This window comes from Rhodovulum strictum (assembly GCF_009649175.1).
GTDB classification, from domain to species: domain Bacteria; phylum Pseudomonadota; class Alphaproteobacteria; order Rhodobacterales; family Rhodobacteraceae; genus Rhodovulum; species Rhodovulum strictum.
In genome coordinates this window covers 1-86,321 of record NZ_WJPO01000016.1, presented here as the reverse complement: position 1 = coordinate 86,321, position 86,321 = coordinate 1, and the positions used below count along the sequence as shown (strand labels likewise).

Below are 86,321 nucleotides of genomic sequence, written 5' to 3'. Positions count from 1 at the left end.
GCCGCACCGTCGGCGCCGGCGTCGTGTCGAAGATCATCGAGTAACACCAATCACGGCCGGGCCGGCAAAAGCCGGCCCATCAGCCCGAGGGCAAAACCATGCAAAGTCAGAATATCCGCATTCGGCTGAAGGCCTTCGATTACCGCGTTCTGGATGCCAGCACCGCGGAGATCGTGAACACGGCCAAACGGACCGGCGCGCAGGTGCGCGGCCCGATCCCGCTGCCGAACAAGATCGAGAAGTTCACCGTTCTGCGCGGCCCGCATATCGACAAGAAGTCGCGCGACCAGTGGGAAATCCGCACGCACAAGCGGCTTCTCGACATCATCGACCCGACGCCCCAGACCGTGGACGCGCTGATGAAGCTCGATCTCGCGGCCGGTGTGGACGTCGAGATCAAGGTTTGAGGAGGGCACCCGGATGCGCTCTGGAGTGATCGCAAAGAAGCTGGGCATGACCCGGCTGTTCATGGAGGACGGCCGGCAGGTTCCGGTGACCGTTCTGCAACTCGACGGCTGCCAGGTCGTCGCACAGCGCACCGCTGATCGGGATGGCTATACCGCCGTCCAGCTCGGCGCGGGCAGCGCCAAGGCCAAGCGGGTGACGGCGCCGATGCGCGGCCATTTCGCCGCGGCCAATGTCGCGCCGAAGCGCAAGCTGGCCGAGTTCCGGGTGGCCCCCGAGAACCTGATCGCCGTCGGTGAGGAAATCACTGCCGATCATTATTTCGAGGGCCAGTTCGTGGACGTGTCGGGCACGTCGATCGGCAAGGGCTTTGCCGGCGTCATGAAGCGGCACAATTTCGGCGGCCTTCGGGCGTCGCACGGTGTGTCGATCAGCCACCGCAGCCACGGCTCGACCGGCCAGTGCCAGGATCCGGGCCGTGTGTTCAAGGGCAAGAAGATGGCCGGCCACATGGGCGCTGCCCGCGTGACCACGCAGAACCTTCAGGTCGTCAAGACCGATGCCGACCGGGGCCTTATCATGGTCAAGGGCGCGGTGCCGGGTGCCAAGGGCGGCTGGGTGACGATCAAGGACGCGGTCAAGAAGCCCGTGCCCGAGAACCTCGTTCTGCCCGCCGGGCTGAAATCGGCCCAGTCTGCGGCAAATGCGGCTGAGCAGGCAGCGCCCGCCGAAGGGGGTGAGGAATGAAACTTGACGTGATCAAACTGGATGGCGCCAAGGCTGGCACCGTGGATCTCGGCGACGAGATCTTCGGGCTGGAGCCGCGCACCGACATCCTGTACCGGGTGGTCCGCTGGCAGCGCAACAAGGCGCAGGCCGGCACCCACAAGGTCAAGACCCGGTCCGAGACCAGCTACTCGACCAAGAAGATCTATCGCCAGAAGGGCACCGGTGGCGCACGCCACGGCGACCGGAATGCGCCGATCTTCCGCAAGGGTGGCGTCTACAAGGGCCCGACGCCGCGCAGCCACGCCCATGACCTGCCCAAGAAGTTCCGGGCGCTCGGTCTGAAGCACGCGCTGTCGGCCAAGGCGAAGGCGGGCGAGCTTGTCGTTCTGGACTCGATCGAGATGGCGGTTCCCAAGACCGCCGAGCTGGCCAAGTCGGTCCGCAATCTCGGCTGGAAGCGCGTCCTGATCATCGACGGCGCGCAGGTGAACGAGAATTTCGCCATGGCCGCACGCAACATCGAGGGGGTCGACGTGCTACCCTCGATGGGCGCCAACGTCTATGACATCCTGCGCCGCGATACGCTGGTGCTGACCCGGGCGGGTGTCGAAGCTCTGGAGGCTCGACTGAAATGAGCGCGAAGGCAGATCATTACGACGTGATCCGTCGGCCGATCATCACCGAAAAGGCGACCTTGGCCTCCGAGGCCAACGCGGTCGTCTTCGAAGTGGCGATGGATGCCAACAAGCCCAAGATCAAGGAGGCCGTCGAAAGCCTGTTCGGGGTCAAGGTGAAGGCGGTCAACACCACCATCGCCAAGGGCAAGACCAAGCGGTTCAAGGGCATCCGCGGTCGGCGCAAGGACGTGAAGAAGGCGTATGTGACGCTCGAAGAGGGCAACACTATCGACGTCTCCACCGGGCTCTGATAAACCAGCCCGACTCAGCGGCCCCGGGGCAACCGGGGCCGGCTGCGTTTGAGACCGGGGCGCAGGTGCCCCAGACGGAAACGGGACCTTTGGTCCGAAGCTGACGGAAGACAGAAAGCATGGCACTCAAGTCGTACAAGCCGACGACGCCGGGCCAGCGTGGGCTGGTGCTGATCGACCGTTCGGAGCTTTGGAAAGGGCGTCCGGTCAAGGCTCTCACCGAGGGTCTGACCAAGAAGGGCGGCCGGAACAATACCGGACGGATCACGATGCGCCGCCGTGGCGGCGGGGCGAAACGCCTCTACCGGATCGTGGATTTCAAGCGGACCAAGTTCGACATGGCCGCGACGGTGACCCGGATCGAATACGATCCCAACCGCACCGCCTTCATCGCGCTGGTCCAGTATGAGGACGGCGAGCAGGCCTATATCCTGGCGCCGCAGCGTCTGGCCATCGGCGACAAGGTGATCGCCTCGGCCAAGGCCGACGTGAAGCCGGGCAACGCCATGCCCTTCACCGGCATGCCGATCGGCACGATCGTCCACAATATCGAGATGAAGCCCGGCAAGGGCGGCCAGATCGCGCGTGCGGCGGGCACCTATGCCCAGTTCGTCGGTCGCGATGGCGGTTATGCACAGCTTCGCCTCTCGTCGGGCGAGCTGCGTCTGGTGCGCCAGGAATGCATGGCGACCGTTGGCGCGGTTTCGAACCCCGATAACAGCAACCAGAATCTCGGCAAGGCCGGGCGCAACCGGCACCTGGGCAAGCGTCCTTCGGTCCGCGGCGTCGTGATGAACCCGATCGACCACCCCCATGGCGGCGGCGAAGGCCGGACCTCGGGCGGCCGTCACCCGGTCACCCCCTGGGGCAAGCCGACCAAGGGCGCCAAGACGCGCCGCAACAAGGCGACGGACAAGTACATCCTCCGCTCCCGCCACGCGCGCAAGAAGGGTCGCTAAGCCATGGCACGTTCTGTTTGGAAAGGCCCCTTTGTCGACTCCTATGTCCTCAAGAAGGCCGAGAAAGCCCGCGAGTCTGGCCGCAACGAGGTCATCAAGATCTGGTCGCGCCGCTCCACCATCCTGCCCCAGTTCGTCGGCCTCACCTTCGGCGTCTACAATGGCCAGAAGCATATCCCGGTCAACGTGACCGAGGACATGATCGGCCAGAAGTTCGGGGAATACTCGCCGACGCGGACCTATTACGGGCACGCGGCCGATAAAAAAGCGAAGAAGAGGTAATCGCCATGGGCAAGGACAAGAACCCCCGCCGCGTGGCCGAGAATGAGGCGATGGCCAAGGCGCGCATGCTGCGCACCTCGCCGCAGAAGCTCAACCTCGTCGCCGCCATGATCCGTGGCAAGAAGGTCGATCGCGCGCTGGCCGATCTGACCTTCTCGAAGAAGCGGATCGCCGAGGACGTGAAGAAATGCCTTCAGTCCGCGATCGCCAATGCCGAGAACAACCACAACCTCGATGTGGACGAACTGATCGTGGCCGAGGCCTATGTCGGCAAGAACCTGACGCTGAAACGCGGCCAGCCGCGCGCCCGCGGCCGGTTCGGCAAGATCGTCAAGCCGTTCTCGGAACTCACCATCAAGGTCCGCCAGGTCGAGGAGCAAGTCTGATGGGTCACAAGGTCAATCCGATCGGCATGCGCCTTCAGGTGAACCGCACCTGGGACAGCCGCTGGTATGCCGACACCAAGGAATACGGCAACCTGCTGCTGGAAGACCTGGCCATGCGCGACTTCATCCGTGAAGAGTGCAAGCAGGCCGGCGTCAGCCGCATCATCATCGAGCGCCCGCACAAGAAATGCCGGGTGACGATCCACACCGCGCGTCCCGGCGTGATCATCGGCAAGAAGGGCGCCGATATCGAAGGGCTGCGCAAGAAGCTGGCCAACATGACGGCGAGCGAGCTGCACCTCAACATCGTCGAGGTGCGCAAGCCCGAGCTTGACGCCCAGCTGGTGGCCGAGTCCATCGCCCAGCAGCTTGAGCGCCGGGTCAGCTTCCGCCGTGCGATGAAACGGGCGGTGCAGAACGCCATGCGCATGGGGGCCCTGGGTATCCGGGTCAACGTGTCGGGCCGTCTGGGCGGCGCCGAGATCGCGCGGACCGAATGGTATCGCGAAGGGCGGGTGCCGCTGCACACGCTGCGCGCCGATATCGACTATGCGCTGTCCGAAGCCTCGACCCCTTACGGGATCATCGGGGTCAAGGTCTGGATCTTCAAGGGCGAGATCATGGAACATGATCCCTCGGCCCGCGATCGCCGCCAGGCCGAGCTTCAGGAAGGTGGCGCCCCGTCGCGTCCGCGCCGCGAGCGCGAGCGCTAAGGAGACAAGAGATGCTGCAACCAAAGCGCACGAAATTCCGCAAGATGCACAAGGGCCGGATCCACGGCCAGGCCAAGGGCGGGTTCGACCTCAATTTCGGCTCGTTCGGGCTGAAGGCGACCGAGCCCGAGCGCGTCACCGCGCGCCAGATCGAGGCCGCCCGCCGGGCCATGACGCGCCACATGAAGCGTCAGGGCCGCGTCTGGATCCGCATCTTCCCCGACACGCCGGTCTCGTCGAAACCGACCGAGGTGCGGATGGGTAAGGGGAAGGGCTCTGTCGATTTCTGGGCGGCCAAGATCAAGCCCGGCCGGATCATGTTCGAGATCGACGGCGTGTCCGAGGCGGTCGCCCACGAGGCCCTGCGCCTTGCGGCGATGAAGCTGCCGATCAAGACCCGGATCGTGCACCGCGAAGACTGGTAAGCCAATGGTGGGTTGACACCCACCCTGAGAGATCGGCCCCCGCCGCGCAACGTGGCGGGGGTTTCCCTTTCGGGACCGAAAGGGGTTGCTTTATCGGGGGGAGGGGCTTATCAGGGCCGCTCATCCAGACCTCCATCGGAATCAGGGTGACCCGCGCGTAATGCAGGGGCCCTTCGGTGATGTTGAAAGGAACAGGCGAATGAACGCCAGCGAACTTCGGGACAAGACCCCCGACCAGCTCCGCGACCAGCTCGTGGCCCTGAAGAAGGAGGCGTTCAACCTGCGCTTCCAGCAGGCTACCGGCGCGATGGAGAACACCGCCCGCATGCGTCAGGTGCGCCGCGACGTGGCGCGCGTGAAGACCGTTCTGAACGAAAAAGCCCGTGCGGCGGCCGAGTAAGGAGCCAGACAGATGCCCAAACGTATCCTGCAAGGCACCGTGACCTCGGACAAGAACGACCAGACCGTGACCGTCCTGGTCGAGCGTCGCTTCAAGCACCCCGTGCTTCAGAAGACGATCCGCAAGTCCAAGAAATACCGGGCCCATGACGAAGCCAATGCCTTCAAGGTCGGCGATATCGTGCGCATCCAGGAATGCGCGCCCAAGTCCAAGACGAAACGCTGGGAGGTGGTGGCGCAGGTCTGACCTGTCCCCACGCCCGGTTTGAACGAAACCCTGGGGCAAGACGTCCCCAAAGGTCGGGAGAAACCTAATGATCCAGATGCAGACCAATCTGGATGTCGCTGACAACTCCGGCGCGCGCCGGGTTCAGTGCATCAAGGTCCTCGGCGGGTCCAAGCGGAAATATGCCTCGGTCGGCGACATCATCGTGGTGTCGGTGAAAGAGGCGATCCCGCGTGGCCGCGTCAAGAAGGGCGATGTCCGCAAGGCTGTCGTCGTGCGCACCGCCAAGGAAGTGCGCCGCGAAGACGGCAGCGCGATCCGCTTCGATCGCAACGCCGCCGTCATCCTCAACAACAACCTCGAGCCCGTCGGCACCCGGATCTTCGGCCCGGTCGTGCGCGAGCTGCGTGCGAAGAACTTCATGAAGATCATCTCGCTCGCCCCGGAGGTGCTGTGATGGCTGCCAAGCTCAAGAAGGGTGACAAGGTGATCGTGCTCGCCGGCAAGGACAAGGGCCGCGAGGGCGTGATCGAATCCGTCGATCCCAAGGCCGGCAAGGCCGTGGTGGACGGCATCAACATGGCGATCCGTCACCAGAAACAGACCCAGACCCAGCAGGCCGGGCGCCGCCCCAAGGCGATGCCGATCGACCTGTCGAACCTTGCCATCATCGACAAGAACGGCAAGCCCACCCGCGTCGGTTTCAAGATCGAGGACGGCAAGAAGGTGCGCTATGCCAAGACCACGGGGGACGTGATCGATGCTTGATGCCGCCACCTACACCCCGCGTCTGAAGTCGGTCTACCGCGATACGATCCGCGCCGCGCTCAAGGAAGAGTTCGGCTACAAGAACGACATGCAGATCCCGCGGCTCGACAAGATCGTTCTGAACATCGGCTGCGGTGCCGAGGCGGTCCGCGACTCCAAGAAGGCCAAGTCGGCCCAGGAGGATCTGACCCGCATCGCCGGTCAGAAGGCCGTGATCACCAAGGCCAAGAAGTCGATCGCCGGCTTCCGCGTCCGCGAGGACATGCCGCTTGGCGCCAAGGTCACCCTGCGCGGCGACCGGATGTACGAATTCCTCGACCGTCTCGTGACCATCGCCCTGCCGCGCGTGCGCGACTTCCGCGGCGTGTCCGGCAAGGCGTTCGACGGCCGCGGCAATTACGCGATGGGTCTGAAAGAGCACATCGTCTTCCCCGAGATCGAGTACGACAAGGTCGACGAGGTCTGGGGGATGGATATCGTCATCGCCACCACCGCGAAAACCGACGCGGAAGCGAAGGCGCTGTTGAAGCATTTCAACATGCCGTTCAACAGCTGATCGCGGGAGGAACAGAAGATATGGCCAAGAAATCCATGATCGAACGCGAACTCAAGCGCCAGCGCCTTGTGCAGCTTCACGCCGCCAAGCGCGCCAAGCTGAAAGAGATCGCGAAGAACGAGGATCTTCCGATGGAAGAGCGGTTCAAGGCGCGGCTCAAGCTCGCCAAGCTGCCGCGCAACTCGTCCGCGACGCGGCTGCACAACCGCTGTCAGCTCACCGGGCGTCCGCACGCCTATTACCGCAAGCTCAAGGTCTCGCGGATCATGCTCCGGGAACTCGGCTCTCACGGCCAGATCCCCGGCATGGTGAAGTCGAGCTGGTAAGGAGGGGAAAAGATGTCCGTGAACGATCCTCTCGGCGATATGCTGACCCGCATCCGCAACGCGCAGATGCGCGGCAAGTCCACCGTCCGCACGCCGGCCTCCAAGCTGCGCGCCTGGGTGCTCGATGTGCTCAAGGACGAGGGCTATATCCGCGGCTATGACAAGGTCGACGGCCAGGGTGGCCTGCCCGAGCTTGAAGTCAGCCTGAAATACTTCGAAGGCCAGCCGGTGATCCGCGAACTCAAACGCGTGTCCAAGCCTGGCCGCCGCGTCTACATGAGCGTGAGCGACCTGCCGCAGGTTCGCCAGGGGCTCGGCGTGTCCATCGTCTCGACCTCCAAGGGCGTGATGTCGGATGCGGCCGCGCGCTCGGCGAATGTCGGCGGCGAAGTGCTCTGCACCGTGTTCTAAGGAGGAAGGCAATGTCTCGTATTGGCAAAAGACCGGTCGAGCTGCCGTCGGGTGTGACCGCATCCGTCTCCGGCCAGACCGTCGAGGTGAAGGGGCCCAAGGGCACCCGCAGCTTCACCGCCACCGACGACGTGACCATCGCTGTCGAGGACGGCGCGGTCACCGTCACACCCCGCGGCAGCTCCAAGCGGGCGCGCCAGCAATGGGGCATGTCGCGCACCATGGTCGCGAACCTGGTGACCGGCGTCACCCAGGGCTTCAAGCGCGAGCTAGAAATCCAGGGCGTCGGCTACCGCGCCCAGGTGCAGGGCAACGTGCTCAAGCTGAACCTGGGCTACAGCCATGACGTGAATTTCGAGGTGCCCCAAGGCGTCACCGTGACGACGCCGAAGCAGACCGAGATCATCGTCGAAGGCATCGACCAGCAACAGGTCGGCCAGGTCGCGGCCAATATCCGCGAGTGGCGCGGTCCCGAGCCCTACAAGGGCAAGGGCATCCGCTACAAGGGCGAGTTCATCTTCCGCAAGGAAGGCAAGAAGAAGTAAGGGCGCGACAGATGGCAAACAGCAAGAGAGACCTGTTCCAGAAACGCCGCCTGCGCGTCCGGAACAAACTGCGCAAGATGAATTCGGGGCGCGTGCGCCTGTCGGTCTTCCGCAGCAACAAGAACATCAGCGTCCAGCTGATCGACGATGTGGCCGGCGTGACGCTTGCCGCTGCGTCCAGCCTCGAAAAGGATCTGGGCGTGGTCGGCAAGAACAATGTCGAGGCGGCCGCCAAGGTCGGCGCGGCGATTGCCGAGCGGGCGAAGCAGGCCGGGGTCGAGGAATGCTATTTCGACCGTGGCGGCTACCTCTATCACGGGCGCGTCAAGGCGCTGGCCGATGCCGCCCGTGAGGGCGGGCTGAAGTTCTAGGAGACGAGACATGGCAGAACGTGAACAACGCCGGGACCGCCGCGAACGCGAGGAAACCCCGGAATTCGCCGATCGTCTCGTGGCGATCAACCGGGTGTCCAAGACCGTGAAGGGCGGCAAGCGCTTCGGCTTTGCGGCACTCGTGGTCGTGGGCGACCAGAAGGGCCGCGTGGGCTTCGGCAAGGGCAAGGCGAAAGAGGTGCCCGAGGCGATCCGCAAGGCCACCGAACAGGCCAAGCGCTCGATGATGCGCGTGCCGCTCCGCGAGGGCCGCACCCTGCACCACGACATGGAAGGCCGCCATGGCGCGGGCCGCGTCGTGATGCGCTCGGCCCCGCAAGGGACCGGTATCATCGCGGGCGGTCCGATGCGCGCGGTGTTCGAGATGCTGGGCGTTCAGGACGTGGTGGCCAAGTCCATCGGCTCGCAGAACCCCTACAACATGATCCGCGCGACGCTCGACGGGCTGCGCAAGGAAAGCTCGCCCCGTCAGGTGGCGCAGCGCCGCGGCAAGAAGGTGGCCGACATCCTGAAACGGGATGACGCGCCGGCCGAAGCCGTCGCCGAAGCGTAAGGAGGCGATCCCATGACCAAGAAGACCATCGTGGTCAAGCAGATCGGCTCGCCGATCCGCCGCCCCGCCGTCCAGCGCCAGATCCTGATCGGTTTGGGCCTGAACAAGATGCACCGCACCCGCGAGCTTGAGGACACCCCCTCGATCCGCGGCATGGTCGCCAAGATCCCGCATCTCGTCGAGATCGTCGAAGAGCGCGGCTGATCTGAAGGTGGGTTGACCCACCCTACACGATTGAAAACGCCCTGTTCGTGAGGACAGGGCGTTTTTCTTGTCCATGGCGCATCCGCGACTTGTGGCCGGGGCAGGGTCTAGTGACGCCTGCGGTCCGCCGGATAGACGCCGAGGATCTCCATCTTGGTGGTGAAGTAGTCCAGTTCCTCGAGCGCCAGCCTGACATTAGGGTCTTCGGGATGGCCCTCGATATCGGCGTAGAACTGGGTGGCGGTGAACGAGCCGTCGACCATGTAGCTTTCCAGCTTGGTCATGTTCACCCCGTTGGTGGCAAAGCCCCCCATCGCCTTGTAAAGCGCGGCCGGGATGTTGCGGACCTGGAAGACGAAGGTCGTCATGGTGCCCAGATCGCCGCGCCGCGACCAGTCGGGCTTGCGCGCCATCAGAAGGAATCGGGTGGTGTTCTTGTCATGGTCCTCGATATGGCGGGCCAGCACGTCCAGCCCGTAGATCTCGGCCGCCAGATCGCCCGCCAGCGCGGCCAGCGTCCGGTCGCCGGTCTGGGCCACATGGCGCGCCGACCCGGCCGTGTCGGCGCCTGTGACCCGATGGATGCCATGGGCGCGCAGGAAATCGCGGCACTGACCCAGCAGCACCGTATGGCTCATTGCGTGGGTGATCTCGTCCAGCCGCGCGCCGGGCACCGCAAGCAGGTTGATATGCACCCGCACAAAGGCTTCGTCGACGATATGCAACCCGGAATCGGGCAGGAGCTGGTGGATGTCGGCGACGCGGCCATAGGTCGAATTCTCGACCGGCAGCATCGCCAGATCCGCCGTGCCGCTGCGCACGGCATCGATCACATCCTCGAAGGTGCGGCAGGGCACGGCCTCCATCTCGGGGCGGGCGTCATGGCAGGCCTGGTGCGAATAGGCGCCGGGCTCTCCCTGAAAGGCGATGCGTCGGATCATGGCTCGGCCGCTCCTCGTTCGGTCGGTGGGGTGTTCCCGGGGTTGATAAACCTTGCAATGGCCAAGTTGAAGCGCTTAGGAAGGGGGCGGGAAACGGGGGAAAAGTGATATGTCGGCACTGTTTGCTGTTCTGAAAGCCATTGCTGCCGTCTGTCTGGCCGGGGCTATCTTCTATGTGATGAACCTTGCGGCCAGCGGGCTTTTCACCAATCCGGGCCTCGACCAACCTGCCTATGTGATCCTTCCCGACGATGCGCCGGCCGCCGCTGCGGTTGAGGCGCCGAGCTTCGAGGAACTGATGGCCAGCGCCGACCCGGCCAGGGGCGAGCGCGCGTTCCGCGATTGCCAGGCCTGCCACCGGGTCGAAGAGGGCGTTCACGCGGTCGGCCCCTCGCTTTACGGCGTCATCGGACGCGATATCGCCTCGTTCGACGATTTCCGCTATTCCGCCGCGTTCTCGGGGCTGGAGGGCGTCTGGACGCCCGAGCGGATCGACGCCCTCATCACCAATCCCCAGGGTTTTGCCCGCGGCACCGCGATGACCTATTCCGGGATGCGCCGGGCCAGCGACCGTGCCGACCTCATCGCCTATCTGCAAACGCTTGGCATGTGATCCGGACGGGGCAGGGGCGGGCGCTCAGCGCCCGCTTGCCTGATCGTCTTCGTCGTCGTCCTCGTCGCTGTCGGGCAGGTTGAAGAAGCTGTCCGCGTCGGGCAGGTCGTCTTCCTCGTCATCGTCGTCATGCGCGTCAGCGTAAAGGTTTCGAGCCCCGAGATCGCCGTGGGCAGCCGCGGCTCGGGCGCCATCTCGAGCGATTGCTCGGTCGAGACCAGCTTGCGCCGCTCGTCATCCGTCATCAACCCGCCCTCGGCGGCCTTCTTCTTGGCGGCCTTGTGAACGGCAGCGTCCAGTTCGGTCTGCTTGCACAGGCCCAGCGCCACCGGGTCGATCGGCTGGATGTTCGAAATGTTCCAGTGCGTACGCTCGCGAATCGTCTGGATCGTCGGCTTGGTGGTGCCGACCAGCTTGGCGATCTGGCCATCGGCAAGTTCGGGGTGGAACTTGACCAGCCACAGGATCGCCGCCGGGCGGTCCTGGCGCTTGGACAGCGGCGTATAGCGCGGCCCGCGGCGCTTTTCCTCGCCGACCGCGGCGGGGTTGAACTTGAGCTTGAGCTTGTAAACCGGGTTCTTTTCGCCCTTCTCGATCTCGATGGGATCAAGCTGGTTGTTGGCGATCGGGTCGAAGCCCTTGACGCCTGCGGCCACGTCGCCATCGGCGATGCCCTGAACCTCAAGCTCGTGCATGCCGCAGAAATCCGCGATCTGCTTGAATGTCAGCGTCGTGTTGTCTACCAGCCAGACAGCGGTCGCTTTTGCCATGATCGGCTTGTTCATGGGTTCAACTCCTCTCGAACAACGGTCTCCCCAGCCGGGAAAACGGCTGCGCCGCTCTGGCGCCGATCCTCGTTTTCGGGGAGGTTGGGCGTCTGTATAGTCGGCTACGGGCCCGGAGAAAAGAGAAAATGCGCTGGCTTGTCCTGCTGCTTCTGACCGCCACGATCACCCGCGCCGCGGGCGAGACGAGTGGCAGTTTCGACTACTACGTGCTGGCGCTGAGCTGGTCGCCCACCTGGTGCGCGCTTGAGGGCGATGCGCGGGGCAGTCCGCAATGCGCCGAGGGCACCGGCCATGGCTGGACGCTGCACGGGCTCTGGCCGCAATACGAACGCGGCTGGCCAAGCTATTGCCCGACCACCGCGCAAAGCCCGTCCCGTGCCGAAACCCGTGCGATGACCGACATCATGGGCAGCGCGGGGCTTGCCTGGCATCAGTGGAACAAGCACGGGCGCTGTTCGGGCCTGTCGGCGACCGAATATTTCGCGCTGTCCCGGCGCGCCTATGCGGCAGTGACCCGGCCCGAGGCGTTTCGCAAGTTCACGGACAATGTGCGCCTGCCTGCCGCCGTGGTCGAGGAGACCTTTCTTCAGGCCAACCCGACCTGGCGGCCCGACATGCTGACGATCACCTGCAAGGCGGGCCGCATCCAGGAGGCACGGCTATGCCTGACCCGCGATCTGAAACCCCGGTTGTGCGGCGATGACGTGGTCGAGGATTGCGACCTGCGCGACGCGCTGATGGACCCGATCCGGTAGGCGGCGATCCGGCGGGGTAGTCGGCCCCGCCCGGACGGGGCGTCTGATCCTCGCTTCGAGGGGATCTCCAAGGCCGTAGGTGGTCAGGCCACCTTCAGCACGATCTTTCCGACATGGGCGCTGGATTCCATCCGGGCATGGGCGGCGGCGGCCTGTTCCAGGGGGAACTCGCTGTCCATCACCGGCTTGACCCGGCCCGCGGCGATCAGCGGCCAGACCTTGTCGCGCAGGTCTTCGGCAATCCGCGCCTTGGCCAGATCCGATTGCGGGCGCAGGGTCGAGCCGGTGATCGTCAGCCGCCGCATCATCACCTGGGCAAAGTTCAGTTCGACCTTGGACCCCTTGAGAAAGGCGATCTGCACCAGCCGCCCCTCATCGGCCAGCGCGCGCACGTTCTTGAGCAGGTAGTCACCCCCCACCATATCCAGGATCAGGTCGGCCCCGCCTTCGGCGCGCAGCACCTCGGCGAAATCCTCCTCGCGGTAGTTGATCGCGCGCTCGGCGCCCAGATCGCGGCAGGCCGCGCATTTTTCGGCGCTGCCCGCAGTCGTGAAGACCCGCGCGCCGAAGACATTTGCCAACTGGATCGCGGTGGTGCCGATGCCGGACGATCCGCCATGGACCAGGAACCGCTCGCCCGCCTTGAGCCCGCCGCGCATGAAGACATTGGACCAGACGGTGAAGAAGGTCTCGGGCAGGCAGGCGGCCTGTTTCAGGTCCAGCCCCTCGGGTACGGGCAGGGCATGGGCGGCGGGTGTCACGACATATTCCGCATATCCCCCGCCCGGCAGCAAGGCGCAGACCTGATCGCCCACCGCGATGCCGGCAACATCCGGGCCGATGGCGACCACCTCGCCCGCACCTTCCAGCCCCGGCAGGTCGGAGGCCCAGGGCGGCGGCGCGTAAAGACCCGCGCGTTGCAGCGCGTCGGGCCGGTTGACGCCCGCATAGGCCAGCCGGATCAGGATTTCACCCGCCCCGGGCACGGGCACGGGGCGGTCGGTCAGGCGCAGAACCTCGGGGCCGCCGGGTTCCGAAATCTCGACGGCGCGCATCGTGGCAGGCAGGGTCATGGTCACTCCGTTCGCGGCGACAGCCAGCCCGGCATGCGATGGCGCGGCCGGGCATGGGGCGGGCGGATCTGGCGGGCAAGGAAGTCGGGACCCGCAAGGAAGGGCTTGAAAAGCGGGTTCTTGCGCAGTTGCGCCTTGGCCTTTTCGAAGTCCATCACATTGCCGATGCGGCGGTCGAGAAACTCCCACGTCGCCTGTTCGCCCGGCGTCTCGTCGCCCAGCCAGTACAGCACGGTTGAGCCATAGACCGCCGAAAGCGAGGCGCGTTTGGTGTACCAGTTCACATCCTCGGACGTATCGCCCAGCAGCGTCCAGATCCGGTCGGCGGTGCCCCAGACCAGCCGCGAGCCTTCGGCCGCGTGCTGCGGCAGGGCGAACAGCGTGGCGCCGCGACGCACCAGTTCCTTGTCCTCGGCCGCCTCGATCCGGTAGCGGATCGCCAGCCCCACCTTGTCGCGGATGCGCATATCGGTCAGGTCGGTGCGGTGCATCCGGCGCACCATCTCGGCATCGCCGCGCAGGTGATAGGCCACCGCCAGATCGACCGCGCCGCGGGGACAGGCCGCGCGGGCCATCTGCGGCTCGATGCCGGTATCCGACATCGCCGCGCGAAAGGCGGCCTCGCTCCATCCGTCGAAGGGCACATGCAGCAGCGCCGCATCCAGCAGACGGTCCTTGATCTGATCCATGCCGGTCGGCGTGTCGGTCATTCCGGGCGCTCCTGTGGTCGGGTGGGTCTATGGACAAGCTATCGGGGCTTTGTTATAGGACCACCTCCTGCTGACGAAGGCAACTCTAACAAGGAAGGTGGTGACAACCACATGCAGGTAAGCGTTCGCGACAACAATGTCGATCAGGCACTTCGTGCGCTGAAGAAGAAGCTTCAGCGCGAGGGCGTGTTCCGGGAAATGAAGCTCAAGCAGCATTTCGAGAAACCGTCCGAGAAGAAGGCGCGCGAGAAGGCCGAGGCCATCCGCCGTGCCCGGAAGCTGGCGCGCAAGAAAGCCCAGCGCGAAGGGCTCGTCTAAGCCCGTCGACATGGCGAACGGGGGCTCCGGCCCCGGTACGACGACCCCCGCGGCTCCGGCCCGGGGGTTTGTTTTTTCAGTCTCCGGGTAATCTGCCTGGCTCAGCCCTTGCCGCCCTGCCCGTAGCCGCCCGCGAATTGCGCCATGGCCTCGGCCATCTGCGCTTCGGACAGCACCGGCGGTTCGCCCAGTTGCAGCGCGCCGTGATACTGGCGGGCCAGCGCCTCGACCTCGACGGCAAGCCACATGGCCTTGTCCAGCGTCGCCTCGGCCGCGATCATGCCGTGATGCGCCATCAGGCAGGCCTTGCGCCCCTCCATCGCCTCGATCACGGCCTCGGACAGGGCCTGGGTGCCGAAGGTTTCATAGCGCGCGCAGCGGATGGTGCTGCCGCCCGCCGCGGCGATCATGTAATGCACGGGCGGGATCTCCTTGTGCAGGATCGCGAGCGTCGTGCAATAGGGCGCATGGGCATGGACCACGGCGCCCAGATCGGGGCGGCGGGCCAGGATGTCGCGGTGAAAGCGCCATTCGGAGGAGGGCTTGCGGTCCCCGTGCGCCGTGCCGTCCATGTCGAGGAAGACGATATCCTCGGGCGTCATCTGCTCGTAGGGGATGGAACTGGGCGTGACCAGAAGCCCGTCGCGGTGGCGCATGCTGATATTGCCGGAACTGCCCTGGTTCAGCCCGACCGCGTTCATCTTGCGGCAGGCGGCAACGATCGCCTTGCGCTTGTCCTTTTCCTTGCCCATCGCAGCCTCCATCAGTTTGCGCCCCCTATAGCGGCAGGGCGGTGGTCTTGAACACTGTCCTCAGCGCGAAAGACGACTGCATCCGCGCCACGCCCGGCAGGCGGGTCAGGTGCTGGCGGTGGATGCGGGCGAAATCCTCGCTGTCCTCGGCCACGATCTTGAGCAGGTAATCGGCGCTGCCCGCCATCAGGTGGCATTCCAGCACGTCGGGCACCCGGGAGACGGCCTTTTCGAAGGCCTCCAGCACCTCGTCGGCCTGGCCTGACAGCGTGATCTCGACAAAGACGGTGGTCGGGCGGGCCACCTTGCGCGCATCCAGCAGGGCAACGTAATCGCGGATGAAGCCGTCGCGTTCCAGCCGGGCGACGCGGCGGTGACAGGCCGAGGGCGAGAGGTTCACCCGCTCGCTGAGTTCGGCATTCGAGATTCGGCCTTCCTTCTGCAAGACCCGCAACAGGCGGCGGTCGGTGTCGTCAAGCTGCATGCGTGTGGTGGATCCTTCGCCATCTGATCCCATCCTTGCACGGATCTGCCGCAAGGGCACGCGCGATCATGGCCGGATTTCGATGCATTCCCCCGCTGGCTGCGCCATTCTGGCCCCATGAGAGGGAGGGGAGACCAATGCGCATCGGATGCCCTAAGGAGATCAAGCCGCAGGAGTACCGCGTCGGGCTGACGCCGGATGCCGCGCGCGAGGCGGTGGCCCATGGCCATGAGGTGCTGGTGGAACGGGGCGCGGGGCTGGGCGCGGGCTTTGCCGATGCCGATTATGCCGCGGCGGGGGCGATGCTGGCGGACAGTGCCGAGGAGGTCTTTGCGTGTGCCGAACTGGTCGTGAAGGTCAAGGAGCCGCAGGCGGGGGAACGGGCGCTGCTGCGCGCGGGGCAGGTGCTGTTCACCTATCTGCATCTTGCCCCCGATCCCGACCAGACGCGCGATCTGCTGGCCAGCGGGGTCACCGCCATTGCCTATGAGACCGTGACCGATGCGGGGGGCGGGCTGCCCTTGCTGGCGCCGATGTCCGAGGTGGCGGGGCGGCTTGCGCCGCAGGTCGGCGCCTGGGCGCTGCAAAAGGCCAATGGCGGGCGCGGGGTGCTGATGGGCGGCGTGCCGGGCGTGGCCCCGGCCGAGGTGGTAGTGATCGGGGGTGGCGTCGTCGGCACTCATGCAGCAAGGATCGCGGCCGGGATGGGGGCGGCGGTGACGGTGCTGGACCGCTCGCTGGCGCGGCTGCGGATGCTGGATGACCTGTTCGGGCCGCTGATGCGCACGCGCCATTCCTCGGCCGGGGCGCTGGGCGCCTTGCTGGAGCGGGCCGACATGGTGGTGGGGGCCGTGCTGATCCCCGGCGCCGCGGCGCCGAAACTGGTGTCCCGGGCCGATCTGGCGCGGATGAAGCCCGGCGCGGTGCTGGTGGATGTAGCCATCGACCAGGGCGGGTGCTTCGAGACCTCGCGCCCCACGACGCATGAAAACCCGATCTACGAGGTCGACGGCGTGGTGCATTACTGCGTGGCCAACATGCCCGGCGCGGTGCCGCGCAGTTCGACCCTGGCCTTGGGCAATGCCACGATGCCCTTCCTGCTGGCGCTGGCGGACAAGGGTTGGCGGCGGGCCTGCGAGGACGACCCGCATCTGCTGGCCGGGCTCAACACCCATCAGGGGCACCTGACCTGCTATGGTGCGGGCAAGGCGCAGGGCATCGACGTGCTGTCGCCGCATCTGGCGCTGCGGCTCTGAGCCGGGGCACCCGGATGTTGCCGGGCGCCCAGGCCACGATCAGCCGCGGGCGCGCAGGGCGTCGCGGATTTCGATCAGCAGATCCTCCTGGCTGGGGCCGGGCGGCGGCGCGGCGGCCTTCTCGGCCTTGATCGCTATGTCCTTGACCCGGTTCACCCCCTTGACCAGCAGGAAGACGACCCAGGCGATGATCAGGAAATTGATCAGCGCGGTGATGAACTTGCCATAGGCGAAGACGCCTGCATTGTCGCCCTCGCCGACCCTGAGCGCGAGCCCCGAGAAATCGACGCCGCCGATGAACAATCCGATGATCGGGTTGATCATGTCCTCGACCAGAGAGGTGACGATGGCGGTGAATGCCGCCCCGATGATGATGCCCACGGCCATGTCCATGACATTGCCCCGGGCGATGAAATCACGAAATTCCTTCAGCATGTTCGCTCCACTGGAAATGGTACGTCCGTCCCTCTGCCGTCATTCGCGCGACAGACGGGAAAGGTTAGCACGCGGCCCGGCTGGCCGTGTTGCAATTCTTGCACCAGAGCCCGACAAGACCTGTGAATGACCGCGCAGGAGGGGCCGATGACGACGCTTGCCGATTTTCCCGTGACGCACCGCTGGCCGCCCCGCGATCCGCAGGCGATCCAGCTTTATTCCTACCCCACGCCGAACGGGGTCAAGGTGTCGATCCTGCTCGAGGAAACCAGCCTGCCCTATGACGCGCACCGGGTCGACATCAATGCGGGCGACCAGATGACCGAGGCGTTCCTGTCGCTCAACCCCAACAACAAGATCCCCGCGATCATCGACCCCGCAGGGCCGGAAGGCGCGCCCATGGCGTTGTTCGAAAGCGGGGCAATCCTGATCTATCTGGCCGAGAAGACCGGGATGTTCCTGCCGACCGGGCCGCGCGCCCGCCACGAGGTGCTGCAATGGCTGATGTTCCAGATGGGCGGCGTCGGACCGATGTTCGGGCAGATGGGATACTTCGTGAAATACAAGGGCGCCGAGATCGAGGATCCGCGTCCGCGTGAGCGCTATGTGGCGGAAAGTCGGCGCCTGCTGACGGTGCTGGACAAGCGGCTGGAGGGGCGCGCCTGGATCTGCGACGACTATTCCATCGCCGATATCGCGATCCTGCCCTGGCTGCGCAATGTGCTGGTCGGCTATGAGGCGGGGGATCTGGTCGGCTGGGACGTTTTTTCCAACCTGCAAGGCTGGCTCGACCGCTTTCTTGCCCGCCCGGCCGTGCAGCGCGGGCTTGTCCAGCCGCCGAGGGCGTGACGCCGCCCCCTGCCCCGACCGGCGGCGCTGCGGCAAGCGCCGGATTTGGGTATTTTTACCAAGAAGAAGACAGAGGGTCGCTGCCCTTCTTCTGGCCGCAAATATCCCGGGGGGAGTCCGCAAGGACGGGGGGCAGCGCCCCCCTTTCCCGGTCGGTCAGGGATCAGGGCGTCAGGCCTTGCGCGCGTCCTGCTCGGCCCAGGTGGTGCGCAGCATCTGCACGACCTCGTCATCCTCGACCTGGTCGAACTGCCTGTAATGCGCGCTGACGGCCCGGAAGTCGCGCGGGGCTTCGAGGAAGAACAGCCGGTCGGTCATGCCGCGCATCTGCCAGATCATTTCCTGCGGGCCGACGGGCACGGCAAGCCAGGTCTCGATCGGTCCGCGTTTGCGGAGCGCGCGCAGCACGGCGCGGATGGTGGCGCCGGTGGCGATGCCGTCATCGACCACGATGGCGGTGCGGCCAGCGATCTTCTGCGGCGGGCGCTCGCCCAGATAGAGGGCGCGGCGGGCGGCGATTTCGGCCAGCTTGCGTTCGACCTCGGGCGCGAAATCGGCGGGGGTGAGGCCGGTCATCGCCAGAACGTCGTCGTTGAACACGATCTCGCGGGCATTGCCGTCCACCACCGCGCCCGCCGCCAGTTCGGGATTGCCGGGCATGCCGATCTTGCGCACGAAGGCAAGGTCCAAGGGCGCGCCCAGCGCCCGGGCGATCGGCAGGGCCACCGGCACGCCGCCGCGCGGCAGGGCCAGGACCAGCGGGTTTTCGGGCCCGGCCTCGGCGATCTTTTCGGCCAGTTGGCGCCCGGCCTCGGTGCGGTTCTCGAACATGTGTCCCCCCGGCCTAGTTGTCCTAGCCGCGCAGCGTGCCGCCCGTGGCCTTTTCGACCTTCTCGACGATCTTGCGGCTGACCGCCTCGATCTCGTCCTCGGTCAGCGTGCGGTCCATCGGTTGCAGCCGCACGGTGATCGCGAGCGATTTACGGCCCTCGCCCAGGGTGCCGCCGATGAATTCGTCGAAGACGCGGACCTCCTCGATCAGGGTCTTGTCGGCGCCTGCGGCGGCATTGACCACGTTCAGAGCCTCGACCCTGGCATCGAGCACGAAGGCGAAATCGCGTTCCACGGCCTGATAGTCGGAGACGCCCAGCGCCTCGCGCGTGGCGCCGGACTTGCGCGGCATCGGCGGTTCCTCAAGCCAGATGGTGAAGGCCATGGCCGGGCCCTTGACGTCCATCTCGCGCAGGACTTTCGGGTGCAACTCGCCATAGACCGCCAGCAGTTTTTTCGGGCCGAGGCAGATCATGCCATGCCGTCCCGGGTGCCACCAGCCGGAGGCGCCGCGCAGGATTTGCGCGCGGGCGGGGGCGCCGATGGCGGCCAGCACGGCCTCGCAATCGGCCTTGGCATCATAGATATCGACCGGTCGGCGCGAGCCATGCGGGTCGCGCGGCCCGGCATGGCCGGTCAGCAGGCCGGTGGCCAGCAGGTGTTGCTCGCCCGGTTCGGCGCCGTGAAAGGCGGGGCCGACCTCGAACAGGGCCAGATCGGCGAAGCCGCGCGCCTGGTTGCGGGCGGCGGCCTGCAACAGGCCCGGCAGCAGCGCGGGGCGCATATGGCTCATTTCGCTGGAGATCGGGTTTTCCAGCGCGGTGGCCTGATCGCCGCCGCCGAACAGGGCCGCACTGGCGCGGTCGATGAAGGAATAGGTGACGCATTCGTTGTAGCCGAGTGCGGCACAGCTGCGCCGGGCGGCGGCCTCGCGTTTCTGCATCGGCGTCAGGATGCCGGTGGGCACGCCGACATGGAGCCGGGGCAGCGGCTTGCCCTGAAGTTTCGTGAGCGAGGTGACGCGGGCGACTTCCTCGACCAGATCGGCCTCGCCCAGCACATCGGGCCGCCAGGACGGGACATGGGCCATGTCGTCCGCGATCCGGAAGCCCAGCGCGGTCAGCGTGGCGCGCTGGTCCTCGGCCGGGATGTCCATGCCGACCAGACGGGCCACCCGGTCGGTGTCCAGCCGATAGGCGCGGGCGGTGTCGAGGGCGGCGCCATCGGCCACCACGTCGGAGGGTTCGCCGCCGCACAGATCGAGGATCATCCGCGTCGCGGCCTCGAGCCCCGGCAGGGTATGGGCCGGGTCCACGCCGCGTTCGAAGCGGTAGCGGGCATCCGAGTTGATGCGCAGCGCGCGGCCCGTCGTGGCGATGGTGATCGGATCCCACCAGGCGCTTTCGAGAAAGACGTTGACGGTTTCCTCGGTCACGCCGGTATGGGCGCCGCCCATCACGCCCGCGATGCTTTCGGGGCCGCTGTCGTCGGAAATGACCATCATACCGGGGGCAAAGGCATAGTCCTTGCCGTCCAGCGCGGTCAGCGTCTCGCCGCCCTCGGCGGGGTGGATGCGCAGGCCGCCCTTGACGATATCGGCGTCGAAGACGTGCAGCGGGCGGTTCTGGTCATAGGTGAAGAAATTGGTGATATCGACCAGCGCCGAAATCGGGCGCAGCCCGATCGCCTTGAGCCGGTCCTGAAGCCAGCGCGGGCTGGGGCCGTTGGTGACGCCGCGGATCAGGCGGCCGGTGAAATGCGGGCAGCCTTTGGCCCGAAGTTCGGGGGCAATGGTGACGGAAATGGGGCAGGGGAAGGCGCCGGGTACCGGGTCCGCCACCAGCGGTTTCAGTCGCCCGATGCCGCGCACGGCAAGGTCGCGGGCGATGCCGTGCACGCCAAGCGCGTCGGGACGGTTGGGGGTTATGGCGATCTCGATCACCGGGTCGACGCGGGCCGGATCGTTCTTTGCCAGCCAGTCGACGAAACGCTCGCCGACCTCGCCCGAGGGCAGTTCGATGATGCCGTCATGTTCCTCGGACAGCTCCATCTCGCGTTCCGAACACATCATGCCGTGGCTTTCGACGCCGCGGATCTTGCCGACCTGGATGATCGTGTCGATGCCGGGAATGTAGGTGCCCGGATGCGCCACGACGACGGTGATGCCTTCGCGGGCATTGGGGGCGCCGCAGACGATCTGTTTTTCGCCCTGGCTGGTGGCGACCTGGCAGACGCGCAGCCGGTCGGCATCGGGATGCTTCTCGGCCTTCAGCACGCGGCCGATGGTGAATTCCTCAAGCTTGACGGCGGGGTTCGCGATCCCCTCGACCTCGAGCCCCAGATCGGTCAGCGCGTAAAGGATGTCGTCAAGGGTGGCCTCGGTCTCGAGGTGGTCCCTGAGCCAGGAGAGGGTGAATTTCATGCGATCTGCCGTCTGTCCATGGGTCGCCGGTTGCGCGTGTCTCTAGCCCAAAGGGCGCGGCTGGGAAAGGGGTGGCGGGACGGGGGCGCGGGCCGGCCGGACCGTCGGCGGTCAGAGGTCGTGGAACCTGCCGGCCTCCAGGTCGCGGGCGAAGCGGGCGACGCCAGAGGTGAACCTGTCGGACATGCGCCCCTTGGCCATCCGCAGGGTCTGAAGGAACAGCCGCGCCGGGACCGTTTGCGGGCGCAGGTCGACCGCCACCGCGATGCGGGTCTGGGCAGGCGAAAGCTGGACAAGATCGACGGTGCCGACGCTGGTCAGGCCGCTGATCGTGGACTGCACGACCAGGGTTTCGGGCGGTCGGAACCCTGTCAGTTCGGTGTGAACCCAGCGGGGCTTGCCGCGAAAGGTGAACTGCGCGGCCCAGGCCATGCCGGGCCCCGGCGCGGCCAGCGTGTCAACCCGGGTCACCACGGCGCCCCGCCGCATCGCGGCCCGTTGCAGGCGGTCGAAATCCGTAAGGACCGAAAACACCTCTTCGATCGAAAGCCCGATATCTTCGCGTGTCGAGAATTTCATGGCGCCTCCAGGCACTATGCCATTTTTGTCGCGTCAATCCAGCCGGTCCGCAAGCCACAAACGCAGGATGACATGGGCAATCGCGCCCTTTCGCGCGGGCAGGATATCGGTGCGCTCTCCGGCAAAGGCGGCCAGCAGATCCTCACGGCTGACCCAACGGGCGGCCTCCAGCTCGGCGGGGTCCAGCGTGATCTCGTGGCTGGTGGCGCGGCCACGGCAGCCGATCATCAGCGAGGACGGGAAGGGCCAGGGCTGGCTGGCCAGATAGCCGACTTCGGCGACGCGGATCCCGGCTTCCTCGGCGACCTCGCGGCGCACCGCGGCCTCGACGGTTTCGCCCGGTTCGACAAACCCCGCCAGAAGCGAGAACATCCCTTCGGGCCAGCCCGGCCCGCGCCCCAGAAGCACGGAATTGCCATCGGTTATCAGCATGATGACAACCGGATCGGTGCGCGGGAAATGGGCGGCGCCGCAATCGGGGCAAATGCGCTGCCAACCGGCCTGTTCAGGCTGGCTGGCGGTGCCGCAGCGGGCGCAGAAGCGGTGCGTCGCGTGCCAGCCCAGCACCGCCCGGGCGGTTGCGGCAAGCTCGGCCTCCAGCGGCGAAAGCCCCGTCATCACGCGCCGCAATTCGGCGAAGACATGCGCTTCGGGCAGGCCGGGATGGCGCTGTTCCGAGGGGTCGAGAAACGCGCCCAGCGTGTCGGGCAGTTCGGCGGGTTGCCAGTCGGACAGGTCCACCGCAAAGCGCGGCGCGCCCTCGGCGAGACCCAGGAACACCGCGTCCCCGCCCGATGCGGTCAGGACGGGGTGATCCGGCGCGATCCAGCCCAGCCCGCCGGAACAGACCAGCGGCTTGCCCCGCCAGAGCGGCAGCGTGCAGGCACCGGGCGTCGTGCGCAGACCGTCCAGCGCAGCGGGGTCGGCGCGCAGATGCGCGGCACGGTCCAGCCCGCCGCCCCCGAATGTCACCTGCTCTGACAGCCGCATGCGATGCCCTCCGGTTCCGGCCCCTGACTGCCATGCCATGCCCCGGCCACGAAGGGAAGCGAACTCGCCATAAGCGGGTGTTGAGCCGCGTATTGCACTCCTGTAAGGGGTTGTATCACATGCCGCCAAGGCGTTGGGCAGGCAAGGCGCCCGGGGAATTGCCTCGGGCGCGCCTTGTGTCGGGCTGGCGCGTAACACTCAACCGCCGTGCGTCACCGCCCGGCGCCGCCGCGGAAAGAGACATTGAGCGCGCTGCATTCCTTTTCCTCTCAGGCAGGTGCCGGTCAGGTGCATCTGCGGTTGATGGGAACAACGGATCTGCACGTCCATATCTATCCCTACGACTATTACGCCGACGAGCCGGCGGACACGGTGGGCCTTGCGCGTACCGCCGCCCATGTCGCCAGCGTTCGGGCCGAGGCGGCCAACGCGCTGCTGTTCGACAATGGCGACTTCCTTCAGGGCAACCCGATGGGCGACTACATCGCCTATGAGCGGGGCATGCGCGAGGGCGACATGCACCCGATCATCCAGGCGATGAACGTGGTCGGGTTCGATGCCTCGACATTGGGTAATCACGAGTTCAATTACGGCCTGGATTTCGCGATGCGGTCGATCGCGGGGGCGGCGTTTCCGGTGGTCTCGGCCAATATCGTGCGCGTGCTGGGCGCCCGGCCGACCGAGGACATGCCGCTGCTGCCGCCCTATATCATTCTCGACCGGATGCTGACAGACGGGGCTGGCATTGCGCATCCGGTCCGGGTCGGCGTGATCGGCTTTGCCCCGCCGCAGGTGATGACCTGGGACCGCCGTCATCTGGAGGGCCGGGTCAAGGTGCGCGACATCGTCGAGACGGCGCGCGCCTGGCTGCCGGTGATCAAGGCCGAGGGCGCGGATATCGTGGTCGCACTGAACCATTCGGGCATCGGCGAGCCGTGCCATGTGCCGGGACAGGAAAACGCCTCGGTGCCGCTGGCCGCGGTCGAGGGGATCGACGCGGTGATGGCCGGCCACCAGCATCTGTCCTTTCCCGGTCCGGGTTTCGACGGCATCGCGTGTGTCGATGCCGAACGGGGCACGATCCATGGCAAGCCCGCGGTGATGGGCGGGTTCTGGGGGTCGCATCTGGGGGTGATCGACCTGATGCTGGAACAGGCGGGCAATGGCTGGCGGATCGTCGGGCATGAAAGCGCACTGCGCCCCATCTCGCGCCGCAACGAGGATTGCACGGTCACGCCCCTGGTCGAGAGCGAACGCCATGTGCTTGACGCGGTCGCGACCGAGCATCGCGAGACGCTGCGCTATATCCGCCGCCCGGTGGGGCGAAGCACGGCCCCGCTGTTCAGCTATTTCGCCCTGGTGGCCGATGACCCGTCGGTGCAGATCGTTGCCAACGCCCAGATGTGGTACGTTGACGACATGCTGAAGGGCACCCCGCATGAGGGCCTGCCGCTGCTGTCGGCGGCCGCGCCGTTCAAGGCGGGCGGGCGCGGGGGGCCGGACCATTATACCGACGTGCCCGCGGGCGAGATCGCGATCAAGCATGTGGCCGATCTGTACCTCTTTCCCAACAAGCTGCGTGCGGTCCGGGTCAACGGGGCGGAGTTGCGCGGCTGGCTCGAACGCTCGGCGGGGATGTTCAACCGGATCGTGCCGGGCATGCAGGACCAGTTGCTGCTGAACCCCGATTTTCCCAGCTACCATTTCGACGTGATCGACGGGGTCGCATACCGGATCGACCTGAGCCAGCCGTCGCGCTTCGATGCGAAGGGGCGGCTGATCGACCCGTCGGCCCGGAGGATCGTGGATCTGACCTGGCAGGGGCAGCCGGTGAGCGACGAGATGGAATTCGTGATCGCGACAAACAGCTATCGCGCGGGCGGTGGCGGCGATTTCCCCGGCGCGATGGGGAACACGATCATCCTGGAGGCGCCGGATACCAATCGCGACGTGGTCTTGCGCTATATCGCCGAGCAGGGCCTGATCGACCCCCGCGCCGATGGCAACTGGCGCTTCGCGCCGCTGCCTGGAACGACTGTGCTGTTCGAAACCGGCCCGCGCGCGCTGCGCTACATGGACCAGATGACCGCGCTCAACCTCGAACCCGCGGGCGATGGACCGGGCGGGTTCATCCGTTTTCGTCTGTCCTTGTAGGCCGGTGGCCTGCGCGCCGGGCGGGCGCGCGATTTCCGTAATGAAAATGCAACTGTTCCAGAACGGAAACGGAATCGTGCGGGTTCGAAATTGCGGCGATTCTTTGCACATGTTAGACAAAGGCGTGACAACTTTATGGCGAGTTTTGGCATCTGGAGGCCGAGATTATGAAGTTCCTTTCCATCCCCGTTATTGCCGTCGCGCTTGGGGGCGCATCACTGGCCGAAGCGTCCTCGCTTCCCTTCGGTGCGCTCACCGTGACCGTCTCTGCCGTCGGGTCCGAAGCCTGGGGCAAGGTCGATTTGTCCGCCAGCACGGCCCTGCCCGACGGGGCGGCGTGGGAGGCAGGAGCCGCGATCACAGAGCTTCCGACTGCGGAGTTCGGCATCGACAACGGCCCCGGTCGCGACCTTGATCCCTGCCGCTTCGCCTGTTCGCCCTTCTATGGGGGTATCTACGAGGTCGAGGCCACCTATCTGGGCAAGGACGTCGCCGATCTTGGCCCGCTCGGCTGGGAGACCACGCCGTTCTGGACGGTTTTCGCGCCTACCGATGTGCCGCTCGGCACGCGGAACGAAGCCGTGCTGACCTTTGGTTCGACGCGCTCCGTCCTGTCGCTGCTCTGGGGCTCGCCCGACAACGATAACCTTGTCGAGTTCCTGCTGGGCGACGCGGTCGTTGGCACGTTCTGGGGCGCAGAATTCCTCTCGTTCGGGGATCTCGATATCGTCAAGCATCCGGGGCAGGGGGCTGTTCATGTCTCCTTCTCTGGGGTCGACTTCGACGCGGTCCGGTTCTCTGCCTACATGGGCGGCGGATCGTTCGAGTTCAGCAATGTCGTGGCGCCGGTCCCGCTTCCGGCGGGGGCGCTCTTGCTGCTGACCGGGCTTGGTGCCCTGGCCGCTGCGCGCCGGGTGCGCGGCTGACACTCTGGCTGACCCGGGCCGGTTCCCGAACCTGGCCCGGGCCAAACCCCTTGGTGAGTCGGGTAGGAATTCCCCGCAATCTGTGTTCAAATGCCGCAGGCAAAGGCCCCTTGCCGTGCGCATGGGGCAATGCGGGAAAGCCGCGATGGGGGACGGGACATGATCGGGAAATCGCTTGCGGGCTGCGTTCTGGGCGCAGCCCTTCTTTGTTCTGCGGCGCCGGTTCTGGCGCAGAGCAACCTGACCGAGATCGGCTGGTGCCGCGACGACGGGATCGCGGGCGGTACGGTCGAGCGCACCCGCGGCGCATCGGGCTGCAACATCAACGCGGTGCTTGCCGCGGCCCGGAATGCCGCGATCGAGGCGGCAGAGGCCGCGGCCGCCACGGCCTGCCCCACGCCGATCAACACCACGAACGCGCAGAACCGGTGCAGCGCGGCCGGAAGCTTCTTTGCGCCGAGCGCGATTCCGAACATCCAGTTGCAGCAGAGCCAGGGGGCCAGCGCCGCGGAACGTGCCGCGACCCATGTGAAACGGGTGGGCAATGCCGGCATCTGTACCTTTACGCGGGTGATCGCCGAGCGCGAGCAAAGCGATCTGACCGACCGCTCCTGCGGCATCTGGCCGTTCAAGTACAACCGGCGTACCGTTCTGGTCGATGCCCGCGCCGCCTGCGGGGTGATCTGCCGGTAGGGCGTCGGACGGGTCAGCCTTGCGAATCCGTCGCGTGACGCCTATGTAACGACGCGAGAGGTTGGCGCGGGCGAGCGCCTCGCCAACCCGGTCAGGTCCGGAAGGAAGCAGCCGTAACGAGCCCCGTTCGGGTCGCTGTCCAGCCTCTCACCCTTCCCCCGATGCGCTGGACGCCGCAGGATGCAGCCCCTAGGCTTGCATGCACCCGCGATTCCACGAGGACCCATGGCCGAGACCCCAGGCACCGCCTATCAGGTGCTCGCTCGCAAGTATCGCCCGCAGACCTTTGCCGACCTGATCGGGCAGGACGCGATGGTGCGCACGCTCCGGAACGCCTTTGCCGCCGACCGGATCGCGCAGGCATTCGTGATGACCGGCATCCGCGGCACCGGCAAGACCACCACCGCGCGGATCATCGCCAAGGGGATGAACTGCATCGGCGCTGACGGGCAGGGCGGGCCCACGACCGACCCTTGCGGCGTCTGCGAGCATTGCGTTTCCATCGCCGAGGGGCGCCATGTCGACGTGATGGAGATGGACGCCGCCAGCCGGACCGGGGTGGGCGACATCCGCGAGATCATCGACAGCGTGGCCTATCGCGCGGCCTCGGCGCGCTACAAGATCTATATCATCGACGAGGTTCACATGCTGTCCAACAACGCGTTCAACGCGTTGCTGAAGACGCTGGAGGAACCCCCCGCCCATGTGAAGTTCATCTTTGCCACCACCGAGATCCGCAAGGTGCCTGTCACGGTGCTGAGCCGCTGCCAGCGCTTCGACCTGCGCCGGATCGAACCCGAGGTGATGATCGCCCATCTGCGCCGCATCGCGGAACTGGAAGGCGCGCAGATCAGCGCCGAGGCGCTGGGCCTGATCACCCGGGCCGCCGAAGGGTCGGTGCGCGATGCGATGAGCCTTCTGGATCAGGCGATTTCGCATGGCGCGGGTGAAACCGGTGCCGATCAGGTGCGCGCCATGCTGGGGCTGGCCGATCGCGGCCGGGTGCTGGACCTGTTCGATCTGATCGTGTCGGGCGACGCGGCGGGCGCGCTGGGCGAGTTGTCGGCGCAATATGCCGACGGGGCCGATCCGATGGCGGTTCTGCGCGATCTGGCCGAGATCACGCATTGGCTGAGCGTCATCAAGATCACCCCCGAAGGCGCCGACGATCCCACCGTGGGCCCCGACGAGCGTGCCCGCGGCAGCGCCATGGCCGAGCGGCTGGCGATGCGGGTGCTGGCGCGCATGTGGCAGATGCTGCTCAAGGCGCTCGAGGAGGTCGCGCAGGCGCCCAATGCGATGATGGCGGCCGAGATGGCGGTGATCCGGCTGACCCATGTCTCGACCCTGCCCACGCCCGAGGATCTGGTCCGCCAGTTGCGCGAGACGCCGCCCACGGGGCCCGCGCCCACGGGTGGACCCATGCCCGGCGGGCCGGGGCCGGGCGCACGCGCGCAGGCGGTCGCCATGCCACGTCCGGCACCCGGCGGCGGCGGCGCGGTCACGGCGCTGGCCCATGCGCCCGAACCGACGCTGGCCGCCTATGGCGCCTTTGCGCAGGTGGTCGAGCTGATCCGCGCCAGCCGCGACGTCAAGCTGCTGGTCGAGGTGGAAAGCCATCTGCGCCTTGTCAGCTATGCCCCCGGCCGGATCGAGTTCGAACCGACCGCCGACGCGCCGCGCGATCTGGCCGCGCGGCTTGGCCAGCGCTTGCAGGTGCTGACCGGGGCGCGCTGGGGTGTCTCGGTCGTGGCCTCGGGCGGGGCGCCGACCATCGCCGAGACCCGTGCGGCCGAAGAGGACCGGCTGACCGCGGCCGCGCGCGAACATCCTCTGGTGCAGGCCGTTTTTGCCGTCTTCCCAGAGGCCGAGATCATCGACATAAGACCCCCCGAAGCCCCGGTTCCGGATGCCGCGCTCGAGGCGCTGCCCGAGGTCGAGGACGAATGGGATCCCTTCGAGGACGACTGAGCAAAGGAGACACGCGATGCTGAAAGGATTGGGCGGTCTTGGCGATATGGCCAAGATGATGAAGGCCGCGCAGGAAATGCAGACCAAGATGGTGGCACTTCAGGAAACGCTGTCCACGACCATGGTGGTGGGCGAAAGCGGTGCGGGGCTGGTCAAGGCCACCGCGACCGCCAAGGGTACGCTGACCGCGCTGGAGATCGACCCCTCGATCTTCAATGCCGAGGAAAAGGAAGTGGTCGAAGACCTGATCCTTGCCGCGATCAAGGACGCTCAGGAAAAGGCGACGGCGAAGACCCAGGAAGAAACCCGCAAGCTCTCCGAGGAACTGGGCCTGCCCGCGGGGATGGGCCTGCCGATCTGATCCATGGGCGAGCGGCCGCGCGAGATCGAGACACTGATCGAGATGATGGCACGGCTGCCGGGGCTTGGCCCCCGGTCGGCCCGGCGTGCCGTGCTGCATCTGATCCGCAAGCGCGCGGTGCTGCTGGCGCCGCTGGCCGAGGCGCTGCGCCGCCTGGCCGAGACGGTGCGCGAATGTCCGCGCTGCGGCAATGTCACCACCGGCGATCTGTGCGAGATCTGCACCGACCCGCGACGCGCCAATGGCGAGATCTGCGTGGTCGAGGATGTGGCGGATCTCTGGGCGATGGAACGGGGCGGCGCGTTCCGCGGGCGTTACCACGTTCTTGGCGGCACGCTTTCGGCGCTGGATGCGGTCGGCCCCGCCGATCTGCGCATTCCCGAACTGGTGGCCCGGGTGCGGGACGAGGGGATTTCCGAGGTGATCCTTGCCCTGAACGCCACGGTCGATGGCCAGACCACCGCCCACTACATCGCCGAGGAACTGACCGGGACGGGGGTTGCCATTACCTCGCTCGCGCAGGGCGTGCCGATCGGGGGCGAGCTTGATTATCTGGATGACGGCACGATCAGCGCCGCATTGAAGGCGCGCAAGGGGTTCTGAGCCCGGTTCGCGCCCCCATCACGCAATCTCAACTTGAACAGCCGGCAAGCCGACCCTTAGCCTTGCACGACGCGCGCCCTAACTCGTGTCTGCAACACGAGGGGACCACCGAGGAGGAGTTCGCCGATGCCCACGCCCCGCCCCGCCCGTGCCAGGGCCCTTGCCCGCGCGGTTCCGCTTCGGCTCTGGCTGACCGCCTGGGGGCTTGCGCTGATGCTGGCGCTTGCGGCGCAGCAGGCGCTGGCCGAGCAGAAGGTGATCGTGGCGCATGCCATCTCGACCTTCGGCGAACCGAAATACCCCGCCGATTTCCCGCATCTCGACTACGTCAACCCCGACGCGCCCAAGGGCGGCGAGATCTCGGTCTGGGCCTTCGGCTCGTTCGACTCGATGCATCCCTACACGACCAAGGGCCGGTCGGGCGGCCTGTCGAGCGTGTTCTTCGAATCGCTGATGACCGGCACCGCCGACGAGATCGGCACGGTCTATGGCCTGTTGGCCGAAACCATCGAATATCCCGAGGATCGCTCCTGGGCGATCTTTGCCCTGCGCCCCGAGGCGCGGTTTTCCGATGGCTCGCCGGTCACGGCCGAGGATGTCGTCCATTCCTTCGAGCTTTTCCGCGACAAGGGCCTGCCCAGCTTCCGCGTCCAGCTTTCCCGCCAGGTAGAGCGCGCCGAGATGCTGGAGGATGGCCGGGTCAAGTTCACCTTTGCCCAGGGCGTGCCCACCCGCGATCTGCCGCAACTGGTGGGCGGGCTGCCGGTCTTTTCCAAGGCGCATTACATCGCCAACAACCGCGATTTCGAGGAATCGAGCCTGGAACCCCTGCTTGGCTCCGGGCCTTACGTCCTTGGCCGGATGGATGTGGGCCAGACCATCGTCTACCAGCGCAATCCCGATTACTGGGGCGCCGATCTGCCGATCAACCGCGGCCGGAGCAATTTCGACCGCATCCGCATCGAATACTACGCCGATTACAACGCCGCCTTCGAAGGGTTCAAGGGCGGCAGCTACACCTTCCGCAACGAGGCATCGTCCAAGATCTGGGCCACCGGCTACGATTTCCCGGCGGTGCGCAATGGCGGCGTGATCAAGGCCGAACTGCCCGACGGCACCATCGCAACCGGGCAAAGCTTCATCTTCAACCTGCGCCGCCCGCAATTCCAGGACCCCCGCGTGCGCGAGGCGATCGGGCTGATGTTCAACTTCGAATGGTCAAACGAAACGCTGTTCTACGGGCTCTATGCGAGGGTCAATTCCTTCTGGGAAAACAGCCATCTGGCGGCCGAGGGCGTGCCCGATGCCGCCGAACGCGCGCTGCTGGAGCCGCTGGTGGCCGAGGGGCTTCTGCCCGAGACGATCCTGACCGAACCCGCGGTCATGGCCGCCACATCCGGCGCGCGCCAGCTTGACCGGGGCAACCTGCGCCGCGCTTCGGACTTGCTGGACGCGGCCGGCTGGGAGGTCGGCAATGACGGTTTGCGCCGCAAGGACGGGCGCACCCTGCGGGTCGAGTTCCTGAACGACAGCCAGACCTTCGACCGGGTCATCAACCCATTTGTCGAGAACCTGCGCCGCGCGGGCGTGGATGCGGTCCATACGCGGGTGGACAATGCGCAGGCGACCAACCGCGAACGCAGCTTCGATTTCGACGTTGTGACCGAGCAGTTCCCGATGGACTACATCCCCGGCTCGGGCCTGCTTCAGTATTTCGGCTCGGAAACCGCTGATACCTCGGTCTTCAACAAGATGGGGCTGAAAAGTCCGGCCGTGGACCGGCTGATCGAGAATGTGCTGGCCGCCCAGGACGATGCCCAGGTCGAGATCGCGGTCAAGGCGCTTGACCGGGTGCTGCGCGCCGAACGGTTCTGGGTGCCGCAATGGTTCAAGGACACCCACACGGTCGCCTATTACGACATGTACGAGTATCCCGACCCGCTGCCGCCCTACAGCTTGGGCAATCTCGATTTCTGGTGGTATAACGCCGAAAAGGCCGCGGCGCTGCGTGCCGCCGGTGTGCTGAGATAACGAGGCAGAGCAGCCCATGGGCGCCTATATCCTTCGGCGATTGTTGCTGATCGTCCCGACGCTGTTGGGCATAATGATCATCAACTTCACCCTGACCCAGTTCGTGCCCGGCGGCCCGATCGAACAGATCATCGCCCAGATGGAAGGGCAGGGCGATGTGTTTCAGGGCATTGCGGGCGGGGGCGATGTGGGCGAACGGGCGCAGGGTTTCGGCGACGACCGCTATGTGGGCGCACGCGGGTTGCCGCCCGAATTCATCGCGGAACTGGAACGCGAATTCGGCTTCGACAAGCCGCCGCTGGAACGGTTCCTGACGATGATGTGGAACTATATCCGCTTCGATTTCGGCCAGAGCTATTTCCGCTCGGTCGCGGTGATCGATCTGGTTCTGGAAAAGATGCCGGTCTCGATCACGCTGGGGCTGTGGTCCACGCTGATCGCCTATCTGGTCTCGATCCCGCTGGGCATCCGCAAGGCGGTGAAGGACGGCACGCCCTTTGACACCTGGACCAGCGGCGCGATCATCGTGGGCTATGCGATCCCCGGCTTCCTGTTCGCGGTGCTCCTGCTGGTGCTGTTCGCGGGCGGGTCGTATTTCCAGTGGTTCCCGCTCAGGGGCCTGACCTCGGACAATTTCGACGAGCTCAGCCTGCTGGGCAAGATCGGCGACTATTTCTGGCACATCACCCTGCCGGTTCTGGCCACGACGATTTCCAGCTTTGCCACGCTGACACTGCTGACCAAGAACTCGTTCCTCGACGAGATCAGGAAGCAATATGTCGTCACCGCCAAGGCCAAGGGGCTGGCAGAATCCCGCATCCTTTACGGCCATGTCTTCCGCAACGCGATGCTGATCGTGATCGCGGGCTTCCCGGCCATGTTCATCGGCGTCTTCTTCGGCGCCTCGATCATCATCGAGACGATCTTTTCGCTCGACGGTCTGGGGCGGCTGGGATTCGAGGCGGCGGTGGCGCGCGATTATCCGGTGATCTTCGCCACGCTCTATGTCTTCGGGTTGATCGGGCTGCTGGTGGGGCTGATCTCGGACCTGACCTATGTGCTGGTCGATCCGCGGATCGACTTCGAAAGCCGGGAGACCTGAGATGTTGACGCACTCCCCCCTGAACCAGCGCCGCTGGCGGAACTTCACCCGCAACCGCCGGGCCTATTGGTCGCTGATCCTGTTCGGCGTCCTGTTCGGGCTGTCGCTGTTCGCCGAGGTGATCGCCAACGACAAGCCGATCTATGTCCGCTTTCAGGGCGAAAACTTCTTCCCGATCTACCGCTTTTACCCCGAAACCGCCTTTGGCGGCGATCTGCGCACCGAAGCCGTCTATCGCGACATCGAGGTGCAATGCCTGATCCTGACCGGCGGGATGGAGGCGTGCTGGGACGCGCCCGAGGACCTGATCGACCAGGCCAGGACCGGCGTCATCGACGGGCAGGCGATCGAGCGGGGCCGCATCCTCTGGCCGCTGATCCCCTACAGCTACAACACGATTTCGGATATTTCGGGCACCGCACCGGCACCGCCCAGCGCGGATCACTGGCTTGGCACCGACGACACGGCGCGCGATGTGGTGGCGCGGGTGATCTATGGCTTCCGGCTGTCGATCTTCTTCACGCTGATCGTGACCACCATCGCCTCGGTGATAGGGATCGTGGCGGGGGCGGTGCAGGGGTTCTTTGGCGGGATCACCGACCTGATCTTTCAGCGCGTGATCGAGATCTGGACCTCGACGCCGCAGCTTTACATCATCATCATCCTGTTCGCGGTGTTGGGGCGCAGTTTCTGGCTGCTGGTCTTCCTGACCGCGCTGTTCGGCTGGCCCGCGCTGGTCGGCGTGGTGCGGGCGGAATTCCTGCGGGCGCGCAATTTCGAATATGTTCGCGCGGCCCGCGCGCTGGGCGTGTCGAACGCCACGATCATGTTCCGCCACATGCTGCCGAATGCCATGGTGGCGACCCTGACGCTTCTGCCCTTCCTGATTACCGCGACCATCGGCACGCTGGCATCGCTCGACTTCCTCGGCTTCGGGCTGCCCTCCTCGGCACCCTCGCTCGGCGAACTGACGCTTCAGGCGAAACAGAACCTTCAGGCGCCCTGGCTGGGCTTTACCGCGTTCTTCACCTTCGCGATCATGCTGTCGCTGCTGGTGTTCATCTTCGAGGGCGTGCGCGATGCCTTCGACCCCAGAAAGACCTTTCGATGAGTGCGGTCCTGAAGGTCGATAACCTGTCGGTCAGTTTCCGGCAGGACGGGCGCGACATTGCCGCCGTGCGCGGCGTCAGCTTCGAGGTGGGCCGCGGCGAGACCGTCGCCATCGTGGGCGAATCCGGTTCGGGCAAGTCGGTAACGGCGCTCTCGACCGTGGCGCTTCTGCCCGGCAGCGCGACGGTCACGGGATCGGTGCGCTATGGCGACGACGAGATGATCGGCGCGTCCGAGGCGCGGCTGCGCGCGGTGCGGGGCAACGATATCAGCTTCATCTTCCAGGAGCCGATGACCTCGCTCAACCCGTTGCACACGCTGGAAAAGCAGCTGACCGAAAGCCTTGCGCTGCATCAGGGCCTGACCGGGGCGCCTGCGCGTGCCCGGGTGCTGGAACTGTTGCACAAGGTCGGCATCCGCGATCCCGAAACCCGGCTCAAGGATTATCCGCACCAGCTTTCGGGCGGGCAGCGCCAGCGGGTGATGATCGCCATGGCGCTGGCCAACGGCCCGGAACTGCTGATCGCGGACGAGCCGACCACCGCGCTCGATGTGACCATCGAGGCGCAGATCCTCGACCTGCTGGCCGATCTGAAACGGGCCGAGGGGCTGAGCCTTTTGTTCATTACCCATGATCTGGGCGTGGTGCGCCGCATCGCCGACCGGGTCTGCGTGATGAAGGATGGCGAGATCGTCGAGAGCGGCCGGACCGAGGACATATTCCGCGCGCCGCAGCACCCCTATACCCGCAAGCTTCTGGCCGCCGAGGCGGTGGGCGGCCCCGATCCGGTCAAGCCCGGCGCGGCCGAAATCGTGCGCACCGAGGCGCTGAAGGTCTGGTTCCCGATCCAGCGCGGGTTCATGCGGCGCACCGTGGGCCATATCAAGGCGGTGAACGCGGCCGATATTGCCGTGCGGGCGGGCGAGACGCTGGGCATCGTGGGCGAATCCGGTTCGGGCAAGACGACGCTTGCACTGGCGATCATGCGGCTGATCTCGTCCGAGGGGCGGATCGTCTTTCAGGGCCGCGGCATCGACGGGCTGAAATCGCGCCAGATGCGCCCCCTTCGCCGCGACATGCAGATCGTGTTCCAGGATCCTTACGGCAGCCTCAGCCCGCGCATGACGGTCGAACAGATCGTGGCCGAGGGGTTGGGCGTGCATGGCGCCCGCTCGGGCCGGTCCCCCCGCGATGAGGTGGCGCAGATCCTGACCGAAGTGGGGCTCGACCCCGCGATGATGCACCGCTACCCGCACGAGTTTTCCGGCGGCCAGCGCCAGCGCATCGCGATCGCGCGGGCCATGATCCTGCGGCCGCGTCTTCTGGTGCTGGACGAGCCGACCTCGGCGCTGGACATGACGGTTCAGGTGCAGATCGTGGATCTGCTGCGCGAACTGCAACGGCGCAACGATCTGGCCTATCTGTTCATCAGCCACGATCTGCGGGTGGTGCGCGCGCTCAGCCACAAGGTCATCGTGATGCGCCAGGGCGATATCGTCGAGGCCGGAGAGGCGCGCGCGATCTTCGAGGCACCGCAAAGCGACTATACCCGCACGCTGATGCAGGCGGCCTTTGGCGCGCCGGTGGCCGCTGCCCAGTAGACCGCGCAAAAACAACGCCCGCGGCGGGGGGGCTGCTGCGGGCGTTTCACGGGGCGAAATTGCCCCGCGGGCGGTCCGGGCCACACAAGGCGGCCCGGCCGTATGTCTCAGATCGCCGAGCTGTGACCGGCCTTGGACAGGTCGTAGGCGTCGAAGGCGCGGGCGATCATCCGGGTCAGCGGCTTGCCATGTTCGGGGATCACCAGCCCGTCATTGGTCAGGTCCACAAAACCCGCGAACTGGTCGACCACTTCGGCGAACATGCGGTTCAGTTCCGATTTCGAGATGCCGAAGGTTCCGGTAATCTCGGCGGTCGAGATGCGGAACTCGCACATCAACTGCTCGATCATGCGCGAGCGCATGTTGTCTTCGGGGGTGAAGACATGGCCGCGGCCGGTGGCAAAGCGCCCGTCGCGGATGCGCGCGGTATAGTCCGACGTGCCGGACAGGTTCTGCGCGAAGCCCTGCGGGAATTTCGAGATCGAGGACGCCCCCAGCCCGATGAGCGCGGGTGCGGTGTCGTCGGTATAGCCCTGGAAGTTGCGCCGCAGCCGCCCGGCATCCAGCGCGCGGGCCAGCCCGTCCTCGGGCCGCGAGAAGTGGTCGATGCCGATCTCGCGATAGCCGTCCCACAGGAACAGTTCCTTCGCGGTCTCGTAAAGCTTCAGCCGCGCCTCGGGGGTGGGCAGCGCCTCGGCCGGGATCATCGACTGGCGCCGCGCCATCCACGGTACATGGGCATAGCCGTAAAGCGCCACCCGGTCGGGCGAGAGCGACATCAGCTTCTGCACCGATTCGGCGATCCGCTCGTTCGACTGGTGCGGCAGGCCATACAGGATGTCGGCGTTCAGGCTGGGGATGCCGCGGGCGCGGATCATGTCCACCGCGTCGCGGGTCACGTCATAGCTCTGGATGCGGCCGATGACCGACTGGATCTGCGGGTCGAAATCCTGAATCCCGATCGAGGCGCGGTTCATCCCGGCCGCGGCCAGCACGTCAAGCCGCGCGGCGTCGATCTCGTTGGGGTCGATCTCGACCGAGAACTCGCCCGTCTCGTGCATCGGGGCGGCCTTGAAGATGACCTCGGTCAACTCTTTCATCATGTCCGCCGACAACAGCGTCGGCGTCCCCCCGCCCCAGTGCAGCCGCGACAGCGACACACCCGCAGGCAGGCGCCGGCCCAGCATCGCGACCTCTTCCTTGAGGGTCTCGAGATAGGCGCGCACCGGCGAGTCGGACCGCGTGCCCTGGGTGCGGCAGGCGCAGAACCAGCACAGCCGACGGCAGAACGGCACGTGGATATAAAGGGAAATCTGCGAACCGGGTTCGATCTGGTCGATCCAGCCGGCGAAGTCTCCGTCGTCTACCGAGGCGTTGAAGTGCGGCGCAGTCGGGTAACTGGTGTAGCGGGGCACTTTTGCATCGAATAGACCGAGACGCGTGAGTTGCGATTCGGTGCTCATTGCACTAGCGTTATTTTCACCCAAGGGTTCGCTCCTTGATCGAAGTCAAAATTGGAAACGGAATGGCCGTTACCGACCCTCCCGTGGCGCACACGGATTGTGTGGATTGCCCGATCCGGCATCGGGCCGTCTGTGCCCGTTGCGAGACCGACGAGCTCGACCAGCTCGAGTCGATTAAGTATTACCGGACCTACGAGGCCGGGCAGACCGTGATCTGGTCGGGTGACCGGATGGATTTCGTCGCCTCCGTGGTCGAGGGAATCGCGACGCTCAGCCAGACGATGGAAGACGGGCGCACCCAGATGGTGGGGCTGCTGCTGCCGTCGGATTTCGTGGGCCGGCCGGGGCGCGAGACGGCGGCCTATGATGTGGTGGCGACGACCTCGCTGACCATGTGCTGCTTCCGCAAGAAGCCGTTCGAGGATCTGATGATCCGCACGCCCCATATCGGACAGCGCCTGCTGGAAATGACGCTGGACGAGCTGGACGCGGCGCGGGAATGGATGCTGCTTCTCGGTCGCAAGACCGCGCGCGAGAAGATCGCGAGCCTTCTGGCGATCATCGCGCGGCGCGATGCCTCGCTGAAGTTTGCACCGATGCAGAGCAAGATCGTCTTCGACCTGCCGCTGACCCGCGAGGCGATGGCCGACTACCTGGGCCTGACGCTGGAAACGGTCAGCCGCCAGATGTCGGCGCTCAAGCGCGACGGGGTAATCGTTCTGGAAGGCAAGCGTCACGTGACCATTCCCGATTTCGACCGTCTGCTTGGCGAGACGGGAGACGACAACGACGGCGGCATGCTGTCCTGAGCAGGGCAGGGGCCGCCCGGCCCCGCACCTCCCTCTTTGCATCAATGGGCCATCAGGATCGGAACGCCGGTGCGTTCCAGCATGTCCCGCGTGGCCCCGCCCAGGATCGCCTCGCGGAAGCGCGAATGGCCATAGGCGCCCATCACCATCATGTCGGCCTCGATGTCCTGCACATGGCGCTGCAACACGTCCGAGATGCGCGGCATCGTCTTGGCCAGCACCGAGATTTCCGCCCTGACCCCGTGGCGCGACAGCATCTGCGACAGCGCGCCGCCCGGATCAGAGCGGTCGGCGCCATGCTTGGGCGGATCGACGATGGCGATGTTCACCAACTCGGCGGCCTGCATCAGCGGCATCGCCTGCTTGATCGCGGCCATCGCCTCGTGGCTCTGGTTCCAGGCGACGACGATCTTCTGCCCGATCACGTTGGCATCCGCGCCCTCGGGCATGATCAGAAGCGGCGCATGGCCGTCGAACAGTACCGCCTCGGTCGCTGCCTCGTCCTCGATGCCGCGCTGCTCGCCATAGGGGCGGGGCATCACGACCAGATCGGAATAGCGCGCGCGCTGCGCGACCAGATGGCTGAGCCCGGCAATCTGGGCAACCGCCGCCTCGGCGGCCCAGGCGATCCCCTCGCGGCCCAGCCGGGTCTTGACGGCGGCCTCGATCGCGGCGGAATCCTCCTGCGCCTTGTGCAGGGTCTCCTGCTGGATGAAGGCGTTCGTGCCGGCATAGTAATAGCCCGTCTGGGTGCGATCGACGCCCAGACAGAGAATGTCGAGATGGGCGCTTTCGCGATTGGCAAGCGTGATCGCGGGTTCCAGCGCCGAAACGGCGATGTCGGTGTCCGTGATGATCGTGAGAATGGTCTTGTAGGCCACCTGAGCTTGCTCCTTCGCGTCCAACCTGACGTTGCACCGACTCTAGCGCCGAGGTCGCCGGGCGGGCTTTGACAAGGATCAATGAGACTCTGGAACGGTTCGAAGATGCCTTGACATGGATCAATGCATATCTTTGCATACAATCGAATACTCACGGGCACGTGAGGGGAGTCGGCCGACGGGAATCGGCCGGAAGCGACGAAGGGGCTTCCTATGTGGGACTACGTTAAAATCGCCGTCTATGGCGTGATCGCGGTCTGTGCCGCGATTGCTGCCAGCTACGCGCGCGACTTCGCATACCAGGTGCATGCGCTGATCGTGATGCTGGTCGCGGCGGGGCTGTTTCTGTGGACGGTGCGCCGCACCGGCGATCCGAAACCGGCGCCCGAGACCGGATACATGGACGATGTCGTCCGGGCGGGCGTCATCGCGACGGCGTTCTGGGGGGTGATCGGCTTTGCGGCGGGCACGTTCGTTGCCAGCCAGCTTGCCTTTCCCTGGCTCAATTTCGAATGGGCGCAGGGCCATCTGAACTTCGGTCGACTGCGGCCCCTTCACACCTCGGCGGTGATCTTCGCCTTTGGCGGCAACGCCCTGATCGCAACCTCGTTCTACGTGGTCCAGCGAACTTCGGCCGCACGGCTCTGGGGCGGCAATGCCGCCTGGTTCGTGTTCTGGGGCTACCAGCTTTTCATCGTGCTTGCGGCGACGGGCTATGTGCTGGGCGCGACCCAGTCCAAGGAATATGCCGAGCCCGAATGGTATGTGGACATCTGGCTGACGATCATCTGGGTGGTCTATCTGGCGATCTTCCTCGGCACGATCTTCAAGCGCAAGGAACCCCACATCTACGTGGCGAACTGGTTCTACCTGTCCTTCATCGTGACCGTCGCGATGCTGCACATCGTCAACAACCTGTCGATCCCGGTCTCGATCTTCGGCTCGAAATCGGTGCAGGTCTTCGCGGGCGTGCAGGATGCGATGATCCAGTGGTGGTATGGCCACAACGCGGTGGGCTTCTTCCTGACCGCGGGCTTCCTGGGGATGATGTACTATTTCGTGCCCAAGCAGGCCGAACGCCCGGTCTACAGCTACAAGCTGTCGATCATTCACTTCTGGGCGCTGATCTTCCTTTATATCTGGGCCGGTCCGCACCACCTGCACTATACCGCGCTACCCGACTGGGCCTCGACGCTGGGCATGGTGTTCTCGATCATGCTGTGGATGCCCTCCTGGGGGGGCATGATCAACGGGCTGATGACGCTGTCGGGTGCCTGGGACAAGCTGCGCACCGATCCGGTGATCCGGATGATGGTGGTCGCCGTGGGCTTCTACGGTATGTCCACCTTCGAGGGGCCGATGATGTCCATCAAGGCGGTCAACTCGCTGTCGCACTACACCGACTGGACCATCGGTCACGTCCATTCCGGCGCTCTGGGCTGGAACGGCATGATCACCTTCGGCGCGCTCTATTTCCTGGCGCCGCGGCTCTGGGGCAAGGAGCGGCTTTACTCCAATGCGCTGGTGTCCTGGCACTTCTGGCTCGCGACCATCGGCATCGTGCTTTACGCAGCGTCGATGTGGGTCTCGGGCATCATGGAAGGGCTGATGTGGCGTGAAGTCGATGCCCAGGGCTTCCTGGTCAACAGCTTCGCCGACACCGTCAGCGCCAAGTTCCCGATGTATGTGGTGCGTGCCATCGGCGGGGGGCTCTTCGTGCTCGGTGCGCTGATCATGTGCTTCAACATCTGGAAGACCGCGACCTCTGCGCCGGCCCGCCAGCCCGCGCGCGTCGCGGCCCCTGCTGAATAAGGAGCACGCATCATGGCCATTCTTGAAAAGCACAAGATCCTCGAGAAGAACGCCTCGCTGCTTCTGGTGTTCAGCTTCCTTGTCGTCACCGTCGGCGGGCTGGTGGAGATCGCACCGCTGTTCTACCTCGAGAACACCATCGAGGAGGTGGAGGGCGTGCGCCCCTACTCGCCGATGGAACTGGAAGGGCGCGACATCTATGTGCGCGAGGGCTGCTACGTCTGCCACAGCCAGATGATCCGCCCGATGCGCGACGAGGTCGAACGCTACGGGCATTACAGCCTCGCGGCGGAGTCGATGTATGACCACCCGTTCCAGTGGGGGTCCAAGCGGACGGGGCCGGATCTGGCCCGCGTGGGCGGGCGCTACTCGGATGACTGGCATGTGCAGCACCTGCGCGACCCGCAGGCGATGGTGCCGGAATCGATCATGCCGAAATACGGCTTTCTCGAAAACCGGATGATCGACCCGACCCATATCGCCGACAAGCTGCGCGTCCACCGCATGGTCGGTGTGCCCTATACCGACGAGATGATCGAGAACGCGGTGGCGGACTTCAACGCGCAGATCGACCCGTTCTCGGATGGGGCCGACGGGTTGCTGGAACGCTATCCGGGCGCACAGGTGCGCAATTTCGACGGCAAGCCGGGCATCTCGGAAATGGATGCGCTGGTGGCCTACCTTCAGATGCTGGGCACGCTGGTCGATTTCTCGACCTTCGAGCCGCATGCAAGCCGGTAGGGGGCGGTTCCGATGGAAACCTATACCGCCCTGCGCGCCTTTGCGGACAGCTGGATGCTGCTGTTCCTGACGCTGTTCTTCCTGGGCGTGATCTTCTGGGCGCTGCGCCCGGGCAGCGCCCGGGTCCATAGCGACAGCGCCGACATCCCGTTCCGCCACGACAACGAACCCGCCCCGTCCCGCGATGCGGATGAGGCCGCGTGCCACAAGGAGGCGCGGACATGAGCACAAGCGACAAGAAACCCCTGCCCGAGGACGTGGTCGGCACCACCGGCCACAGCTGGGACGGCATCGAGGAGTTGAACAACCCGCTGCCGCGCTGGTGGCTCTGGTCCTTCTACGCCTGCATCGCCTTCGCGGTGATCTACGCGGTCCTCTACCCGGCGGTTCCCCTGAAATCGGGCGCGACGCCGGGGCTTCTGGGGCATTCGACCCGGGCCGAGGTGGCGCGCGAGATCGAGCGCTTCCAGGAGGCGAATGCCGATCTGGTGGCGCGCCTGATCGAGGTCGAACTGGACCCCGAGGTGATCCGCGCCGATGCCGACCTGTACAACTACGCCGTGCAGGGCGGGGCCGCGGTGTTCCGCACCTACTGCGCCCAGTGCCACGGCTCTGGCGCGGCGGGCGTGCAGGCGGCGGGCTATCCCAGCCTTCTGGACGATGACTGGCTGTGGGGCGGCGCACTTGAGGACATCTACACCACCGTTACCCATGGCATCCGCAACGAGGACGACCCGGATGCACGCTGGTCGCAGATGCCCGCCTTCGGCGTGGACGAGTTGCTGACGAATGACGAGATCGCGCAGGTTGTGCAGTATGTGCGGAAAATTTCCGGACAGGAACATGATGCCGCATTGGCAAGCGATGGCGAAGAGGTGTTTCTTTACAACTGTGCCTCGTGCCACATGGATGACGGAACCGGAGACCGCTATCAGGGCGCGCCCAATCTGACGGACGCGATCTGGCTTTACGGCGGAAGTGTCGAGACGCTGACCGAGACGGTGTATTACGCGCGATTTGGCATCATGCCGAGCCACCGCGAACGCCTGAGCGAAGCAGATCGGCGCGCGGTTGCGACCTATGTCCATCAGCTTGGCGGGGGCGAGTGATTTAAAGTCTTCCGGGGGCCGCGAGGCCCCCGGTCGATGGCACCGGCCCCCATCCTGTTCGCGCGTTTCCACGGGGGCCGGTGTTCATCCTTGCGCATCCTCCCCAACCCGTCCAGCGCGCCAGATGAGATACCGCTGTTCGTCTGCGCACAGATTTGGAACTTTTCCAGTTCTCGGTTGCGGGGCGGTCCGATTCGGTGCTTTCAAGCTGACCCGCAGCCCGCAAAGTGATCGGCCGAACGCTTCCATTCGCCGGGCTCAGGGTGTTTAGTTGACCATATTGCTGGGGCCAGTGTCGCGCCGGGGCCGACCGGCCGGGCTGCCAGCCCGAACGGAGTGAGCCTGTGAGCTCGACAGACCAGACCCCCGAACGCCTGTACGTCGCCCGCGAACCGATCTTTCCGCGCCGCGTGTCGGGCAAGTTCCGGACTCTAAGATGGTGGCTTCTCGCGATCTGCCTGGGCATCTATTACCTGCTGCCCTGGATACGCTGGGACCGCGGCCCGAACCTGCCCGATCAGGCAGTTCTGATCGACCTGGCCAACCGGCGCTTCTTCTTCTTCTGGATCGAGATCTGGCCGCACGAGTTCTATTTCGTCGCGGGCCTTCTGATCATGGCGGGGCTGGGTCTGTTCCTGTTCACCTCGGCGCTGGGGCGCGTCTGGTGCGGCTATCTGTGCCCGCAGACGGTCTGGACCGATCTGTTCATCCTGACCGAGCGCTGGATCGAGGGCGACCGCAACAAGCGGGTGAAGCTGTGGAACCAGAAATGGGATTTCCGCAAGGCCCGCCTGCGGCTGAGCAAATGGACGCTGTGGCTGGCGATCTCGGTGGCGACGGGCGGGGCCTGGGTGTTCTACTTCGCCGACGCACCGACGCTGCTTTGGCAGCTTGTCACGCTTGACGCCCATCTTATCGCCTATTCCACGATCCTTGTTCTGACCCTGACGACGCTGATCCTGGGCGGGTTCATGCGCGAACAGGTCTGCATCTACATGTGTCCCTGGCCGCGCATACAGGCCGCGATGATGGACGAGGACACCATCACCATCGCCTATCGCGACTGGCGCGGCGAGCCGCGCGGCAAGCATCGCAAGGCCGAGGGCGCCGAGGCGCTGGGCGATTGCATCGACTGTTTTGCCTGCGTGAATGTCTGCCCCATGGGCATCGACATCCGCGACGGCCAGCAACTGGCCTGCATCACCTGCGGGCTGTGCATCGACGCCTGCGACGAGGTGATGGACAAGATCGGCAAGCCGCGCGGGCTGGTCGGGTACATGGCGCTGTCGGACGAAACACGGGAACGCGCGGGCGAAAAGCCCCGCTCGATCTGGACCCATGTCTTCCGCACCCGCACCATCCTTTACACCACGCTGTGGTCGGCGGTCGGCATCGGCCTGCTGGTCGCGCTGTTCGTGCGGTCGGATATCGACATGACGGTGGCGCCGGTCCGCAATCCGACCTTCGTCACACTGTCCGACGGCTCGATCCGCAACGCCTATGAGGTGCGCGTGCGCAACATGCAGGGCGCGCCGCGCGATTTCGCGATCACCGTCACGCCGAGCGACCAGTTCACGATCGAGATCGAGGGCGCCGAGGATGGCGTGTTCACGGTGCCGCCCGACGTGACCGAACTGAAGCGCGTCTATGTCATCGCCCCCCCGGGCAGCGCGCCCGCGACCGCGCAAACCACCGCGATGCGGCTGTGGCTGGAGGATCTGGCCGCCGCCGAACGCGCCTTCAACGACACCATCTTCCACGGAAGGACAGCGCAGTGAACACGAACGAACTGACCGGCCGCAAGGTTCTGATCATCGTGCTGTCCTTTTTCGGCGTGATCATCGTCGTCAACCTTTTCATGGCGTTCAAGGCGGTCAGCACCTTCCCCGGTCTCGAGGTCCGCAACTCCTATGTCGCAAGCCAGCAATTCGACGCGATGCGCGATGCGCAGCAGGCGCTGGGCTGGGTCGCGGCGGCCGAGTACGATGCCGAGGCCCGGCTTTTCCATCTGCGCATCGACGATGCCGATGGCCAGCCCGTGCCCGTGCCCGAGATCGAGGTGTTGATCGGCCGGGCCACCAGCAACCGCGACGACCGCGTGCCCGAGCTTGCCTATTTCAACGGCGCGTTCACCGCCCCGATGGATCTGGGCCCCGGCTACTGGACGGTGCGCCTGGACGCCCGGGCCGAGGACGGCACGCTGTTCCGCCAGCGCTTGCAACTTTACGTCCGGGGCTAGTCCGATGGACGCGGCCCTGAACCCCCGGACCTCGGCCTGCCCGGCCTGCGCCGCCGTGCCCGCCGCGATGGAGGCCGCAGAGGTGCCGAAGGATGCGCGGCTGCTGCTGTCGCTGCCGACCGTTCATTGCGCCGCCTGCATCGGCACCGTCGAGCGCGCCCTTGCCCGCCATCCCGGCGTGCGCTCGGCGCGGGTGAACCTGACGCTGAAGCGCGTCAGCGTCGATGCCGAACCCGAGGTTACCGCCGCCGCGCTGATCGAGCGGCTGGGCCGCGAGGGCTACGAGGCGCACGAGCTTGACGCGGGCGTTCTGTCGATGACCGAGACCGACAGGCAGGGCCGCGATCTTCTGATGCGCGTCGGCGTTGCCGGCTTCGCGATGATGAACATCATGATCCTGTCGGTGGCGGTCTGGGCGGGAGCGGCGGACGCCACGCGCGACATGTTCCACCTGATCTCGGCCCTGATCGCGATTCCGACCGTGGCCTTTGCCGGTCAGCCCTTCTTCCGCTCGGCGCTGGGGGCGCTACGGGCAGGGCGGCTGAACATGGACGGCCCGATTGCGCTGGCGCTGGTGCTGACGGTCGCGATCTCGCTTTACGAAACGCTTAAGTCTGGCCACCACGCCTATTTCGAGGCGGTGCTGATGCTGACCTTCTTCCTGCTGATCGGCCGCTATCTGGACCACCGCGCCCGCGCGCTGGCGCGCTCTGCGGCGCAGGAACTGGCCGCGCTCGAGGTGCCCCGCGCGATCCTGCTGAACGACGGCGCCGAAACCACGGTGCCGGTTGCGCAGCTTGCGGTGGGCGATCTGGTGCTGGTCCGGCCCGGTGGCCGGGTGCCGGTGGACGGGATCGTGACCGCAGGCCGGTCCGAGGTCGACCGCTCGCTTCTTACCGGCGAGACGCTGCCGGTGGTCACCGCCGAGGGGGCACAGCTCAGTGCGGGCGAGGTCAACCTGACCGGGCCGCTGACGGTGCGCGTGACGGCGGCGGGGCGCGACAGCTCTCTGCATCGCATGGCCGATCTGGTGGCGGCGGCGGAATCTGCGCGCAACCGCTATACCACGCTGGCCGACCGCGCCGCCCGGGCCTATGCGCCGACCATCCCGCTGCTATCGCTGGGGGCCTTTGCCGCCTGGATGTGGATTTCCGGGGGCGATCTGCGGCTTTCGGTCAATGTCGCCATCGCCACGCTGATCATCACCTGCCCCTGCGCGCTGGGCCTTGCGGTTCCGGCCGTCGTGACCGCCGCAAGCGGCCGGTTGTTCCGCAAGGGGCTGCTGATCAAGGACGGCACCGCGCTGGAACGGCTGGCCGAGGTCGATACCGTCGTCTTCGACAAGACCGGCACGCTGACCATGGGCACGCCGGTTCCCGACAATCTCGACACCCAACCCGAACAGGCGCTGCGCGTCGCGCTGGCGCTGGCCGAGGCGTCCTCGCACCCGCTGGCGCGCGCACTGGCGACGGCGCTGCGCGCGCGCGGGCTGCGCCCGGCCCAGGTCGCCGATCTGCGCGAGGCGCCGGGCTACGGGGTGCAGGGGACATGGCAGGGGCGGGAGGTCAAGCTGGGCCGCGCGGGCTGGGTCGGTGCCACCCATTGCGCCACGACGGGGGCCTACCTGTCGCTCGGCGACGAGACGCGCAGCTTTACCTTCACCGACGCCTTGCGCCCCGGTGCCGAAGAGGTCGTGCAGGCGCTGCGGGCGCAGGGCAAGGCGGTCTGGCTGATCTCGGGCGATGTTACGGCCGCGGTCGAGGCCATGGCGCAGCGGCTGGGGATCGAGCATTGGCAGGCAAACGCGCTGCCGCAGGACAAGGCCGCCAGGATCGCCGCGTTGCAGGATCAGGGCCACCGCGTCCTGATGGTGGGCGACGGGCTGAACGACACCGTGGCGCTGTCGGCGGCACATGTCTCGATCTCGCCCGCCTCTGCGCTGGATGCGGCGCGGGCGGCGTCTGACATGGTGCTCCTGGGCCGCGACATCGCGCCGATTGCCGATGCGGTGCGCATGGCCAAGGTCTCGGTCCGTCGCATCCGCCAGAATTTCTGGCAGTCCGGGCTTTACAACGCCGTCTTCGTGCCGGTCGCGCTGCTGGGCTTCTGCACCCCGCTCTGGGCGGCGCTGGCGATGTCGCTCAGTTCGATCACCGTGTCGCTGAACGCGCTGCGGCTGAGGTAGACGCGATGGAAGTGCTCGCCTTCCTCATCCCGATTGCGCTGTTCCTGGGCGGGCTGGGACTTGCGGCCTTTTTCTGGGCGCTGAAACATCGCCAGTACGAAGACCCCGAAGGCGACTCGCAGCGCATCCTCAACGACGACTGGGACGACCGGCCGAAACCCTGAGCGTCACGCGATGCGCGCCGTCACCGCGCCGATCCCGTCGATCTCGACCATGCAGACATCACCGGGGCCCAGCGCGCCCACGCCCGCAGGCGTGCCGGTATAGATCAGATCGCCCGGGGCAAGGGTGACCAGCCGCGACAGATGGGCGATGACCTGCGGCACAGGCCAGATCATGTCCGCCAGATCCGCGTCCTGCCGGAGCGTTCCGTTCACGGTGCAGCGGATGCGGCCTGTTGCGGGATGGCCGATCTGCGCGGCCGGGACCAGCGCACCGCAGATTGCCGAATTGTCGAAGCCCTTGGCCATGTCCCAGGGGCGGCCTGCGGCCTTGGCCTCGGCCTGCATGTCGCGCCGGGTCAGGTCGTTGCCCGGCGCATAGCCCCAGACATGGGCCAGCGCCGCCTCGGGCGACAGATCGGCGCCGCCCAGCCCGATAGCAACGACAAGCTCGGCCTCCTGATGCAGGTCACGGGTTGCGGGCGGGTAGGGGATGGTCGCGCCATCCTCGACCAGGGCATCGGCGGGCTTGGCAAAGAAGAAGGGCGGCTCGCGCTCGTCATTGCCCATTTCGCGGATATGGGCGGCGTAGTTCCGCCCGACGCAAAAAATCCGCCGCACCGGAAACCGTGCCTCGGACCCCGCGATCGCCAGCGAGGGCACGGGCGGGGCGTAGATCGCGTAGACCGTCACGATTGCGGGCCGATCGTGGTGCATTCGGAGCCGTTCGATTGCAGCCTGCGGCAGGCAAGCGCGGCCTCTTCCTCGGTCATGCCGATGAAATTCGCCTCGAACCCGCGGTTGCTTTGCACGACCTTGCGCAGCGCGGTATCGAGCGTTCCGATCTCTTGCAGCGCCGTGATCAGAAGCACCCGCTCGGCCTGATGGCGCGAGCCGAAGCGCCCGATATTGACGCCCCACATCCGCCCGCCCGAAGACGAAAGCCGGGTCACGACCTCTTGGCCGATCTCGTCGGCCGAGGACGCGGGCGGCGTGGTTGCATTGGCGGCGGCCGGCATGATCGCCTCGGGCCGGGCGCGTGGCGTCAGGGTCGGTACCGGGCGCGGCGCGGGCTCTGCCGCGGCTGTTGCGACAGGCGCGGGGGCCGGATCGGCGGCAGGGGCTGGATTGGGCACGGGGGCCGTCTCGGCGCGCGCTGCGGCCGCGATCTCGGCCTGCGCCGAGGCCAGCGCGTTCTCGACGCTTTCGGCGACGGCGGCCACGATGGCGGCGGGCGGCTCGAAGCCCGGCCGTTTCGGCGGGCGGGGCGAGGCGGCAAGCTGTGTCGAAGCGCGGGCCGCAGGCACCGGGCTTTCCTCTGGCCCGGCGCTGGCGACATAGACCGGGCGGGCCGGCGTGCGCACCGCAACGCGGGTCGGGGAACGCTGGAAGCCCAGATCGAGCAGTTCCGCCACCTTGGCATTGCGCGCCACCGGAGAGGCGCCGCCGAACACCGTCGCGATGATCCGCTTTCCGCCACGGTCGGCCGATGCGACAAGGTTGAACCCCGCCGCGCGGGTGTAGCCGGTCTTGATCCCGTCGGCGCCGCGATAGCTGGACAGCAGGCGGCGGTTGGTGTTCGACACCTGCGCGATGCCCGCATCCGTCGTCTCGCGCGAGAAGATGTTGTAATACTGCGGATAGTGATAGAACAGCGCGCGCCCCAGCGTGGTCATGTCCCGCGCGGTGGACAGATGCCCCTCTTGCGTCAGGCCATGGGCATTGCGGAAATTGGTCCGGGTCATGCCCAGCGACCTTGCGGTGCGGTTCATGCGCCGGGCAAAGGCGGCCTCGGACCCTTCGATCGCCTCGCCGATGGCGGTGGCCGCGTCATTGGCCGACTTGACCGCCGCTGCGCGGATCAGATGGCGCAACTGGATTCGCTGGCCGGGCTTCAGCCCCAGCTTGGAGGGAGGCTCGGCCGCGGCCTTGCGCGAGACGGTCACATAATCGTCCAGACTGATCTCGCCATTCTGCACCGCCTCGAAGGCGATGTAGAGCGTCATCATCTTGGTCAGCGAGGCCGGATGCAACTGCGTGTCGGCGTTCTGCGCATGCAGAACCTCGCCCGACCGCGCGTCGATCACCATCGCCGCGAAGGGCGCGGCGCGCGCCCCGGATGTCACGAACGCCATCGCAACCGCGATGAGCGATACGAAAAGTACGCGCCGGACGTATTGCCCCGAACGTTGCACGGCTGTTGCCTTTTCACTGCCTCTCGTCGCCCGGATTTTTGTGGTGGGCGATCGCTTCTTCGCGAAGCCTAGCACAGCCGGCCGCGACGGAAAACACCCCGTTTTCGGGGAGTTCGAAGGTTAAGGAAAGGTAAATCGAGATATGGCGTGGCGGGCCCTCCGGGCAACAAATCCTGCCTTTCGGGCTTATCCGAGCGCCGCGATCAGGCCGGGCAATTCGCCCAGATGTTGCAGTTCGGCAAAGCGGGCATGGCCGCGCGGTGGCTCGGCATGTTCCAGCTCCCATGTCAGGTCATGCGGCACAAACACGCCCCAGGCGCCTGCCTCGATGGCGGGAATCACGTCCGACTTCAGCGAGTTGCCCACCATCACCGCCCGGCTTGCCCCCTCGCCATGGCGGGCAAAGATCGCATCATAACGCGGCGCGGTCTTGTCCGAGACGATCTCGACGCCGTCGAACAGATCGCCCAGCCCCGATTGCGCCAGCTTGCGCTCCTGATCCAGTAGATCGCCCTTTGTAATCAGAAGGATACGGTACTTGGCCGCCAGTGCCTCGACGGCCTCGCGCGCCTCGGGCATCAACTCGATCGGGTGGCGCAGCATCTCCTGGCCTGCCGCCAGCAATTCGCGGATCACAGAGGCGGGCACCCGGTCCTCTGTCACCTCGATCGCGGTTTCGATCATCGACAGCACGAAGCCCTTGATGCCGAATCCGTAATGCCCAAGGTTGCGCTTTTCGGCCGCCAGCAGGCGTTCCATCAGGTGGCCGGTCTCGGTGTAATCGGCCAGCAGCCCGGCGAATCGCTCCTGCGTCATGCGGAAGAACCGCTCGTTCTGCCAGAGCGTGTCGTCGGCATCGAAACCGATTGTCGTGATTGTCCGCGACATCTGGCGCCCGGCCCCCCTGCTCGGCCCTTTTCAGACAGGCCGACCCGCATATATAAAGGCGTCCAAGCCGAACACCACCCGATTTGCCGGAGACGGGCCGCCGTGACCACCGACCCTCGCATGATGGCCGACAAGGGCGACGACCCCGAAGGCGAGACCGGGGTCATCACCAAGACGCGCCCCAAGACCCAGCGCCCGCCGCTTTACAAGGTGCTGCTGCTGAACGACGACTACACGCCGATGGAATTCGTCGTGCATGTGCTGGAACGCTTCTTCGGGATGAGCCATGCCCAGGCCTTTGAACTGATGCTGGTCGTCCACAAGAAGGGCGTCGCGGTTGTGGGCGTGTTCAGCTTCGAGGTGGCCGAGACCAAGGTCGCGCAGGTGATGGATTTCGCCCGCCGCCACCAGCACCCGCTGCAATGCACCATGGAAAGGGAATAGGGCTGCGCGCCCGCTTCCCGGAAAGCACCCGATGTCCGACAGCCGCCTGACCCTTGCGCTGGAAAGCGGCGCCGTCGCCTTGCCCGAAACCGGCCGGATATTGGTGTTCGGGCCCGGCGCAGGGGCGGATCTGTCGGCGCTGCCCCGGGACCGGGTGCAGATCGTCCAGGGCTTTGCCCCCGATCACGATGCCTGGGCGCGGCGCGGCTGGGACGTAACCGTGGCACCCGAAGGGGCGTTCGCGGCCGCCCTGGTCGTCGTGCCGCGCGCCAAGGCGCTGGCCCGCGCCTGGATCGCCGAGGCACTGGCGCTGACGGGGGGCGGACCGGTGATCGTGGATGGCGCCAGGACCGATGGGGTCGACAGCCTCTTCAAGGCGATCAAGGGGCAGGGGGCCGAGGTCACGGCGCCCTTTGCCAAGGCGCATGGCAAATGCTTCGCGTTCACCGCTGACCCCGCCGCCTTCGCCGACTGGCACCCAGGCGCGGGGCCGCTGGTCGCGGGCCGCTACCGCACCGCGCCGGGTGTCTTCTCGGCCGACGGGGTGGATCGGGGCTCGGCGCTCCTGCTTGCGGCGCTGCCTGCCAGGCTCAAGGGGCGGGTGGCCGATCTGGGCGCCGGCTGGGGCTATCTGGCCGGCGAGGCGCTGGCCGCCCATCCCGAGATCGCCGAACTGCATCTGATCGAGGCCGACCACGCCGCGCTTGCCTGCGCGCGTGCCAATGTGCCCGATCCCCGCGCGCGGTTTCACTGGGCGGACGCCACCGCCTTTTCTGGGGATGCGCCCTTCGACATCGTTCTGGCCAACCCGCCCTTCCACAGCGCGCGCGCGGCCGATCCCGGCCTTGGCCGCGCCTTCCTTGCTGCCGCAGCCCGCCTGCTGGCCCCGCACGGACAGGTCTTCGTCGTCGCCAACCGCCATCTGCCCTATGAACGCGACCTTGCCACGCTGTTCGTCGAGACCCAAGAGATCGGCGGCGATGCAGGCTTCAAGCTGTTGCACGGCCACCGGCCGCGGCGCCCCGCTCGCGGCGGGCGGTGAAATCGCCTAGTTTGGCGCCCGAGAATCAGGAGTTCCGCTGCATGACCTTCTCCATCGCTGGCAAGACCGCCATCGTGACCGGCGCGGCCAATGGCGTCGGCCTTGCCATCGCGCGGCATTTCGTCAATCGCGGCGCCAAGGTGATGTTCGCCGATATCGACGAGGCCCGGCTGATCGACGAATGCGGCAAGCAGACCGAAACCGAAGGCAGCATGCGTTACTTCGCGGGTGACCTGCGCCAGCGGCTGACGGTCGCGAACCTGCTCTCGGCCACCATCGACGCTTACGACCGCATCGACATCCTGGTGAATGCCAGCCGCCAGATGATCGCCTCGGACCCGCTCGACCCCGATCAGGATGCGGTCGAGACGCTGTTGCAGCAGAACCTGATGACCGGCCTGCGGATCAGCCAATGCGTTGCCCGGCGGATGATCCGCCAGGCCGAAGAGGACGGGCTGGAAGAAGGCTGCGCCGGGGCGATCGTGAACATTTCCTCGATCGCGGCCCGTCGCACCCATCCCGACCTGATGGGCTATTCGGTCAGTTGCGCCGCCCTCGACCAACTCACGCGCTCGATGGCCGTCGCGCTCGCGCCGCACCGCATCCGGGTGAACGCGGTCGCCTTCGGCTCGGTGCTCTCGGCCAGCCTTCAGGGTGTGCTCAAGGATCATGCCGAATATCGCGACGACATCCGCATGCATACCCCGCTCGGCCGCATCGCCAAGCCCGCCGAACTGGCCGAGGCGGTGCAGTTCCTTGCCTCGGACGGGGCGCAGTTCATCACCGGCCAGATCATGACGGTGGATGGCGGGCGCACCCTGCTCGACCCGGTGAACGCCCCGGCGCATTGACGCGCCGCCCCCCTCCTTCTTCTGGCCGCACATATCCCGGGGGGAGTCCGCAAGGACGGGGGGCAGCGCCCCCCTTGCGACCCATCCGCCACCCGTTACCGCAGCAGCAGCATCCCCAGCACCCGCGCCATCACCCGCGCGCTGTCCAGCATGTCGTCGATGCCCACCCATTCGTCGGGCTGATGCGCCAGGTCCAGCACCCCCGGCCCATAGGCGATGCAGTTCTTCAGCCGCCCGATCCGGTCGATATGCTTCTGGTCATAGGTGCCGGGCGAGACGACGAAATCCGGTGCCCGGCCCAGAACCTGCTCGATGGCCGCTGCCACGGCCGTCACCACCGGGGCATCGCGCGCGGCCATGGTGGGCGCCACTTCGAACAGCTCGCGGATCTCGTAGGCAAAGCCCGGGCGCCGTGCCTTGACCCGCTCCATCAGCGCGGCGATCTCGGCCTTGACCTCGGAAATGTCCTCCTCGATCAGCACGCGCCGGTCGATCACGATGCGGCAGCGGTCGGGCACGCAGGGCGCGGGCAGGCCGGTGTAATCGGCCGCCTGTTCCGGTTCGCCGCCATGGATCGCGTTGATGTTCAGCGTCGAGGACCGCGCGCCTTCGGGTACCACCGGCATCGCGGTTCGGCGGCCGGCCAGCAGCGGGAACAGCGTTTCCTCCATCTCGGCGATCACCGCCCCCATGTGGCGCACCGCGCAATCGCCCAGGAAGGGCATCGAGCCATGGGCGATGCGCCCCTGCGTCTCGATCTCGGCCCACCAGACGCCGCGATGGCCGAGGCAGATGCGATCCTTGTTCAGCGGTTCGGGGATGATGACATGCTGGACCCGGTCGGGATCGAACCAGCCGCGTTCGGCCAGCCAGGCGACACCGCCATAGCCCCCCGATTCCTCGTCCGCCGTGGCGCTGATCTCGATGGCGCCGCGATAATCCGGGCAGGTCTCGACAAAGGCTTCGGCGGCGATCACGGCGGCGGCGAGTCCCCCCTTCATGTCGCAGGCGCCGCGGCCATAGACGCGGCCATCCCGAACCTCGCCGCCGAAGGGATCGACGCTCCAGCCATGGCCGACCTCGACAACGTCGTGATGGCCGTTGAAATGCACGCATTCCCCCGGTTCCGCGCCCTCGTGCCGGGCGATCAGGTTCCAGCGCGGATGCGCCTCGCTGTCGGCGGGTGCGCCCACCGCGCGGATCATCTCGACGCCAAACCCTTTTGCCGCCAGCCGGGCGGCAAGGAACTCGCAGATCTCGCGATAGTTCCGCCCCGGCGGGTTCAGTGTAGGAATGCGGATCAGATCCTGCGTCAGCGCCACAAGTTCGCCGCGTCGCGCGGCGATTGCCGCCTCAAGCCCCTGCCATCGGTCCATGTCCATCGCGAAAGCCTAGCGCGCGCCGATTGCCGCAGCAATCCTGCCGCGGCGTCCGGTCGGGGTGCAAACCGCCCCCGATGCGCCTATATCGGAACGCGAGTGAAGGTAGCCGATATCCCGCGGCCCGAGGGAGCCGAAATGTTCGCCCTGCTGCGCTTTCTTCTTCTGGGATTCGTCGTCCTGACGGTGGTGTATGTCGCCGTCTCGCTCTATTCCCGGGCCGAGCGGCGCAGGAAGTTGCGGCGGCACTGGGACGAAAGGATCGGCACGGGCGATCGTGATGCCTTTGTCCGCAAGGGGCTGGCACTTTATGATCGCTCGCTTCGGCGCAAGCTGATCCTCGGGGTCTATGTCATTCCGATGATCGTGGTCTGCACGATCATCTACATCGTCAATTACACGTGAGGCTGTGATGGTTTACGTCAAATGGACCTTCCTTGCGGTGATCGCCGCGCTGGTCTTTTCCTTCCTGCACTACACGCTGCCCCAGCACGACATCGTGCGGATCACCAATACCGAGGTGCGCCGGATCGACTTTGGCGACAACTCGATCTTCTGGGCAGGTACGCCACCCGGGACCGCCAGCGGCGTGCCCAATCGCGACGTGCATTTCATCGAGACCTTCCGCCCCAACGACAAGCCGATGGTCTATCGCAACCAGGATACCGGCTGGGGCTGGCCGCCCTATTTCAAGGTCAATACCTCGAACCTTCAGGCCATGGCGCGGGATCTGATCTCGACCAAGGAAAACCCGCAATGGGTCGTCGTCACCCATTACGGCTGGCGCAACGAATATCTGTCGATCTATCCCAACGCCGTCGGCGTCCGTCCGGCCCAGGGCCCGGACGAATTCATCATCCCGTGGTTCAACATCGCCTTCCTGACCGCGCTGGGGGTGTTCTTCGCATGGCTCTGGACGGTGTTTGCCCGCTTCAAGGAAAACCGGATCGAACCGCTGATCGACGATCCGGACAGCCGCGCCGGGGGTATCCTGCGCCGCCTGTTCGGCGGTGGCGGGCGGTAACGCTCAGGCGCCCCGGGGGATCCGGATTGTCCTGATTTCGGTGGCCGCGCGGAGGAACGCGCGGTCCTCCCCCTCGTCGCCCCACCAGTCGCGGGCGCGTCCGTGATTGACCCAGGTCCGTTTCAGGTCGCGCGCCGCCGCACGTTCGATCCCGGCCGACAGGTCCGAGGACGAGAAGCACCAGACCGCATCGACATCCATATGCGCGGCCAGCGGTTCGGCCAGCGCGGCATGCGCCCCGGTGATCATGTTCACCACACCCCCCGGCAGGCCCGCGCTCTCCAGCACCCGGCAGAACGCCATAGCCGCCAGCGGGAAGGGGTCCGAGGGCACCAGCACGCAGGCATTGCCCATTGCGATTGCAGGCGCCAGCACCGAGACAAGGCCCAGCAGCGGCGCCTCGTCCGGGCAGATCGCGCCGATCACGCCCAGCGGCATCGCAAGGCCCGGCCCGATCTCGCCCGCCTGCGTATCGGCATGGGCGGCCCAGGTGAACAGCCGCTCGACACCAAGTGCAACCTCCGCCGCGACTTCGGCCTTGGGGGCCCCGGTCATTTCCCGCAGCAGGTCCGCGAAATCGGCTTCCTGCGTCGACAGGGTATCGGCGATGGCGAACAGCATCTGCGCACGGGCCGGCGCGCCCTGTGTCGCCCAACCCGGTTGCGCCTTGCGCGCAGCCGCGACCGCCGCCGCGACATCCTCGCGCGTGGCCAGCCCCACCTGGCCGATCCTTTGCCCGCGCGGATCAAGGATCGCGCGCGACTGCCCGCCGCCGGGCGCCACCCGCTTGCCCCCGATCCAGAGCGGTTCGGACCGCGTCAGCGGATCGCCTTGCCGGGGCGGGGCAGGCGGTTTCAGCCGCTTGCCCCTGCGCGCGGGCCGCAGATGGTCGATCAGCCCCCCGGACCCGGCCGCATCCGGCATGGTCATTCCGTTCACCCGGATCACCCGGGCCGCGAGCCGTGGGGCCAGCTCCAGCGCGGTGGCAATCGTCTCGGACCAGAGGCTGGCCACCTGCCCATGGCGGCTGTCATTGGCCAGTTGCACCGCTTCGGCGGGCGTGCGGAAGGTGGTCGAGACCAGCACCGGGCCGAACACCTCTGCCTGCATCAGCCGCGACGCCGGGGCCAGCCCCGAGATCAGCGTTGGCGGATGGAACGCCCCGCGTTCGGGCAGCGGGCCATCGGGTTGGAACAACTCGCCCTCGGCCGCCCCTTCGGCCAGCAGCGCCGCCAGATGGTCGCGCTGGCCCTCGTCGATCAGCGCGCCGATATCGGTGCCCTTGTCCAGCGGATCGCCCAGCCGCAGCCGGGTCATCCGCGCCTTGAGCCGCCCAAGGAAATCCCCGGCGATCCCTTCCTGAAGGATCAGCCGCGCCCCCGCGCCGCCAGCCGGGCCACGGGTGCACAGCGCCTCGACCGCGCCCTCGACCGCCGCGTCGAGATCGGCATCCTCGCAGACGATCACCGGCGGTTTCGACGCCAGATGTAGTCCCAGCGCCTTGCCGCTGCCCGCCGTTGCCGCCCGGATTGCCCGCCCCACACCGGCCGTCCCGGCAAAGCCGATCCCGTCGATCCCGGGATGGGCCACGAGCAATTCGCCCACCGCCGCGCCACCGTTCACGACATTGACGACCCCCCTGGGCAACCCCGCCTCGCGTACGAGATCGGCGAACAGAAGCGCACCCAGCGAGGTTCGTTCGGCGGGTTTCAGAACCAGCGTGTTCCCCGCCGAAAGCGCGGGTGCGGCCAGCGATGCCAGCGTCAGAAGCGCAGCGGACGAGGGCAGGATCAGGCCGCTGACGCCCTGTGCCACATGGCCCGGCCAATCCTTGTCCAGAAGCTGCGCCAGCCCCGCATGGTGATGGAAGAGCCGTTCGGCCAGCGCCACGCCCATCTCGCGGCTTTCGCGGATCGGCTGGCCGCTGTCCAGCGTTTCCAGCACCGAAATCAGGCGGGCGCGCTGGCGGATCAGTCGGGCCAGCGCGCGCAGATGCCGCGCCCGCGCAGCGCCGCCCAGCCCCGCCCATTTCGGCTGCGCCCGGCGCGCGGCGGCCACGGCCTCGTCCACTTCCTCGGCGGTTGCGGCGGTCAGCATCGCCAGCACCTCGCCCGTGGCGGGGTTGCGTGCCTCGACCCCCTCGCGCGGCGTGGTGAACCGGCCCGCGATGAAATGGCCAAAGCGGTTCCCGTGCCCCGCCAGCCAGTCCAGCGCCTCGGCCGGGTTTTCGGGGGCGGGGCCATAATCCATGGTCTGCATCAGGTCGGAAACGTCCATCCCATCACCCCATCGGATGCCGCCACGCGGCCGAATGGGCCCCCGTGACATGCTGTTCGATCTGCCGCTCGATATCGCCCAGCAGCGACGAGGCGCCAAAGCGGAACAGGTCGGGCGAAAGCCAGCGATCCCCCAACTCCTCCTTGATGAGCGTCAGCCAGACCAGCGCCTCCTTCGCCGTGGAAATCCCGCCCGCGGGCTTGAAACCGACCCGCTGGCCGGTTGCCGCGTGATAGGCGCGGATCGCGCGGACCATGGTCAGGCCGACAGGCAGGGTGGCGTTCACCGGCTCCTTGCCGGTCGAGGTCTTGATGAAATCCGCCCCCGCCATCATGCACACAAGGCTTGCACGCGCGACATTGGTCAGGCTGCCCAACTCGCCCGTTGCCAGGATCGTCTTCAGATGCGCGGGTCCGCAGGCGGCGCGAAAGGCGGCCACCTCGTCGTAAAGCGCGGCCCAGTCGCCCAGCAGCACATGGCGGCGCGAGATCACGATGTCGATTTCCGCAGCGCCCGCTGCCACCGATGCCTCGATCTCGGCCAGCCGCGTCGCCATGGGCGAAAGCCCGGCCGGAAACCCCGTGGATACCGCCGCAACCGGGATGCCCGATCCGCGCAGCGCGGCCAGGGCGGGCGCGATCATCTCGTGATAGACGCAGACGGCCGCGGTGGTCAGGCCCACAACTCCCAGCGCCGCCAGCAGATCGGCCCGCATCGGCTGGCGCGCCTTGGCACATAGCCGCTGCACCCGGCCGGGCGTGTCATCGCCCGCAAGCGTCGTCAGGTCGATCAGCCCGACCGTCCGCAGCATCCACGCCGCCCGATGCGCCCCCGTCACCGGCCGACGGCCGGGCAGGCTGGCGCAATATTGCTCGGCCGCCGGACGGTTGACCCGCGTCGCCCGCAGCCAGCCCGGATCCAGCGGCAGGCCCGGATTGCGCGTGTGGCTCGGCTGCGGCGGTGCTGCGGGGGGCAAGGTTTCGGTTCGGGGGGCGTCCGGAGGCACGGCGGCGTGGCTCAGAGCGTCAGGAAATAATCGTCATGGGCCCGCCAATAGGCAAGCAGATCGGCGGCCCGCGACCGGTCAAGGCCCAGCATCTCGATTGCGTAAAGGTCGGCCGAGATCAGCCCGGCCACGCGAAACCCATGCTGGGCCGAAACGCGCGCGGGGCTGCCTTCGGCAAAGATCGCCTCGATCTGGGCCGAGGCATTGACCAGTGCAAAGACGATGGCCAGCGGCGGCAACTCGGGCCAGCGCCGGGCGGCATCGCGGGCGAATCGGCGCCAGCCATCGGGGCTGGACAGCAGCGTTTCCAGGGCGAATTCGGTCAGCCCATCGGGGTCGTCCTCGGAGCCCGAGGTGCCGTCGCGCTGGGGAATGGCGGCTGTCGGCTGGTTCATGGACGTAATCTTGACCTACGGACCGGGCGACCGCTCCCCGGGAAAACCAATACACAACAATCGGCACGATCCGGCACCGCCCAAGTCGGCACGCCGCGAATGGCCATAGCATAAGGGTCGGGGCGGTTTGGGACAAGGATTTCGGTAATATTTGTGAACGGGCTTTCCGGGGAACGCGCGACTTTTCCTTTTCGCCATCCGGTCGACTGCGACGATACACGCGGCGCGTGTCGTGACTTCGGCCTTGCAGCGCGGCGTGCGCTGGTCCATATATTCAAAAATATGCATGTAATATCCGATGCCCGGATGTGACCGCAAGTCCCCGAAAGGACGGACCAGGATGACGAGAACGCTTCTATCCATACTGATGCTTGTTGCGGCCCTGCCGGTCGCGGCGACCGAACTGGTGCTTCAGCCGGTCGAGATCACCGAATGGAAGGCCGTCCATGGTCAGGTCGAAACCCGCGACCGGGTGCCTGCCCGCGCGCGGATCGGCGGCACGCTGGTCGAACTGAAGGTGACCGAGGGCGACCGGGTCGAGGCGGGCCAGGAGATTGCGCGGATCGAGGATGACAAGCTGAGCTTTCAGCTGCGCGCCATCGACGCGCAACTGACTGCGCTGCGAACCCAGTTTCAGACCGCGACGACCGATCTGGAACGGGGCGAGGCGCTGCGCGAGCGGGGCGTCATCACCCAGCAGCGGCTGGACCAGTTACGCACCCAGGTCGACGTGTTGCAGGGCCAGATCGGCACCGCCGAGGCCGAGCGCCGGGTGATCGAGCAGCAGGTGGCCGAAGGCGCCGTTCTGTCGCCCGATGCGGGCGTGGTGCTGTCGGTGCCGCAATCGCTGGGTTCGGTGATCGCGCCGGGCGAGACGGTGGCCGCAATCGGCGGCGGCGGGGTGTTCCTGCGCCTTGCCGTGCCCGAACGCCATGCGACCGACCTGGCCGAGGGCGATGCGATCGCGCTGGGCGCGGGCGTGGGGCTTGACGGACAGACCGGGCGGCTGGCCAAGATTTATCCCCAGATCGAGGGCGGCCGCGTGATCGCCGATGTCGAGGTCGAGGGGCTTGATGGCCGCTTCGTCGGCCGCCGCGTGCCGGTGCGCCTGCCGGTGGGCACGCGCGCGGCACTTCTGGTCCCGCCCGAGGCGGTCAGCCGTTCCGGCGGGCTGGATTTCGTGACCGTGGCAGGGCCGGCAGGGCCGGTGCGCCGGGCTGTCGTTCCGGGCGAGATCGTGACCCATGACGGCGCCGAATGGCGCGAGATCCTGACCGGGCTTGTCCCTGGCGAGACCGTGGTGACCGGCCATGAGTGACGCACCCCAGACCCCTCACCGTCTGGGCATAGCGGGCCATCTGACCCGCAGCTTCATCGCCTCGCCGCTGACGCCGCTTCTGCTGCTGGCGGCGCTTGCCGTGGGGCTGATCGCGCTGATGGCCCTCCCGCGCGAGGAAGAGCCGCAGATCTCGGTGCCGCTGGTGGATATCCATGTCCGCGCCGACGGGTTGAAGGCGGCGGATGCCGTCAAGCTGGTGACCGAACCGCTTGAGACCATCGTCAAGGGGATCGACAAGGTCGAGCATGTCTATTCCGAAACCCGCGACGATCAGGTGATGGTCACCGCCCGCTTCGAGGTGGGCCTGAGCCAGGATACCGCGATCCTGCGGGTGCGCGACAAGATACTGGCCAATCTCGACCGCATCCCGGTCGGCATCCCCGAACCGCTGGTGGTGGGGCGCGGGATCAACGATGTGGCCATCGTCTCGCTGACCTTCTCGCCGGTTGCCGGGCAGGATGCGATCACCCCGGCGGATCTGACCCGCATCGCCCGCGAGGTCGAGGTGGAACTGGCCAAGGTCGCGAATGTCGGCCTGACCTATCTGGTCGGCGCCACCGACGAGGCGTTGCGCGTTTCGCCCGACCCCGAAAAGCTGGCGCTTTACGGCATCACGCTGCAACAGCTTGCCGGTAAGGTGCAGGGGGCCAATGCCGCGGCGCCTGCGGGGATGGTGCGTGCGGGGGGCGACCAGCTTGGGCTGGTGATCGGCCGCACGCTGTCCACGCCCGAGGAAATCGGCAATCTGGAACTGACCGCGCGCGACGGGCGCACCGTCTATGTGCGTGACGTGGCGCGTGTAGGTCTGGCCCAGGATCTCGACGAGCATCACGTTGCCACGCTGAGCCGGGACGCGACGGGCGAGATCACCCGCCGCCCGGCCGTGACGCTGGCGCTGGCCAAGCGCGCGGGCGCAAACGCCGTGGTGGTGGCCGAGGAAATCCTGCACCGCCTGCACGAGATGGAAGGCGGGCTGATCCCCGATTCCGTCACGGTCGAGATCACCCGCGACTATGGCGAAACCGCCAGCGAAAAGGCCAACGAGCTTCTGTTCCACCTTGGCCTCGCCACGGTTTCCATCGTGGCGCTGGTCTTCTTTGCGATCGGCTGGCGCGAGGCGATCGTGGTGGCCATCGTGATCCCGGTCACGATCCTGCTGACGCTGTTTGCCGCCCATATCATGGGCTACACGCTGAACCGCGTGTCGCTGTTCGCGCTGATCTTTTCCATCGGCATCCTGGTCGACGACGCCATCGTGGTGATCGAGAACATCGCGCGCCACTGGGCGATGCAGGAAAAGGGCAAAAGCCGTCTTCAATCCGCCATCGAGGCCGTGGCCGAGGTCGGCAATCCGACTATCGTCGCCACGCTGACCGTGGTCGTGGCGCTGTTGCCGATGCTGTTCGTCTCGGGGCTGATGGGCCCCTACATGAGCCCGATCCCGGCGGTGGCCTCGGCGGCGATGATCTTCTCGTTCTTCGTGGCGGTGATGATCACGCCTTGGCTTATGCTGAAGATCGCGGGCCGCGCGCCGCTGCATGACCATGACGGCGAGGGCCATCCGGGTGGCCGTCTGGGCCGGATCTATGCCGCCACCGTGCGCCCGATCCTTGCGCGGAAATCCATCAGCCTTGTCTTCCTGCTGGCGGTCGTGGTGGTCTCCTTCGGCTCGATGGGCGCGCTCTACACCAAGGATGTCACCGTCAAGCTGCTGCCCTTCGACAACAAGCCGGAACTGGCCGTGGTGATCGACCTGCCCGAAGGCGCCTCGGTCGAGGCGACGGATGCCGTGGCGCAGGCTGTGGCGCAAGTGGCGCTGGACCTGCCCGAAACGCTGAGCGTGCAGACCTATGCGGGCACGGCGCAGCCCTTCAACTTCAACGGGCTGGTGCGCCACTACTTCCTGCGCCAGAGCCCGCATCTGGGCGATGTGCAACTCAACCTTGCAGGCAAGGATGACCGCAGCCGCACCAGCCATGACATCGCGCTGGACCTGCGCACGCGGCTTGCGGCGCTGGACCTGCCCGAGGGCACGGTTCTCAAGGTGGTCGAACCGCCCCCCGGCCCGCCGGTGATCGCGACGCTGCTGGCCGAGATCTATGGCCCCGATGGCGAAACCCGCCGCGCGGTCGCGACCAGGGTGCGCGAGGTCTTCGAGGAAATCCCCTTCATCGTCGATGTCGATGACAGCTTCGGCACCCCGCCGCGCCGCATCCGGGCGGAGCTTGACCCCGCCGATCTGGCCTTCTTCAACGTGCAGGAGGCCGACGCGCTGGAAACCCTGCGCCTGCTGCATGGCGATACGGTGGTGGGCTATTCGCATCGCGGCGAGGGCCGGGTGCCGATCCCCATCGTGGTCGGTCGCGACCGCGCGGGCCGGGTGATGGACGAACGCGCGCTGGCAACGCCCGTGCCCGCCAATGCGCTGCCCGGCGGGCGGGGCGTGGTGGAACTGGGCGATGTGGTGCGGCTGTCCGAGGAACGCGCCTCGCACCCGATCTTCCGCCATAATGGCCGCTATGCCGAGATGGTCACCGCGGAACTCGCAGGCGAGTTCGAGGCGCCGCTTTACGGCATGCTCGCGGTGCAGCAGCGGCTGGATGAAATCGACTGGGGCGATCTGCCGAAACCCGCGATCAGTCTGTATGGCCAGCCGCTGTCCGAGGACGAGCCGGTGCTTCTGTGGGATGGCGAATGGGAAGTAACCTATGTCACCTTCCGCGACATGGGGGCGGCCTTTGGCGTGGCGCTGGTGGGGATCTACATCCTTGTCGTGGCGCAGTTCGGCTCGTTCAAGCTGCCGCTGGTGGTGCTGACGCCGGTGCCGCTGACCTTTCTCGGGATCATGCTTGGGCATTGGCTGTTCTCGGCGCCGTTCTCGGCTACCTCGATGATCGGCTTCATTGCGCTTGCCGGCATCATCGTGCGCAACTCGATCCTGCTGGTCGATTTCATCCGCCATTCCGGCGGGCCGGTCACGATCGAAACGCTGGTCGAGGCCGGGGCGACGCGGTTCAAGCCGATCCTGCTGACCGCGCTCGCCGCGATGATCGGGGCCTCGGTGATCCTGGCCGACCCGATCTTCCAGGGGCTCGCGCTGTCGCTCCTGTTCGGTCTGGCGTCCTCTACCGCGCTGACGGTGCTGGTGATCCCCGCGATCTACCGCATCTTCCGAACCTGACCCGGTCGGCGGCGGGCCTCAGACCGAGACCGCCGCCACCAGCCGTTCCTTGGGCAGCTCTGCCTTGCTGCCCGCGACGGTGACAGCGCCGCGTTCCATCACATAGAAGCGGTCGGCCAGCGCATAGGCGAACTCGAAATACTGTTCGACCAGAATGATCGCCATGCGGCCCTGATCGCGCAGATATTCGATCACCCGGCCGATCTGCTGGATGATGTTGGGCTGGATGCCCTCGGTCGGCTCGTCCAGCAACAGCAGCTTCGGCTTGGTGATCATCGCCCGCGCGATGGCAAGCTGCTGCTGCTGGCCGCCCGACAGATCGCCGCCGCGCCGGTTCGCCATATCCTTCAGCACCGGGAACAGGTCGTAGATCTCGTCGGGTACGAAGCGTTCGGCCCGCGGCAGGCAGGCAAAGCCGGTTTCCAGGTTCTCGCGCACGGTCATCAACGGAAAGATCATCCGCCCCTGCGGCACATAGCCCACGCCCAGATGCGCCATGGCCTGTGCCGTCACCCGACCCACCGGCTGGCCGTCCAGTTCCATCGTCCCGCCCGAGCGCAGATGCGTGCCCGAGATCGCCTTGAGCAGGCTGGTCTTGCCCACCCCATTGGTGCCCATGACACAGGTCACCTCGCCCGCCAGCGCCTCGAGGTCGATCCCGTAAAGGATCTGCGAGCCGCCGTAATGCAGCGTCAGCCCTTGGGTCTTCAGCATGTCTCAGCGCCCCAGATAGACATCAATCACCTGCTGGTTCTTCGTCACGAAATCCAGGCTCCCCTCGGCCAGAACCGATCCCTCGTGCAGCACCGTCACCCGGCAATCGAGGCGGCGCACGAATTCCATGTCATGTTCCACCACGATCACCGCCCGCGTTTTCGCGGCCTGTTTCAACAGGTCGGTGGTATGCTCGCGCTCGGCCAGCGTCATGCCTGCGGCGGGTTCGTCGACCAGCAACAGCCGCGGTTCCTGCGCCAGCAACATGCCGATTTCCAGCCATTGCTTCTGGCCATGGCTCAACTCGCCCGCCTTGCGCGGCAACTGATCGGCCAGCCCGATTTCCTCGGCCAGTTCGCCCACCCGCGCCCGGTCTTCCGCCGTCTCGCGATAGAACAGCACCTTCCACGGCGCGCGGTCCTTCCTCAGCGCCATCAGCAGGTTCTCGAATACCGACTGGTCCTCGAACACGGTGGGGCGCTGGAACTTGCGCCCGATGCCTGCCTGCGCGATCTGGCTTTCGTTCATCTTCAGCAGCGAGCGGCTCATTTCGCCCCACAGCACATCGCCTTCGTCGGGCCTTGTCTTGCCGGTGACGATATCCATGAAGGTCGTCTTGCCCGCCCCGTTCGGCCCGATGATTGCGCGCAGCTCGGCCGGGCCGATCTCGAACGAGAGGTTGTTGATCGCCTTGAACCCGTCGAAACTGACCGAGACGCCGGACACTTCCAGAAGCGTGCTCATTGCTCGGCCTCCTTCTCGCGCAGGGCACCGGGACCGGGGCCCAGATCGGCGCCATGGCGGTCAGGGGCGCGTCGCCCCGTGAGCAGGTCGAACAGCCCGCCGATCCCCTTGGGCGCGAACAGCGTGACCAGCACGAAACTCAGGCCCAGCAGCACCTGCCACCAGTCCACCCAACTGACCGTGTAGAAGCCCAGCGGCAGATCGGGCACCCGCCCTCCGGTGAACCATGTGGACAGAAGCGACACCAGCGCCGCCCCGATCACCGCCCCGTAAAGCCGCCCGCGCCCGCCGATGGCGACCCAGACCGCCAGATAGATCGAGGCGATGGGCGCGATTTCCTTGGGATTGATGATGCCCGCCTGCGGATAGTAAAGCGCGCCCGCAATCCCCGCGATCACGGCCGTCAGGGTAAAGACGAACAGCTTGTAGCCTTCGACCGAATAGCCCAGGAACCGCACCCGTGCCTCGTCGTCGCGGATGCCGCGGATCACGCTGCCGAACTTGCCCGACACCACGAAGGCCGCGATCACATAGCCCAGCCCAAGGGCCGCGGCCGAGCCCCAGAGGAACCAGACCGAGATCACCGATTGCGGCACCGCTTCGGCGCCGGGGATGTTCTGCAATCCCGAAAGCCCGTTATTGCCGCGCAGGCCGCTGTCATTCTGGAACAGGTAAAGCGCCAGCGCCAGCGTCATCGCCTGGGTCAGGATCGAAAGGTAGACGCCTGTCACGCGCGAGCGGAACGCAAGCCAGCCGAAGATCAGCGCAAGAAGACCCGGCACCAGCACCACAAGCGCCAGTTGCAGCGGCAGCGAATGGGCAAAGACCCAGATCGCCGGAAAGTCGGAACTGCCCACGACGCCGAAGATCTGCGTCGCAATGGCGCTGCGCAGCTCGTCCGGGGTGGGCGGGATCTCGGCATTGGCCAGCGAGGCGGCGACGATGCCTTCGGTGCGCGCATACATCAGCCACATGCCGATCATGTAGCCGCCCAGCCCGAAAAAGGCGAAATGGCCCAGCGACAGGATGCCCGCATAGCCCCAGGCCAGATCCATCGCGATGGCGACAAGGCACAGGCACAGCGTCTTGCCCAGCGTCTTGACGAAACTGGTCGAGATCAGCCCGATCCCCATGCCTTCGCTCAGGACCGAGACGACGAGGGTGAACAGCCCCAGACAGGCCAGGAAGATCAGCACCGAGGGGTTCTTCGCGATGAAGCTCTGTCTCATGCGGCGGCTCCTCTTGCGCGGTCGGGATTTGGGTATTTGGGCCAAGAAGAAGGCACATTCATCGCATCAATCCCCCGCGGCGCGGCCCTTGAGGGCGATGATCCCCCGCGGCCGGAACTGAATGAACAGGATGATGAACAGGATCATGTAGGTCTGCGCGGCCAGCGTGTTCGAGGGGTTGAACCACTCGATCCCCTTTTGCAGGAAGCCGATCAGCGTGGCGCCCAGAAGCGTGCCCCAGATATTGCCGACGCCGCCCACGACCACGGTCATGAAGCTTTGCACGATATAGTCCTGCCCCAGTTCCGAGGTGACCTTGGCATAAAGCCCGATGGCCACGCCCGCGACGCCCGCGATGCCGGAGCCGAGCCCGAAGGTCAGCATGTTGATCCGGTCGGGATTGATCCCCATGGACGCCGCCATGCGCGGGTTCTGCGTGACCGCCCGCACCTCCAGCCCCAGCCGGGTGCGGCGCATGATGAACAGGAACAGCCCGAGGAACAGCAGCGCCAGCACGAAGATCGCGATGCGGATATAGCTGATCGAGACGACATCGTTGATGACCAGCGCCCCGTCCAGCCAGGCGGGCGAGGTCAGCGGGCGGGCCTGCGTGCCGAAGATGTTCTTGGCCAGCTGTTGCAGCGCGATCGAGATGCCGAAGGTCGCCAGCAGCGTTTCCAGCGGCCGGTTGTAGAGCCAGCGGATCACCAGCCGCTCCATCGCCACGCCCGCGCCGAAGGTGATGGCAAAGGCGAGCGGCAGGGCGACAAGGATCGAGATCGTGTAGTCTGGGATGAGTTGCTGCACGACATAGCCGGTATAGGCGCCCATCATGATGAACTCGCCATGAGCCATGTTGATGACGCGCATCACGCCGAAGGTGATCGCCAGCCCGATGGCGGCAAGGAAATAGATCGAGGCCAGCGACAGCGCATCCAGCGCCAGATCGGCCATCTGGTTGACGCCGACCATCAGCGCGATGGTGGCAAGCGCCGCGCTTGCGGCGTCTGTCACGCGCGGGTCGGCCTCGGCATAGCGGTCGTAGAAGCTGTGCGCGGCAAGCGCCGCGTCGATCCCGGCCTCGGTGACATGGGCGGGCACCAGCCCCGCCGCGGCCAGCCCGGCATAGGCGCGCTCCCGCGCATCCTCGCTGTTCAACTCGGCCACCGGCACGCCGCCCACCCGGCCGTCCTCGACATTGGCAGCCAGGGCTGCGCGGATCTCGGACCGGCCGATCCGGGGCGGGGCAAGCCCGGCCTCGACCAGCATGGCATAGGCCGCCTCGCGCTCCAGCGCGTCGCTGCCGGGGCTCAGACGGCGCGCGATGTTTTCGCCCGCAGGCGGGTCGCCCGGCGTCACCGCACGGGTGGTCGCTACCAGCGGGTTCAGCGCGGCGCGCACATCGACGCCGATATCGCCCGAAAAGCCCTCGATGGCGGCGATGCGGGCATCCGGGTCCGGGTCGAAGGAAATCGTCAGCAGCCGTTCCAGCCGCGCCTTGCGCGCCTTCAGCCGCGGGTCTGTCTCGTCCTCCAGAACCGCGCGCAGGGCGTCCAGATGCGTGGCTTCGGAGCGGCGCGCGATGGCGTCCAGCGCCGCGGCGCGCACGGCCGGGTTCGGGTCGGTCAGCTGGAACTGCACCAGCGCGCCCGCCAGCACGGCGCGGATGCCGCTATTGGGCCGGATCTGCGTGACCTCGTCGCGCGTGGCGCTGCCCGCCGTTTCGCCGGTGGCCGGGTCGATCAGGCGATAGCCGCCCTCGGCCGGTTCGGCCAGAAAGAACAGCCCGTCGGACTTGCGCAGCCACAATTCGCGCGCCTGCCATTTTTCAAGTACGCTGCGCGCTTCGGGCAGGCCGCTGTCGCGCAGCGCCTCGATCGCCGGGCCGATGCCGCGGCGCGCGCCCTGTTCGATGGCCGCACGATGCTCTTGCAGAAGGGCCTGCAAGGGCGTGAGGGCCGGGCTTTCGGGGGCGATGTCCTGTGCCCGGGCCGTGGCGACGAGACACAGCAGGGTGAGTGCGGCAAGAAGGATGCGCATGCGGGTCAGCCTGTCGGGAAAGGGGGGGCGGCAGCCCGCCCCCCGGTCACGTCAATAGTTCGACTTGATCTGGACGCAGGACTGGGTCTGGGTGTTGTACATGCCGCAGCCCAGTTCCTTCCAGTCCGAGGTCAGCACCGCCGATTCCGGCAGGAAATCGGTCCAGGCATCGCCCGGCACCTCGTCGGTCTGGCTGATGATGTCGAACTGCCCGTCGGCCAGGATCTCGCCGATCAGCACGGGTTTGGACAGGTGATGGTTGGTGCCCATCACGGCCATGCCGCCCGTCAGGTTGGGGAATTCCTGCCCCCACATCGCCTCGCGCACGGCATCGACATCGGTGGTTCCTGCCTGTTCGACCGCGTTCACCCACATGTTGAAGCCGATGTAATGGGCTTCCATCGGGTCATTGGTCACGCGCTTGGTGTCCCCGATGAAGGCATGCCAGGACTCGATGAAGGTGGCGTTCTCGGACGTGTCGGCGGACATGAAGTAGTTCCAGGCCGCCAGATGCCCCACCAGGTTCGAGGTGTCGAGGCCCGACAACTCCTCTTCGCCGACCGAGAAGGCGACCACCGGGATGTCGTCGGCCGAAACGCCCTTGGCTGCCAGTTCCTTGTAGAAGCCGATATTGGCGTCGCCATTGATCGTCGAGATCACGCCCACCTTCTTGCCGTCGGCGCCCAGCGCGATCACGTCCGAGACGATCTTGGACCAGTCGGAATGGCCGAAGGGGGTGTAGTTGACGAAGATGTCCGACTCGGCGATCCCCTTGGATTTCAGATAGGATTGCAGGATGTTGTTCGTGGTACGCGGATAGACATAGTCGGTGCCGAGCAGGGCGAATTTCTCGACGCCCAGTTCCTCGAGGAAATAGTCCGTCGCCGGGATCGCCTGCTGGTTCGGGGCGGCGCCGGTGTAGAACACGTTCTTCGAGCTTTCCTCGCCCTCATACTGCACCGGGTAGAACAGAAGCCCGTTCAGCTCCTCGATCACCGGCAGCACCGACTTGCGGCTGACGGAGGTCCAGCAGCCGAACATCACGTCGACATTCGAGATGGTCAGCAACTCGCGCGCCTTCTCCGCGAAAAGCGGCCAGTCCGAGGCCGGATCGACCACGACCGCCTCAAGCTGCTTGCCCAGCACGCCGCCCTTCCTGTTCTGCTCGTCGATGAGCATCAGCATGGTGTCTTTCAGCGTGGTCTCGGAAATCGCCATCGTGCCCGACAGCGAATGCAGCACGCCCACCTTGATCGTGTCCTGCGCCCAGACCGGCAGGGTCAGCGCCGAAAAGGCGACGGCGCTGGCGAGTATCGTCTTGATCTTCTTCATGGATTCCCTCCGCGCAAGGCACTTGCGGGCGGTAGGCGCGCCGGGCGCGCGGCATCTGCCCCTGGCCTTGCAGCCTCTCTGTTGCACCCCTGTGGCGGCCCGTTCGATGTCCCGTTTCGCGAGCCGTCACACTCCCCCCTTGATCCATCGTCATCTCGGCGGGCGCCCCAAGGCTTTTCTGCGCCGCGGCGGCGACGCAATTGCAAGGGCAGCGGCGATGGGTCGAAAACCGGATCTGTCGGAAATTTTGCGCATGCAATGAGCAGAAAACACCATATGGGCCCAATATGTGTGCAGAAAGCCATGCTTTTCGGCCCGATTCTGCCGAAAACCTGTGCATATCCCCCGGGGATGCGAGACAAGATGTGCGACGCGACAGGGTATCGGGGGGCAGGCAGATCAATTGTCTTGCGACAGGGCGGGCGGCCGTGACGGTGACTGCACAGCCCAGGGCCGCGGGCCATGTCCGGCTGTCGGCTGGGCCCGGTCCGCGTGGTTCGGCGATTGCCCGGCTGCGCCAGAGCGGGGCGTTCAAGGCGCTGTTCCCGCGGCCGCGGGATGGCGCGCTGGATGCGATCCTGGTGAACACCGCGGGCGGGATCACCGGTGGCGACCGCTTTGAAGCCGATATTCAGGCAGAGCCGGGCAGCCATCTGCGCGTGACAACCCAGGCCGCCGAGCGCGCCTATCGCGCCCAGCCCGGCGAACGGGGCCGCGTGACCAACCGGTTGGGCGTTGCGCCGGGTGCGCGGCTCGACTGGCTGCCGCAGGAGACGATCCTTTACGACGGCGCGGCGCTGGACCGGCGGCTGGTGGCCGATCTGGCCCCCGATGCCCGGCTATTGCTGGTCGAACCGCTGGTCTTCGGCCGCGCCGCGATGGGCGAGGTGCTGCGCGCCGTCTCGTTCCGCGACCGGATCGAGATCCGCCGCGCCGGAGCGCCCCTCTATCTCGACGCGCTGCGGTTCGAGGGCGATCTGGCCGCCCATCTGGCCCGGCCTGCCGTTGCAAGCGGCGCGGGTGCGATGGCCAGCGTGATCCTCGTCGCCCCCGAGGCCGAGGCGCATCTGGCGCCCCTGCGTGCCTTGATGCCCGCCACCGGCGGGGTTAGCCTGATCGGCGCCGACCTGCTTGCCCTGCGCCTGCTGGCGCCCGACAGTTTCGCCCTTCGCCGGGTGCTGGTGCCGGTGCTGGGGCGGCTGACCGATGGATCCCTGCCAAGATCATGGATGACCTGACATGCAACTGACCCCCCGCGAAAAGGACAAGCTTCTGATCGCCATGGCCGCCGAGGTCGCCCGCAAGCGGCTGGCCCGCGGCGTCAAGCTGAACCATCCCGAGGCGATTGCGCTGATCACCGACGCCGTTGTCGAGGGCGCGCGCGATGGCCGCTCCGTCGCCGACATGATGGAGGCGGGCGCGCAGGTCATCACCCGCGCCCAATGCATGGAGGGTGTACCCGAGATGATCCACGAGGTGCAGGTCGAGGCCACCTTCCCCGACGGCACGAAACTCGTCACCGTCCACAACCCGATCCGCTAGCCGCATGGTCCTTGTCGTCTTCATCCTGCTGTCGATCCTGATCGGCTGGTTCGTGCCCCGGCTTCTGGTGCGGCGCATTCCCGGTCGGCTGGCCGTGCCGGTCGCGATCCTTGCCGCGCTGGCGCTGGGCGCCGGGGCCGTCTGGCTGGGGGCGCAGGGGTTCGACCTGGCTGGAATCGAGGACGCTGACTCGGCCTTCGCCCGCGGCTTCAACGCGTGGAAGATCATGCTGCTGGTCGCGCCCGCCTCGGCGCTTCAGACCCGGCGCGAGTTGCAGAAGGTGACCGCATGAAACCGCCCGCCCGCCTTTCGGCCCCGCGCCCATCCCCATCCGTTTCCAAATGCCCGGAGAACTGCCCATGAAACGCCTTGCCCTTGCCCTTGTGCCCGCGCTGTTTGCCGCCAGCCCCGTGCTTGCCCATCTCGACCCGGCCGAGCATGGATCCTTTGCGGCGGGCTTCACCCATCCGGTCTTCGGGCTTGACCATATCCTTGCCATGGTGGCCGTGGGTCTCTGGGCGGTGACGCTGGGCGGGCGCGCGCTTGTGGCGCTGCCCGCCGCTTTCGTCGGTGCGATGAGCCTGGGCTTCGGGCTGGCGCTGGCCGGGCTGCCGCTGCCGATGGTCGAGCCGATGATCCTGGCCTCGGTGCTGGTGCTGGGCGTGCTTGTTGCGCTGGCCGTGCGGCTGCCGCTCGCCGCGGGCGCGGCGGTGGTGGGCGCGCTCGCGCTGTTCCATGGCCATGCCCATGCTGCGGAAATGGGCGGGGCGACCGCGCTGGCCTATCTGGGCGGCTTTGCACTGGCCACCGCGCTGCTGCATGCGGCGGGCGTTCTGGCGGGCTGGGCGATGGCACGTTTCGGCGGCGCGATCCTCGCCCGCGCTTCCGGCGCCCTTGTCGCCGGGGCCGGTGCCGTTCTGGTCTATGCAGGCTGAGGAAACCCCATGATCCCCGGAGAGCTTTTCCCCGCCGAAGGCTGCCTGACCTTGAATGCGGACCGCGAGGCGATCACCTTGATGGTGGCGAATACCGGCGACCGGCCCGTGCAGGTCGGCAGCCATTACCATTTCGCCGAGACGAACCCGGCGCTCGATTTCGACCGGGCCGCGGCGCGCGGCAGGCGGCTTGACATCGCCGCGGGCACCGCCGTCCGCTTCGAGCCCGGGCAGAAACGCGAGGTCGCGCTGATCCCCATTGCCGGGGCCCGCCGGGTGTTCGGCTTCAACGGGCAGGTCATGGGCGATCTCTGACCAGTCGCACAGCAGGAGACCAGAAGATGACAACCACATCCCCGCCGCCCTTCTTCGCCGCCACGCCATTCTGGATGGCAGGCTATGTCGTCGATCAGCAGATGCGGTTCATGCAGATGCTGACCGAGACGATGATCCGCGCCAATCCCTGGTTCGCCCTGATGCGCGCGCGTGGCGTCGATCCGCTGACCGCGGATGGGGCGCTGGGCGAGGGTGACGCGCCCTGCGATATCGACCTTGAGGCAGGCGGAGCCGAGGCAGAGCCGCGCATGGACCCGGTTGCCGAAGAACCCCTGCCGCCGGTTGTCGTGGCAACGATCGCACCGGCCCCGGCGGCCGCAGAGGATACCGCCGCCACGCTCAGCCCGGCCGACGCAGCGCCGGCCGATCCCGCGCCGCGCAAACCCGCTGCCGAGGCCGCGCCGCCGCGCAGCCGGGCACGGCGCCAACCGGCCTCGCCGCCTGTCCTGCCCGGCAATCCGGACGCGCCGAAGGGGAAGGGCGAATGAACGCCAACGGCCCTTTCCCCTTCTGGTCGGGGCCACGCCGATGTTCCCCATCGTCTTGCGGTTCAGCGGGACGCCCGGCGCGCTGGTCGAGTTCTGGCGCGTCGGCTGGCAGATGGCGCTGATGGCGCAAGAGGCGCAGATGGTCATCGCGATGCGGATGCTGGGCATGGGCGGGCTCTGGGCGACCACGCCGCACGAGACCACGCGCATGGTCACCGAAAAGACCGCCGCCTTCACCCGCCCCGCGATGCAGGGCGGGCAGGCGGCCGCGCGCGGCGCCTCGCCCGTGCGCATTGCCGAAGAAATGGTGCGCCCGATCCGGCGGCGCACCCGGTCCAATGCCAAGCGGCTCGCCCGGCGCGGGCCTAAGAACCCCCTTGGGAGGCGCTGAATGCCCAAACAGATTGCCCGCGCCGATTATGCCGCGATGTTCGGCCCCACCACCGGCGACCGGCTGCGGCTTGCCGATACCGACCTCATCATCGAGGTCGAACGCGACCTGACCACCTATGGCGAGGAGGTCAAGTTCGGCGGCGGCAAGGTGATCCGCGACGGCATGGGCCAGTCCCAAGCCAGCCGCGCCGAAGGGGCGGTCGATACCGTCATCACCAATGCGCTGATCCTCGATCATACCGGCATCTACAAGGCCGATGTCGGAATCCGGGATGGGCGCATCGCCCGGATCGGCAAGGCGGGCAATCCCGATACCCAGCCCGGCGTCGACATCATCGTGGGTCCGGGAACCGAGGCGATTGCGGGCGAAGGGAAAATCCTGACCGCGGGCGGCATCGACAGCCATATCCATTATATCTGCCCCCAGCAGATCGAGGATGCGCTGCATTCCGGCCTGACCACCCTGCTGGGCGGGGGCACCGGCCCCGCGCATGGCACGCTGGCGACGACCTGCACGCCGGGGCCCTGGCATATCGGGCGGATGTTGCAGGCGGCCGACGCCTTCCCGATGAACCTGGCCTTTGCGGGCAAGGGCAATGCCTCGCTGCCCGCCGCGCTGGTCGAACAGGTCGAGGCCGGGGCCTGCTGCCTGAAGCTGCACGAGGATTGGGGCACCACGCCCGCCGCCATTGATTGCTGCCTGTCGGTGGCTGATGCGATGGACGTTCAGGTGATGATCCACACCGACACGCTGAACGAAAGCGGCTTCGTGGAACACACGATCAAGGCCATGAAGGGGCGCACGATCCACGCCTTCCACACCGAGGGGGCAGGCGGCGGGCACGCGCCCGACATCATCAAGGTCTGCGGCGAGGATCATGTCCTGCCCGCCTCGACCAACCCGACCCGGCCCTTCACGGTGAACACGCTCGAAGAGCATCTCGACATGCTGATGGTGTGCCACCATCTCGACAAGTCGATCCCCGAGGATGTGGCCTTTGCCGAAAGCCGCATCCGCCGCGAAACCATCGCGGCCGAGGACATCCTGCACGACATGGGCGCGTTCTCGATCATCGCCTCCGACAGCCAGGCGATGGGCCGGGTGGGCGAGGTCGTGATCCGCACCTGGCAGACCGCCCACAAGATGAAGCTCCAGCGCGGACGGCTGGCCGAGGAAACCGGCCAGAACGACAATTACCGCGTCCGCCGCTATGTGGCGAAATACACGATCAACCCGGCCATCGCGCATGGCCTGTCGCACGAGATCGGGTCCATCGAGGAGGGCAAGCGCGCCGATCTGGTGCTGTGGAATCCCGCCTTCTTCGGGGTGAAGCCGGAAATGGTGCTGATCGGCGGCACCATCGTCTGTGCGCAGATGGGCGATCCCAATGCCTCGATCCCCACGCCGCAGCCGGTCTATACCCGCCCGATGTGGGGCGCCTATGGCCGGTCGGTCGAGAATTCGGCGGTGATCTTCGTCTCCGAGGCGGCGCAGGCCGGGGATGTGCGCGCGAAACTGGGCCTGGCCAAGCAGACCGTCGCGGTGCGCAACACCCGCGGCATCGGCAAGCGCGACCTGATCCTGAACGACGCGCTGCCCCGGATCGAGGTGCATCCCGAAACCTACGAGGTGCGCGCCGATGGCGAGTTGCTGACCTGCCAGCCGGCCGAGCTGCTGCCGATGGCGCAGCGCTACTTCCTGTTCTGAGGAAAAAGATGACGCAGACGCACAAATTCGCTGCATTGCAGCATTTGATTGGCGGGAATGCCCATCCTGCATTGGGCCGGTTGCTTCGTAAGCCCTATGTTAAGGGGCAAGGGAGGAAACTTCTTGTGAACCACGAGGAGATTTCCGATGGCAACGCCTTTCATGACGATGAAATCCGTGCCCGGCGGCATGTCCGAACGGCTGGATCTGTTCTTTGCGGGGCTGGGACAGGGGTTCAACGCCTATACCCTGCGCCGCGCGCGGATGCGCGAAATCCAGAACCTGAACGCCTGTTCCGACGCGCAACTGGCCCGCATGGGGCTGACGCGCGAGGATATCCCGGGCTACGTCTTCCGCGACCTGTTCAACTGAGCCCCGTGCGGGCCGGGGGCCGGGCATGAGCGCGCTGCCCGTGGCCCGCGAGCTGCGGCTGGCCGTGGACGGGCCTGCCGACGATTGCGTGACGCTTGGCTATGATGCGCGTTTCCTGCGCCGCAAGCGGCTGGTCAGCGATGGCGGGCTGGCCTTCCTTGTCGATCTGGCAAAGACCACGTCGCTGAACGAAGGCGATGTGCTGGTTCTGGATGAGGGGCTGACGGTCAAGATCCGGGCGGCCGACGAACCGCTTTACGAGGTGACCGGCGCCGATCTGGTGCGCATCGCCTGGCATGTCGGCAACCGCCACACCCCCTGCCAGATCGACCCCGGCCGCCTGGTGATCCAGCGCGATCATGTGATCCGCGACATGCTGGAACGCCTCGGTGCCGAGATCGTCGAGATCGAGGAACCCTTCCTGCCCGAAGGCGGCGCCTATGGCCATGGCCGGACCCATTCCCACAGCCATGGGCATGACCATTCCCACGACCACGGGCACCACCACCACGGTCACGACCACGAGCACCCGCATGACCATGGGCACCATCACGGGTATGACCACGGCCATGGCCACTGACGCCCAGATCCTGACGCTGGTGCAATGGCTGTCCCCTGCCTATCCGGTGGGGGCCTTTGCCTATTCGCACGGGCTGGAATGGGCGGTGCAGGAGGGCGCGGTGACCGATGCCGCCAGCCTGCGCGACTGGCTTGCCGACCTGCTGGACCATGGGGCAGGGCGGTCCGATGCGATCCTGCTGGCGGCGGCCTACAACGCCGCCGATACCGCCGCGCTGGCGCAGATCGACGCCACCGCCCGTGCCTTTCAGCCCTCGGCCGAGCGGCTTCTGGAAACCACCGCGCAGGGCGCAGCCTTTGCGCAGATCACCGCCGCCATCTGGCCCGCCGATCTGCCCGGTTTCACCTATCCCGTGGCGCTGGGCCGCGCTGCGCGGCTGCATGATCTGCCGCTGGTGCTGACCGCGCGGATGTATCTGCACGCCTTCACCTCGAACCTCGTCTCGGCCGGGATCCGGCTGATCCCCATCGGCCAGACCGAGGGGCAGACCGTGCTGAGCGCGCTGACGCCGCTTTGCGCCGAGGTGGCCGAGGCGGCGACCGCCCTGACGCTCGACGATCTTGCCAGCACCGCGTTCCTTGCCGACATCGCGTCGATGAACCACGAAACCCAGTATTCGAGGCTGTTTCGCACATGACTTCTCCCAACGGACCCTTGCGCATCGGCATTGGCGGCCCCGTGGGCGCGGGCAAGACCACGCTGACCGCGGCGCTGGCCCGGGCGCTGTCCCCCCGCCTCTCGGTCGCGGTCGTCACCAATGACATCTACACGCAAGAGGATGCCGAGGCGCTGATGCGCATGCAGGTGCTGCCTGCGGAACGCATCAGGGGCGTGGAAACCGGGGGTTGCCCGCACACCGCGATCCGCGAAGATGCCTCGATCAACCTTGCCGCCATTGCCGAGTTGAACGCCCGCTTTCCCGATCTGGATGTGGTGCTGATCGAATCTGGCGGCGACAACCTGTCGGCCACCTTCAGCCCGGAACTGGCCGATCTGACCGTCTATGTGATCGACGTCGCCGCGGGCGAGGAAATCCCACGCAAGGGTGGCCCCGCGATCACGAAATCCGACCTGCTGGTGATCAACAAGACCGACCTTGCCCCCCATGTCGGGGCCGACCTTGCGGTGATGGAGCGCGACGCGCGGCGGATGCGCGGGCAGGGCCGGTTCATCTTTGCCGCGCTGCGCCATGGCCAGGGCGTGGACGAGATCGTGGATCATCTCTGCCTGATCGGCGGGCTGGCCGAACCCGCCTGAGCCCCGCGCCTCAGCCGGTCAGGGCCTCTTCCAGTTCGCGCGCCAGCCGCTTGCTCTCCTCGGCCCGCGGTTTCGTGAAGCGCGCGAGCAGGGAATAGACCACCGGCGTCAGGTACAGCGTCGAGACCGTCGCCAGCCCCAGTCCGCCCACGATCACCCAGCCCAGCGCCTCGCGCGCCTCGGCGCCCGCGCCCGAGGACAGGATCAGCGGCACGCCGCCCAGCACGGTCGAGGCCATGGTCATCATCACCGGCCGCAGACGGATCGTCGCGGCATCCTGCGCGGCCTGCGCCACGCTGGCGCCGCCGTCGCGCAACTGGTTCGCGAACTCGACGATCAGGATGCCGTTCTTGGCCATGATCCCGATCAGCATCACCAGCCCGATCTGCGAATAGACGTTCAGGCTTTGCCCTGTCAGCATCAGCGCAAAGACCGCGCAGGCCAATCCCAGCGGCACCGTCGCCATGACCACGATGGCCGAGACGAAGCTTTCGAATTGCGCCGCCAGCACCAGGAACACCACCGCGATGGCAAAGCCGAAGATGATCAGCAGCCCGGCATTGGTCTGGTCCAGCGTCGCCGCCTCGCCCAGCGGTACGATGCGGTTCTGTTCCTCCATCAGGTCGGCGGCCAGCAGTTCGACCCGGGACAGCGCATCGCCCAGCCCCAGCTCGGGCGACAGGCTGGCGGCGATCTTGACCGCCCGGCCCTGATTTTCGCGGTCCAGTTCCGGGGCGACCGGGCGTTCCTCCAGATGCACGAAGCTCGACATCGGAACCATCTGCCCGTCGCCCGTGCGCACGAAGATGTTCTGAAGATCGCCCGGATCGTTCACCGGGTTCGCGCTCGACAGCATCTGGATGTCGAAGCTCTGGTCGCCGATGAAGACGGACCCCACCGTGCGCCCGTTCAGCATCGCGCGCAGCGCATCGCCCAACCCGGTGATGTCGATGCCCAGATCGGCGGCGCGGATGCGGTCGATCTCGACGAAAAGCTGCGGCTGGGTGGTCTCGTATTCCAGTTGCACCTCGCCAAAGGCGGGCTCGTCCTGCATCCGTTCGACCAGCCGCTCGGCCAGATCGGACAGGCTTTCGTAACTGTCGCCCGTGATCGCGAAACTCAGGCCCCGGCCTGCCCCGCGAATGCCCAGCGAATTGGGCTGGATCGCAAAGGCGCGCACGCCGACGATCTGGCGCAGCTTGCCATTGATCTCGGCCACGATCTCGTCCTGGCTGCGTGCGCGCTCCTGCCATTTCGCCAGCGTGAAAACCATGAAGCCCGCATTGTCCCCGCCCATCCCGGCAATCGAGAACACATTGGCAATCTCGCCCGAGGCGCGCAGCGGGGCCACCGCGTCCTCGATCGCGCGCATCTTCTGCTGGGTGTAGTCCAGCGACACGCCCTGCGGCGCGCTGACCCGCAACAGCGCCACCGCGCGATCCTCGCGCGGGGTCAGTTCCTGCCGTATGCCCCCGGCAACCAGAACGGCCGTGACCGCGAACAGCACCGCGACCAGCACCACGACAAGGGGCATCGCCAGCGCCCAGCGCAGCGAGCGGGCATAGAATCCGGCCAGCATGGCGCCCAGCCAGGCAACCGGCCCGCGCCCGGTGCGCCCGGTCCCGGCCGTCAGCAGCCGGCTGGCCAGCACCGGACACAGCGTCAGCGCCACCAGCGACGAGATCCCGACCGCAATCGCCAGCGTGAAGCCGAATTCGCGGAACAGCCCCCCCGCCTGTCCGGGCAGGAAGGACAGCGGCACGAAGACCGCGGCCAGCGTCGCCGTCGTCGTCACCACGGCAAAGAACACCTGTTTGGTGCCCAGCACGGCGGCGGCGCGCGGCCCCATCCCCTCGCCCCGGCGACGGACGATGTTTTCCAGCACCACGATCGCATCATCCACCACCAGACCCGTCGCCAGCACCAGCGCCAGCAGCGTCAGGATATTGACCGAAAAGCCCACCATGTAGATCGCCGCCAGCGTCCCGATCAGCGCGACCGGCATGGTCAGCGCGGGGATCAGCGTGGCGCGTGCATCGCGCAGGAACAGGAAGATCACCGCCACCACGATCGCGATGGCCAGCCCCAGCGTCTTGAGCACCTCGGCGATGGCGCCATTGACGAAGACCGCATCATCCGACGTGACGAAGATTTCCAGATCCTCGGGCAGCGTGCGGTCCAGCTCTGCCACCACCGCGCGCACGTTCTTCGAGATGTCCAGCGTGTTGCTGCCCGCCTGCCGGATCACCCCCAGCCCGATTCCGGTCTGCCCGTTCGCGCGCAGGATCGTCTCGTTCGGCGCGGGGCCCAGCGTCACGCTGGCCACGTCGCGGATCTCGACATGGGGCGCGATGCGCAGATCCTCGAACGCCTCGGGCGAGGCGACCATCGCCGTCGTGCGCACATTGATCGACTGGCGCGATCCTTCCAGATCGCCCGCCGCAGCGTTGAAGCCTGCATCCGACAGCGCGCGCGCCATGTCGGCCAGCGTCAGCCCGCGGCTGGCCAGCGCCGCCTGGTCGATATCGACGCGAAAGATCGGCTGGCGCTCGCCATAGACGCGCACATCCGCCACCCCCTCGACCGAGATCACGCGGTCCAGCACCCGGTCCTCGACGATCCGCGTCAGTTCCTGCGCGCTGCGCCGGGGCGAGGTGACGGCAATCCGCATCACCGGCTGGGCATCGGCATCGGCCTTGACCACGCGCGGCGCATCCGCGCCGGTCGGAAGCTGGCTTTCGACCCGGGCCACCGCATCGCGGATATCGGTCGCGGCCACGTCGATATCGACGCTTTCGGCGAATTCCACCGTCACCCGGCTGCGCCCGAAGCGCGAGTTCGAGGAAATCGAGCGCACGCCCGCGACCCGCCCCACCGCGCCCTCGATCCGGCCGGTAATTTCCTGGTCGATGGTCTCGGGAGCGGCGCCCTGGAAATCGGTGGTGACGGTGACCACGGGGCGGTCCACATTCGGCAATTCGCGCACCTCGACGCCGAACAGCGCCGCAAACCCCGCCAGCACGATCAGGGCCGAGACCACCAGCGCCAGGATCGGCCGGCGCACGAACAGCGCGGGGCCTCCTCCCTCGGCGGCGCGTGTCGCTTCCTCCAGCATGGCGCGTTCCTTTCGCTAAAGCGGTGCGGCGGCTTCCCCGGCCAGCGCGGCCTGCGGGGCCACGATCCGCACTTCGGCCCCGGGCCGCAGCATCTGCACCCCCTCGACCACGACCTTTTCGCCGATCTCCAGCGCCGCCTCGACCAGCACCGCATCGGCGCTGCGCTGGCGGATCGTCACCGGCACACGTTCCGCCCGGTCGTCGCGCAGCACCCAGACATAGGAACCGTCCGCGGACCATTGCACCGACAAGGGATCGACCGAGGGCAGCACCTCGCCCTGAAAGCGCAGCACCACCTCGAACGCCATGCCCGCCCGCAGCTTGTCGGCGTCATTTGCAAGCCGCCCCTGCACCCGCAACGTGCGGCTGGCCGGGTCCACCACATTGTCCACCGCCTGCACCTGACCTGCCAGAACATTGCCCGGCGTCGCCAGCGGCCGCGCCTCCAGCGCCATGCCGGGCGTGATCTGGCCCACCACGCGCTCGGGCACCCGGAAATCCAGCAGGATCTGCGAGCGGTCGGTCAGCGTCACCACCATGTCCTGCGCCGAAATGCTGTCGCCCGCGGCCAGATCCAGCACCCCGGCCCAGCCCGAAATCGGCGCCAGAACGCGCCGCTGTTCCAGAGCGAATTCCGCCTCGCGCAGCGCCAGTTCGGCCGTGCGCAGCGCCAGATCGGCAGCCCGGCGGCTGACCTCGGTCACGGCACCCGTGGTTTCCAGCCGGACCAACCGCGCCGCCTCGTCGCGGGCATCCTCCAGCATCAGCCGGGCCCGCTCGACCGCGATCCGCTGGGCCTCGTCCTCAAGCCGCAGGATCAGGCTGCCTTGTTCGACAAAGGTGCCGTCCGCGATGCCGATCTCGACCACCTCGCCGGCCACCCGCGCGCGGACATTCACCGTACGCAGCGCCCGCCCGTCGCCGATGGCTGCCACCCGGTCGCTGACCCGCCCCTCGGTCACCGGCTCGACCACGACCGCGACGGCCCCGCCGCGCCTTGTATCGGCTGCGTTCGGACCGGGCGCCGTCGCCTCGATCCCGAACAGAGACAGCACGCCCAGCCGGTCCAGCATCGGCCGCGCCGACGGAACGAAGACGATCCAGAGCGCGATTGTGCAGCCGATCACGGCCGCGGAAATCAGGATTTGCCGGATCATCGGGCGTTCCGTCACAAGGGGCGCCGCGATGCGGCCTTGGCAAAGGATATAGCGCCGCGCCGCCCGAGTCACTTCCCCGGGGCCTCACGGCCTGGCGAGCGAAACGTGAACGCCGGGCGCCGGGGCAGGGCGGATCAGATATCCTTGACCAGCCGAAGCGCGTCGTAGATCGCGGCATGGGTGTTGCGCGCGGCAACCGCGTCGCCGATGCGGAACAGCCGGAAACGGCCCTGTGGGTTGGGCGCAAGCCGTTGCGGACCCCCGGTGGCGATCGCGGTATAATCCACCTCGCCGAGGTTCGAAGAGAGCGGCTTCAGCTCGAAATACAGATCGTCCAGCGGGCGGGTGCCGTGGTTGACCACCACCTGATCGACCAGCCGTTCGCGCCGGACATCGCTGTAATCGCTGCCCAGGGTCGCGCGCAGCCGGTTGCCCTCGCGCACCACAGACATGAGCCGCCAGGTCACCGTAAAGGTCGTGTCGCGCGCTTGCAGGGCGCGCATGTAGGGCACAAGGTTCATTGCCATGACCTCGGGCGCGAAGCTGCGATCGGGGGTGACGATCTCGACCCGGGCCCCGGTCGCCGAGATCAGGTCGGCCGCCTGCAACCCCGCGTGATCGCCCGCATCGTCGAAGATCAGCACGCAGGCTTCGGGTTTGACATCGCCCGACAGGATGTCCCATGCCGAACAGACAAGCGCGTTGCCCTCGGACAGAACCTCGGTATGGGGCAGCCCGCCGGTCGCGACGATCACCTCGTCGGGCCGGGTCGCCAGCACCGCATCGGCATCGGCGAAGGTGTTGAAATGAAAGGTCACGCCGCGTTTCTCGCATTGCTCGAACCGCCAGCGGATGATCGAGATCATCTCGCGCCGCCGCTCTTGCAGGGCGGTCAGCCGGATCTGCCCGCCGGGCTGGTCGGCGGCCTCGAAGACGGTGACATGATGACCCCGTTCGGCGGCAACCCGCGCGGCCTCCATCCCCGCCGGACCGGCGCCGATGATGGTGATGCGCTTGCTTGCGGGGGCGGGGGCGATGGTCTGGGGTTCGGTCAGTTCGCGCCCGGTGGCGGGGTTGTGCAGGCACAGCGCCATGCCGCCCTGATAGATGCGATCAAGGCAGTAATTCGCGCCGACGCAGGGGCGGATGTCCTCCTCGTGCCCCTCGATCAGCTTGCGCACCAGATGCGGATCGGCCATGTGCGCCCGGGTCATCCCCACCATGTCGAGCTTGCCGCTGGCAATCGCATGGCGCGCGGTCGCCAGATCGGGGATCTTGGCGGCGTGGAAGGTGGGAAAGCCCGTCGCGGCGCGGATTTCCCCGGCAAAGTCCAGATGCGGGGCATTGCGCATGCCCTGGATCGGGATCAGGTCGGTCAGGCCGGGATCGGTGTCGATATGGCCCTTCACGACATTCAGGAAATCGACCAGCCCGCTGTCCCTCAGCCTCTGGCTGACCTCCATCCCTTCGGCTTTGGTCATGCCGCCCGGCTGGTTCTGGTCCCCGGTATAGCGGATGCCGACGATGAACTCGGGCCCCACCCGGTCGCGGATCGCGCGCAGGACGTCAAGGCTGAAGCGCAGCCGGTTTTCCAGGCTGCCGCCCCAGGGTGCATCCAGATCGTTGGTCAGGGGCGACCAGAACTGTTCCAGCAGGTGGCCATAGGCTTCCAGTTCGATGCCATCGACCCCGGCCGCCTGCATCCGTTCGGCGGCATCGGCAAAATCGCCGATGATCCGGGCGATGTCCCAATCCTCGATCCGCTTGGGGAAGGCGCGGTGCGCCGCCTCGCGTTCGTGGCTGGGGGCGACGACGGGCAGCCAGTCGGCCTTGTCCCAGCGGGTGCGGCGGCCAAGATGCGTCAGTTGGATCATCACGGCGGCGCCGTGCTCGTGGCACTCGTCGGTCAGCCGCTTCATCCAGCCCACGACCTCGTCCTTCCAGGCAAGGATGTTGTTGAACACGGGCGGGCTGTCGCGCGCCACGCTTGCCGAACCGGCCGTCATCGTCAGCGCCACACCGGCCTTCGCCCGTTCGACGTGATAGGCCCGGTACCGATCCTTGGGCATCCCGTCCTCGGGATAGGCCGGTTCGTGGCTGGTGATCATGATCCGGTTGCGCAGGGTCAGGTGTTTCAGGCGGTAGGGCTGCAACAGGGGATCGGTCGGCATCTGGCTTCTCCGGCATGGTTGCGGGAGAGTGCCGGAAATGTACAGTACCGTCAATTATAAAGGCATCGCTGAACATTTCCTTGTTCCAAAGCCGCCGACCCGCTAGGGTTGTACCATGGACGGGGCAGAGCAAACTGACAGCGGATGGCGCGGCTCGCCAGAGCTGTGGCTTGATGCGGCCTATGAAACGCTGATCGAGCAGGGCATCGACGCGGTCAAGATCCAGCCGCTCGGCACCCGGCTCAGGCTGTCTCGGACCAGCTTCTACTGGTTCTTCAAGGACCGCGCCGCGCTGCTGGCCGCCCTTGCCGACAGATGGGAAAGCCGGACGACAAAGCCCCTTGTTGCCGCCTGTGGTGCCTATGCCGCGACCGAGGCCGAGGCGATCCTGAACGTGATCGGCTGTTTCCTGTCCGACCGGACATTCGACTCGCGGTTCGAATTCGCGGTCCGGGGCTGGGCCTTGCGGGACCGCGCGATCCTCGACCGCCTGCACGCGGCAGACAACCTGCGCCTGAGCGCCTTGCGCGCGCTGCTGGAGCGTTGGTACCACGATCCGATGGATGCCGATGTCCGGGCGCGGACGATCTACATGGTACAGATCGGCTACATCTCGATGCAGACCCGCGAAAACCTCGAGACCCGGCTGGAGCGTGTGCCCAGCTATGTCGAAACCTACTGCGGCCAGCGCCCCAGCGACGCCGAAATGGCGCGTATCCGGGCGAGGCTGCAAGCCCTGACCTGACACAAGCCGCCCGGATGGGCTGGATGGGAAATCATTCGATCCCGCTCCGACAGGCTGCGCGACGTGCAGACAGGGGGCCAGCTGTAGCGCGGCGCCAGCTTTTGCACGGATTGGCCGCAGCTTCTGCACGGAAATTTTCGGCAGGCGTCAGGAATATCGCGCCGACTGGCGTGGCTGACGCTTCGGGGGAAATCGCTGGACTCCTGTGCCGCGGCCTGACGCTTGATCCGCGTTTCAGGCCGCTCGCCGTGCCGGGCAGCTCATCCGTCGCGCCCGCGGCCAGGACCACCGCCGCCGCCTCGGCGGTATCCTCCTCCATCGCGCCCCCTCAGGCCAGGCCCAGCCTGAGGAGTATCCTTGCCGCCTCGTGGACGTCAGGCAAGACGGTTCCGGGTGCCAGGTGATCGGGCAGCGTGCGCCATGCGAGGCTGAGATCGCCGTGGGCCTCGTTGCGCAGGATGCGCATCAGGGGCAGCACCCACGGGGGCGCGGTATTGTCGGGGACCGGCTCCGCGACCCCCTGCGGCTTCGGAAGGTCCGCGATTGCGAAGGAGCCCGCGTCCAGCGCGGGCAGATCGAGGATGCGCGCGATCAGCGCATCGAAGGCGCGGGGTGGCAGGGCGGATACGTGATAGGCCACGCTCCGCCTGTCCTGCCGCTTGACCGGGAGGCATAGCCAGTTCTCGCGGCGGGCCTTCCGGGTGATCGCAGCGCGGGTTCCCGGAAGGCCGGGAAGCCGCTGTTCGGCCAGCTCGGCCGCGGTGAACCATTCTTGCAGCTGGCGGCGCTCGCGCACCACCCGCAGCAACAGCGCCTCCATGAAGGCGATCCGGCGTTGCGCATAGGCCCAGTCCTCGGCGGGCACCTGGACCGTCAGGGGCAGTTCACCTGTCATGGTCGCCTCCCATCACCCGAGTGCAGCGCGCGTTGCTGTTCCGCCAGGATCGGCCAGCAGCCGCGCGACCACGCGCTTGACGGTGTCTTCCTTGAGGTTGGTATCGCGGGCGATCTGGCCAAGATCGGCCTCGCGCAGGCGGTCCAGCGCATCGGTCGCGGGGGCGGCCTCGGGCTCCGACTCGGCCGGGGTGGCATCGTCCTGGTCGCGCGCGGCCACGCGGGCGTGCATGTCGGCCTCGGCCTTCGCGTTCGCGGTCATTTCGGCAATCTGCCCCCTGGCGTCGGCCCGGTGCGGCAGGGCGTCCAGCATCGCGTTCAGCACGTCCTTCACCTGGTCGAGCTCAAGCCCGGTGGCCGTGCTGACACGCCCCCAGAGGTCGCATTGCGACAGGGTGCGGTGGATCGTGCGGGCCAGCAGATGGGCGGGCAGGCCCTCGGCCGGGTGGCCGTCCCAGGCGCGATAGTCGGCCCCGGCGTGATCCTCGCCGGTCAGGACGAACAGGACGCGCGCGGCCTCGTCCCGATGCACGCAGGCGCGCGTGGCGATCAGGTCCAGATCGTGCCAGGCGGGCCGCTCGCCATCGGCCAGGCAGGCGGCGCGCATCGCCTCCCAGGTACGGTGCTGCGGACCGGCCGGGGGCGCGGCCCGCTCTGCGGCCTTCACGCGGGCGATCAGGTCGCTGACGCCGGTGTTGATGTCTTGCAGGTCGTCGAGCTGGCGGCTCAGCAGGTGCGACACGCCATAGGCGATGGTTCCGCTGATCTCGTCGGGCGCGTATTCGGTCGCTTTGTCCAAGAGCAGGGCGAAGGCGCGCAGGGCGTGATAGGTGTCATCGACCCGAACGGAGAAGTTCGTCAGGCTTTCGCGGGGGGCGTTTTCGGTGGTCATGCGTGGTCTCCACAGGGGCGCTTTTGAGAGCGCTTCTCAGCGGGCAGCGCTGAGGCCGGGAGCTCAAAACCGCCTGTGGACGGCAGCAGGGCCTTTAGGCTTTCGCCCTGGACATGCGCCATGCTCTCCCGGCCACGTGGATATGCGACCGCACCCGGAGAACCGGGTATGCTGCGCCGTTCATGTCAGGTGAAAGCGTTTCCGTTCGCACCGGGCATGGGTGGCGCGACCCACCACAGGATGCGGAGATTTGAGGCTCCACCGTCAGGAAACACCAAAACCCCGCATGGCACAAGGGGTTTTGCGGACCCGTGCCAAAGGCTAGAGTCTGGCCTTTGGCACGGGTCCGCCCTGCATCGGCAAAGCTTGCCGTTGCAGCCACCGGCGGAACCGGTGGGAAAACTGTTCCCACCGGTCCAGCGACCAGAACGAAAAGTGTTCGTTCTGGTGTGATCGGTCAGCGGAACGGGGATCAAGTGGCAAAGATTGCCGTTTGATCGAGACGTCAGCGGACGAAAAGATTTCGCTTGCAGAGGCCGGCCCCTGTGACCCGAGGGCCGGCCACTCTGGTTTCATCGGCGGCGGCCCTGTGCACCGCGATCCACCAGTTGCGGGAGACGGAAACCAGCGCGGAACCATCCCCCGGCCACGATCAGCACGAGCAAGGGACGTGACATCCCGACCGTAGACCGGGGCCAT

The 86,321-nt window shown here is 66.7% G+C and carries 93 protein-coding genes, 1 other RNA gene and 1 pseudogene; 65 read left to right on the top strand and 30 right to left on the bottom strand.

The window, feature by feature from the left end:
- Positions 1–98: 98 nt before the first annotated feature.
- From rpsJ to rpmD, 20 genes are all read left to right on the top strand, one after another.
- Positions 99–407 carry a 30S ribosomal protein S10 gene (rpsJ, locus tag GH815_RS11330; protein WP_132696069.1) on the top strand — a complete coding sequence of 103 codons (309 nt, stop codon included), beginning with the start codon at positions 99–101 and terminating at the stop codon, positions 405–407.
- 13 nt (positions 408–420) lie between these two features.
- On the top strand, positions 421–1,152 hold the full coding sequence (gene rplC / locus GH815_RS11325; protein WP_153748881.1) for a 50S ribosomal protein L3: 732 nt from the start codon (positions 421–423) through the stop codon (positions 1,150–1,152).
- Complete coding sequence (gene rplD / locus GH815_RS11320) at positions 1,149–1,769, top strand: 50S ribosomal protein L4 (protein ID WP_153748880.1); 621 nt, start codon at positions 1,149–1,151, stop codon at positions 1,767–1,769. Before rplC ends, rplD begins: the two co-directional genes overlap by 4 nt.
- The gene (locus GH815_RS11315) at positions 1,766–2,062 is read left to right on the top strand and encodes a 50S ribosomal protein L23 (RefSeq protein ID WP_153748879.1); all 297 of its coding nucleotides are present in this window, start codon (positions 1,766–1,768) and stop codon (positions 2,060–2,062) included. Before rplD ends, GH815_RS11315 begins: the two co-directional genes overlap by 4 nt.
- A gap of 119 nt (positions 2,063–2,181) precedes the next feature.
- The gene (gene rplB / locus GH815_RS11310) at positions 2,182–3,021 is read left to right on the top strand and encodes a 50S ribosomal protein L2 (RefSeq protein WP_153748878.1); all 840 of its coding nucleotides are present in this window, start codon (positions 2,182–2,184) and stop codon (positions 3,019–3,021) included.
- 3 nt (positions 3,022–3,024) lie between these two features.
- Positions 3,025–3,303 (top strand): 30S ribosomal protein S19, encoded by a 279-nt coding sequence (rpsS, locus tag GH815_RS11305; protein WP_153748877.1) that lies wholly within the window; start codon positions 3,025–3,027, stop codon positions 3,301–3,303.
- A 5-nt stretch (positions 3,304–3,308) separates the two neighbouring features.
- Positions 3,309–3,689: a 50S ribosomal protein L22 gene (gene rplV, locus GH815_RS11300; protein ID WP_132696075.1), complete on the top strand. Its 381-nt coding sequence runs from the start codon at positions 3,309–3,311 to the stop codon at positions 3,687–3,689.
- Entirely contained in the window at positions 3,689–4,402 is a 714-nt protein-coding gene (gene rpsC, locus GH815_RS11295) for a 30S ribosomal protein S3 (protein WP_153748876.1), read from the top strand. Before rplV ends, rpsC begins: the two co-directional genes overlap by 1 nt.
- An 11-nt stretch (positions 4,403–4,413) precedes the next feature.
- Positions 4,414–4,827 carry a 50S ribosomal protein L16 gene (gene rplP / locus GH815_RS11290; RefSeq protein WP_153748875.1) on the top strand — a complete coding sequence of 138 codons (414 nt, stop codon included), beginning with the start codon at positions 4,414–4,416 and terminating at the stop codon, positions 4,825–4,827.
- 199 nt (positions 4,828–5,026) lie between these two features.
- Positions 5,027–5,227, top strand: coding sequence for a 50S ribosomal protein L29 (gene rpmC, locus GH815_RS11285; protein WP_153748874.1), 201 nt, complete (start codon positions 5,027–5,029; stop codon positions 5,225–5,227).
- 12 nt (positions 5,228–5,239) lie between these two features.
- Positions 5,240–5,473, top strand: coding sequence for a 30S ribosomal protein S17 (rpsQ, locus tag GH815_RS11280; RefSeq protein WP_153748873.1), 234 nt, complete (start codon positions 5,240–5,242; stop codon positions 5,471–5,473).
- Positions 5,474–5,540: 67 nt separating this feature from the next.
- A complete protein-coding gene (gene rplN / locus GH815_RS11275; protein ID WP_153748872.1) occupies positions 5,541–5,909 on the top strand; it encodes a 50S ribosomal protein L14 in 369 nt (122 codons plus the stop codon).
- Positions 5,909–6,220: a 50S ribosomal protein L24 gene (gene rplX / locus GH815_RS11270; RefSeq protein WP_153748871.1), complete on the top strand. Its 312-nt coding sequence runs from the start codon at positions 5,909–5,911 to the stop codon at positions 6,218–6,220. The genes rplN and rplX overlap by 1 nt, the downstream gene beginning before the upstream one ends.
- On the top strand, positions 6,213–6,776 hold the full coding sequence (gene rplE, locus GH815_RS11265; RefSeq protein ID WP_153748870.1) for a 50S ribosomal protein L5: 564 nt from the start codon (positions 6,213–6,215) through the stop codon (positions 6,774–6,776). The genes rplX and rplE overlap by 8 nt, the downstream gene beginning before the upstream one ends.
- A gap of 20 nt (positions 6,777–6,796) precedes the next feature.
- On the top strand, positions 6,797–7,102 hold the full coding sequence (gene rpsN / locus GH815_RS11260; protein ID WP_153748869.1) for a 30S ribosomal protein S14: 306 nt from the start codon (positions 6,797–6,799) through the stop codon (positions 7,100–7,102).
- A 12-nt stretch (positions 7,103–7,114) separates the two neighbouring features.
- Positions 7,115–7,513, top strand: a complete 399-nt coding sequence (rpsH, locus tag GH815_RS11255; RefSeq protein ID WP_153748868.1) for a 30S ribosomal protein S8 — start codon at positions 7,115–7,117, stop codon at positions 7,511–7,513.
- Between the two features lie 11 nt (positions 7,514–7,524).
- On the top strand, positions 7,525–8,058 hold the full coding sequence (rplF, locus tag GH815_RS11250) for a 50S ribosomal protein L6 (RefSeq protein ID WP_153748867.1): 534 nt from the start codon (positions 7,525–7,527) through the stop codon (positions 8,056–8,058).
- Positions 8,059–8,069: 11 nt separating this feature from the next.
- Complete coding sequence (rplR, locus tag GH815_RS11245; RefSeq protein WP_153748866.1) at positions 8,070–8,429, top strand: 50S ribosomal protein L18; 360 nt, start codon at positions 8,070–8,072, stop codon at positions 8,427–8,429.
- 10 nt (positions 8,430–8,439) lie between these two features.
- Positions 8,440–9,003, top strand: a complete 564-nt coding sequence (gene rpsE / locus GH815_RS11240) for a 30S ribosomal protein S5 (RefSeq protein WP_153748865.1) — start codon at positions 8,440–8,442, stop codon at positions 9,001–9,003.
- A gap of 12 nt (positions 9,004–9,015) precedes the next feature.
- On the top strand, positions 9,016–9,207 hold the full coding sequence (rpmD, locus tag GH815_RS11235; protein WP_132545871.1) for a 50S ribosomal protein L30: 192 nt from the start codon (positions 9,016–9,018) through the stop codon (positions 9,205–9,207).
- A 107-nt stretch (positions 9,208–9,314) separates the two neighbouring features.
- On the opposite strand, the gene GH815_RS11230 is transcribed toward rpmD, so the two are convergent.
- A complete protein-coding gene (locus GH815_RS11230) occupies positions 9,315–10,148 on the bottom strand; it encodes a prephenate dehydratase (protein ID WP_153748864.1) in 834 nt (277 codons plus the stop codon).
- A gap of 109 nt (positions 10,149–10,257) precedes the next feature.
- On the opposite strand from GH815_RS11230, the gene GH815_RS11225 reads away from it, so the two are divergent.
- Positions 10,258–10,761, top strand: a complete 504-nt coding sequence (locus GH815_RS11225) for a c-type cytochrome (RefSeq protein ID WP_153748863.1) — start codon at positions 10,258–10,260, stop codon at positions 10,759–10,761.
- A gap of 24 nt (positions 10,762–10,785) precedes the next feature.
- On the opposite strand, the pseudogene GH815_RS11220 reads toward GH815_RS11225, so the two are convergent.
- Positions 10,786–11,546, bottom strand: a pseudogene (locus tag GH815_RS11220) (DUF1013 domain-containing protein).
- 128 nt (positions 11,547–11,674) lie between these two features.
- On the opposite strand from GH815_RS11220, the gene GH815_RS11215 reads away from it, so the two are divergent.
- Complete coding sequence (locus tag GH815_RS11215) at positions 11,675–12,304, top strand: ribonuclease T2 family protein (RefSeq protein WP_153748862.1); 630 nt, start codon at positions 11,675–11,677, stop codon at positions 12,302–12,304.
- Positions 12,305–12,387: 83 nt separating this feature from the next.
- Here GH815_RS11215 and GH815_RS11210 read toward each other — a convergent pair whose 3' ends face one another.
- Entirely contained in the window at positions 12,388–13,371 is a 984-nt protein-coding gene (locus tag GH815_RS11210; protein WP_153748891.1) for an NAD(P)H-quinone oxidoreductase, read from the bottom strand.
- Between the two features lie 8 nt (positions 13,372–13,379).
- Positions 13,380–14,087 carry a COQ9 family protein gene (locus GH815_RS11205; RefSeq protein WP_211365070.1) on the bottom strand — a complete coding sequence of 236 codons (708 nt, stop codon included), beginning with the start codon at positions 14,085–14,087 and terminating at the stop codon, positions 13,380–13,382.
- Between the two features lie 111 nt (positions 14,088–14,198).
- Between GH815_RS11205 and rpsU the strand changes: the two genes are divergently transcribed.
- Positions 14,199–14,405, top strand: a complete 207-nt coding sequence (rpsU, locus tag GH815_RS11200; RefSeq protein ID WP_153748861.1) for a 30S ribosomal protein S21 — start codon at positions 14,199–14,201, stop codon at positions 14,403–14,405.
- A gap of 101 nt (positions 14,406–14,506) precedes the next feature.
- On the opposite strand, the gene GH815_RS11195 is transcribed toward rpsU, so the two are convergent.
- Positions 14,507–15,157: a class II aldolase/adducin family protein gene (locus GH815_RS11195; RefSeq protein WP_407072175.1), complete on the bottom strand. Its 651-nt coding sequence runs from the start codon at positions 15,155–15,157 to the stop codon at positions 14,507–14,509.
- A 25-nt stretch (positions 15,158–15,182) separates the two neighbouring features.
- Entirely contained in the window at positions 15,183–15,641 is a 459-nt protein-coding gene (locus GH815_RS11190; RefSeq protein WP_153748859.1) for an Lrp/AsnC family transcriptional regulator, read from the bottom strand.
- A gap of 137 nt (positions 15,642–15,778) precedes the next feature.
- Between GH815_RS11190 and ald the strand changes: the two genes are divergently transcribed.
- Positions 15,779–16,897 (top strand): alanine dehydrogenase, encoded by a 1,119-nt coding sequence (ald, locus tag GH815_RS11185; protein ID WP_153748858.1) that lies wholly within the window; start codon positions 15,779–15,781, stop codon positions 16,895–16,897.
- Between the two features lie 39 nt (positions 16,898–16,936).
- On the opposite strand, the gene mscL is transcribed toward ald, so the two are convergent.
- Entirely contained in the window at positions 16,937–17,332 is a 396-nt protein-coding gene (mscL, locus tag GH815_RS11180) for a large-conductance mechanosensitive channel protein MscL (protein ID WP_153748857.1), read from the bottom strand.
- A gap of 147 nt (positions 17,333–17,479) precedes the next feature.
- Here mscL and GH815_RS11175 point away from each other — a divergent pair, with 147 nt between their 5' ends.
- Positions 17,480–18,181, top strand: coding sequence for a glutathione S-transferase N-terminal domain-containing protein (locus GH815_RS11175; protein WP_153748856.1), 702 nt, complete (start codon positions 17,480–17,482; stop codon positions 18,179–18,181).
- 171 nt (positions 18,182–18,352) lie between these two features.
- Here GH815_RS11175 and GH815_RS11170 read toward each other — a convergent pair whose 3' ends face one another.
- The 4 genes from GH815_RS11170 to nudC all read right to left on the bottom strand — a co-directional run bounded on the left by GH815_RS11170 (position 18,353) and on the right by nudC (position 23,003).
- Entirely contained in the window at positions 18,353–19,012 is a 660-nt protein-coding gene (locus GH815_RS11170; RefSeq protein WP_153748855.1) for a phosphoribosyltransferase, read from the bottom strand.
- Positions 19,013–19,034: 22 nt separating this feature from the next.
- On the bottom strand, positions 19,035–21,434 hold the full coding sequence (pheT, locus tag GH815_RS11165) for a phenylalanine--tRNA ligase subunit beta (protein ID WP_153748854.1): 2,400 nt from the start codon (positions 21,432–21,434) through the stop codon (positions 19,035–19,037).
- A gap of 111 nt (positions 21,435–21,545) precedes the next feature.
- Entirely contained in the window at positions 21,546–22,013 is a 468-nt protein-coding gene (locus GH815_RS11160; protein WP_153748853.1) for an SRPBCC family protein, read from the bottom strand.
- A 33-nt stretch (positions 22,014–22,046) separates the two neighbouring features.
- Entirely contained in the window at positions 22,047–23,003 is a 957-nt protein-coding gene (gene nudC / locus GH815_RS11155; RefSeq protein ID WP_153748852.1) for an NAD(+) diphosphatase, read from the bottom strand.
- 243 nt (positions 23,004–23,246) lie between these two features.
- Here nudC and GH815_RS11150 point away from each other — a divergent pair, with 243 nt between their 5' ends.
- The 11 genes from GH815_RS11150 to GH815_RS11100 all read left to right on the top strand — a co-directional run bounded on the left by GH815_RS11150 (position 23,247) and on the right by GH815_RS11100 (position 35,556).
- Complete coding sequence (locus tag GH815_RS11150; RefSeq protein WP_153748851.1) at positions 23,247–25,157, top strand: bifunctional 2',3'-cyclic-nucleotide 2'-phosphodiesterase/3'-nucleotidase; 1,911 nt, start codon at positions 23,247–23,249, stop codon at positions 25,155–25,157.
- A 167-nt stretch (positions 25,158–25,324) separates the two neighbouring features.
- Positions 25,325–26,083, top strand: a complete 759-nt coding sequence (locus GH815_RS19020) for an Npun_F0296 family exosortase-dependent surface protein (RefSeq protein WP_211365069.1) — start codon at positions 25,325–25,327, stop codon at positions 26,081–26,083.
- 159 nt (positions 26,084–26,242) lie between these two features.
- The gene (locus GH815_RS11140; RefSeq protein WP_153748850.1) at positions 26,243–26,776 is read left to right on the top strand and encodes a hypothetical protein; all 534 of its coding nucleotides are present in this window, start codon (positions 26,243–26,245) and stop codon (positions 26,774–26,776) included.
- Positions 26,777–26,831: 55 nt separating this feature from the next.
- Positions 26,832–26,928, top strand: an RNA gene (ffs, locus tag GH815_RS11135) — signal recognition particle sRNA small type.
- A gap of 73 nt (positions 26,929–27,001) precedes the next feature.
- The gene (locus GH815_RS11130) at positions 27,002–28,747 is read left to right on the top strand and encodes a DNA polymerase III subunit gamma/tau (RefSeq protein ID WP_153748849.1); all 1,746 of its coding nucleotides are present in this window, start codon (positions 27,002–27,004) and stop codon (positions 28,745–28,747) included.
- Positions 28,748–28,763: 16 nt separating this feature from the next.
- The gene (locus GH815_RS11125) at positions 28,764–29,108 is read left to right on the top strand and encodes a YbaB/EbfC family nucleoid-associated protein (protein ID WP_153748848.1); all 345 of its coding nucleotides are present in this window, start codon (positions 28,764–28,766) and stop codon (positions 29,106–29,108) included.
- A gap of 3 nt (positions 29,109–29,111) precedes the next feature.
- The gene (gene recR / locus GH815_RS11120; RefSeq protein ID WP_153748847.1) at positions 29,112–29,711 is read left to right on the top strand and encodes a recombination mediator RecR; all 600 of its coding nucleotides are present in this window, start codon (positions 29,112–29,114) and stop codon (positions 29,709–29,711) included.
- A gap of 126 nt (positions 29,712–29,837) precedes the next feature.
- Entirely contained in the window at positions 29,838–31,742 is a 1,905-nt protein-coding gene (locus GH815_RS11115; protein ID WP_153748846.1) for an extracellular solute-binding protein, read from the top strand.
- A 16-nt stretch (positions 31,743–31,758) separates the two neighbouring features.
- A complete protein-coding gene (locus GH815_RS11110) occupies positions 31,759–32,844 on the top strand; it encodes a microcin C ABC transporter permease YejB (protein WP_153748845.1) in 1,086 nt (361 codons plus the stop codon).
- A gap of 1 nt (position 32,845) precedes the next feature.
- On the top strand, positions 32,846–33,955 hold the full coding sequence (locus GH815_RS11105; protein WP_211365068.1) for an ABC transporter permease: 1,110 nt from the start codon (positions 32,846–32,848) through the stop codon (positions 33,953–33,955).
- Positions 33,952–35,556: an ABC transporter ATP-binding protein gene (locus tag GH815_RS11100; RefSeq protein ID WP_153748844.1), complete on the top strand. Its 1,605-nt coding sequence runs from the start codon at positions 33,952–33,954 to the stop codon at positions 35,554–35,556. Before GH815_RS11105 ends, GH815_RS11100 begins: the two co-directional genes overlap by 4 nt.
- 107 nt (positions 35,557–35,663) lie before the next feature.
- Here the strand turns inward: GH815_RS11100 and hemN are convergent, their stop codons facing one another.
- Complete coding sequence (gene hemN / locus GH815_RS11095; protein ID WP_153748843.1) at positions 35,664–37,019, bottom strand: oxygen-independent coproporphyrinogen III oxidase; 1,356 nt, start codon at positions 37,017–37,019, stop codon at positions 35,664–35,666.
- Positions 37,020–37,081: 62 nt separating this feature from the next.
- Here hemN and fnrL point away from each other — a divergent pair, with 62 nt between their 5' ends.
- Positions 37,082–37,828, top strand: coding sequence for a transcriptional regulator FnrL (gene fnrL, locus GH815_RS11090; protein ID WP_153748842.1), 747 nt, complete (start codon positions 37,082–37,084; stop codon positions 37,826–37,828).
- Between the two features lie 41 nt (positions 37,829–37,869).
- Here the strand turns inward: fnrL and GH815_RS11085 are convergent, their stop codons facing one another.
- Positions 37,870–38,709, bottom strand: a complete 840-nt coding sequence (locus GH815_RS11085; protein ID WP_343030802.1) for a universal stress protein — start codon at positions 38,707–38,709, stop codon at positions 37,870–37,872.
- 213 nt (positions 38,710–38,922) lie between these two features.
- Here GH815_RS11085 and ccoN point away from each other — a divergent pair, with 213 nt between their 5' ends.
- The 8 genes from ccoN to ccoS all read left to right on the top strand — a co-directional run bounded on the left by ccoN (position 38,923) and on the right by ccoS (position 46,959).
- Positions 38,923–40,521, top strand: a complete 1,599-nt coding sequence (gene ccoN / locus GH815_RS11080; RefSeq protein ID WP_153748840.1) for a cytochrome-c oxidase, cbb3-type subunit I — start codon at positions 38,923–38,925, stop codon at positions 40,519–40,521.
- A 12-nt stretch (positions 40,522–40,533) separates the two neighbouring features.
- Entirely contained in the window at positions 40,534–41,262 is a 729-nt protein-coding gene (ccoO, locus tag GH815_RS11075) for a cytochrome-c oxidase, cbb3-type subunit II (RefSeq protein WP_153748839.1), read from the top strand.
- A gap of 12 nt (positions 41,263–41,274) precedes the next feature.
- A complete protein-coding gene (locus GH815_RS11070) occupies positions 41,275–41,487 on the top strand; it encodes a cbb3-type cytochrome c oxidase subunit 3 (RefSeq protein ID WP_153748838.1) in 213 nt (70 codons plus the stop codon).
- On the top strand, positions 41,484–42,371 hold the full coding sequence (ccoP, locus tag GH815_RS11065; RefSeq protein WP_153748837.1) for a cytochrome-c oxidase, cbb3-type subunit III: 888 nt from the start codon (positions 41,484–41,486) through the stop codon (positions 42,369–42,371). The genes GH815_RS11070 and ccoP overlap by 4 nt, the downstream gene beginning before the upstream one ends.
- A 344-nt stretch (positions 42,372–42,715) precedes the next feature.
- A complete protein-coding gene (gene ccoG, locus GH815_RS11060) occupies positions 42,716–44,149 on the top strand; it encodes a cytochrome c oxidase accessory protein CcoG (protein ID WP_343030800.1) in 1,434 nt (477 codons plus the stop codon).
- Positions 44,146–44,610: a FixH family protein gene (locus tag GH815_RS11055; protein ID WP_343030799.1), complete on the top strand. Its 465-nt coding sequence runs from the start codon at positions 44,146–44,148 to the stop codon at positions 44,608–44,610. Before ccoG ends, GH815_RS11055 begins: the two co-directional genes overlap by 4 nt.
- A gap of 4 nt (positions 44,611–44,614) precedes the next feature.
- A complete protein-coding gene (locus GH815_RS11050) occupies positions 44,615–46,795 on the top strand; it encodes a heavy metal translocating P-type ATPase (protein WP_153748836.1) in 2,181 nt (726 codons plus the stop codon).
- 5 nt (positions 46,796–46,800) lie between these two features.
- On the top strand, positions 46,801–46,959 hold the full coding sequence (gene ccoS / locus GH815_RS11045; RefSeq protein ID WP_153748835.1) for a cbb3-type cytochrome oxidase assembly protein CcoS: 159 nt from the start codon (positions 46,801–46,803) through the stop codon (positions 46,957–46,959).
- Between the two features lie 3 nt (positions 46,960–46,962).
- Here the strand turns inward: ccoS and GH815_RS11040 are convergent, their stop codons facing one another.
- The 3 genes from GH815_RS11040 to GH815_RS11030 form a co-directional block, all read right to left on the bottom strand.
- Positions 46,963–47,673 carry a fumarylacetoacetate hydrolase family protein gene (locus GH815_RS11040; protein ID WP_153748834.1) on the bottom strand — a complete coding sequence of 237 codons (711 nt, stop codon included), beginning with the start codon at positions 47,671–47,673 and terminating at the stop codon, positions 46,963–46,965.
- Positions 47,646–49,091: a D-alanyl-D-alanine carboxypeptidase family protein gene (locus tag GH815_RS11035; protein WP_153748833.1), complete on the bottom strand. Its 1,446-nt coding sequence runs from the start codon at positions 49,089–49,091 to the stop codon at positions 47,646–47,648. The genes GH815_RS11040 and GH815_RS11035 overlap by 28 nt, the downstream gene beginning before the upstream one ends.
- Before the next feature lie 246 nt (positions 49,092–49,337).
- Entirely contained in the window at positions 49,338–50,039 is a 702-nt protein-coding gene (locus tag GH815_RS11030) for an HAD family hydrolase (RefSeq protein WP_153748832.1), read from the bottom strand.
- A 120-nt stretch (positions 50,040–50,159) separates the two neighbouring features.
- On the opposite strand from GH815_RS11030, the gene clpS reads away from it, so the two are divergent.
- From clpS to GH815_RS11015, 3 genes are read left to right on the top strand one after another with little or no spacing between them, the layout of a single operon-like run.
- Complete coding sequence (gene clpS / locus GH815_RS11025) at positions 50,160–50,483, top strand: ATP-dependent Clp protease adapter ClpS (protein ID WP_407072176.1); 324 nt, start codon at positions 50,160–50,162, stop codon at positions 50,481–50,483.
- A 31-nt stretch (positions 50,484–50,514) separates the two neighbouring features.
- Entirely contained in the window at positions 50,515–51,525 is a 1,011-nt protein-coding gene (locus GH815_RS11020) for a class I SAM-dependent methyltransferase (RefSeq protein WP_153748831.1), read from the top strand.
- Between the two features lie 41 nt (positions 51,526–51,566).
- Positions 51,567–52,376: an SDR family NAD(P)-dependent oxidoreductase gene (locus tag GH815_RS11015; RefSeq protein WP_153748830.1), complete on the top strand. Its 810-nt coding sequence runs from the start codon at positions 51,567–51,569 to the stop codon at positions 52,374–52,376.
- Positions 52,377–52,471: 95 nt separating this feature from the next.
- Here GH815_RS11015 and GH815_RS11010 read toward each other — a convergent pair whose 3' ends face one another.
- The gene (locus GH815_RS11010) at positions 52,472–53,752 is read right to left on the bottom strand and encodes an acetylornithine deacetylase/succinyl-diaminopimelate desuccinylase family protein (protein WP_153748884.1); all 1,281 of its coding nucleotides are present in this window, start codon (positions 53,750–53,752) and stop codon (positions 52,472–52,474) included.
- 141 nt (positions 53,753–53,893) lie between these two features.
- On the opposite strand from GH815_RS11010, the gene GH815_RS11005 reads away from it, so the two are divergent.
- Together GH815_RS11005 and GH815_RS11000 are read left to right on the top strand one after the other, a co-directional pair.
- On the top strand, positions 53,894–54,160 hold the full coding sequence (locus tag GH815_RS11005; protein WP_153748829.1) for a hypothetical protein: 267 nt from the start codon (positions 53,894–53,896) through the stop codon (positions 54,158–54,160).
- A 7-nt stretch (positions 54,161–54,167) separates the two neighbouring features.
- Positions 54,168–54,779, top strand: coding sequence for a DUF1523 family protein (locus tag GH815_RS11000; protein WP_153748828.1), 612 nt, complete (start codon positions 54,168–54,170; stop codon positions 54,777–54,779).
- 3 nt (positions 54,780–54,782) lie between these two features.
- On the opposite strand, the gene GH815_RS10995 is transcribed toward GH815_RS11000, so the two are convergent.
- Genes GH815_RS10995 through GH815_RS10985 form a run of 3 tightly spaced genes read right to left on the bottom strand, consistent with a single transcriptional unit; the run spans position 54,783 to position 58,457 of the window.
- The gene (locus GH815_RS10995; protein ID WP_153748827.1) at positions 54,783–57,056 is read right to left on the bottom strand and encodes an aldehyde dehydrogenase family protein; all 2,274 of its coding nucleotides are present in this window, start codon (positions 57,054–57,056) and stop codon (positions 54,783–54,785) included.
- Positions 57,057–57,060: 4 nt separating this feature from the next.
- Positions 57,061–58,032 (bottom strand): deoxyribose-phosphate aldolase, encoded by a 972-nt coding sequence (gene deoC / locus GH815_RS10990; RefSeq protein WP_153748826.1) that lies wholly within the window; start codon positions 58,030–58,032, stop codon positions 57,061–57,063.
- A gap of 41 nt (positions 58,033–58,073) precedes the next feature.
- Positions 58,074–58,457 (bottom strand): hypothetical protein, encoded by a 384-nt coding sequence (locus GH815_RS10985; protein WP_153748825.1) that lies wholly within the window; start codon positions 58,455–58,457, stop codon positions 58,074–58,076.
- 340 nt (positions 58,458–58,797) lie between these two features.
- On the opposite strand from GH815_RS10985, the gene GH815_RS10980 reads away from it, so the two are divergent.
- A complete protein-coding gene (locus GH815_RS10980) occupies positions 58,798–59,775 on the top strand; it encodes an efflux RND transporter periplasmic adaptor subunit (protein WP_153748824.1) in 978 nt (325 codons plus the stop codon).
- Positions 59,768–62,977 (top strand): efflux RND transporter permease subunit, encoded by a 3,210-nt coding sequence (locus GH815_RS10975; protein ID WP_153748823.1) that lies wholly within the window; start codon positions 59,768–59,770, stop codon positions 62,975–62,977. The genes GH815_RS10980 and GH815_RS10975 overlap by 8 nt, the downstream gene beginning before the upstream one ends.
- 18 nt (positions 62,978–62,995) lie before the next feature.
- Here GH815_RS10975 and urtE read toward each other — a convergent pair whose 3' ends face one another.
- The 5 genes from urtE to urtA all read right to left on the bottom strand — a co-directional run bounded on the left by urtE (position 62,996) and on the right by urtA (position 69,036).
- Positions 62,996–63,691: an urea ABC transporter ATP-binding subunit UrtE gene (gene urtE, locus GH815_RS10970; RefSeq protein ID WP_153748822.1), complete on the bottom strand. Its 696-nt coding sequence runs from the start codon at positions 63,689–63,691 to the stop codon at positions 62,996–62,998.
- Positions 63,692–63,694: 3 nt separating this feature from the next.
- On the bottom strand, positions 63,695–64,435 hold the full coding sequence (gene urtD, locus GH815_RS10965) for an urea ABC transporter ATP-binding protein UrtD (protein WP_153748821.1): 741 nt from the start codon (positions 64,433–64,435) through the stop codon (positions 63,695–63,697).
- Entirely contained in the window at positions 64,432–65,664 is a 1,233-nt protein-coding gene (gene urtC, locus GH815_RS10960; RefSeq protein ID WP_153748820.1) for an urea ABC transporter permease subunit UrtC, read from the bottom strand. The genes urtD and urtC overlap by 4 nt, the downstream gene beginning before the upstream one ends.
- A 66-nt stretch (positions 65,665–65,730) precedes the next feature.
- Positions 65,731–67,704 (bottom strand): urea ABC transporter permease subunit UrtB, encoded by a 1,974-nt coding sequence (gene urtB, locus GH815_RS10955; RefSeq protein WP_153748819.1) that lies wholly within the window; start codon positions 67,702–67,704, stop codon positions 65,731–65,733.
- A 51-nt stretch (positions 67,705–67,755) separates the two neighbouring features.
- Positions 67,756–69,036, bottom strand: a complete 1,281-nt coding sequence (urtA, locus tag GH815_RS10950; RefSeq protein WP_153748818.1) for an urea ABC transporter substrate-binding protein — start codon at positions 69,034–69,036, stop codon at positions 67,756–67,758.
- A 428-nt stretch (positions 69,037–69,464) separates the two neighbouring features.
- Between urtA and GH815_RS10945 the strand changes: the two genes are divergently transcribed.
- The 12 genes from GH815_RS10945 (at position 69,465) to ureG (ending at position 76,647) form a co-directional block, all read left to right on the top strand.
- Positions 69,465–70,274 (top strand): urease accessory protein UreD, encoded by an 810-nt coding sequence (locus GH815_RS10945; protein ID WP_343030798.1) that lies wholly within the window; start codon positions 69,465–69,467, stop codon positions 70,272–70,274.
- 1 nt (position 70,275) lies between these two features.
- Positions 70,276–70,578 (top strand): urease subunit gamma, encoded by a 303-nt coding sequence (locus tag GH815_RS10940; RefSeq protein WP_132694014.1) that lies wholly within the window; start codon positions 70,276–70,278, stop codon positions 70,576–70,578.
- Between the two features lie 4 nt (positions 70,579–70,582).
- Positions 70,583–70,870: a hypothetical protein gene (locus tag GH815_RS10935; RefSeq protein WP_153748816.1), complete on the top strand. Its 288-nt coding sequence runs from the start codon at positions 70,583–70,585 to the stop codon at positions 70,868–70,870.
- A gap of 67 nt (positions 70,871–70,937) precedes the next feature.
- Positions 70,938–71,513 carry a HupE/UreJ family protein gene (locus tag GH815_RS10930; protein ID WP_153748815.1) on the top strand — a complete coding sequence of 192 codons (576 nt, stop codon included), beginning with the start codon at positions 70,938–70,940 and terminating at the stop codon, positions 71,511–71,513.
- A gap of 9 nt (positions 71,514–71,522) precedes the next feature.
- Positions 71,523–71,828, top strand: a complete 306-nt coding sequence (locus tag GH815_RS10925) for an urease subunit beta (RefSeq protein WP_153748814.1) — start codon at positions 71,523–71,525, stop codon at positions 71,826–71,828.
- 26 nt (positions 71,829–71,854) lie between these two features.
- Positions 71,855–72,337, top strand: coding sequence for a hypothetical protein (locus tag GH815_RS10920; protein WP_153748813.1), 483 nt, complete (start codon positions 71,855–71,857; stop codon positions 72,335–72,337).
- A gap of 40 nt (positions 72,338–72,377) precedes the next feature.
- Positions 72,378–72,728, top strand: coding sequence for an antifreeze protein (locus GH815_RS10915; RefSeq protein ID WP_246176395.1), 351 nt, complete (start codon positions 72,378–72,380; stop codon positions 72,726–72,728).
- Positions 72,729–74,438 (top strand): urease subunit alpha, encoded by a 1,710-nt coding sequence (gene ureC / locus GH815_RS10910; RefSeq protein ID WP_153748812.1) that lies wholly within the window; start codon positions 72,729–72,731, stop codon positions 74,436–74,438.
- A 147-nt stretch (positions 74,439–74,585) separates the two neighbouring features.
- Positions 74,586–74,810 carry a DUF1127 domain-containing protein gene (locus GH815_RS10905; RefSeq protein ID WP_246176394.1) on the top strand — a complete coding sequence of 75 codons (225 nt, stop codon included), beginning with the start codon at positions 74,586–74,588 and terminating at the stop codon, positions 74,808–74,810.
- Between the two features lie 25 nt (positions 74,811–74,835).
- The gene (gene ureE, locus GH815_RS10900; protein ID WP_153748811.1) at positions 74,836–75,390 is read left to right on the top strand and encodes an urease accessory protein UreE; all 555 of its coding nucleotides are present in this window, start codon (positions 74,836–74,838) and stop codon (positions 75,388–75,390) included.
- The gene (locus GH815_RS10895) at positions 75,380–76,027 is read left to right on the top strand and encodes an urease accessory protein UreF (protein WP_153748810.1); all 648 of its coding nucleotides are present in this window, start codon (positions 75,380–75,382) and stop codon (positions 76,025–76,027) included. Before ureE ends, GH815_RS10895 begins: the two co-directional genes overlap by 11 nt.
- Positions 76,024–76,647, top strand: a complete 624-nt coding sequence (gene ureG / locus GH815_RS10890) for an urease accessory protein UreG (protein ID WP_153748809.1) — start codon at positions 76,024–76,026, stop codon at positions 76,645–76,647. The genes GH815_RS10895 and ureG overlap by 4 nt, the downstream gene beginning before the upstream one ends.
- Before the next feature lie 10 nt (positions 76,648–76,657).
- On the opposite strand, the gene GH815_RS10885 is transcribed toward ureG, so the two are convergent.
- From GH815_RS10885 to hpbA, 3 genes are all read right to left on the bottom strand, one after another.
- Positions 76,658–79,762, bottom strand: a complete 3,105-nt coding sequence (locus tag GH815_RS10885) for an efflux RND transporter permease subunit (RefSeq protein WP_153748808.1) — start codon at positions 79,760–79,762, stop codon at positions 76,658–76,660.
- A gap of 15 nt (positions 79,763–79,777) precedes the next feature.
- The gene (locus GH815_RS10880; RefSeq protein ID WP_153748807.1) at positions 79,778–80,920 is read right to left on the bottom strand and encodes an efflux RND transporter periplasmic adaptor subunit; all 1,143 of its coding nucleotides are present in this window, start codon (positions 80,918–80,920) and stop codon (positions 79,778–79,780) included.
- Between the two features lie 134 nt (positions 80,921–81,054).
- A complete protein-coding gene (gene hpbA / locus GH815_RS10875) occupies positions 81,055–83,091 on the bottom strand; it encodes an N-methyl-L-proline N-demethylase HpbA (protein ID WP_153748806.1) in 2,037 nt (678 codons plus the stop codon).
- Between the two features lie 115 nt (positions 83,092–83,206).
- On the opposite strand from hpbA, the gene GH815_RS10870 reads away from it, so the two are divergent.
- Entirely contained in the window at positions 83,207–83,836 is a 630-nt protein-coding gene (locus tag GH815_RS10870; RefSeq protein ID WP_153748805.1) for a TetR/AcrR family transcriptional regulator, read from the top strand.
- A gap of 328 nt (positions 83,837–84,164) precedes the next feature.
- Here the strand turns inward: GH815_RS10870 and GH815_RS10865 are convergent, their stop codons facing one another.
- Positions 84,165–84,731 (bottom strand): DNA-binding protein, encoded by a 567-nt coding sequence (locus GH815_RS10865; protein ID WP_153748804.1) that lies wholly within the window; start codon positions 84,729–84,731, stop codon positions 84,165–84,167.
- Positions 84,732–84,743: 12 nt separating this feature from the next.
- Positions 84,744–85,622 carry a hypothetical protein gene (locus GH815_RS10860; RefSeq protein ID WP_153748803.1) on the bottom strand — a complete coding sequence of 293 codons (879 nt, stop codon included), beginning with the start codon at positions 85,620–85,622 and terminating at the stop codon, positions 84,744–84,746.
- Between the last annotated feature and the right edge of the window lie 699 nt (positions 85,623–86,321).

Bases quoted from the DNA above. Each gene is read 5' to 3' on its own strand.
- rpsJ (WP_132696069.1), top strand. From the start codon at position 99: ATGCAAAGTCAGAATATCCGCATTCGGCTGAAGGCCTTCGATTACCGC.
- rplC (WP_153748881.1), top strand. From the start codon at position 421: ATGCGCTCTGGAGTGATCGCAAAGAAGCTGGGCATGACCCGGCTGTTC.
- rplD (WP_153748880.1), top strand. From the start codon at position 1,149: ATGAAACTTGACGTGATCAAACTGGATGGCGCCAAGGCTGGCACCGTG.
- GH815_RS11315 (WP_153748879.1), top strand. From the start codon at position 1,766: ATGAGCGCGAAGGCAGATCATTACGACGTGATCCGTCGGCCGATCATC.
- rplB (WP_153748878.1), top strand. From the start codon at position 2,182: ATGGCACTCAAGTCGTACAAGCCGACGACGCCGGGCCAGCGTGGGCTG.
- rpsS (WP_153748877.1), top strand. From the start codon at position 3,025: ATGGCACGTTCTGTTTGGAAAGGCCCCTTTGTCGACTCCTATGTCCTC.
- rplV (WP_132696075.1), top strand. From the start codon at position 3,309: ATGGGCAAGGACAAGAACCCCCGCCGCGTGGCCGAGAATGAGGCGATG.
- rpsC (WP_153748876.1), top strand. From the start codon at position 3,689: ATGGGTCACAAGGTCAATCCGATCGGCATGCGCCTTCAGGTGAACCGC.
- rplP (WP_153748875.1), top strand. From the start codon at position 4,414: ATGCTGCAACCAAAGCGCACGAAATTCCGCAAGATGCACAAGGGCCGG.
- rpmC (WP_153748874.1), top strand. From the start codon at position 5,027: ATGAACGCCAGCGAACTTCGGGACAAGACCCCCGACCAGCTCCGCGAC.
- rpsQ (WP_153748873.1), top strand. From the start codon at position 5,240: ATGCCCAAACGTATCCTGCAAGGCACCGTGACCTCGGACAAGAACGAC.
- rplN (WP_153748872.1), top strand. From the start codon at position 5,541: ATGATCCAGATGCAGACCAATCTGGATGTCGCTGACAACTCCGGCGCG.
- rplX (WP_153748871.1), top strand. From the start codon at position 5,909: ATGGCTGCCAAGCTCAAGAAGGGTGACAAGGTGATCGTGCTCGCCGGC.
- rplE (WP_153748870.1), top strand. From the start codon at position 6,213: ATGCTTGATGCCGCCACCTACACCCCGCGTCTGAAGTCGGTCTACCGC.
- rpsN (WP_153748869.1), top strand. From the start codon at position 6,797: ATGGCCAAGAAATCCATGATCGAACGCGAACTCAAGCGCCAGCGCCTT.
- rpsH (WP_153748868.1), top strand. From the start codon at position 7,115: ATGTCCGTGAACGATCCTCTCGGCGATATGCTGACCCGCATCCGCAAC.
- rplF (WP_153748867.1), top strand. From the start codon at position 7,525: ATGTCTCGTATTGGCAAAAGACCGGTCGAGCTGCCGTCGGGTGTGACC.
- rplR (WP_153748866.1), top strand. From the start codon at position 8,070: ATGGCAAACAGCAAGAGAGACCTGTTCCAGAAACGCCGCCTGCGCGTC.
- rpsE (WP_153748865.1), top strand. From the start codon at position 8,440: ATGGCAGAACGTGAACAACGCCGGGACCGCCGCGAACGCGAGGAAACC.
- rpmD (WP_132545871.1), top strand. From the start codon at position 9,016: ATGACCAAGAAGACCATCGTGGTCAAGCAGATCGGCTCGCCGATCCGC.
- GH815_RS11230 (WP_153748864.1), bottom strand. From the start codon at position 10,148: ATGATCCGACGCATCGCCTTTCAGGGAGAGCCCGGCGCCTATTCGCAC.
- GH815_RS11225 (WP_153748863.1), top strand. From the start codon at position 10,258: ATGTCGGCACTGTTTGCTGTTCTGAAAGCCATTGCTGCCGTCTGTCTG.
- GH815_RS11215 (WP_153748862.1), top strand. From the start codon at position 11,675: ATGCGCTGGCTTGTCCTGCTGCTTCTGACCGCCACGATCACCCGCGCC.
- GH815_RS11205 (WP_211365070.1), bottom strand. From the start codon at position 14,087: ATGACCGACACGCCGACCGGCATGGATCAGATCAAGGACCGTCTGCTG.
- rpsU (WP_153748861.1), top strand. From the start codon at position 14,199: ATGCAGGTAAGCGTTCGCGACAACAATGTCGATCAGGCACTTCGTGCG.
- GH815_RS11195 (WP_407072175.1), bottom strand. From the start codon at position 15,157: ATGGGCAAGGAAAAGGACAAGCGCAAGGCGATCGTTGCCGCCTGCCGC.
- GH815_RS11190 (WP_153748859.1), bottom strand. From the start codon at position 15,641: ATGCAGCTTGACGACACCGACCGCCGCCTGTTGCGGGTCTTGCAGAAG.
- ald (WP_153748858.1), top strand. From the start codon at position 15,779: ATGCGCATCGGATGCCCTAAGGAGATCAAGCCGCAGGAGTACCGCGTC.
- mscL (WP_153748857.1), bottom strand. From the start codon at position 17,332: ATGCTGAAGGAATTTCGTGATTTCATCGCCCGGGGCAATGTCATGGAC.
- GH815_RS11175 (WP_153748856.1), top strand. From the start codon at position 17,480: ATGACGACGCTTGCCGATTTTCCCGTGACGCACCGCTGGCCGCCCCGC.
- GH815_RS11170 (WP_153748855.1), bottom strand. From the start codon at position 19,012: ATGTTCGAGAACCGCACCGAGGCCGGGCGCCAACTGGCCGAAAAGATC.
- pheT (WP_153748854.1), bottom strand. From the start codon at position 21,434: ATGAAATTCACCCTCTCCTGGCTCAGGGACCACCTCGAGACCGAGGCC.
- GH815_RS11160 (WP_153748853.1), bottom strand. From the start codon at position 22,013: ATGAAATTCTCGACACGCGAAGATATCGGGCTTTCGATCGAAGAGGTG.
- nudC (WP_153748852.1), bottom strand. From the start codon at position 23,003: ATGCGGCTGTCAGAGCAGGTGACATTCGGGGGCGGCGGGCTGGACCGT.
- GH815_RS19020 (WP_211365069.1), top strand. From the start codon at position 25,325: ATGAAGTTCCTTTCCATCCCCGTTATTGCCGTCGCGCTTGGGGGCGCA.
- GH815_RS11140 (WP_153748850.1), top strand. From the start codon at position 26,243: ATGATCGGGAAATCGCTTGCGGGCTGCGTTCTGGGCGCAGCCCTTCTT.
- GH815_RS11130 (WP_153748849.1), top strand. From the start codon at position 27,002: ATGGCCGAGACCCCAGGCACCGCCTATCAGGTGCTCGCTCGCAAGTAT.
- GH815_RS11125 (WP_153748848.1), top strand. From the start codon at position 28,764: ATGCTGAAAGGATTGGGCGGTCTTGGCGATATGGCCAAGATGATGAAG.
- recR (WP_153748847.1), top strand. From the start codon at position 29,112: ATGGGCGAGCGGCCGCGCGAGATCGAGACACTGATCGAGATGATGGCA.
- GH815_RS11115 (WP_153748846.1), top strand. From the start codon at position 29,838: ATGCCCACGCCCCGCCCCGCCCGTGCCAGGGCCCTTGCCCGCGCGGTT.
- GH815_RS11110 (WP_153748845.1), top strand. From the start codon at position 31,759: ATGGGCGCCTATATCCTTCGGCGATTGTTGCTGATCGTCCCGACGCTG.
- GH815_RS11105 (WP_211365068.1), top strand. From the start codon at position 32,846: ATGTTGACGCACTCCCCCCTGAACCAGCGCCGCTGGCGGAACTTCACC.
- GH815_RS11100 (WP_153748844.1), top strand. From the start codon at position 33,952: ATGAGTGCGGTCCTGAAGGTCGATAACCTGTCGGTCAGTTTCCGGCAG.
- hemN (WP_153748843.1), bottom strand. From the start codon at position 37,019: ATGAGCACCGAATCGCAACTCACGCGTCTCGGTCTATTCGATGCAAAA.
- fnrL (WP_153748842.1), top strand. From the start codon at position 37,082: ATGGCCGTTACCGACCCTCCCGTGGCGCACACGGATTGTGTGGATTGC.
- ccoN (WP_153748840.1), top strand. From the start codon at position 38,923: ATGTGGGACTACGTTAAAATCGCCGTCTATGGCGTGATCGCGGTCTGT.
- ccoO (WP_153748839.1), top strand. From the start codon at position 40,534: ATGGCCATTCTTGAAAAGCACAAGATCCTCGAGAAGAACGCCTCGCTG.
- GH815_RS11070 (WP_153748838.1), top strand. From the start codon at position 41,275: ATGGAAACCTATACCGCCCTGCGCGCCTTTGCGGACAGCTGGATGCTG.
- ccoP (WP_153748837.1), top strand. From the start codon at position 41,484: ATGAGCACAAGCGACAAGAAACCCCTGCCCGAGGACGTGGTCGGCACC.
- GH815_RS11050 (WP_153748836.1), top strand. From the start codon at position 44,615: ATGGACGCGGCCCTGAACCCCCGGACCTCGGCCTGCCCGGCCTGCGCC.
- ccoS (WP_153748835.1), top strand. From the start codon at position 46,801: ATGGAAGTGCTCGCCTTCCTCATCCCGATTGCGCTGTTCCTGGGCGGG.
- GH815_RS11040 (WP_153748834.1), bottom strand. From the start codon at position 47,673: ATGCACCACGATCGGCCCGCAATCGTGACGGTCTACGCGATCTACGCC.
- GH815_RS11035 (WP_153748833.1), bottom strand. From the start codon at position 49,091: ATGGCGTTCGTGACATCCGGGGCGCGCGCCGCGCCCTTCGCGGCGATG.
- GH815_RS11030 (WP_153748832.1), bottom strand. From the start codon at position 50,039: ATGTCGCGGACAATCACGACAATCGGTTTCGATGCCGACGACACGCTC.
- clpS (WP_407072176.1), top strand. From the start codon at position 50,160: ATGATGGCCGACAAGGGCGACGACCCCGAAGGCGAGACCGGGGTCATC.
- GH815_RS11020 (WP_153748831.1), top strand. From the start codon at position 50,515: ATGTCCGACAGCCGCCTGACCCTTGCGCTGGAAAGCGGCGCCGTCGCC.
- GH815_RS11015 (WP_153748830.1), top strand. From the start codon at position 51,567: ATGACCTTCTCCATCGCTGGCAAGACCGCCATCGTGACCGGCGCGGCC.
- GH815_RS11010 (WP_153748884.1), bottom strand. From the start codon at position 53,752: ATGGACCGATGGCAGGGGCTTGAGGCGGCAATCGCCGCGCGACGCGGC.
- GH815_RS11005 (WP_153748829.1), top strand. From the start codon at position 53,894: ATGTTCGCCCTGCTGCGCTTTCTTCTTCTGGGATTCGTCGTCCTGACG.
- GH815_RS11000 (WP_153748828.1), top strand. From the start codon at position 54,168: ATGGTTTACGTCAAATGGACCTTCCTTGCGGTGATCGCCGCGCTGGTC.
- GH815_RS10995 (WP_153748827.1), bottom strand. From the start codon at position 57,056: ATGGACGTTTCCGACCTGATGCAGACCATGGATTATGGCCCCGCCCCC.
- GH815_RS10985 (WP_153748825.1), bottom strand. From the start codon at position 58,457: ATGAACCAGCCGACAGCCGCCATTCCCCAGCGCGACGGCACCTCGGGC.
- GH815_RS10980 (WP_153748824.1), top strand. From the start codon at position 58,798: ATGACGAGAACGCTTCTATCCATACTGATGCTTGTTGCGGCCCTGCCG.
- GH815_RS10975 (WP_153748823.1), top strand. From the start codon at position 59,768: ATGAGTGACGCACCCCAGACCCCTCACCGTCTGGGCATAGCGGGCCAT.
- urtE (WP_153748822.1), bottom strand. From the start codon at position 63,691: ATGCTGAAGACCCAAGGGCTGACGCTGCATTACGGCGGCTCGCAGATC.
- urtD (WP_153748821.1), bottom strand. From the start codon at position 64,435: ATGAGCACGCTTCTGGAAGTGTCCGGCGTCTCGGTCAGTTTCGACGGG.
- urtC (WP_153748820.1), bottom strand. From the start codon at position 65,664: ATGAGACAGAGCTTCATCGCGAAGAACCCCTCGGTGCTGATCTTCCTG.
- urtB (WP_153748819.1), bottom strand. From the start codon at position 67,704: ATGCGCATCCTTCTTGCCGCACTCACCCTGCTGTGTCTCGTCGCCACG.
- urtA (WP_153748818.1), bottom strand. From the start codon at position 69,036: ATGAAGAAGATCAAGACGATACTCGCCAGCGCCGTCGCCTTTTCGGCG.
- GH815_RS10940 (WP_132694014.1), top strand. From the start codon at position 70,276: ATGCAACTGACCCCCCGCGAAAAGGACAAGCTTCTGATCGCCATGGCC.
- GH815_RS10935 (WP_153748816.1), top strand. From the start codon at position 70,583: ATGGTCCTTGTCGTCTTCATCCTGCTGTCGATCCTGATCGGCTGGTTC.
- GH815_RS10930 (WP_153748815.1), top strand. From the start codon at position 70,938: ATGAAACGCCTTGCCCTTGCCCTTGTGCCCGCGCTGTTTGCCGCCAGC.
- GH815_RS10925 (WP_153748814.1), top strand. From the start codon at position 71,523: ATGATCCCCGGAGAGCTTTTCCCCGCCGAAGGCTGCCTGACCTTGAAT.
- GH815_RS10920 (WP_153748813.1), top strand. From the start codon at position 71,855: ATGACAACCACATCCCCGCCGCCCTTCTTCGCCGCCACGCCATTCTGG.
- GH815_RS10915 (WP_246176395.1), top strand. From the start codon at position 72,378: ATGTTCCCCATCGTCTTGCGGTTCAGCGGGACGCCCGGCGCGCTGGTC.
- ureC (WP_153748812.1), top strand. From the start codon at position 72,729: ATGCCCAAACAGATTGCCCGCGCCGATTATGCCGCGATGTTCGGCCCC.
- GH815_RS10905 (WP_246176394.1), top strand. From the start codon at position 74,586: ATGGCAACGCCTTTCATGACGATGAAATCCGTGCCCGGCGGCATGTCC.
- ureE (WP_153748811.1), top strand. From the start codon at position 74,836: ATGAGCGCGCTGCCCGTGGCCCGCGAGCTGCGGCTGGCCGTGGACGGG.
- GH815_RS10895 (WP_153748810.1), top strand. From the start codon at position 75,380: ATGGCCACTGACGCCCAGATCCTGACGCTGGTGCAATGGCTGTCCCCT.
- ureG (WP_153748809.1), top strand. From the start codon at position 76,024: ATGACTTCTCCCAACGGACCCTTGCGCATCGGCATTGGCGGCCCCGTG.
- GH815_RS10885 (WP_153748808.1), bottom strand. From the start codon at position 79,762: ATGCTGGAGGAAGCGACACGCGCCGCCGAGGGAGGAGGCCCCGCGCTG.
- GH815_RS10880 (WP_153748807.1), bottom strand. From the start codon at position 80,920: ATGATCCGGCAAATCCTGATTTCCGCGGCCGTGATCGGCTGCACAATC.
- hpbA (WP_153748806.1), bottom strand. From the start codon at position 83,091: ATGCCGACCGATCCCCTGTTGCAGCCCTACCGCCTGAAACACCTGACC.
- GH815_RS10870 (WP_153748805.1), top strand. From the start codon at position 83,207: ATGGACGGGGCAGAGCAAACTGACAGCGGATGGCGCGGCTCGCCAGAG.
- GH815_RS10865 (WP_153748804.1), bottom strand. From the start codon at position 84,731: ATGACAGGTGAACTGCCCCTGACGGTCCAGGTGCCCGCCGAGGACTGG.
- GH815_RS10860 (WP_153748803.1), bottom strand. From the start codon at position 85,622: ATGACCACCGAAAACGCCCCCCGCGAAAGCCTGACGAACTTCTCCGTT.